The 115,343-nt window shown below is 32.3% G+C and carries 119 protein-coding genes and 1 other annotated feature (2 of these 120 cut by a window edge); of the genes, 91 read left to right on the top strand and 28 right to left on the bottom strand.

The genetic code is table 11. The features are described 5' to 3' along the window. The 5 genes from BN1075_RS07750 to BN1075_RS07730 form a co-directional block, all read left to right on the top strand. Positions 1-27 carry the 3' end of an ABC transporter ATP-binding protein/permease gene (locus tag BN1075_RS07750; RefSeq protein WP_040192557.1) on the top strand. 1,773 nt of this gene lie to the left of the window's left edge, so 27 of the gene's 1,800 nt are visible here — the last part of the coding sequence; its start codon lies off the left edge, out of view; it ends in the stop codon at positions 25-27. A 1-nt stretch (position 28) separates the two neighbouring features. Then, positions 29-1,693 (top strand): amino acid ABC transporter ATP-binding/permease protein, encoded by a 1,665-nt coding sequence (locus BN1075_RS07745; RefSeq protein WP_040192556.1) that lies wholly within the window; start codon positions 29-31, stop codon positions 1,691-1,693. Positions 1,694-1,771: 78 nt separating this feature from the next. After that, positions 1,772-2,074, top strand: coding sequence for a nitrous oxide-stimulated promoter family protein (locus BN1075_RS07740; RefSeq protein ID WP_040192555.1), 303 nt, complete (start codon positions 1,772-1,774; stop codon positions 2,072-2,074). A 22-nt stretch (positions 2,075-2,096) separates the two neighbouring features. Continuing rightward, entirely contained in the window at positions 2,097-2,492 is a 396-nt protein-coding gene (locus BN1075_RS07735) for a YbaN family protein (RefSeq protein ID WP_040192554.1), read from the top strand. Between the two features lie 21 nt (positions 2,493-2,513). Next, positions 2,514-2,696: a hypothetical protein gene (locus BN1075_RS07730; RefSeq protein WP_040192553.1), complete on the top strand. Its 183-nt coding sequence runs from the start codon at positions 2,514-2,516 to the stop codon at positions 2,694-2,696. Between the two features lie 137 nt (positions 2,697-2,833). Here BN1075_RS07730 and BN1075_RS07725 read toward each other — a convergent pair whose 3' ends face one another. Next, positions 2,834-4,900 carry a flavocytochrome c gene (locus tag BN1075_RS07725; RefSeq protein WP_052406464.1) on the bottom strand — a complete coding sequence of 689 codons (2,067 nt, stop codon included), beginning with the start codon at positions 4,898-4,900 and terminating at the stop codon, positions 2,834-2,836. Positions 4,901-5,095: 195 nt separating this feature from the next. Here BN1075_RS07725 and BN1075_RS07720 point away from each other — a divergent pair, with 195 nt between their 5' ends. From BN1075_RS07720 to BN1075_RS07660, 13 genes are all read left to right on the top strand, one after another. Continuing rightward, positions 5,096-6,841 carry a sensor histidine kinase gene (locus BN1075_RS07720; RefSeq protein WP_040192552.1) on the top strand — a complete coding sequence of 582 codons (1,746 nt, stop codon included), beginning with the start codon at positions 5,096-5,098 and terminating at the stop codon, positions 6,839-6,841. Continuing rightward, a complete protein-coding gene (locus tag BN1075_RS07715) occupies positions 6,826-7,593 on the top strand; it encodes a response regulator transcription factor (RefSeq protein ID WP_040192551.1) in 768 nt (255 codons plus the stop codon). Before BN1075_RS07720 ends, BN1075_RS07715 begins: the two co-directional genes overlap by 16 nt. Further along, the gene (locus BN1075_RS07710) at positions 7,580-9,400 is read left to right on the top strand and encodes a flavocytochrome c (RefSeq protein WP_052406463.1); all 1,821 of its coding nucleotides are present in this window, start codon (positions 7,580-7,582) and stop codon (positions 9,398-9,400) included. The genes BN1075_RS07715 and BN1075_RS07710 overlap by 14 nt, the downstream gene beginning before the upstream one ends. A 96-nt stretch (positions 9,401-9,496) precedes the next feature. Next, the gene (locus BN1075_RS07705) at positions 9,497-9,994 is read left to right on the top strand and encodes an RNA polymerase sigma factor (RefSeq protein WP_052406462.1); all 498 of its coding nucleotides are present in this window, start codon (positions 9,497-9,499) and stop codon (positions 9,992-9,994) included. A gap of 2 nt (positions 9,995-9,996) precedes the next feature. After that, complete coding sequence (locus tag BN1075_RS07700) at positions 9,997-11,145, top strand: anti sigma factor C-terminal domain-containing protein (RefSeq protein WP_040192549.1); 1,149 nt, start codon at positions 9,997-9,999, stop codon at positions 11,143-11,145. 245 nt (positions 11,146-11,390) lie between these two features. After that, positions 11,391-11,930 (top strand): RNA polymerase sigma factor, encoded by a 540-nt coding sequence (locus tag BN1075_RS07695; RefSeq protein ID WP_040192548.1) that lies wholly within the window; start codon positions 11,391-11,393, stop codon positions 11,928-11,930. Beyond that, on the top strand, positions 11,923-13,359 hold the full coding sequence (locus tag BN1075_RS07690) for a DUF4367 domain-containing protein (protein ID WP_040192547.1): 1,437 nt from the start codon (positions 11,923-11,925) through the stop codon (positions 13,357-13,359). Before BN1075_RS07695 ends, BN1075_RS07690 begins: the two co-directional genes overlap by 8 nt. Positions 13,360-13,515: 156 nt before the next feature. Then, positions 13,516-14,229: an ABC transporter ATP-binding protein gene (locus tag BN1075_RS07685; protein WP_040192546.1), complete on the top strand. Its 714-nt coding sequence runs from the start codon at positions 13,516-13,518 to the stop codon at positions 14,227-14,229. Beyond that, complete coding sequence (locus BN1075_RS07680) at positions 14,222-15,862, top strand: ABC transporter permease (RefSeq protein WP_040192545.1); 1,641 nt, start codon at positions 14,222-14,224, stop codon at positions 15,860-15,862. The genes BN1075_RS07685 and BN1075_RS07680 overlap by 8 nt, the downstream gene beginning before the upstream one ends. Before the next feature lie 15 nt (positions 15,863-15,877). After that, a complete protein-coding gene (locus tag BN1075_RS07675) occupies positions 15,878-16,264 on the top strand; it encodes a GntR family transcriptional regulator (protein ID WP_040192544.1) in 387 nt (128 codons plus the stop codon). A 1-nt stretch (position 16,265) separates the two neighbouring features. Next, positions 16,266-17,399, top strand: coding sequence for a DUF5808 domain-containing protein (locus tag BN1075_RS07670; RefSeq protein WP_040192543.1), 1,134 nt, complete (start codon positions 16,266-16,268; stop codon positions 17,397-17,399). A gap of 28 nt (positions 17,400-17,427) precedes the next feature. Further along, entirely contained in the window at positions 17,428-17,754 is a 327-nt protein-coding gene (locus BN1075_RS07665) for a hypothetical protein (RefSeq protein WP_040192542.1), read from the top strand. Between the two features lie 40 nt (positions 17,755-17,794). Next, positions 17,795-18,097: a DUF3784 domain-containing protein gene (locus tag BN1075_RS07660; RefSeq protein ID WP_040192541.1), complete on the top strand. Its 303-nt coding sequence runs from the start codon at positions 17,795-17,797 to the stop codon at positions 18,095-18,097. Positions 18,098-18,140: 43 nt separating this feature from the next. Here the strand turns inward: BN1075_RS07660 and BN1075_RS07655 are convergent, their stop codons facing one another. Beyond that, on the bottom strand, positions 18,141-18,686 hold the full coding sequence (locus BN1075_RS07655; RefSeq protein WP_040192540.1) for a permease: 546 nt from the start codon (positions 18,684-18,686) through the stop codon (positions 18,141-18,143). Further along, a complete protein-coding gene (locus BN1075_RS07650; RefSeq protein ID WP_040192539.1) occupies positions 18,683-19,168 on the bottom strand; it encodes a hypothetical protein in 486 nt (161 codons plus the stop codon). The genes BN1075_RS07655 and BN1075_RS07650 overlap by 4 nt, the downstream gene beginning before the upstream one ends. A 111-nt stretch (positions 19,169-19,279) precedes the next feature. Here BN1075_RS07650 and BN1075_RS07645 point away from each other — a divergent pair, with 111 nt between their 5' ends. Next, positions 19,280-19,891, top strand: a complete 612-nt coding sequence (locus BN1075_RS07645; RefSeq protein WP_040192538.1) for a DUF488 domain-containing protein — start codon at positions 19,280-19,282, stop codon at positions 19,889-19,891. 72 nt (positions 19,892-19,963) lie between these two features. On the opposite strand, the gene BN1075_RS07640 is transcribed toward BN1075_RS07645, so the two are convergent. Continuing rightward, entirely contained in the window at positions 19,964-20,446 is a 483-nt protein-coding gene (locus BN1075_RS07640) for a DMT family transporter (RefSeq protein WP_040192537.1), read from the bottom strand. A gap of 11 nt (positions 20,447-20,457) precedes the next feature. Then, complete coding sequence (locus tag BN1075_RS07635; protein WP_040192536.1) at positions 20,458-20,880, bottom strand: DMT family transporter; 423 nt, start codon at positions 20,878-20,880, stop codon at positions 20,458-20,460. 131 nt (positions 20,881-21,011) lie between these two features. Here BN1075_RS07635 and BN1075_RS07630 point away from each other — a divergent pair, with 131 nt between their 5' ends. Further along, positions 21,012-21,704: a cyclic nucleotide-binding domain-containing protein gene (locus tag BN1075_RS07630; protein ID WP_040192535.1), complete on the top strand. Its 693-nt coding sequence runs from the start codon at positions 21,012-21,014 to the stop codon at positions 21,702-21,704. Positions 21,705-21,864: 160 nt separating this feature from the next. On the opposite strand, the gene serS is transcribed toward BN1075_RS07630, so the two are convergent. Further along, positions 21,865-23,142 carry a serine--tRNA ligase gene (serS, locus tag BN1075_RS07625; protein WP_040192534.1) on the bottom strand — a complete coding sequence of 426 codons (1,278 nt, stop codon included), beginning with the start codon at positions 23,140-23,142 and terminating at the stop codon, positions 21,865-21,867. 63 nt (positions 23,143-23,205) lie between these two features. Continuing rightward, positions 23,206-23,408: a binding site (T-box leader), on the bottom strand. Positions 23,409-24,085: 677 nt separating this feature from the next. On the opposite strand from serS, the gene rsgA reads away from it, so the two are divergent. Then, positions 24,086-25,138, top strand: coding sequence for a ribosome small subunit-dependent GTPase A (gene rsgA / locus BN1075_RS07620; protein WP_148315477.1), 1,053 nt, complete (start codon positions 24,086-24,088; stop codon positions 25,136-25,138). A gap of 210 nt (positions 25,139-25,348) precedes the next feature. Then, on the top strand, positions 25,349-26,728 hold the full coding sequence (locus BN1075_RS07615; RefSeq protein ID WP_040192533.1) for an MATE family efflux transporter: 1,380 nt from the start codon (positions 25,349-25,351) through the stop codon (positions 26,726-26,728). 91 nt (positions 26,729-26,819) lie between these two features. Here BN1075_RS07615 and BN1075_RS07610 read toward each other — a convergent pair whose 3' ends face one another. Together BN1075_RS07610 and BN1075_RS07605 are read right to left on the bottom strand one after the other, a co-directional pair. After that, positions 26,820-28,679: a hypothetical protein gene (locus tag BN1075_RS07610; protein WP_040192532.1), complete on the bottom strand. Its 1,860-nt coding sequence runs from the start codon at positions 28,677-28,679 to the stop codon at positions 26,820-26,822. Position 28,680: 1 nt separating this feature from the next. After that, a complete protein-coding gene (locus tag BN1075_RS07605) occupies positions 28,681-30,771 on the bottom strand; it encodes an efflux RND transporter permease subunit (RefSeq protein ID WP_052406461.1) in 2,091 nt (696 codons plus the stop codon). Between the two features lie 167 nt (positions 30,772-30,938). On the opposite strand from BN1075_RS07605, the gene BN1075_RS20705 reads away from it, so the two are divergent. Beyond that, entirely contained in the window at positions 30,939-31,499 is a 561-nt protein-coding gene (locus BN1075_RS20705) for a TetR/AcrR family transcriptional regulator (protein ID WP_052406460.1), read from the top strand. A gap of 49 nt (positions 31,500-31,548) precedes the next feature. Here BN1075_RS20705 and BN1075_RS07595 read toward each other — a convergent pair whose 3' ends face one another. Continuing rightward, positions 31,549-32,460: a patatin-like phospholipase family protein gene (locus BN1075_RS07595; RefSeq protein ID WP_040192530.1), complete on the bottom strand. Its 912-nt coding sequence runs from the start codon at positions 32,458-32,460 to the stop codon at positions 31,549-31,551. 152 nt (positions 32,461-32,612) lie between these two features. Here BN1075_RS07595 and BN1075_RS22495 point away from each other — a divergent pair, with 152 nt between their 5' ends. From BN1075_RS22495 to BN1075_RS07495, 21 genes are all read left to right on the top strand, one after another. Next, positions 32,613-32,729 (top strand): Kae1-like domain-containing protein, encoded by a 117-nt coding sequence (locus BN1075_RS22495; protein ID WP_404988540.1) that lies wholly within the window; start codon positions 32,613-32,615, stop codon positions 32,727-32,729. Positions 32,730-32,954: 225 nt separating this feature from the next. Continuing rightward, a complete protein-coding gene (locus BN1075_RS07590; protein WP_040192528.1) occupies positions 32,955-34,115 on the top strand; it encodes an MFS transporter in 1,161 nt (386 codons plus the stop codon). Positions 34,116-34,271: 156 nt separating this feature from the next. Next, positions 34,272-34,994, top strand: a complete 723-nt coding sequence (locus tag BN1075_RS07585; RefSeq protein WP_052406459.1) for a pentapeptide repeat-containing protein — start codon at positions 34,272-34,274, stop codon at positions 34,992-34,994. A gap of 140 nt (positions 34,995-35,134) precedes the next feature. Continuing rightward, entirely contained in the window at positions 35,135-35,896 is a 762-nt protein-coding gene (gene yaaA / locus BN1075_RS07580) for a peroxide stress protein YaaA (RefSeq protein ID WP_040192527.1), read from the top strand. Between the two features lie 145 nt (positions 35,897-36,041). After that, positions 36,042-36,944, top strand: a complete 903-nt coding sequence (locus tag BN1075_RS07575; RefSeq protein ID WP_040192526.1) for an alpha/beta hydrolase — start codon at positions 36,042-36,044, stop codon at positions 36,942-36,944. A 45-nt stretch (positions 36,945-36,989) separates the two neighbouring features. Next, positions 36,990-37,928 carry a patatin-like phospholipase family protein gene (locus BN1075_RS07570; RefSeq protein WP_052406458.1) on the top strand — a complete coding sequence of 313 codons (939 nt, stop codon included), beginning with the start codon at positions 36,990-36,992 and terminating at the stop codon, positions 37,926-37,928. Positions 37,929-38,231: 303 nt separating this feature from the next. After that, positions 38,232-38,510, top strand: a complete 279-nt coding sequence (locus BN1075_RS07565) for a chorismate mutase (RefSeq protein ID WP_040192525.1) — start codon at positions 38,232-38,234, stop codon at positions 38,508-38,510. Between the two features lie 29 nt (positions 38,511-38,539). Beyond that, a complete protein-coding gene (aroE, locus tag BN1075_RS07560; protein WP_040192524.1) occupies positions 38,540-39,355 on the top strand; it encodes a shikimate dehydrogenase in 816 nt (271 codons plus the stop codon). Between the two features lie 47 nt (positions 39,356-39,402). Beyond that, entirely contained in the window at positions 39,403-39,684 is a 282-nt protein-coding gene (locus BN1075_RS07555) for a hypothetical protein (protein WP_040192523.1), read from the top strand. Between the two features lie 400 nt (positions 39,685-40,084). Continuing rightward, positions 40,085-40,624 carry a helix-turn-helix domain-containing protein gene (locus BN1075_RS07550; protein WP_040192522.1) on the top strand — a complete coding sequence of 180 codons (540 nt, stop codon included), beginning with the start codon at positions 40,085-40,087 and terminating at the stop codon, positions 40,622-40,624. Positions 40,625-40,651: 27 nt separating this feature from the next. After that, on the top strand, positions 40,652-41,719 hold the full coding sequence (potA, locus tag BN1075_RS07545) for a spermidine/putrescine ABC transporter ATP-binding protein (protein WP_404988542.1): 1,068 nt from the start codon (positions 40,652-40,654) through the stop codon (positions 41,717-41,719). After that, entirely contained in the window at positions 41,712-42,569 is an 858-nt protein-coding gene (locus BN1075_RS07540; RefSeq protein ID WP_040192520.1) for an ABC transporter permease, read from the top strand. The genes potA and BN1075_RS07540 overlap by 8 nt, the downstream gene beginning before the upstream one ends. After that, positions 42,563-43,360 (top strand): ABC transporter permease, encoded by a 798-nt coding sequence (locus tag BN1075_RS07535; RefSeq protein ID WP_040192519.1) that lies wholly within the window; start codon positions 42,563-42,565, stop codon positions 43,358-43,360. The genes BN1075_RS07540 and BN1075_RS07535 overlap by 7 nt, the downstream gene beginning before the upstream one ends. After that, positions 43,347-44,396: an ABC transporter substrate-binding protein gene (locus BN1075_RS07530; RefSeq protein WP_040192518.1), complete on the top strand. Its 1,050-nt coding sequence runs from the start codon at positions 43,347-43,349 to the stop codon at positions 44,394-44,396. Before BN1075_RS07535 ends, BN1075_RS07530 begins: the two co-directional genes overlap by 14 nt. A 241-nt stretch (positions 44,397-44,637) precedes the next feature. Further along, entirely contained in the window at positions 44,638-46,416 is a 1,779-nt protein-coding gene (locus BN1075_RS07525) for a glycoside hydrolase family 35 protein (protein ID WP_040192517.1), read from the top strand. Positions 46,417-46,746: 330 nt separating this feature from the next. After that, positions 46,747-48,429, top strand: a complete 1,683-nt coding sequence (cplR, locus tag BN1075_RS07520) for an ABC-F type ribosomal protection protein CplR (protein WP_040192516.1) — start codon at positions 46,747-46,749, stop codon at positions 48,427-48,429. A 7-nt stretch (positions 48,430-48,436) separates the two neighbouring features. After that, positions 48,437-48,754, top strand: coding sequence for a hypothetical protein (locus tag BN1075_RS07515; protein WP_040192515.1), 318 nt, complete (start codon positions 48,437-48,439; stop codon positions 48,752-48,754). A 64-nt stretch (positions 48,755-48,818) separates the two neighbouring features. Next, positions 48,819-49,508 carry a response regulator transcription factor gene (locus BN1075_RS07510; protein ID WP_040192514.1) on the top strand — a complete coding sequence of 230 codons (690 nt, stop codon included), beginning with the start codon at positions 48,819-48,821 and terminating at the stop codon, positions 49,506-49,508. Continuing rightward, on the top strand, positions 49,501-50,424 hold the full coding sequence (locus BN1075_RS07505) for a sensor histidine kinase (RefSeq protein ID WP_052406457.1): 924 nt from the start codon (positions 49,501-49,503) through the stop codon (positions 50,422-50,424). Before BN1075_RS07510 ends, BN1075_RS07505 begins: the two co-directional genes overlap by 8 nt. A 190-nt stretch (positions 50,425-50,614) precedes the next feature. Further along, positions 50,615-51,280 carry an ABC transporter ATP-binding protein gene (locus BN1075_RS07500; protein WP_040192513.1) on the top strand — a complete coding sequence of 222 codons (666 nt, stop codon included), beginning with the start codon at positions 50,615-50,617 and terminating at the stop codon, positions 51,278-51,280. 35 nt (positions 51,281-51,315) lie between these two features. Beyond that, positions 51,316-53,730, top strand: a complete 2,415-nt coding sequence (locus tag BN1075_RS07495; RefSeq protein ID WP_040192512.1) for an ABC transporter permease — start codon at positions 51,316-51,318, stop codon at positions 53,728-53,730. Positions 53,731-53,825: 95 nt separating this feature from the next. On the opposite strand, the gene BN1075_RS07490 is transcribed toward BN1075_RS07495, so the two are convergent. Continuing rightward, positions 53,826-54,248 (bottom strand): HIT family protein, encoded by a 423-nt coding sequence (locus BN1075_RS07490; RefSeq protein WP_040192511.1) that lies wholly within the window; start codon positions 54,246-54,248, stop codon positions 53,826-53,828. 464 nt (positions 54,249-54,712) lie between these two features. On the opposite strand from BN1075_RS07490, the gene BN1075_RS07485 reads away from it, so the two are divergent. The 5 genes from BN1075_RS07485 to BN1075_RS07465 all read left to right on the top strand — a co-directional run bounded on the left by BN1075_RS07485 (position 54,713) and on the right by BN1075_RS07465 (position 60,414). Continuing rightward, positions 54,713-55,417: a TraX family protein gene (locus tag BN1075_RS07485; RefSeq protein ID WP_040192510.1), complete on the top strand. Its 705-nt coding sequence runs from the start codon at positions 54,713-54,715 to the stop codon at positions 55,415-55,417. Positions 55,418-55,707: 290 nt separating this feature from the next. Beyond that, positions 55,708-56,100, top strand: coding sequence for a tetratricopeptide repeat protein (locus BN1075_RS07480; RefSeq protein ID WP_052406456.1), 393 nt, complete (start codon positions 55,708-55,710; stop codon positions 56,098-56,100). A gap of 149 nt (positions 56,101-56,249) precedes the next feature. Then, the gene (locus BN1075_RS07475) at positions 56,250-56,681 is read left to right on the top strand and encodes a MarR family winged helix-turn-helix transcriptional regulator (RefSeq protein ID WP_040192509.1); all 432 of its coding nucleotides are present in this window, start codon (positions 56,250-56,252) and stop codon (positions 56,679-56,681) included. A gap of 114 nt (positions 56,682-56,795) precedes the next feature. Continuing rightward, the gene (locus tag BN1075_RS07470; RefSeq protein WP_040192508.1) at positions 56,796-58,541 is read left to right on the top strand and encodes an ABC transporter ATP-binding protein; all 1,746 of its coding nucleotides are present in this window, start codon (positions 56,796-56,798) and stop codon (positions 58,539-58,541) included. Continuing rightward, positions 58,525-60,414 (top strand): ABC transporter ATP-binding protein, encoded by a 1,890-nt coding sequence (locus tag BN1075_RS07465; RefSeq protein ID WP_040192507.1) that lies wholly within the window; start codon positions 58,525-58,527, stop codon positions 60,412-60,414. Before BN1075_RS07470 ends, BN1075_RS07465 begins: the two co-directional genes overlap by 17 nt. 58 nt (positions 60,415-60,472) lie before the next feature. Here BN1075_RS07465 and BN1075_RS07460 read toward each other — a convergent pair whose 3' ends face one another. Beyond that, positions 60,473-61,138 carry a hypothetical protein gene (locus tag BN1075_RS07460; RefSeq protein ID WP_040192506.1) on the bottom strand — a complete coding sequence of 222 codons (666 nt, stop codon included), beginning with the start codon at positions 61,136-61,138 and terminating at the stop codon, positions 60,473-60,475. A gap of 172 nt (positions 61,139-61,310) precedes the next feature. On the opposite strand from BN1075_RS07460, the gene BN1075_RS07455 reads away from it, so the two are divergent. Further along, complete coding sequence (locus tag BN1075_RS07455) at positions 61,311-62,033, top strand: response regulator transcription factor (protein ID WP_040192505.1); 723 nt, start codon at positions 61,311-61,313, stop codon at positions 62,031-62,033. 3 nt (positions 62,034-62,036) lie between these two features. After that, entirely contained in the window at positions 62,037-63,416 is a 1,380-nt protein-coding gene (locus tag BN1075_RS07450; RefSeq protein WP_040192504.1) for a sensor histidine kinase, read from the top strand. A 47-nt stretch (positions 63,417-63,463) separates the two neighbouring features. On the opposite strand, the gene BN1075_RS07445 is transcribed toward BN1075_RS07450, so the two are convergent. Then, complete coding sequence (locus tag BN1075_RS07445) at positions 63,464-64,273, bottom strand: IclR family transcriptional regulator (RefSeq protein WP_404988551.1); 810 nt, start codon at positions 64,271-64,273, stop codon at positions 63,464-63,466. Between the two features lie 318 nt (positions 64,274-64,591). Here BN1075_RS07445 and BN1075_RS07440 point away from each other — a divergent pair, with 318 nt between their 5' ends. From BN1075_RS07440 to BN1075_RS07420, 5 genes are all read left to right on the top strand, one after another. Further along, positions 64,592-65,554: a bifunctional 4-hydroxy-2-oxoglutarate aldolase/2-dehydro-3-deoxy-phosphogluconate aldolase gene (locus tag BN1075_RS07440; RefSeq protein WP_040192503.1), complete on the top strand. Its 963-nt coding sequence runs from the start codon at positions 64,592-64,594 to the stop codon at positions 65,552-65,554. Positions 65,555-65,625: 71 nt separating this feature from the next. Then, entirely contained in the window at positions 65,626-66,651 is a 1,026-nt protein-coding gene (locus BN1075_RS07435) for a sugar kinase (protein WP_040192502.1), read from the top strand. A 485-nt stretch (positions 66,652-67,136) separates the two neighbouring features. After that, positions 67,137-68,441 carry a DEAD/DEAH box helicase gene (locus BN1075_RS07430; protein ID WP_040192501.1) on the top strand — a complete coding sequence of 435 codons (1,305 nt, stop codon included), beginning with the start codon at positions 67,137-67,139 and terminating at the stop codon, positions 68,439-68,441. A gap of 94 nt (positions 68,442-68,535) precedes the next feature. Next, a complete protein-coding gene (locus BN1075_RS07425) occupies positions 68,536-69,591 on the top strand; it encodes an ABC transporter substrate-binding protein (RefSeq protein ID WP_040192500.1) in 1,056 nt (351 codons plus the stop codon). Positions 69,592-70,100: 509 nt separating this feature from the next. Continuing rightward, positions 70,101-70,349: a hypothetical protein gene (locus BN1075_RS07420; protein ID WP_040192499.1), complete on the top strand. Its 249-nt coding sequence runs from the start codon at positions 70,101-70,103 to the stop codon at positions 70,347-70,349. 199 nt (positions 70,350-70,548) lie between these two features. Here the strand turns inward: BN1075_RS07420 and BN1075_RS07415 are convergent, their stop codons facing one another. Genes BN1075_RS07415 through BN1075_RS07405 form a run of 3 tightly spaced genes read right to left on the bottom strand, consistent with a single transcriptional unit; the run spans position 70,549 to position 73,231 of the window. After that, the gene (locus BN1075_RS07415) at positions 70,549-71,220 is read right to left on the bottom strand and encodes an ABC transporter ATP-binding protein (RefSeq protein WP_040192498.1); all 672 of its coding nucleotides are present in this window, start codon (positions 71,218-71,220) and stop codon (positions 70,549-70,551) included. Positions 71,221-71,230: 10 nt separating this feature from the next. Next, positions 71,231-72,826, bottom strand: a complete 1,596-nt coding sequence (locus BN1075_RS07410) for an ABC transporter permease (protein WP_040192497.1) — start codon at positions 72,824-72,826, stop codon at positions 71,231-71,233. A 6-nt stretch (positions 72,827-72,832) separates the two neighbouring features. After that, entirely contained in the window at positions 72,833-73,231 is a 399-nt protein-coding gene (locus BN1075_RS07405) for a hypothetical protein (RefSeq protein WP_040192495.1), read from the bottom strand. 290 nt (positions 73,232-73,521) lie between these two features. On the opposite strand from BN1075_RS07405, the gene BN1075_RS21540 reads away from it, so the two are divergent. From BN1075_RS21540 to BN1075_RS07395, 4 genes are all read left to right on the top strand, one after another. After that, entirely contained in the window at positions 73,522-73,680 is a 159-nt protein-coding gene (locus tag BN1075_RS21540; protein WP_156132774.1) for a hypothetical protein, read from the top strand. A 13-nt stretch (positions 73,681-73,693) separates the two neighbouring features. Continuing rightward, positions 73,694-74,116, top strand: a complete 423-nt coding sequence (locus tag BN1075_RS20700; protein WP_081911522.1) for a sugar-binding domain-containing protein — start codon at positions 73,694-73,696, stop codon at positions 74,114-74,116. Positions 74,117-74,194: 78 nt separating this feature from the next. Next, positions 74,195-75,523, top strand: coding sequence for a glycoside hydrolase family 2 protein (locus BN1075_RS20695; protein WP_052406454.1), 1,329 nt, complete (start codon positions 74,195-74,197; stop codon positions 75,521-75,523). Positions 75,524-75,550: 27 nt separating this feature from the next. Beyond that, on the top strand, positions 75,551-75,802 hold the full coding sequence (locus tag BN1075_RS07395) for a hypothetical protein (protein ID WP_040192494.1): 252 nt from the start codon (positions 75,551-75,553) through the stop codon (positions 75,800-75,802). A 37-nt stretch (positions 75,803-75,839) separates the two neighbouring features. Here the strand turns inward: BN1075_RS07395 and BN1075_RS07390 are convergent, their stop codons facing one another. Next, positions 75,840-76,388: a TetR/AcrR family transcriptional regulator gene (locus tag BN1075_RS07390; RefSeq protein WP_040192493.1), complete on the bottom strand. Its 549-nt coding sequence runs from the start codon at positions 76,386-76,388 to the stop codon at positions 75,840-75,842. A gap of 158 nt (positions 76,389-76,546) precedes the next feature. Between BN1075_RS07390 and BN1075_RS07385 the strand changes: the two genes are divergently transcribed. The 4 genes from BN1075_RS07385 to BN1075_RS07370 all read left to right on the top strand — a co-directional run bounded on the left by BN1075_RS07385 (position 76,547) and on the right by BN1075_RS07370 (position 83,217). After that, positions 76,547-78,814 carry an efflux RND transporter permease subunit gene (locus BN1075_RS07385; protein ID WP_052406453.1) on the top strand — a complete coding sequence of 756 codons (2,268 nt, stop codon included), beginning with the start codon at positions 76,547-76,549 and terminating at the stop codon, positions 78,812-78,814. Continuing rightward, positions 78,814-81,648, top strand: coding sequence for a coiled-coil domain-containing protein (locus BN1075_RS07380; protein ID WP_040192492.1), 2,835 nt, complete (start codon positions 78,814-78,816; stop codon positions 81,646-81,648). Before BN1075_RS07385 ends, BN1075_RS07380 begins: the two co-directional genes overlap by 1 nt. 122 nt (positions 81,649-81,770) lie before the next feature. Then, positions 81,771-82,805, top strand: coding sequence for a M42 family metallopeptidase (locus tag BN1075_RS07375; protein WP_040192491.1), 1,035 nt, complete (start codon positions 81,771-81,773; stop codon positions 82,803-82,805). A gap of 232 nt (positions 82,806-83,037) precedes the next feature. Continuing rightward, positions 83,038-83,217, top strand: coding sequence for a hypothetical protein (locus tag BN1075_RS07370; RefSeq protein WP_040192490.1), 180 nt, complete (start codon positions 83,038-83,040; stop codon positions 83,215-83,217). Between the two features lie 231 nt (positions 83,218-83,448). On the opposite strand, the gene BN1075_RS21535 is transcribed toward BN1075_RS07370, so the two are convergent. Together BN1075_RS21535 and BN1075_RS07365 are read right to left on the bottom strand one after the other, a co-directional pair. After that, positions 83,449-83,595, bottom strand: coding sequence for a hypothetical protein (locus tag BN1075_RS21535; RefSeq protein WP_156132772.1), 147 nt, complete (start codon positions 83,593-83,595; stop codon positions 83,449-83,451). 65 nt (positions 83,596-83,660) lie between these two features. Then, positions 83,661-86,333 (bottom strand): YhgE/Pip domain-containing protein, encoded by a 2,673-nt coding sequence (locus BN1075_RS07365; RefSeq protein WP_040192489.1) that lies wholly within the window; start codon positions 86,331-86,333, stop codon positions 83,661-83,663. Between the two features lie 182 nt (positions 86,334-86,515). On the opposite strand from BN1075_RS07365, the gene BN1075_RS07360 reads away from it, so the two are divergent. Continuing rightward, on the top strand, positions 86,516-87,100 hold the full coding sequence (locus BN1075_RS07360; RefSeq protein ID WP_040192488.1) for a TetR/AcrR family transcriptional regulator: 585 nt from the start codon (positions 86,516-86,518) through the stop codon (positions 87,098-87,100). A 214-nt stretch (positions 87,101-87,314) separates the two neighbouring features. Here BN1075_RS07360 and BN1075_RS07355 read toward each other — a convergent pair whose 3' ends face one another. Further along, positions 87,315-87,710: an RrF2 family transcriptional regulator gene (locus tag BN1075_RS07355; protein WP_040192487.1), complete on the bottom strand. Its 396-nt coding sequence runs from the start codon at positions 87,708-87,710 to the stop codon at positions 87,315-87,317. Positions 87,711-87,979: 269 nt separating this feature from the next. Here BN1075_RS07355 and BN1075_RS07350 point away from each other — a divergent pair, with 269 nt between their 5' ends. Then, positions 87,980-88,420, top strand: coding sequence for a globin domain-containing protein (locus BN1075_RS07350; RefSeq protein ID WP_040192486.1), 441 nt, complete (start codon positions 87,980-87,982; stop codon positions 88,418-88,420). Between the two features lie 130 nt (positions 88,421-88,550). Here the strand turns inward: BN1075_RS07350 and pdaA are convergent, their stop codons facing one another. Continuing rightward, entirely contained in the window at positions 88,551-89,480 is a 930-nt protein-coding gene (gene pdaA / locus BN1075_RS07345; RefSeq protein WP_042387086.1) for a delta-lactam-biosynthetic de-N-acetylase, read from the bottom strand. 387 nt (positions 89,481-89,867) lie between these two features. Between pdaA and BN1075_RS07340 the strand changes: the two genes are divergently transcribed. From BN1075_RS07340 to BN1075_RS07310, 7 genes are all read left to right on the top strand, one after another. Further along, entirely contained in the window at positions 89,868-90,170 is a 303-nt protein-coding gene (locus tag BN1075_RS07340; protein WP_040192485.1) for a hypothetical protein, read from the top strand. 103 nt (positions 90,171-90,273) lie between these two features. After that, positions 90,274-91,014, top strand: a complete 741-nt coding sequence (truA, locus tag BN1075_RS07335) for a tRNA pseudouridine(38-40) synthase TruA (RefSeq protein ID WP_040192484.1) — start codon at positions 90,274-90,276, stop codon at positions 91,012-91,014. A gap of 182 nt (positions 91,015-91,196) precedes the next feature. Next, positions 91,197-92,471, top strand: coding sequence for an MFS transporter (locus tag BN1075_RS07330; protein WP_040192483.1), 1,275 nt, complete (start codon positions 91,197-91,199; stop codon positions 92,469-92,471). A 272-nt stretch (positions 92,472-92,743) separates the two neighbouring features. Beyond that, positions 92,744-93,457, top strand: a complete 714-nt coding sequence (gene deoD, locus BN1075_RS07325) for a purine-nucleoside phosphorylase (RefSeq protein ID WP_040192482.1) — start codon at positions 92,744-92,746, stop codon at positions 93,455-93,457. A gap of 132 nt (positions 93,458-93,589) precedes the next feature. After that, positions 93,590-94,354, top strand: a complete 765-nt coding sequence (locus tag BN1075_RS07320) for a hypothetical protein (protein WP_040192481.1) — start codon at positions 93,590-93,592, stop codon at positions 94,352-94,354. Positions 94,355-94,393: 39 nt separating this feature from the next. Beyond that, complete coding sequence (locus tag BN1075_RS07315; protein WP_040192480.1) at positions 94,394-95,146, top strand: exodeoxyribonuclease III; 753 nt, start codon at positions 94,394-94,396, stop codon at positions 95,144-95,146. A gap of 114 nt (positions 95,147-95,260) precedes the next feature. Further along, on the top strand, positions 95,261-95,533 hold the full coding sequence (locus BN1075_RS07310) for a hypothetical protein (protein WP_040192479.1): 273 nt from the start codon (positions 95,261-95,263) through the stop codon (positions 95,531-95,533). Positions 95,534-95,757: 224 nt separating this feature from the next. Here BN1075_RS07310 and BN1075_RS22120 read toward each other — a convergent pair whose 3' ends face one another. The 7 genes from BN1075_RS22120 to BN1075_RS07285 form a co-directional block, all read right to left on the bottom strand. Beyond that, positions 95,758-96,630 (bottom strand): M20/M25/M40 family metallo-hydrolase, encoded by an 873-nt coding sequence (locus BN1075_RS22120; protein WP_081911521.1) that lies wholly within the window; start codon positions 96,628-96,630, stop codon positions 95,758-95,760. 149 nt (positions 96,631-96,779) lie between these two features. Next, positions 96,780-97,034: a hypothetical protein gene (locus BN1075_RS22115; protein WP_052406451.1), complete on the bottom strand. Its 255-nt coding sequence runs from the start codon at positions 97,032-97,034 to the stop codon at positions 96,780-96,782. A 19-nt stretch (positions 97,035-97,053) separates the two neighbouring features. Beyond that, a complete protein-coding gene (locus tag BN1075_RS21525) occupies positions 97,054-97,479 on the bottom strand; it encodes a hypothetical protein (RefSeq protein WP_148315476.1) in 426 nt (141 codons plus the stop codon). A gap of 5 nt (positions 97,480-97,484) precedes the next feature. Then, complete coding sequence (locus BN1075_RS07295) at positions 97,485-97,739, bottom strand: hypothetical protein (RefSeq protein ID WP_040192477.1); 255 nt, start codon at positions 97,737-97,739, stop codon at positions 97,485-97,487. An 82-nt stretch (positions 97,740-97,821) separates the two neighbouring features. Then, on the bottom strand, positions 97,822-97,962 hold the full coding sequence (locus tag BN1075_RS21520) for a hypothetical protein (protein ID WP_156132770.1): 141 nt from the start codon (positions 97,960-97,962) through the stop codon (positions 97,822-97,824). Next, complete coding sequence (locus BN1075_RS07290; RefSeq protein ID WP_052406450.1) at positions 97,943-98,347, bottom strand: DUF5058 family protein; 405 nt, start codon at positions 98,345-98,347, stop codon at positions 97,943-97,945. The genes BN1075_RS21520 and BN1075_RS07290 overlap by 20 nt, the downstream gene beginning before the upstream one ends. A gap of 140 nt (positions 98,348-98,487) precedes the next feature. After that, entirely contained in the window at positions 98,488-98,865 is a 378-nt protein-coding gene (locus BN1075_RS07285; protein WP_040192476.1) for a hypothetical protein, read from the bottom strand. Between the two features lie 333 nt (positions 98,866-99,198). Between BN1075_RS07285 and BN1075_RS07280 the strand changes: the two genes are divergently transcribed. From BN1075_RS07280 to BN1075_RS07195, 18 genes are all read left to right on the top strand, one after another. After that, positions 99,199-100,227: a LacI family DNA-binding transcriptional regulator gene (locus BN1075_RS07280; RefSeq protein WP_040192475.1), complete on the top strand. Its 1,029-nt coding sequence runs from the start codon at positions 99,199-99,201 to the stop codon at positions 100,225-100,227. Positions 100,228-100,232: 5 nt separating this feature from the next. Further along, positions 100,233-101,333 (top strand): ABC transporter ATP-binding protein, encoded by a 1,101-nt coding sequence (locus BN1075_RS07275; RefSeq protein WP_040192474.1) that lies wholly within the window; start codon positions 100,233-100,235, stop codon positions 101,331-101,333. Positions 101,334-101,475: 142 nt separating this feature from the next. Continuing rightward, positions 101,476-102,609 (top strand): 1-propanol dehydrogenase PduQ, encoded by a 1,134-nt coding sequence (locus tag BN1075_RS07270; protein WP_040192473.1) that lies wholly within the window; start codon positions 101,476-101,478, stop codon positions 102,607-102,609. Between the two features lie 176 nt (positions 102,610-102,785). Then, positions 102,786-103,130, top strand: coding sequence for an ethanolamine utilization microcompartment protein EutS (gene eutS / locus BN1075_RS07265; protein ID WP_040192869.1), 345 nt, complete (start codon positions 102,786-102,788; stop codon positions 103,128-103,130). 8 nt (positions 103,131-103,138) lie between these two features. Continuing rightward, positions 103,139-103,570: a EutP/PduV family microcompartment system protein gene (locus BN1075_RS07260; protein WP_040192472.1), complete on the top strand. Its 432-nt coding sequence runs from the start codon at positions 103,139-103,141 to the stop codon at positions 103,568-103,570. A 16-nt stretch (positions 103,571-103,586) separates the two neighbouring features. Then, a complete protein-coding gene (eutA, locus tag BN1075_RS07255; RefSeq protein ID WP_040192471.1) occupies positions 103,587-105,020 on the top strand; it encodes an ethanolamine ammonia-lyase reactivating factor EutA in 1,434 nt (477 codons plus the stop codon). Between the two features lie 17 nt (positions 105,021-105,037). Beyond that, complete coding sequence (locus BN1075_RS07250; RefSeq protein ID WP_040192470.1) at positions 105,038-106,402, top strand: ethanolamine ammonia-lyase subunit EutB; 1,365 nt, start codon at positions 105,038-105,040, stop codon at positions 106,400-106,402. Positions 106,403-106,414: 12 nt separating this feature from the next. Beyond that, positions 106,415-107,302 carry an ethanolamine ammonia-lyase subunit EutC gene (eutC, locus tag BN1075_RS07245; protein WP_040192469.1) on the top strand — a complete coding sequence of 296 codons (888 nt, stop codon included), beginning with the start codon at positions 106,415-106,417 and terminating at the stop codon, positions 107,300-107,302. Between the two features lie 17 nt (positions 107,303-107,319). Next, on the top strand, positions 107,320-107,973 hold the full coding sequence (gene eutL / locus BN1075_RS07240; RefSeq protein WP_040192468.1) for an ethanolamine utilization microcompartment protein EutL: 654 nt from the start codon (positions 107,320-107,322) through the stop codon (positions 107,971-107,973). 15 nt (positions 107,974-107,988) lie between these two features. After that, a complete protein-coding gene (locus tag BN1075_RS22430; RefSeq protein ID WP_052406449.1) occupies positions 107,989-108,729 on the top strand; it encodes a BMC domain-containing protein in 741 nt (246 codons plus the stop codon). Next, on the top strand, positions 108,729-110,198 hold the full coding sequence (locus tag BN1075_RS07230) for an acetaldehyde dehydrogenase (acetylating) (RefSeq protein ID WP_052406448.1): 1,470 nt from the start codon (positions 108,729-108,731) through the stop codon (positions 110,196-110,198). Before BN1075_RS22430 ends, BN1075_RS07230 begins: the two co-directional genes overlap by 1 nt. Before the next feature lie 35 nt (positions 110,199-110,233). Further along, positions 110,234-110,524 (top strand): ethanolamine utilization microcompartment protein EutM, encoded by a 291-nt coding sequence (gene eutM, locus BN1075_RS07225; protein ID WP_040192467.1) that lies wholly within the window; start codon positions 110,234-110,236, stop codon positions 110,522-110,524. A 144-nt stretch (positions 110,525-110,668) separates the two neighbouring features. Beyond that, positions 110,669-111,304 carry an ethanolamine utilization phosphate acetyltransferase EutD gene (eutD, locus tag BN1075_RS07220; RefSeq protein ID WP_040192466.1) on the top strand — a complete coding sequence of 212 codons (636 nt, stop codon included), beginning with the start codon at positions 110,669-110,671 and terminating at the stop codon, positions 111,302-111,304. Between the two features lie 128 nt (positions 111,305-111,432). Then, positions 111,433-112,110, top strand: a complete 678-nt coding sequence (locus BN1075_RS07215) for a hypothetical protein (protein ID WP_040192465.1) — start codon at positions 111,433-111,435, stop codon at positions 112,108-112,110. Between the two features lie 12 nt (positions 112,111-112,122). Next, on the top strand, positions 112,123-112,395 hold the full coding sequence (locus tag BN1075_RS07210) for a EutN/CcmL family microcompartment protein (RefSeq protein ID WP_040192464.1): 273 nt from the start codon (positions 112,123-112,125) through the stop codon (positions 112,393-112,395). Then, positions 112,388-112,933, top strand: coding sequence for a BMC domain-containing protein (locus BN1075_RS07205; RefSeq protein ID WP_040192463.1), 546 nt, complete (start codon positions 112,388-112,390; stop codon positions 112,931-112,933). The genes BN1075_RS07210 and BN1075_RS07205 overlap by 8 nt, the downstream gene beginning before the upstream one ends. Positions 112,934-112,961: 28 nt before the next feature. Beyond that, positions 112,962-114,053 carry an ethanolamine utilization protein EutH gene (gene eutH, locus BN1075_RS07200; RefSeq protein ID WP_040192462.1) on the top strand — a complete coding sequence of 364 codons (1,092 nt, stop codon included), beginning with the start codon at positions 112,962-112,964 and terminating at the stop codon, positions 114,051-114,053. A 4-nt stretch (positions 114,054-114,057) separates the two neighbouring features. After that, complete coding sequence (locus BN1075_RS07195; protein WP_040192461.1) at positions 114,058-114,537, top strand: cupin domain-containing protein; 480 nt, start codon at positions 114,058-114,060, stop codon at positions 114,535-114,537. A 427-nt stretch (positions 114,538-114,964) separates the two neighbouring features. Here BN1075_RS07195 and BN1075_RS07190 read toward each other — a convergent pair whose 3' ends face one another. Next, positions 114,965-115,343, bottom strand: the final stretch of a protein-coding gene (locus BN1075_RS07190) for a DMT family transporter (RefSeq protein WP_040192460.1). The gene runs 497 nt beyond the window's last position; 379 of the gene's 876 nt are visible here — the last part of the coding sequence; the start codon falls outside the window, past its right edge; the stop codon is at positions 114,965-114,967.

Genomic DNA, 115,343 nt, shown 5'->3' with positions numbered 1-115,343 from the left:
TTAGAAGAAGTAAGGGAGGTTTGTTAATATGAAGAGACGATCAGGCTTCCAGATAATGAAGAGATTAATAGTTGAACTCAAGCCATTAGCTCCTATAATGTTGATTACAATAACCTTAGGTATAATAGGATTTTTAGCATCAATTTCTATAGCCAGCTTTGGAGCAATTGCTATTGGAGCATTTATAGGTGATGTAACCTTTATAACTTTTAAAGGTGCAATGATTGTAATGGCAGTATGTGCTTTATTTAGAGGTTTTTTAAGATATGGAGAGCAGTTATCGGGGCACTACATTGCTTTTAAAATATTATATATTTTAAGAGATAAGATGTTTACAGTGTTAAGAAGATTAGCACCAGCAAAGCTTGAAGGAAAAGAAAAGGGAAATTTAATTTCTCTTATTACCTCTGATATAGAGCTTTTAGAGGTATTTTATGCTCACACTATAGCACCAATTGCGATAGCTATCGGAACCAACACTATAATAGCAGCCGTTTTATTTGTAATAAATCCATGGTTTGGAATTTTATCAGTAGTATTTTTCTTAATAGTAGGATTTATAATTCCATATGCATCTTCAGCTTTAGCTAAGGATGCTGGAGTACAGTATAGAAATATCTTTGGAGAAAGTAACTCTTACATTCTTGATGCCTTAAGAGGTTTAAGAGAAGTTCTTTTGTTTAAAAATGGTGAAGAAAGATTAAATCAAATAAACAATAATTCTAAGAGATTAAATGAGAGCTTAGATAAAATTAAAGAGCATGAGGGGATTATCAGAGCTATCACAGATTTAACAATAATGATTGCTATTTTAACTTTCGTTGGAGTGGGCTTCTTTGAATATTCAGCAGGAAACCTATCCTTTACATGGATGCTGGTGGGAATAGTAATAATAGCTTCATCCTTTGGACCAGTAGTTGCCTTAAGCAATCTTTCTAATACACTGCTTCAAACCTTTGCTTGTGCAGAGAGAATTTTTGAGTTATTAGATGAGGCACCACAGGTTGAAGAAGTTACTGATGGAGTGTCAATAGAAGGGAAAGTTGTTGAATATGATAAGGTAACTTTTAACTATCCAAATAGAAAAGAAAAGATATTTAATGAAGCTTCAATAGATATACAAAAGGGCGATAAAATTGCTTTAATAGGTGAAAGTGGAATAGGAAAGAGTACCTTTATTAAACTTATTATGAGGTTCTGGGATGCGAATAAGGGAACTGTTAAATTAGATAATAAAGATATTAAAGGCGTTAATACAGAGTCTATTAGGAAAACACAGACCTTAGTAAGTCAGGAAACTTACTTATTTGATGATACCATAGAGGAAAATATTAAAATAGGTAATTTAAATGCAACAGAGGAGCAGGTTATTGAAGCAGCTAAAAAGGCTTCTATCCATAACTTCATTGAAACTCTTCCTAAAGGATATAAAACTAAGGTTGGAGAACTTGGAGGAAATCTTTCTTCAGGAGAAAAGCAAAGAATTGGTCTGGCAAGAGCATTCTTAAGAGATGGAGATATCCTTATTTTAGATGAGCCTACAAGTAATTTAGATACCTTAAATGAAGGAGAAATATTAAAAGCAATTAAAGAAAATTGTGAGGATAAGACAATTATTCTAATTTCTCATAGAAAATCAACTACAGCAATTTGTAATAAAACCTACAAGTTAGAAAATAAAAAAATAGTTTAACTGAGTAATAAAGGGCTTGAATAACAAGCTCTTTATTTAGAGGTTACGTTGATAATGATTATCAAGTGAGGTAAAAATATGACTAAATTAGGAAGAGTTGAAAAGGAAAAAAAAGTTATAGAGTTAATGATAAATATATATTGTAGTAAAAAGCACAAATCTAAGAACGGCTTATGTGATGAGTGTAAGGAGCTTTTAGAATATGCTCATAAAAGATTAGCTCTTTGTAAGTTTGGTGATGAAAAAACCACATGTTCTAAATGTCCAATTCATTGCTATAAGAAGGATATGAAGGCTAAAGTGAAAGATGTTATGAAATTTTCAGGGCCAAGATTGATAATTTACAATCCAATAGAATTAATAAGACATATGTTTTATTAGAAGATAAGTGAGGAGAAGTAGTATGAGTAAAATAAAAAAATACATTTATATAACCATAGGGTTAATAGCCTTTGTTTTAGGATCTATAGGAGTTATAATTCCGATTCTGCCAACAACACCATTTTTATTATTAGCATCCTTTTGTTTTGCTAGAGGATCAGATAAATTTAATAATTGGTTTAAAGGTACAAAACTTTATAAAAAACACTTAGAGAGTTTTGTTAATGAGAGAGCTATGACTTTAAAACAAAAAATATGTATATTGGCTTTTGCTGATACTATGATAGCGATTCCTTTATTTTTAGTAGATGTTATGGCTATGAGAGTAGTACTAATAATGGTGATAGTTTTTAAGCTTTATTATTTTACATTTAAAATAAAGACTATCAAACCTTCAATTCAGAGTTTTGAGGATTAATGAAAGAAGGGAATTTTACGAATGAAGAATAAGAAGATTAAGTTTAAATATAAATTAGGTATTTTAGTGATTTTAGTCATACTATTAGGTATATCTGGATGGGGAATTATTAAAAAATCAACGGATGTAAATAGTGGAGCAACTAAGAAAAAGACAAGCATACAAATAGAAAATCTTGATAGTAATGTTGAAGTAACAATATAAAATCGAGAGAATAGAGTGGAGAAAATTTAAGTATATTATTATGAGAATTAAATATGTAAAATATTTAAAAAACCAACTTACAAGGTGATTGCAAGTTGGTTTTTATTTGGGTTGTTTTTATATAATAAATTTTAAGTTTATTTACCTTCTACACAGCTCTTAGCAGCAACACGTCCAAATACAACAGTATCAGCAACGGCAACAGAACCAAGACGGTTTCCACCATGGATACCTCCAGTAACTTCACCAGCTGCATAAAGCCCAGGGATTACATTACCATTAGTATCTTTTACTCTTGCATCAGCATCGATTTCTAATCCACCCATGGTATGGTGAACAGAAACAACACTTGAGAACATGAAATATGGACCTTCTCCAATTTTGTTAAAGTTGTCTGTACGTCCAAAGTCAGTGTCAGTTCCAGAGTCAACTAAAGAGTTATATCTTTCGATAGAAGCTTTAACTTCATCAGCAGGAATGTCAAAGTGCTCAGAAATTTCTTCAATAGTTCCAATTGCTAATACACCTTGTTTTAAACATTTATCTATTTCAGTTTGATATTTTTCATATAGTTTTTGTTCTTCAACTACAGATGCATCAATAAGTTCGTAAACCATGCTATCTGTTTGATTTAGAGTTGCTTCAGATATAACATCTCTAGTACCTTTTTCATTTACAAAACGCTTACCTTCTTTATTTAAAAGTAAGGCAGTTGAATTAAGACGTGCATAGTCGATGTAGTAGTAGTTACCTGTAGCAGGGTTATTTACAGGGTATAGTTGAATTAATCCCATACCAGTTACATTAGCACCGATTTCTTGTCCCATCTCAATACCGTCACCAGTGATAGCAGGGCTGTTTGTCGTAGGTATGCTTGCATCTAAGGTTGGCCATAATTCGTTATATTCTTCACGCATTTCTACATTAGATCCAAAACCACCAGTTGCTAAGATTACTCCATTATTTGCATTGAAGGTATATTTTGAACCATTTTTATGAGTTGCTTCAACTCCAACAACTCTGCCTGATTCATTTTTAATAAGTGTATCTGCTTCAGTTTGAAGATAAATCTCTACTCCAAGTTCTTCTGCTTTAGCTTGAAGAGTATCTACATAAACAGGACCATCACCTTCAGGCCATAATGTACGTGCAACTTTGTGACCACCATACCAAGATTGTTCATCTTTAAATTTAATTCCAACAAAATCCTTTAGCCATTCAGCATTTGGAAGTGCATTTTCAGCAATAACTTGGATAAGTGACTTGTCCCCTTTTTTATAACCGCCTTCATAGATATCGTTAAAGAATTGATCTGTACTATCATCAGTAATTCCTTCGGAAATCTGAACCCAGTTTCCTGGAGCTGCATATTCTCCTCCAGAGAGTCTTGTATTACCACCTGTAATATCCATTTTTTCTATAACTACAACATTTTTAGCACCAAGAGTTTTAGCTTCGATAGCTGCTGTTAATCCAGCACCACCACCACCAACGATTACTACATCAGCTGTGATTGTTTGATCTTCACCTTTAACAACCTCTGGCTTAACAGAGAATTTATTCATATCAGCACACGCTTGCTCTAAGGCATCTGTAACAGCAGAAAGCAGGGCTTTACTTGATACAGTAGCACCAGTTAAAACATCTATACCAACAGATTGATGTTCAATAATTTTAGCAGGAAGAGCATCAAGAGCTTTAGTTCCGATACCATTTGTTTCAACGTTTTCTAGAACCTTTACTTCAGCAATTTTTGAATCCTTTATTGCAACTTCTACTTTAAGTGGACCTTGAAAACCTGTTACTTCAGATGTGTAAACACCATCTTTTATTTTTCCAGTTGATTTTGAACCTGTGAATTCTTTTATTGCATCATTAACGGCTGCAATTATAGCCTTAGAGGAAACAGTTGCTCCAGCAACAGTATCTACTTCAGTTGAATTTGCTTTAACTATAGCATCAGGTAATGATTCTATAGCTTTTGTTCCGATTCCTTCAGTTTCGCCATGTGATACTACTTCTACAGCAGTTATACTATCTTCAGAAAGTGTAACTTTAACATTCAAATCTCCACCGAATCCCTCTGCAACCCCAGTATATGTTCCAGCTTTATATTTACTATCAGATCCGCCTTTGCCAGCTGTGCTACTACAGCCTGTGATAAGCATAGAAGCAACAAGGACAAGTGCCATAACTCTTTTCATAATTTACCTCCAAAATTTAAATCATACTTTGTTTATATTTTAACATAGTTTAAAATTGCTATAAATGGACTTATGATTTAGAAGTTTGGACTATTGTTTAGACTTTTGTGTAACAATTTGTACTTTTGTATCATAGTAAGTATAATGAATTTATGGTTAAAATTTAAACAATCTTATGTGGGGATACGTGATTTAATGAAAAAAAGAAGAGCTTACGTAGAAAATTTAAGTATAAAATCAAAAATCATAATGTTTTTTTCTATTACAACTATACTTGTTTTTGGTTCACTACTTGTGTATATAAACTTTAATGTGAAACCAAGAAATGAAGATAATATAAAGTTTTTAATAAGTCAGAATGTAGAAACAAAAGCATCTGAAGTAAGTATGTGGATAGAAAAAAGAGTGGTTGAATATAGAACTTTATCAACTACTCCAGCTGTTAGGTCTATGGATGTGAGAGAGATTACACCAATCATTGAAAGTGTAACAAATTCTCATAAAAATAATGAAGAAACCATGGAGACTTTTTCTTTCATAGGTAAGAATGGATTCTGCTGGATAAATAGTAAGGCTACTGAAAACTTAATTAAGTATGAGGATTATATGCTTGTCTATAGTGAGGATAAGGAATTTATAATTGGACAACCTGTTCTCAATGATAATAATCGTGAAGTTATATTGTTTTACTATCCAATTGAGGGGTATACAGGTAAAAAGGAATCGTTGATATGTTCAGCGGTTCCATTAGTGAGATTAAAAGAAATTGTAAATACTGCTCAACTATATGGCAGTAAGACATGGATAATGAATAGACAGGGAGATATTATAACTACTGATTTAGACTACTTTTATGATAATTATGTAGATGAAGAAATGTTAAAGACTATTGATTTCGAAAGTATTGTGAGTTCTGATATGATATCTTTAGATTCACTAAAAGGAGATTCAACATTATTTGTATCACCAGTGACGTCATATCCTGACTGGGTATTATGTACTCTTACTACGGATAGTGCAATAAATCATTCAATAAATGAAATGTTGATTGGATATTTATTTTTATTTGGTGCTTTAATATTACTTATAATTTTTATAGGTGCATATGTGACTAAGTCTGTACTAAATCCAATAAAAATATTGCAGAGCTGTATGAGCAGAGTAGAAGCAGGACAGCTTGATGCTTATTATAATACAAGCACTGCTAAGGATGAAATATATTACTTAGGAGTTTCTTATAATAAAATGCTTGATGAAATTACTCAGCTTATTGATAAGATTTATGAAGAACAGTCTGAACGTAGAATGGCAGAACTTCGAATATTACAAGAACAGATAAAGCCACATTTCCTGTATAACACTCTAGATAACATTAAGTGGATGGCAAAAAAGCAAGGAGCAAATGATGTAGCAAAAACTATTACGGATTTATCTAACTTTTTCAGGGTATTTTTAAATAATGGAAATGAAAAAATTACTCTTAAGCAAGAATTCAGGCATACCAGGTCTTATCTGGATATTCAAAAAACAAGATGTGGTGAGAAATTAGATTATGTAATGGACATAGAAAAAGAAATAGAAGAAGTATCCATTATTAAAATTTTAATTCAGCCTATAGTTGAAAATTCAATTTATCATGGAATTAAAACTAAGGAATCAAAAGGCAATATATTCGTTAAAGCATATAGTGAGGGTGGCTATATTAAAATTACTGTTGAAGATGATGGCATTGGAATGGATGATGAATGCTTGAATAAGCTTAGAGAAAGCTTGCTTAAGGCTGTAGATTCAGGCCATTATGGAATGAAAAATATACTTCAAAGACTAAAATATGCTTATGGAGATAATGCATGTTTAAATATAGAAAGTAAATTAGGAATAGGAACAAAGGTAACTATACTTATACCAAGGCAGGGGGAAGAGGAATGTATAGAGCGTTAGTAGCAGATGATGAAATTAATATTTTAGAGGGTATGTCAGAACAAATAGAAGAGTTTGATTTAGGAATACAGGTGGTGGCTAAAGCTGAAAATGGGGCACAGGTTTTAGAGTTAAACAATAAATTTTCTCCAGACATTATTATTATAGATATAAATATGCCTCTCATGAATGGTCTTGAATGTATAAGAGAGATAAGAAAAGAAAATTCGGCATGCATTATCATTATTGTGTCTGGATATGATAGTTTTAAATTTGCTCAGGAGGCAATAAGACAGAATGTAGATTTTTATCTTCTTAAACCTGTCGATGACATGGAGTTATATGATGTATTAAAGCAGGCTATTATTAATTATGATAAACGTCTTGGAACTCAAAATATTTTAAATAAGTTTTCTCCATCACAAAGTGATACTAAAACTAATGTTATAAAGTTTATTAATGAAAATTACACAAGAAAAGATATCTCTTCAGAGCAAATTGAAAAGCAGTTTGGTTTAAGCCGTTCTACTTTATTTAAAATTATGAAGTCTGTAACGGATAAAAGCTTAGTTGAATACATAACAATGCTTAGAATGAGAAGTGCTATTAAGCTTTTAGAAAATAATGATGGAATAACCGTATGTGAAATAGCTAAAAGTGTTGGATATTCTGATCAGTATTATTTTAGCAGGGCGTTTAAAAAGCATACTGGTTATTCACCAAAGGAGTATAGAAATTCTATAAAAAAGGGTGTTAATAGTGAAAAAGAATAAGGGTATTGTATGGTTCATATTGATAATTCTAATAGCATTTTTCTCTCTGAAAATAATAGAATTAAATTCAGAGAAAATAGAATCACAGCCTGAAGATGCTGTAACCTTATCAGGAATTGGTAAAGGGAAAAGTGGAGATATATTGGTTGAAGTAGTTATAAATAATAAGAAGATAAAGCATATAGAGATTATTGAGCACAATGAAACCCCAGGTTTTGATAAGGCTATGGTAAGGCTTATCGATGATATTGTGGCTAAAAACTCTGTGGATGTTGATGTTATTACAGGCTCAACAATTACTAGCAAGGGATTTATTTCTGCGGTTAAAAATGCACTTAGCAAATATGAGGTAGATGAAGAATTAAATGTAGCTATTGAGGAAGTTGAAACTAATGTTGATGATAATTATCAAAGTGAAATTTTAATTATTGGTGGCGGTGGTGCAGGCTTCACTGCAGCTATAGAAGCTGCTTCATTGGGAGCTAAAAGTGTCACTATTATTGAAAAAATGCCTTTTGGAGGAGGCAATACAAGAATGTCAGGAGGGGAATTTGCAGCCCCAGGAAACTGGGTTCAAGTTGAGGAAGGCATAGAAAATGACAGTGTAGAGTTATTTTATAATGATATATATGAAGGTGGGTATAGGCAAGGTAAACCAGAGCTTGTTAGAATTTTAGTTGAAAATGCATTAGATAATGCTTTATGGCTAAGAGATTTTGTTGGTGTAAAGTATAGAGATGAGCAGTCTTGGTACGGTGGACATACAGTAGCAAGAACCCTATGGCCTGAAGGCGATGGTCCAAAGTATATAGATACACTTATTAAGAAGGCATTGGATATGGGGGTAAATGTAGAATATAACACTAGAGCAGAAGAATTTATCCAAAATGAAGATGGAAGAGTAATAGGAGTTATAGCAATAAATAATGGTATAGAAAAAAGATTCTATGGCAATAAAGGTGTAATTCTTGCAACGGGTGGATTTGGAGCTAATGTTGAAATGAGAATGGAGTATGATACGCAGTGGGGAAGGCTTGACGCATCAATTCCAACGACTAATTCTCCTGCTATTGTTGGAGATGGAATTGTTATGGCAGACAATATCGGAGCTAATTTAATTGGGATGGGTGCTATTCAGCTTTATCCAGTAAATAATCCAGCCACAGGAAATTATTATTTTATGGACTATGCAAGACTTATGTCCAATGCCCTACTTATCAATAAGGAGGGAAAACGCTTTGTTGACGAGAAAGAAACCAGAGATAATATTGCAAAGGCTACTATATTTCAGCCGAGTGCAACTTCTTATGAATTAATAGATAGCAAAGTTATAGAAGAAATGGATTTAGAGGGAAAGTATAGAGATGAACTTTTAAGAGGATATGATCAAGGTGTTATCTTTAAAGGAACCTTAGAAGAATGTAGTAAATTCTTTGATATTCCAGTGGAGCAAGTGGAACATACTGTTGAAAGATATAATAGCTTCGTTGAAAGTGGAGCAGATTTAGATTTTAATCGAACAAAGGATTTAAGAAAAATAGAAGAAGGACCATACATAATGTTTGCTAGTGTAGTATCTGTTCATCATACTATGGGTGGAGTGGAAATTGATATATCAGCTCAAGTACTGAATGAAAATGGAGACAGAATTGAAGGTCTTTATGCAGCTGGTGAAGTTACAGGCGGAATTCATGGAGGCAATAGACTAGGTTCGTTATCAATCCCGGATACAGTTACCTTTGGAAGAATTGCAGCTAGAAGTGCTGTTAATAATGAAGGTGTTTTTATCCCAGTGGGAAATAAGTAATATTATACTTAATTGAGGAATACCTAACAATCTAATAAAGTTGTTAGGTATTTTTGTAACATTTTTTACGGTTATACGTTATATCTTTGAAGGGTGGTGAAGGGGATAGAAAATAACGCGTTAACAATAATATATGAAAAGTATAGCAAAAGACTTTATTTATATCTTTTATCTCTTTGCCATAATCAGCAGTTAGCAGAGGATTTGATGCAGGAAACCTTTATTAAAGCCTTTATGTCATTGGATGAAGTTTCCGATGGTATAGTTCAATGGCTTTATAAAGTGGCTAAGAATTTATTCATTGATACATTGAGAAAGAATAAAAATATTATCTCAGAGGATGAGTTTGATGTGAAAACCATCTCCGACAAAACTGATATTCTAAAAGAGCTTATTGCAAAAGAGAGAAATCGAAGATTATATTATGTTATTCAGCAGCTTCCTATAAAGGAAAGAGAGTTAATAACCCTTTATTATTTTGGTGAATTAAAGCAGGAGGATATTGCACAGCAAATGAGTCTTACTCACGGAGCGGTAAGAACTAGTTTATTTAGAATTAAGAAAAAGCTATTAAAGATTATGGAGGAGGAATAGATATGACATATAGAGATAAATTCAAAGCTTATTTAGATGGTTCATTAGATAAAGAAGAGAGTAGACAGATTGAAGAAGAACTTGAAAAGATACGGGTGCTAAGTGATTATTTAAATGATGAAATGGATGATAAACTCTTTGAAGATGAGACCGCAAAGGAGCAATATGGGTGTACTTCTGAGAAGGAAATGGATATGAAAAATTTAATTCAAAGGGCAGTAAATAAAAAGCTTAGAAAACTTGGAATTGTGGTAGGATCAATAGTTTTAGCCATTGTGTTGTTTCTGATGTTTGGACTTTCTCCTATTATGAATAAAATTTATTATAACCCAGGAGAATTATTAGGGGATTTTTCAAGTGTGATAGACTTACCCTTAGCAGTCTACACGGAACTCCATACTGCAAATAAATGGTTTAATTATACCAATATTACACCAGAGGGCTATGGAAAATATAACTTAAAGGTTGGATATCAGTTTAATGGAGTAATTGAAGATTTCTATGTTACTATGGATAAAGGGAAGTTTGTAGGATACTATGAGGATATGCTTAAGAGTAATTTATTTAGTAATTCATTTACAAGAGGAACAGAATATAATTATTTCGAACCTAATGATGAATATGCCTTAGAAGAGTTAAGAAAACTGCCTGATACCGCAATTGTTGAAGCAGCAGTATCTTTTCCTAAGGATTTGGATTTAAAGGAATTGGAGAAGTTACAGAAGGAATATAATGATTTTCATATAACCTATATCCCAGTGAGAGTTACTGATACCAGTCATCAAGTTATGGACTATTTTGGAATTGAACCTACTGGAACAGGAATAATTTTTGATAAGGAAACTTATGATGAGGAAAAATATCCACTTCTAGAGTTATCCAATGCACCAGGACGTGAAATTACACCAGAGCAGAAGGAAATTCACTTTAAGAGTATGTTAAAATATATGGCTGAAGCTAAAGAATTTAATGAAGCCATTAATAGTCATATAGATTATAAGAGTGCATTGGAGTTTGTGGAAGAAAATGGAGCAAAAACTTTTGGAGTAGTTGTTAAAATGCCTGTTAAGGAGTTAATGCAGCTTAGACAAGATGGAGCAGTTGAAAATATTCTTGTGACAGATGCTAAGTTATCTATTTTTAGTAAATAAATAGATAAATAAATCAGAAGAATAATGTTTGAAAAACTAGTTAGAAATCTAAATATAAATCATGGGTAATGACCTTACAGTTTGTGCTGTAAGGTCATTTTTATATGAATAGTTAAGAGGTTCAATTGAATATAAGGAGGGGTTGATATACCATATAATTGAAAAAGTTAAATTGTATGTCAGGAATAGAATAGATAATTCGTTATATTAGATAAGAGTACTCTTAAAGGATATGAGGTGATTTAATGGAAGCTCAGATTAAGGATGAAAAACCAAAGAATAAGTTAGAATTGCTTTACGATGTATATGAAAATAAAATGTATGGCATAGCCTATTCAATTTTAAATAATGTGGAGCAGGCAGAGGATACGGTTCAAGATGCCATTATAAAACTTATTCCGCATTTAGAAAGCATAAATAGAATAGAGAGCTTTAAAACTAAGAGATTAGTAATGTACACAGTGAAGAATATTGCAATTGATAGATATCGTAGAAATCGTAAAGAGAGTCAGCTTTTCACAGAAGAGATTGAGGATAGGCAATTAAGTGAAAGTAAAAATATAATACCATCAGTAAAATCTGTTGAAGATAGACATTTAGTTACACAGATACTTTCATCAATGCCAGATAAATATAAAGAAATAATTCAATATCGCTGCTTTTACGAACTGAGTTATAAAGAAATATCATCAATTTTAAATATTGGGGAAGATACGGCAGCTAAGCGGTATGAAAGAGCAAAGACGTTGGTGAAAAAATTCATAGGAGATGATATATATGAATAATAATGATGAATTTGATAAATTAATGTATCTCTTAGGGGAGGAAAAGTCTATCGATCAGTTAAGTCATCAAGCAACAAAACATAAGTTTTCAGAGGAGTATGAGAGTAGAAAGTTAGAATTAATCAATGAGTATAAAGGTTTTAATGGAGAAACTATAGATGTAGATTTATCAGCAAGCGTTGTAGGCAGAAAGAGGAGAGGAAAGAGGTTTGTAATATTATCTGTTGCAATTATTGCTATGTTAGCTATTTCTATAACAGCCCTTGGAATTGCAACAAGATATGAGATTAAAGCTAATAAAAATGAAGAAACAGGAACCTTTACGTTAGATGTTAAACCGATATTTAAAAATGATAAGGTGCCAGAAATTAAAGTTATTCCGCAATATTTACCGAAAGGATATGTAGAGGTTAAAGACACACCAGGAAAATATCATCTGAGTGGAAGTGGTAGCACCGGTGGAATTACAATATTGCCAGTATATAGTCCATATGACTTTAAAGATATATATGTAAGTAGTGTTGAGGATAAAACTATAGGTGGAGTAAAAGCAAAGGTTCTTACTAGAGATGGAATTGATTTTAGACATATTATCTATCTTTTATATGAAGATGATGGTCGAATTATTAAATTATATGGACATGAAACCGTGCCTTTAGAGGAACTTATTAAGGTTGCTGAAAATATAACATATAATGAAATACCAGGTTCCTTCGTTGATATTCCAGCATACTCTTCAGGATATGATAATAACAAAGATGAGGTAGTTGACAATACAATCCAAGAATCTATAGAGCGGGAGTTCTTTGGTATTGATGAAGAGAGAAATGATTTCATAGATAGAGCAAAGTCTGATTTAAGCTATGCTGTTAAAAGTATTGAGGTGATGGATAAAACACCAGATCTAAAGCCAGAGTATTTCGATAGAATAGAAAATGTCATTGATAAATATGGTAACTATCTTCAATATTTAAATGATGATGGCACACTAAAAGAATATGAAAGACTTGAGAGAGAGTACTGGGCTGACAATAAAATGAATAGACAGACTAAAGTAGTTGGAATGAAATTTGTATATGTAACTTTAGAAGTAACTAACAATTCAGAGGAAGATATAATTGATACATCTTTTTCACCGCTTATGACATATATAATTGAAAGTCTCGATCATGATGAAGATGGAATATATCCTTCTAATCATGAGCTTCAACATGAGTCTAGACCATTCTATTTTGATAAGGGAGATTATCAAGGAACTCATTACTATTTTGCTGATTTTAAAGCGAAAGAGACCTATGAAATTCATTTAGCTTATGCTGTTGATGAAGATTATCTAGATACTGCATATATATCTGTTAATACATTAGGATTTAGTACTGTAGCAAATCCTAGAGATGTTAGTAAGAGTTATATAAAAATAATGCCATAGCAAAACTCCAGCAATAATTAATTTTATTGCTGGAGTTTTTATGTCGAAAGTAGTGTTAAAAATATATCATCAAGCCTATTGAAGTTTTGTTATAGTTGTTATACTATATATATAACAACTATAACAACTATAACAAAGTATAAGGATGTGGGTTTAATGTTATCAATAAAAAATTATTCAAAATCCTATAGCAAAGGAAAAAAGGTTGTAGACAACGTTTCTATAGAAGTGCAACCAGGTGAGATTTTTGGTTTCATCGGTCATAATGGTGCAGGAAAGACTACTACAATAAAGGCTGTTGTTGGTATTTTAGATTTTGAGGAAGGTACTATTTTAATCAACGGAAATGATATTAAGAAAGAGCCTTTAACATGTAAAAGGGATATTGCTTATATTCCAGACAATCCTGATTTATATAATTCTTTAACTGGAATTCAGTATTTAAACTTCATTGGAGATATTTTTGAGGTTCCAAAGGCTGAGAGAGAAAATCTTATTAAGAAGTATAGTGATGCTTTTGAAATTACTAAAGCTCTTGGGGATGTAATTTCTTCTTATTCACATGGTATGAAACAAAAGCTGGCTTTAATTTCTGCATTAATTCATAAACCAAAGCTTTTAGTACTAGATGAGCCTTTTGTTGGATTAGATCCAAAGGCTGCTCACTTATTGAAGGGTTTCATGAGAGATTTATGTGATGAGGGCGGAGCAATATTCTTTTCAACTCACGTATTAGAGGTTGCTGAAAAGTTATGTGATAAGGTTGCAATTATTAAAGGTGGTAAGATTGTAGCTTCAGGAACGACTGAAGAGGTTAAAGGGGATGGAAGCCTTGAAGAATTATTTATGGAGTTGATTGATAATGAGTAAACTTGGAATTTTATTAAAGGCAAATATCATAAATTCGCTAGGAATAAATAATATTAAAAATACAAAGGGAAGTGGAGCAAAAAATACCTTTGCTGGAGCAAGTCTTTTAATTGGAATTATAGCCATTGGAGCTTTGATTGTTATATATGCTTCTGGACTTGCAATGATGCTTAATCAATTTGGAATGCTTGATTTGATATTAATTAGTTCAGTAATAATGAGCGTTTTATTTGTATTATTTACATCTATTTATAAGGCGCAAGGGGTTTTATTTGGTTCAAAGGATTTTGAGAACTTAATGAGTCTGCCAATAAAGCCAAGCGTTGTTTTAACAAGCAAAATGTTAGAATTACTGCTATTAAATTATTTATTCACAGCATTAGTTTTAATTCCTACATCAATAGTTTATTTTAGAAATGCTAGTGTAAGTCCATTATTCTTTTTATTTATGCTTATATCAATTTTATTTGTACCGCTTTTACCAGTAGTTGTGGCTTCTATATGTGCCTTTGGTTTAAGCTATATATCATCAAAAACAAAACACAAAAATACAATTTTAACGGTTTTAAGTATTATATTTTTAGTTGGATTTATGGCTGCATCTTTCAAGATGAATGACATAATGAATTATGTAATAGCAAACAGCAGCTCTATAGCTTCAGCTATGACTAAAGTGTTTCCACCAGCATATTATTATGCAGATGCTTTAGCAAATTTAAGTGTTTCATCTCTCGGAATGTTAATTATTTGGTCAGTAGTGCCATTTATAATTTTTGTAGCTATCTTTGCCAGGAGCTTTAAATCAATTAACTTAAGATTAGGAGAAACCTTTAAGAAATCAAATTATAAAATGACCTCATTAAAAACTTCATCACCTACAGTTGCTTTATTTAAAAAAGAGCTTAGAAGATATCTATCATCTTCAATTTACGTGATGAATACTTCTGTTGGTATGCTTCTAGTTTTGATGGCAGCAGTAGCAGCAGCCTTTGTTGGAGCAGAGGGATTTATAAAGATAATGATGCAATCAGGAGATGCTGATATTACAATGGCAATTAATGCTATGAAGGATATGCTTCAATTTATGCCTTTAATGCTTATATGTTTTGGAGTAGGAATAAGTTGTACAACAGGCTCATCAATATCTTTAGAAGGTAAGAATCTTTGGATTTTAAAGTCATCTCCAGTTAAAGCTTTTGATATTTTTAAGGGTAAAATTGCAGTGAATTTAGCACTTACAATACCATCAATAATATTATGTACAATTTTATTCTGGATAGGTTTTGATTTAACCTTCGTAAATACAATGTGGACATTGTTAATTCCAACACTTTTAGCTGTTTTAGTTGCAGTGTCAGGAGTAATAATAAATTTATACTTCCCTAAAATGGAGTGGAAGAATGAAACTCAAGTTGTTAAGCAAAGCTTAAGCTCCATGGTAAGTATGTTTATGGGGGTAATTTTAGTGGCAATAGTAATAGGAATATGTTATCTTTCTATTAAGTACCTTCATATTACTAATATTTACGTTTATCTAGCAGGTATAACAGTGTTATTAGCAATTTTAGATGTGGTATCAGTTATCATTTTAAAAACTAAGGGAGAAAATTTATTTAACAAACTTGGTTGTTAGATAGGAGATGAGAAATTGATTTTAAGGATAGATTTTGATTCGGAGATACCTATATATCTTCAGATAAAAAATCAAGTTATAGAAGGAATAGCTAAGGGGAAAATTGAAGATGGTGAGGAACTTCCTTCAGTAAGGGGACTTGCAGAGGATATCGGTGTTAATATGCATACGGTTAATAAGGCATATTCTCTGCTGAAGGATGATGGATATTTAAAGATAGACAGAAGAAGAGGCGCATTTATTTCTTTAGATTTAAAATTATCAGAGGAAAAATTCCAAGAGGAATTGGATTACAATTTATCCTATTATATGGCAGAATGTTATAATAGAGGTATAGATAAAGAGCTTCTAAAAGAGAAGATTGATATTATCTTCAAGCAGTTTGAAGAGGGAGATGACTAGTATGGACAGGATTATAGGACTGGTTACAGTTAACTCATTTGTTATTGTTTTATTTTTAGTATCTTATTTTTTAAATAGATTATCTAATAATGGAATATTCTTTGGGGTGAGATTTCCAATGGAGCACTTTGGAGAGCAGGAGCTTCTTGATTTAGACAAAGCCTATAAGAAAATAATTTCAATTGTATATATAATTTTATTTATAGCGATGAACTTTATTTGCTTAAAAGCGAATATGTCAAACAATGAGGTTATGGAGTGGATTGTAGCAGGGATGTCCATAGGAACTATGCTCATTTCAAATGTAATATTTATTATATATCACTTTAAAGCTAAAAGGCTTAAAAAGGAAAATGGATGGACTTATAAAAAAAGAAATGTTGTTGTTACAGATACTACTTTAAGAAAGCCTAAGAAGGATGAGAAATTTAAGTCTTTAAATTCAAAATGGTTTTTACTATTATTAGCATTTCCTATTGTTATGGGAACCTTCACTTTAATTAGGTTCAATCAGCTTCCACAGGTTATGGAAATTTCTAATTCTACTTTTGGTGTAGTTAAGCCACATACCTTAAGAGGCAAGTTAATAATATTTCAATTTCCATTAACTCAATTTTTTATGGGAATTCTAATGTATGGTATAAATATAATGATTAATAAATCTAAGGTTGATTTGAATAGTGGCTCAATAGAAGGAACAGTGATTCGAAAGAAGAAGTTTAGAAGATTAGGTTCGATGATGATGTTTGTTACAGCACTTCAAATGATGCTTATGTTTTCAGTTATTCAAGGCTCAATTCTTTGGGATTTTGATATCACAATAATAAACTATATATTTGTAATCTCATTGTTTTTAACTATGATTGCTTTCATGGTTATGTTTATAAGAATGGGACAGGGTGGAAGAAACCTTCAAAAGACTGAAGAAAAGGATGAGCTTTATAAGGATGATGATGATAAGTGGATTCTTGGAGGTTTTTACTTCAATAAGAATGACCCAGCATGGATGGTTGAAAAGAGGATTGGAGTAGGCTGGACAGTTAACTTTGCTAATCCTAAGTCATGGATTGCTATGGTGGGATTAATTATATTTATAATAGTTAATATTTTGATTAGCATTGCTATAAGTAAATAGTTAACTTGGGTTAAAAGGAGATACAAATATGAAGCCAGGTGATTTAACAGGTATTTTAATGATAGCTTTTCTGGGTGGTGGAATAATAAGCGGTTTAGGTGCTATAATTAGATTCTGTAATATAGGAGATGTGCTTAACTTTTTTGATGAGGAAAAACACGATAAGGAAAAGGTATCAAGAATTGTTGGAAGAGACCTTTTAGTAAATGGGGTAAGTGTAATAGTAATTGCCATTATTAGCGTATTTATTGATGCAAAGTATCATAATGCTATGATGATGTTACAAGCATTTATATTAATTTTTGGCTTAATAATCGCATTTTATCATCAAATGTTTAAGTGTGGAAAATCATGAGTAATGATTTATCTTAAAATTTAGGAATGAGGGTATTATTATGTGGTTACTTTATATTATAAGTGGGGTAGTAGGAATTTCACTTATTATAATAGGATATCTTATAAAATATAAAAAGAAAACTAGTTTGATAAATGATTACAAAATAAAGAATATAAAAAATGAAGAAGGTTATATTAATTGGGTTGGAAAAACTGAATTAATTATAGGGGTATTAATTACTTTATTAACTATTACAGGGTTTATTTTTAATAAGGTTATGGGAGTGGTAGTTTTAAACACTATATTAATAATTTTATTAATTATACTTCTTACAATGGGTGATAAAAAATATAAAAAGTAATACAGATATGATAAAAGGCTGCCAGATTTGGCAGCTTTTTTATTTAAATCTCATAGTAGGAGTCATAGAGTTTAGTTAGTTCATCTTTACCCATTAAATGATAAACAAGATATCCCATTATAATAACACCTGGAATATCAATTATAAGTCTAGCAATGGTAAATTTATATCCTAGAGCGGATATCTCAAAGAGGAGCGTAGATATTTTCGTTACACACCAAGCATTCATAAATATAATTACATTACTAAACTTAACACCTTTTTTTATAAGTACTGCTGTAAAAGGAAAAGCAGCATACATAGGTCCAGCTGCTATAGATCCAATTGCCATGGCAAGAAATATTCCGATAATACCAGAATCATTTCCCATGTATTTCATCAGAGTTTCTCTAGCAACCCATACATCAATAAGACCTAGAAGAATCATTATAGGTGGTAGAACTACTAGCATTTGGATAAAGCTTGAAGAAGCACTTTCAAATGTTTTGATTGCAATGGCAGGATGAAAAAGGTAGATTATTAAAAGAATTTCTAATGATATTAAAAAGAATGCATATCGTTTTATTAAGTAAGTTAATTTTTCTATCATAATAGATTCACCACCTTTTCAATTAAGAGGGCAACAATAAAGGAAAAGAAAAATGCTAATAAATTTCTGAGTAAGGCACCTTTTTTACCGATATATTTGGACTCAAGTGAATAGGTTATAATACCAACCATGGTTAAGGTTGCAATTAGGGCACCTACCTGTGGGTATCCAGCTCCATTTTGTAAAAGGGTTTGACCTGTTGAAAAGGCTACAAATGTTGGCATCATTGTTATGGAACCTATTATAGAGGAAAGTAATACGCCTACAAAGCCTGAATTTTCACCAATAAGGTTAGAGATGGTTTGAGGATTAACTATTGCAAGTATAACTCCTATTGTAACGATAATTCCAAGGAATTGAGGCATTATACCTTCAAAGGATTTAAGGGCAGTCTTTAGTGCTTTGATAGTTTTAGCTCTATCCTTGAAAAATGAAATTATTAACAAAATAGCAGCCAAATAATATAAGATTTGTCCAGTCATAAAATCACTTCCGCTTTCGTTTATTAAATGATAATACTATAATATGAAATATAAACTTAGTTGTGATAGATGAATGGATTATGAAAATAAATGAGGAAAGGAGTTTATTTTATGGAGATTTATACAATTGGGCATTCCAATTATACAGTTGAAAGGCTACTTGATATGCTTAGGTATTATCATATTGATTGTGTGGTTGATATAAGAGGTACACCTTATTCAAAATATAATATTCAGTTTGATAAAGAAACAATTAAGGAAACTTTAACAAAAGCTGGGTTTATCTATATTTATATGGCTAAGGAACTTGCGGCTAAAAGGGAAAATAAAGTTTCATATTATGACGAGGGATATTCTGATTTTGAAAGGGTTGTGTTAGAGGAGGATTTCAAAAAAGGAATTGAAAGGCTCAGGGTTGGATGGGAAAAAGGCTATAAAATTGCTTTAATGGGTGCTATGCAGGACCCAAACAGGTGTCATCGAAGTATATTAGTAGGAAGAGCACTTAGAGATTATGGCTTTGAAGTAAAACATATTTTAGATGATTACTCTATTGCTTCACAAAGTGATATGGAGAAGTCACTTCTCGAAAAATATTTTAAGGATAGAAGTCAGATGACAATAGATTCATTACTAGGAAGTGAAAAGTCAGAGCAAGAAATGATTGAAGAGGGCTATAGATTAGCTAATAAGGAAATTGGCTATAGGATTGAACATTTATAAGCCATAAAAGGCTGTTGAAGTATTCTTCAACAGCCTTTTATGAATATGTCAAACAGCTTTCAGGGAAGCTGTTTAATTGGTAATGGTTTGTTCAATTTCTACTTTAGTTTTTATGTCAGAAGCCTTTTTATCAATATTTATGTTGTAGGCAAGGCCGATAAACACAAGAATTCCACCAATGATTTTACCTATAGAAAGAGCTCCCATGGATGCATAATCAATGAGTATTCCAACAAAAAGCTGACCTACAAAGCAGAATAGAGTCATATAAAATGCAGAGGTTTTAGGAGCAACAAAGGAAGAAAGTGAAACAACCATCACACCTAAAAAACCTCCAAGATACCCAAGAAAGGGGACTTCATTTAAAGGTAGGGTTGGAATAGTTGTTACCTCATTAGTAAATAACAGAATAATTAAAGAGATAGAAAAACCAACAATGTAATTAAAAAAGGTACTTGAGAAAACTCCTATTTTGTCTCCTAAATTTGCATTTATTATTCTGGAAACTACTATAGAAACTCCAGCGAGAACCGCCACGAATCCTGCAAAAATCATAATAACACCTCCTAGTAAAAAGTCATGATTACAATACCTAATATCATAATCCCAAGGCCAAGATATTTCTTTTTATTAAATTCAACCATTTTCATTTCTAGAAGTCCATAATGGTCAATAATAAGTGATGATACAACTTGACCTAAAAGACCAAGAGATACTGTGAGAGTGGCACCTATTGCACCCATGCTAATATTATTGAAGATTACAGTTGTAATTCCAATAGCACCACCACTGTATAGAAGAAGCGGAATCCCTCTTCTAAAGTTAATTTTATATCTTTTAATTATTAAAATAATAAATATAGTTATTAATCCGACGGAATGAATTATTACACTTGATGTATAAGTGCCCATATGCTGTGACAAGATGCTGTTGAAGCTAAGCATAATGGCAATGAGTCCTCCAAGAATAACGGAAAGAATATTGTACATATTTTTAGGCTCCTTTGTATTTTTCTTAAATTTACCATGAAATTGAGTTGTGAGATATGACATTTGTCATATTAAATGGTTTAATATAAATAGGATAATATAATAAGAACTAAATTAGTGGGGTTTATATAATGAAAAGGATAAATAGCAGGAGTTTACTAAAAAAATATATAAAAAAATATAGAATAAGTGAGATGTTTTCCAATAATTTAGAGGAATATATGGAATTGATAGCTTTTGAAAAAGGGGAGTATCTTAGCAGAGATGGGGAATACATAGAACATTTGCTTTTTCTTGTGAAGGGAAAGGCAAAAGTATATATAAATTTAGAAAACGGAAAAGCACTACTTTTATGCTTTTATTATCCATTTATGCTATTTGGAGATTTAGAATTGGTTAGCCAGAAGCCAGCGTCAACCAATACTGTAGTTATTGATGAGGTTCATTGTATAGCGCTACCACTTAATAAGGTAAGGGAAGAATTATTAAAAGATTCGAGGCTAATGGGATGTGTTTGTGCATCATTGGGAGATAAGCTTGAGCGAGCGTCTAAAAATGGAACTATTAATCTGCTTTATCCTTTAGAAAATAGAGTTGCAAGCTATATTATTGCTACAATGGAGAAGGTTCAGGCGGAAGATAAGTTATTTCAGTTTAATGAAAATTTAACTACTTTTGCAGAGCTTCTTGGCACAAGTTACAGACATCTTCTAAGAACTTTAAATAAGTTGGTGGATCAGGGGCTCTTGCAGAAGATAAAAGGTGGATATAGGATTATAGACGAAGAAACCTTGAGAAGATTAGCTGCGGATATCTATATGTAGTAAATAGTTAAAGCAATATTTAGGTGTATTAGAGAGACGCTTTAATGGAGTAGATGCTTTACAGCTAGGTTAAAGAATTTTGGTCATAGACACATTAGGGGACTACATAAGAAATTTACTTTCATATGTAGTCCCCTTTGTTTATGATTTTATTGGTTTATTATTTTATTATTGTTTTTCCACCCATATATGGTTGTAATGCTTTAGGAATATTGATTGTTCCATCTTCATTTAAGTTATTTTCAAGGAAGGCAATTAACATTCTTGGTGGAGCTACAACTGTGTTATTTAATGTGTGAGCAAAGTATTTACCATTCTCACCATTTACACGAATTTTTAATCTTCTAGCTTGAGCATCTCCTAAGTTTGAGCAGCTACCTACTTCGAAGTATTTTTGTTGTCTTGGAGACCAAGCTTCAACGTCGATAGATTTAACCTTTAAGTCAGCTAAGTCACCAGAACAGCACTCAATAGTTCTAACTGGAATGTCAAGGGTACGGAATAACTCAACAGTGTACTGCCAAAGTTTTTCAAACCACTCTTTGCTTTCTTCAGGTTTACATACAACTATCATTTCTTGTTTTTCGAATTGGTGAATTCTATAAACTCCTCTTTCTTCTAAACCGTGAGCTCCTTTTTCTTTTCTGAAGCATGGAGAATAAGAAGTTAAAGTTTGTGGAAGAGAAGCTTCAGGAAGAATGGTATCAATGAACTTACCTATCATTGAGTGTTCACTAGTTCCGATTAGGTATAAATCTTCTCCTTCAATTTTGTACATCATTGCATCCATTTCAGCAAAGCTCATTACACCAGTAACAACTTCACTTCTAATCATGTATGGTGGGATGCAGTAAGTGAAACCTTTATCTATCATGAAATCTCTAGCGTAAGAAATAACTGCAGAGTGAACTCTTGCAATATCTCCCATGAAGTAATAGAATCCGCTTCCAGCAACTTTTCTAGCACCGTCTAAGTCAATACCGTTAAGTTTAGTCATTATTTCTGTGTGATATGGAATTTCAAATTCAGGAACTACTGGCTCACCGAATTTTTCAACTTCAACATTTTCACTATCATCTTTTCCAACTGGAACTGAAGGATCAATGATATTTGGAAGTGTCATCATTATTGTTTTAATTCTTTCTTCAATTTCAGCTTCTTTTTTATCAAGCTCAGCTATTCTGTCAGCTCCTTCTGCAACTTTAACTTTTATAGCTTCAGCTTCTTCTCTTTTGCCTTGCTTCATTAAGCTTCCAATTTCTTTTGAAAGCTTGTTTCTATCAGCTCTTAAGTTTTCAACTTCAACTTTAAGTGTTCTGTTTTCAACATCTAAGGCAATAACTTCATCAACTAACTCTAGTTTATTGTCTTGGAATTTCTTTTTAATATTTTCTTTAACTAATTCAGGGTTTTCTCTAACAAATCTTAAATCTAACATTTTTCATCCTCCATTTAGTGATATATTTATTTTTATAAACAAAAAAAGACTTCTTCATCCTACCCATGGGACGAAAGAAATCCGTGTTGCCACCCAAATTGCTGATTAAAATAAAATCAGCCACTCGATAGTAATATAAAGGTTACTAACCTTCAGCTTTTAACTGATAGCTCCAAAAGTGGAAAGACTTACAATTACACTGATTTGCACCATCCATCAGCTCTCTAAAGTAATTAATAAATCGTAGTTTTTATCAACGCTAAATATATTTTTATTTGAGTTAATTATATAACTGTTAAAAAGGAATTTCAAGAAGATTTATTTATATTATGATTATTTGCAAGAAAATTTTATTTATACTGATGTATTTTCAAATTTTTGGGCCTAGGAGATTTAGATTTTTATATAGTTTAAATATAAAAATTATTGGGTAAAATAATAAAGACTATTAACAAAAGTTAAAATTAGGTATATAATGTATGTAGTGGTAAAATTATTATGCTAAATTTGAAAGGAGTTGTTTTATATGAAAAAGATGATGAATATGAAATCAAATAATTATATAACTGCTCCAATTATAGGTATTAGCGGACCTATAGTATAATTAGTATTTTAATTCTTTAAGTAAGACTCCAAATCTTTGATTTGGCTAGTCGAAGTTAAGCTTAGATAATAGTAAGAGGAATCTTGCCTTGGAGTAGTTAGCTATGCCAAGGTTTTTTTGCGTTTAAAAATAAATTTTTAAATGAGGAAACTCATAATTGAAGGTTTTTATGATTTATTTTGAAGCAGATAAAGTCCTTTATTATCTGAGCTTATATTATTTTTTGAAGGAGTGATGTTTTATGATGAAGAGTGTTTTAGTTAAATGGTTAATAAAAGATGAAAATAATAAAAATTTAGGTGGCTCCAGGATGAATTTGGAGTTGTATTTAAGAAAGGTGTGGGAGCGATTAATAATTTAAAAGAATTTGAAAAGTTATATAAACTAGGCTTGAATGAGGAAATATTAAATCAGTGGAAGAATGATTTTAATAAATATTCCTTGGGAAGAGTAACAGCACAATATAGAAATTTATATAAAATAGTAGCAGAATCAGGAGAGGTTAATGGAATAATTTCAGGTAAACTGAATTATGAACTTATCTATAAAAAAGATTTTCCAGCAGTTGGTGATTGGGTAGCAATAGATGAGGTTGGAAATGGAGATAGTATTATACATGGCATTTTACAAAGAAAAACAATAATTTCAAGAAAGGTTGCAGGAGCAAAAAGTGAGGAACAGGTTCTTGCTACTAATGTAGATAAGATTTTTATTACTATGTCTTTAAATCATGATTTTAATGTGAGAAGACTTGAAAGATATATAAATATCGCTTGGGATAGTGGAGCAGTGCCTGTAATAATATTAACTAAAGCTGATTTATATGAGGATGTTGAAATACAGCGATTGAAGTTGGCAGAAGTAGCTCTTGGGAGTGAGATAATATCGGTGAGTGCTTTTAATGGAGAGGGAATTGAAGGGGTAAGAGGTTTAATTGGAGCAGGGAAAACTGTTGTGTTTATTGGGTCTTCAGGGGTTGGGAAATCCACTCTTATTAATAAGCTTTTGCGAGAAGATATTCAGAGTACGAAGGATATAGGCTCTAATGATAAAGGTAGACACACTACCACAAATCGTGAATTATTTGTAATGGATGATGGTGGAATAATAATTGATACTCCGGGTATGAGAGAGTTACAATTAAGTCAGGGAGATATGGAATCAACCTTTAGTGATATTGAAGATTTAGCTCAGCAGTGTTATTTCAATGATTGTACCCATAAATCTGAACCAAGGTGTGCTATTAGGGAAGCTATAGGAAGCGGCAAGTTATCAATTGACAGATTCAAAAGTTATGAAAAGCTGATGAAGGAAATAAAGAATGAGGAAAAAAGAAGGGCTGCAAAGGAGAAAATAAATGAGAGAAAGTCGCAGAAAAAAATTAGGAAATAAATTAACGATATCTTTAATGCTTGTAATTGCAAGGCACTTAGAATTTCGATTATATTAGTTTGAGCATGAATTATCCTTGAAAAATATGGGTAATTAAGGTATCCTTATAAGTGAGTTTAATTTATATATAATGAGAATCTAATAACCATACTTTCAAAAGGTATGGTTATTTTATTGTAAAAAATAATAAGAGGAAAAGAGGGGATAAATATGAGGATAACATCAGATAAGAGGTTTTATAAGCTTTTATTTAGCATATCAATACCAATTGCTATGCAGAACTTAATTACCTTTGCGGTAAGTATGATTGATACTTTAATGGTAGGCTCCTTAGGTAAGGTGCCTCTAGCGGCAGTTTCTATAGCTAATAACCTATTCTTTGTTCTAATGATTTTAATGTTTGGACTTGCTAGTGGGTCAAATATTATGATATCTCAATATTGGGGAAAAGAAGATGTAAAGACTATACATGAAATCCTATCTATAATGTACAGAGTATGTATTGGGATAGTATTAATCTTTATTGGAATTGCAGTTTTTTTACCAACTCAATTTATGAGTATATTCTCTAATGATGCAGAGGTAATTGCAGGTGGAGCAAGTTATTTAAGAATAGTATGTATAGGGTATATGTTCTACGGAATAACTAACTGTACAATAATGATGCTTCGTTCAGTTAAAACTGTTAAGATTTCAATCGTTGTTTACACGGTTTCCCTTTGTGTAAATGCCTTCTTTAACTGGGTATTTATTTTTGGTAATTTAGGTTCGCCTGCTATGGGAATACAAGGGGCAGCACTTGCAACTACAATTGCCAGAATCACTGAATTTGCTATTGTAATGATATTTATGGTGTTTGTAGAGGATAAAATAAGGTTAAGACCTAAACATTTAGTAAGAGTTGATAAGGTTATACTAGAGGATTATGTGAGAACTTGCTCACCAGTTCTATTCAACGAATTATTATGGTCTACAGGTTCATCTATGATTTCTGTTGTTGTTGGACAAATGGGAACAGATATTGTTGCTGCAAATACTATTAATAGTGTGGCATTTCAGCTAGTTACTGTATTTATTTTTGGTATATCTAATGCAACTTCAGTTATTATTGGTAATACCATTGGGGAAGGCAGAAAGGATAAAGCTAAGGAGTATGCCTTTACAATTGCTATTTTCAGTTTTATTGTTGGAATTATGGCAGGGATAATCATTTATACTATAAGACCATTTGTTGTAAGTTTATACAATGTGCCTGCGGAAACAAAGGCAATTGCTATGGATATAATGAGCGTAACATCTATTATACTTATATTCCAATCGGTTGGAACCTGTATGATGATGGGGGTTCTTCGTGGCGGTGGAGATGCCAAGTTTGTTTTGATTAATGACATTATATTTATGTGGCTTATTGCAATACCAGGAGGTTTCTTTGCAGCTTTTGTTTTAGATTTACCAATTGTTCCAGTATTCTTTGTGCTAAAAGCAGATGAACTATTTAAATCTGTTGTTGCTATTTTCAGAGTAGTTAGTGGAAAATGGGTGAGGGATGTAACAAGGGATTTTTCAGTAATGGAATTAGAAGAGGCTTAATTAAATATTACAGAAGTGAAAATCTCTCTAGAAAATTTCTAGAGAGATTTTTATTTTAGATATTTAAAGTGTTTTTGTAATTACAATGCTACTATTTCTTGAAAAGATTTAATAATTTTGTCCAGAAGCTTTCTTTAGATTCAGTTTTTATAACTGGTTCAGGTTCTTCAATAGTGATTCCTTCTGTTGAGATTACAAATTGTACTGAACCAATAGAAGTGTTTCTTTCATCTACAAAGGATACTGGCTCAAAATTTCCACCACTATATTGAGACATTAAGTCATCTATTGAAGATTGAATTGTAGTAGGTATTTCTTTAGTTCCATCAGCTAATTCTTTGACACCGTCAGCTAGGTCGTTGGTACCTGATTCAGCTTGCTTAACACCAGATAGGTACCCACCAAGACCATTTGTAAGCTCATTGCTTCCAGTGACAAGTACTGATACTCCATCAGTATAACCTTTAAGACCTTCATGGAAGTCACCATAGCTGTTTGATAATTCATTTAAACCATCTTGAAGCATTGATATAGCATCTTCAATATTATTTCCGGCTAAGGCCGTTTGTAATTGCTGTTGCATTTCCTTGAGTCCTCCAGAAATTTGTCCAATACCATAAACAACAGAGGTTCCTTCTAAACCCGGTGATGGTGAGGGGTTTAGGGAGAATAATACAGCTTCAAAGGCTGGTTTTACAGCATTAAAGGTACCTTCAATAGTTTTAATATCTGAATAAGACTTTAGTAACTTTTGATACATTGAAGTAGCTGTAGGATTGTCATTAGCACTTGCCATGGCTTCTTGAAGAGCTGTCATTTCTTCTTGAGTAAGTTCATTTTGAGAGGAAGAAATTGAAGCATTTAGAGTTCCATAAGCTGTATTAAACCCTTCATGAAGCTGGCTTAATCCACTTTGAACTTCAACAAGAGCTTTAGAAAGCATATCAAGGGCATCAGGTAATTTAGAAACCTCTGACATACTACTTAAGTCAGCTTTAGATAATTCAGTATTTATGAAGCTTAAGGCGGTTCCAATTTGAGTAGATGCTGTGGTTAATGTTTCAGAATTACTGTTTAACTGTGTAAGTCCAGAATTTAACTGAGTAATACCATCTTTTAATGAGGTACCGCCATTACTTAATTCACTCATTCCATCTCTTAATTGTTGGGTACCATGGTTTAAAAGCTGTATTGCATCAGCTAAGGTTGTAAGCTCAGAGGTCATTTCATCTATACCTAAATCATCCATATCTATGCTCATGTTATAGGGTACAGCTGCTATTGAAATTCCGCTCATTTCAAAATTTTTAACCTTTGATTTTATTGTGAAATTACCGTCAGTGCCTGGCATTGAAGTAAATACGATATTTTGATTTGTACCGGCTTCAGCTATAGAGGCGCCTTTAGCATTTATTTCAGTGCAGTTATCAGAATCTAAAGCTAAAGATATCTGCATAAGGTAATTATCATAGAAGACCTTTTGTGATGCTGGATTATTTGAAGTCTTAATATTAATCTCTAAATCTCCTGATTGTCCAGCAAGTTCTTTTGAGGAAATAGGTTTTCCATTTAGTGTATACTCAATTGATATATTCCAAGGAAGGGAAAGCTTAGTGTCAGCAGTACCTTGAAAATAAAACTTTCCTTCAGATGCCTCAAATTCTACAATATTATTTTCTATGTTTAAGTTATCAGGAGAAGAAAGATTATCTATTTTGGTATATGTTCCAAAGTCTTTTATGGTAGTTGGAGTTTTTACATCGAAGGCGTTAACAATATAAATACCACCTAAGGAACCGTCGGCACTTAATTTTGCATATACATTTTCATTCTTAACAAAGGAATTAGTGTTCTTTTCAGAAGCAAATACTGTAGCTGTTGAAGTAGTCGATAGAAGTAAAGCTACTAATGCTGCTGAGATATATTGCTGAGTTTTTTTCCCGAAATTCATATTAAATGACCTCCTCTAAATTACAGTTTGTATCTGATTTATTATTTTTTTCTTTATAAAAGTTAGCTTTTAGAGTTGTGTATGGAATAAATTTATCTATTAAAAGAATTAAGGCTGGTAATAGCAATACCACGAGAGTAAGTGCTAAAATGGCACCTCTGCCCATAAGCACACCTAAAGCTTTAACTATTGGGTTAGTTGAAAGTCCACTCATACATACGCCAGATAGAGATAGCGTTACTGAAGAGATAAGAACTGTTCCAAAGACTTCTCCTAAAGTAGCTTTCATTGCTGGAACCTTTGACATAGTTTGTCTATTTTCCATGTAATGATCTGTAAGTATTATTGCATAGTCAACAGTGGCACCCATCTGTACAGTACTAACAATTAAATAACCTATATAGCTTAAATTTTGTCCTAAAAAGTAAGGGAGCGCCATGTTAAGCCAGATGGAGCATTTAATTGTAAAGATCAACGGAATTGGAATAAGCCAGCTGCGGGTCATCAAGGCTAAAACCAGATATATACTTATTAACGTAATTAAATTAACGACACCATTATCATTCTCTATATAGACTTTCATGTCATACATGTTAGCACTTTGACCGCATGTGAGATGCTTGTCTGGATAATATTTTTCAGCAGTATTACGGATAGCTTCAACTGTATTGAATGAATCGGTTCCTTCATAATCACAGTTTAATGATAAAATTATTCTTGAATAGTTATCAGAATAGAATTGACTTACAACAGTATCATCTAGAAAAGCAGAAGGGATTCTATTGCTAACCATTGATGAATATGAAATTACACCAGTGACGTTATCTATTCTTTTTAGGTCTTCAGCCAGAAGAGTTTCCTTATAACTGTTGCCTCTAGGGACTAAAAGTACCATAGAGTTTGTTTTACCAAAAACCTGCTCAATTTTATATGCAGGGGATCCTTCAACAATATTTTCAGTTGCACCATAGAAAAAATTATTTTCCTTTTGAGCTAAGAAGCTTGGAATAGTAATTATAATTATCAAAATCATAAAAGGAATACTTAATTTTACAAGTTTATTTCCTATACCTTTAAAATTTGGAATGAAGGGTCTATGTTTAGTTTTATCTATCCACTTGCTACAAACTAAAAGTAAGGCTGGAAGAAAAGTCATTACACAAATAAAACTTATAGTGACTCCCTTTACAAGACTTAGTCCCATATCTGAACCAATTTTAAACTGCATAAACATTAGAGCTAGAAATCCAAACAGGGTAGTTAACATGCTTGATGAAATGGCTTTACCGGATTTGGAAATAGATAATTTTATGGCTTCTACAGGATCTATTCCAGCTTCCTTAAAACCATTAAAGCTATGAGATAAAAATATTACATAGTCTAATGAAACAGCTAATTGAAGTACTGGGGCTGCAGCCAGGGTAACAAAGGATATACCCCCTAAGAAATATCCTGTACCTAAATTAATAAGTACTGCTGCTCCCATTGTAAGTAAAAAGCAAATTGGTTCAATCCAGCTTGTAGTAGCTAGAATTAAGATTAAAATAATTAATGGGACAAGAACTATAATAGAATTTATTGCTTCTTGAGATGAAGTCTTTTGAGCATCTGCTTGTTCAGCTGCTGGACCAGATATAAAGCAGTCTTTTCCTATGGTGGTTTCAATTGCAGCTATTGCAGCCTGTTCGTTTCCATCCTCTACGGTAACCATAAAAAGTGCGGTAGAGTCTTTGTAATAAGCTTCAACATCTTTAGTACTCTGCATTTCTAATGGAATTTTCAAATCCATAGTATCATCAAGCCAAAGTACTTCTTTTACGTAATCTGCATTTGATATTTTATCCTTGAGATTTAATGCCTCTATAATGGTTAAATTTTCAACCATTACATTTAGGTTTGGAATAGCTTGTTCAAATTCAGATTCCATTATATTTAGTGCTACAGTTGAGTTAGCTTCATCAGGCAGGTAATCAGTCATATTATAATTGATGGGAACAATGAAGAATAAGCCTGCACAAATGAACATAGCCAGTATAAAAAATATAATAATTTGTTTTTTTCTTTTAACAATAAAGTTAGATAGAAGATTCAATTTGTAATTCCTCCTTGTGAACATTTGAATTTTAATGAACAATTGTTTACTAATATACATGTGTTTATTATAATTATGTTATAAATTCAAAACAATAATTAATATGGCAAGCTTTTGTATGTTTATAGACAATTTATTAAGAATTGTTCATTAGGAGGAAGAAATTCATGGTAAGTTCACATTTAGATCGTCGTTCAAAATATTCTCAAGCAGCAATTCAGGAGGCATTTTTAAAGATTTTAGATGATAAACCACTTGATTCTATTACGGTTACTGAAGTATGTAATGTTGCTGATGTTAATAGAGGGACTTTTTATAAGTATTATAAAGATGTACCAGATTTATTTTTACAAATAAAAGGTTCTTTTTTTGCAGAAATAAAAAAAACTATGGAGGTTAACCAGGTTTTTAATGTAGAAAACATATTTTCAGAAGCCCTTAAAGCTATTCAAGGAAATAAAAATTTATTGAGGGTTATGCAAAAAAGTGGATATACTCAGAGTGCAGTGGATGAAGTAACTTTTTTGTTAAAGGACACAATAATTAATGGTATAAAAGCATCTAAGCCATATGCATCAGATATAGAAATAGAGTGCGTATTTCAATATATAATTGGAGCTGGTGCAAACCTTATTTCACAATGGATTTGTAATAATATGGAGCTTCCCATTGATGAAGTTCAAAAGGTTATGGTTAATGCAACGGTTGCTGTATTGAATAGTATATAAAAGGTGTATTGTGATTGAGAGTTTCAACTCAATCACAATACACCTTTTATTACTTAAAAAAATAATTTTCAATATAGCGATAACAATCCGATAAATCTAAGTTATCTACAGCGGTTTTGAGAAAAGGTACCTTTTTGTAGTCATCTATGGGAACTTCATTATTAAGGAGAGGGTTGATGCGATGATAGTTCATTCCGATTAATTCTTGACAGTACATATCAGCTAAAGGTATACCATTCATCAATAAAATTGAAACTAGGGGTAATTGCAGTTTAGTTGTTGGATATAACGCCCATTGAAGGGCACCCCATGTGCTGGTGCTGTTTTTTATAGAATCTAAGGTTTGCCCCGTACCAATAGATAGAACACGAAAATCAGATAATCTATGTTTGGGTTTAAGTATCTTAAGCGTAGATATCATAGAAGATGCAGATGGACTATTGTCTATTACACCACCATCAATAAAGTTTTTATGTGATGGAAAATAAGTTGGAGCTGCGGAACTTGCAAGGGCAACATCTATTACTTTGGCATTTGAAAGCTCCCCTTTAGTTAAGTTATTAAAAAAAACTGATTGCCATGAATTTGCGGTATACCCTGTTACATTGAATGCAGGTACGAATACATATTTAGGGAGTTCTCCAATTGTTAGGTTTTCAGGGAAGACGGAAGAAAGCATATGTTTTAGATTTTTATTACTGTACTTAGGTCTAAATGGGTTAAAGTGAGCAGGAGTGAATATGGTTTTGATATTTTCATAATTATAGAGGGTATCTATAAACTCACTGTCTTTGCCAGAGGCAAGAGTTAGTGCAATTAAGGCACCTGTTGAGGTTCCAGCAAAAAGACTAGTTTTATTTAAAAGTTCAGGATATTTTTCACATAATCGTTTTAAAATCCGGGTTGAAAGGGCACCTCTTATTCCGCCGCCATCAAAGGAGATAATTCTAAAAGGAGCCATAAAGCACCTCCAATAAATATAAAATTATAATATTATAATATTAGTTTATTAGCCTTAGAGATTAATGGTGATTAATTATTAAAACGTATAGAAATAAAACATAGATGAAAATTATTAGAATATATTTATAAAAATAGATTTGGAGATGTGTTATGAGTAATAAGAATATAGATGTTGTATTAATGAGTATTGAAAATAAAAAAAGGTACAGTTTATGCTCAAGCATGGGTAGATTATTTGATGGAGTTGCAAGTTTATTAGGTTTTTGAGGAAGAATATGAATTATGGAGATGTTTTACCAAAAATATATCAATATGTAATAAATTGAAAACAGTCATAAGGTAAGTTATAATATTTATAAATTAAAATGTACTTAGAAAGGGGAATGCCATAATGGCCGCACTTAACCATTGATTACAAGACTGATGGAGCAATAATTTAAAATGCCTATTCTATATAGGTTTATTTGTCGTGTAATTAATAGGAGGACGGTTATGAAAAATAATAAATATATATTATATGCTATTTCTTTTCTGCAGGGAATAGTTTTTTATGGAACATTCTCAGTGGTTTTTAGAGAAGCTAGAGGTATTAGCTTAAGTGAGATTTTTTTACTTGAAAGTATCTTCATGATTCTTATGTTAGTCTTTGAGATTCCATGGGGTATCATCGGAGATAAAATTGGGTATAAGAAAACCTTAATAATTTCCTATGGGATATTTTTAGTGTCCAAGATTATTTTTTCTTTAGCACATTCATTTCTAGGATTTTTAATGGAGTCAATAGCAGCGGCAATTGCTATTTCAGGAATATCAGGTTGTGATAGTGCTTTAATTTATTCGTCTATTGACAAATCAGAAAGTGATAGAGTGTTTGGTATTTATGGAGCAATGAGTACAGCTGGATTTTTGATATCAGCTTTGTTTAGTGGGATTTTAGTTAAAATATCAATTGATTTATTAGCTTTTGCGACCATAATTCCATATGCGTTGGCCTTTTTATTAAGCTTTGCTTTAAAGGATAGTCATCAAATTGAAAGGCATGATGAGTGTGACATTAAGAGTATAGTAAAAAATCTGCAATTGGCTGCTTCAAATAAAAGAATTGTTGGATTTATTATTGCAGTAGCAGTTTTAAGTGAGACGACTCATAGCATATGTGTTTTTTTCAATCAGCCACTGTATATTAAGAGTGGAATTAATATGCAGTGGTTTGGAATTCTTACAGCTTTAATGCAGGTTGCAACTTTTATATCAGTACGAGCTCATAAAGTCAAAAGAAAGATTGGAGAAGAAAAATTATTAAATGGTGCTTTGTGTTTTGTTATTATATGCAACTTAGTATTGATAAAAAGCCGTATTGCCATTGTTACAATTTCTTTAATCTTTAGCATTGAAGGGGCTTTTGCCATAACGCAGCCAATCACTGAAACTATAAAAAATCAAAGCATATCAACGCAGCAGAGAGCTACAATTCTTTCGGTATATGCAATGATGTCTAATATAACTGCAGCATTGTTAAATATAATCATTTCCACAGCAGCAAAGATATCATTAGAGTCAGCATTAATTCTATGCCTAATATTAAACTTTTTAGCCTTAATTCCCATGAAATTTTATTTAAACACAAAAAAGGTACCAAAGGTTGAAAAATAATTTGTATATATAAGCAGATGATATTAATTATGTAGACGACCATAATAATAAAGATGATGATAATAGATAATAATACGTTTAATAGGAATGAAGCAAGTGTGCTTTGTTCCTTTTTTAATTTTTATAGATTTTTTATAAGAGGTTTTATATTTTCAGATGCTATTATATAATTTATTTAGAATATTTCAGGGTGGAGGAAAACAGAAGCTTAACTTCTGTGAAATGATTATGGGTAAAAAAGTAATAAACAAGGTAATAGCACCAAAGATAATTGAGGATTTAAAGCTTATTGATATTTTGGATAGAAATTTAGAGGATGATGAACTTTATGAGGAAATACATTTTGATAGCTGCGATATGTATGATCAGATTGCAGAGCATGTTGAATTTTCACAGTGTATTTTTAAGAATGTAAATATAACTAATTCAAAGCTTAGACATATAGATTTGACAGATGTTATTTTTGAAAACTGTGATTTATCTAATGTGGATTTTAGTAATGGGATAATTCATAGGGTTGAATTTAAAAATTGTAAATTAGTTGGTGCTAATTTTGCTGACAGCACCCTTCAAAATGTGAAAATTGAGGAATGTAATTGTGATTACGCTAACTTTGCATTTGCAGCTTTAAAGAATGTAGAGATTAAAAATAGCACATTAAATAGCGGCAGTATAGAGAGCTGCAAAGTTTCAGGGGTAGAATTTAATGGTGTAACTATGAGAAGGTTTGATATTTCAAAGGCAGGGGTAAAGGGAATAGATTTTACCTCTTGTGATATTGAGGGATTAATTGGTGAGGTCAGGGATTTATATGGAATTATCGTTACTCCTATGCAGGCATTATCATTATCAAAGATTATGGGGATTGTTATAAAGTAAACTCATTCCCATATGCATTCGAATGAGTAAGTTTGCATTAGACAAATCATAGATGCACATAGTGGAAGTTCCACTGACCAAAGCGAAGATTTGGATTGTCACTTTTGGGAGGCGAATTTAAAGATTAAAAGGAGAAAAGTATGATAACTATAATATCTTCAACAAAATCTCTGGATATGCAGAGAGAGTATAGAATAAATAAAGCAACAGAGCCAGTATTTTTGGAAGAAGCAATGGAATTAGCAGAGATATTAAAAACTTATAGCCAAGAGGAATTAATGAAGATTATGAAGATTAGTGAGAAACTGGCTGAAATAAATTATGATAGATATATGAATTTTCATAAGGAGGAAGGGATTAGCAAAGAAGCTCTTTTTAGTTTTAGTGGAGATGTGTATAAATCTATGAATCCTTTTGATTATTCAGAAGAACAGGTTGAATTTGCTCAAGATCATCTTAGAATTTTATCAGGGTTATATGGTGTTTTAAAGCCGTTAGATAAAATAAAGGAATATAGACTTGAAATGGCTACGAAGGTTAAAAGTGCTAGAAATAAGGACTTATATTCATACTGGACAGAAAAAATAACTGACAATATTTTGGAGGATGTAAGTAAGCAGGAGAAGAAAGTTATTTTAAACTTAGCTTCCTTAGAGTATTCAAAAACTTTAGATAGAAATAAACTAAAAGATATAGAAATCTTTGATGTTGAATTTAAAGAAAACAGAAGTGGACAATTTAAAGTTATTGGAACTTATGCGAAAAGAGCAAGAGGGGCGATGGTATCCTACATAATAAAAAATGGGATTGACTCTATTGAAGAGGTGAAGAAATTTAATGAAGATGGATACGTATTTAGTGAAGAACTGAGCGTAGAAAATAATATAGTATTTACTAGGTAGTTATGTAATTACAATTTAAATAAATAGGGCATTACTAACTCTAAGAAAATAAAAAAGCTTGTATTAAATACAGGCTTTTTTATATAAATAAGAATCTAAATCTATGATTTGATACAAAAGTTATGAGTTAGAGGTGAAAAGTGAAATGCTTTTATTTACATTAATTGTAATGTTGTTTATAATATTTTTAATAAAAGCTAGAGATATAATGTTTGGGTATGCAGTTTTAGAGAAAAAAAGGTCCAGTGATGAAATTTTTAGACTTATGGAGTACACTAATGTTTATGATAGAAAACATTATTATAAGCAGCAGTTTGAAAAATTAACTATTAAAAGTGATGATGGATTTAAGCTGACAGCACATTATTTGGAGTGCTATAAAGAAAGTAATTCAATAATAATCTTTCTGCATGGATATAGTGTTGATCATCATAGGTCTTGCCAGTACATTGATTTTTTTATAGAGAAGGGGTTTAATATACTTCTTGTTGACCAAAGAAGTCATGGAGAAAGTGAAGGTAAATATACTACTTATGGGAGTTATGAGGTAAGGGATTTAAACTTATGGGTTAATTTAATGATTGAAAAGTTTGGTGGCAATTGTGTTATAGGAATTCATGGACATTCTATGGGTGCGGCAACTGCACTGCTATATTCTGGTGAAGGAGAAGGCAAAGTTAAGTTTATAATTTCTGAAGCAGGATATTCTGACGCTGAAGAACTTTTGAAAAGTAAGCTGCACAAACACAAGATACCTGTATTTCCGTTCTATAAGCTAACTTGTCGAAAAATTAAGAGTAAGTGTGGTTTTGGAATGAAGGATGTACGTCCAATTGACATAGTTAAAGGTAGTAATATACCAATACTATTTATTCATGGGGATATGGATGAGTTAGTACCATGTAGAATGGGAATAGATATGTATAGGGCAAAAAAGGACCATAAGGCTATATATATTGTGAAGGATGGAATGCATAATACTTGTTATAGCAAGGATAAAAATATATATGAAGAGGTAGTTTCAAGATTTATCAATGAGAATATATAAATTAATATTGTAGTAAGAGATTTTTGTAAGGGGGAGCATTACAAGATGAAAGTAGGTTTAGTGTTATCAGGTGGTGGAGGTAAGGGCGCCTATGAACTTGGTGTTTGGAAGGCTATTAAGGAGTTAGGTATTGATAAGTATGTCACAGCGGTATCAGGTGCATCAATAGGTGCGATGAATGCCATGCTTTTCGCTCAAAATGATTATGAGGAAGCCTTAAAGATGTGGGAGGAAGTAACCTTAGAAAAGCTTCTACCTATAAATAATAAGGAATTAATTAAAAAAGGTGTTACATTAGCAATAGGTAGTAGAACTTTAGAGGTAGTGAGAAAACATATGCCAAAGCTCCTCGAGCAGGGAGATGTGCCGAGGGATGGAGCCATAGAAATGATAAGTAAGTATATGAATTTCCAGAAACTTAAATCAACAGGGGTAAACTGCTACGTTTCATGTACTGAAACAACAGAATTTAAAGCAGAGTATTTTAGAATTAATGATTATGATGAGGAAACTGCTAGAGATATGATTTTAGCATCATCATCCTTGCCGATGATTTATGAAAGTGCAGAGATTTTAGGAAAAAAATATTTAGATGGTGGGCTAGTTGACAATACTCCGATTAAACCTCTTTATGATGAAAAATGTGATATTATAATCGCGGTTCTTTTATCTAAAGAAGCTAAAATTGAAAGAGAACTATTCCCAAAGGCTAAAATAATTTCTATTGTCCCATCAGAAATGGAGAATAAGGTTTTAGAAGGCTTGTTGAATCTTGATGAAGAAGCTAAAGATAAAAGAATTGAAAGAGGATATGAGGACACGAAGAATCTTCTTGAACCTATTTTTGCATTAGCAATTCATCAATATAAAGAGAACTTAGAAAAAGAAGAAGCAGAGAGAAAGCGAATAGAAGAAGAAAACAGAAGCTGGCTTACTAAGGCCGTGGTTAGTTTTAAGGATAAGGTATTTTCAAAGATAAGTTAATATAATTTTGAGGGCTGTTTGAGACATAAGTATCAAATAGCTCTTTGTTATTGAAATTACTAAATTTATTAGATATTTAATGATTTTTTTATAAAATTTTTGCAAAATTCGAGAAGGTTTACAAAATTAAATTACTATAAACAAACTAGAAATTAAAAATATAAGTGGTATTATTATAAAGGAACACTTTCTAATGATAATTAGATGTGTATTAAAGTATAAATGGGTTTTATAAATTATATGTTTATATACTCATTAGTAACCTAAAGAATTATATATTAATTTAGAGAGGTTGTGACAATAATGAATGAATTAGAGAATTGTAGGAAAGAAATTGATGAAATAGACCAGCAGCTTATTGAGCTGTTTGAGAGAAGAATGAATGTAGCTGCTAAAGTAGCAGAGTACAAAGCTGAAAATAACCTTCCAATTTATAATGGTGAGCGAGAGTCTCAAGTTATTTCAAACAATGTACATAGATTAAAAGATGATAGATATGAAATATTAGCAAGAAGATTTTTTATTGGAATAATGGAGCTTAGCAGGGAACTGCAGAAAGAAGTAATTAAGAGGCTTAAGTAACTAAAAAGCATGGAGAAGGGGTACTATTTATGGTTGAATTTTACGGAGTTTTAGGTGAAAAATTAGGACATAGTCTATCACCAAGAATACATAATATGATATTTGAAGAAATTGGAGTTGAAGGAGCCTATAGACTTTTCGAAGTTCCAAGAGAAAAAGTTGAGGAGTTTGTTTCAGCGATGAAACTTTTGAAAATAAAAGGTGTAAGTGTAACAATTCCATATAAATCTATTATTATGAAACATCTAGATGTAATTTCACCTGAGGCGGAAAAAATCGGAGCAGTAAACACTATTGCTTTAGATGGTGAGGAGCTTCATGGGTACAATACTGATTACTTTGGTTTTGGTCATTTGATAGAAACAAATAAAGTAGAGCTAGAAGGTAAGACAGTAGTAGTATTAGGAAATGGTGGAGTAACAAAAGCTGTACTACAGTACTTAAAGGATAATAAAGTTAATAAAATTTACATTGTAAGTAGAACACCAGAAAATGCAAAAGGAATAAAAGAAGATAATTTGGAAATAATCAGCTATAACCAGCTTAAAAACATTAGTGGTGAGGTTTTAATAAATGCTACCCCTATTGGTATGTTTCCTAATGAAGACGCATGCCCAATAGAAGATGAGATTATTAGTAAATATGACACTATAGTAGATTTAATTTATAATCCATCAAAGACTATATTAATGAGTAAGTCTGAAGCGTTAGGTAAAAAAGTTGTTGGTGGCTTAAACATGCTTATTGGTCAAGGGGTAAGGCAGCAGGAGATATGGCAGAAAAGAAGAATTGATGAGCAAGTTATAAAGGATATTTACGAAATTTTAAATAGAGAGTTTAGTTAGAAATATACATAAGCAAAAAAGCATATCACTTGAAGGAAGGAATTAAAGTGGATAGTCTTAAGGAAAAGTTAATTGATTTATTTAATAGGCTTACGGCAAGTGGAGTTATTTTCTACTATGGAGATGAGGAAATAGAATTTGGTGAAATCACTGAAATATGTGATTGTAACAATGAGTTTATGGCTATTGAAATAGAGGAAAAAATAAAGAAGACGGTTGCTATAGAGGATTTTAAAACCTTCCATAGTAAAGAAAATATAAACCTATATGACTGGGTTGAAGTAAGAGAGTTTGATAGGGTTATTGAGGAAATTGAACAATATAATTAATGGGATTAAGATGGCAGTAAAACCATAGATGGTTTTACTGTCTTTTTATTTTATATTAATGAAACACTAGTTATTCCAAGTGGTATAAAGTATAGTATTTATTTTCCTTAGTATAATTAAACTTAATTTTAAATTTAACTTTAATTATGTGAGAAAAATAAAAAAGCGATGATTTTTGAGTAAATACTTAGTATTACTAAACATAGGATATTTTAATATAAACCATTTTGAGTAAGAGTCAGATAGAATCAAGGCTAAGGACGATAAAAAAAATCTTAAAATTTCAAAAAAGTTTTAGAAATATATTGATTTTTCATGTAGATAGCTATAAAATAATATTGTTTGTTTAGTAAAAATAAACCTAAAGTTTAGATATAATACACAAAGTGGAGGTGTAATTGTGCAAATTGGCGAGAAGATTAAAAGGCTTAGAATTGAGAAGCAATTAACCCAAGAAGAGCTTGCGAATAGATGTGAATTATCTAAGGGATTCATCTCCCAAATTGAAAATGATCTTACATCACCTTCAATAGCTACATTGATGGACATACTTCAAATTCTAGGAACAAACTTAAATGAGTTTTTCAGTGAAAAGGTTAATGAAAGAGTTAAGTTTACCGATGATGATATGTTTGAAACGGAAGATGAAGATTTAAAATATAGATTAAAATGGCTTGTACCTGATGCTCAAAAGAATGAAATGGAACCTATAATGTTGATACTAGAACCAAAGGGAAGATATAAAGAGGAAGAACCTCATGAAGGTGAAGAATTTGGTCTGGTTTTACATGGTATTATTAATCTTCATTTGGGAGATAAGGTATATAGAATACGTAAGGGAGAAAGCTTTTATTTCAAGCCTAAGGCTAATCACTACATAGAAAATGCAGGGAAAACTGAGGCAACGGTAATATGGGTAAGTACACCACCTTCTTTCTAAGTGAAGAAGGAAAATAGAATTTATTATTTGGAAAAAGAGGTGTTTATATTGACTGAGAATATAATTGAGATAAAAAATATATCTAAGACTTTTGAGGACCTTAAGGTATTAGATAATTTAAGTTTAGATATAAAGAAGAATGAGTTTGTTACATTACTTGGACCGAGTGGTTGTGGGAAGACTACAACATTAAAGATAATTGCTGGATTTGAAAGCTGTGATGAAGGTCAAGTATTGTTTGAAGACAATAAAATTAATGACTTACCACCATATAAGCGACAAATCAATACTGTATTTCAGAAATATGCACTTTTCCCACATATGAATGTATATGAGAATATTGCCTTTGGATTAAAGATAAAGAAATTACCAAAGGAGCAAATAGATGCAAAGGTTAAAGAGGTTTTAAAGCTTGTAGATCTTGAAGGCTTTGAAAAAAGAAAAACAGATTCTTTAAGTGGTGGACAGCAGCAGAGAATTGCTATAGCTAGAGCGATAGTTAATGAGCCAAGGGTATTACTTCTTGATGAGCCACTAGGAGCACTTGACCTTAAGTTAAGAAAAGAAATGCAAATTGAACTTAAGAGAATTCAAAAACAGCTTGGAATTACATTTATCTTCGTAACTCATGACCAAGAAGAAGCGTTAACTATGTCTGATACAGTGGTTGTTATGAATAAGGGTATTATTCAACAGATGGGAACTCCAGAAGATATATACAATGAACCTGAAAATAGATTTGTTGCCAAGTTTATTGGAGAAAGTAACATAACTGAAGGAGTCATGTTAGAAGATTATAAGGTTCAGTTTTGTGGAAGATTATTTGAATGTGTTGATAAGGGCTTTAGCAAAAATGAAGATATAGATGTGGTAATAAGACCAGAGGACGTGAAGATTGTTTCTAAAGAAAAAGGACATCTTACAGGGGTTGTTAAATCTACAGTGTTTAAAGGTGTTCATTATGAACTAGAGGTAGAAGAAAAGCATATGACTTTTATAATTCACACTACAAAGAATATAGCAGTAGGTGAAGAAATAGGTATGGATATATATCCAGAGGATATTCATATTATGAAAAAGTCAGGAGATGAGTAGAATGAAAAAAGAAAGATCCTGGTTAGCTTATCCCTATGTACTTTGGAGTACAATTTTTATAATTGTACCACTTCTATTAATTTTTTATTTTGCTTTTACTGTTACAGATGGTTCAGGTGTTAAGTTTTCTTTAGATAACTTTAGAAGGTTAATGGATCCAATTTACGTTAAAGTATTTGGAAGATCAATTTGGCTTGCATTACAATCCACAATGCTTTGCCTTTTAATTGGATATCCAGTGGCTTATATAATTGCGAAGAAAGCAGAGCATAAAAGAGGTCTTCTTATAATGCTTTTCATTCTTCCTATGTGGATGAATTTTCTTCTTAGAACTTACGCATGGCTTGCAATTTTAGGAAGAAATGGCTTAATCAATAATTTATTAACTACCATAGGATTAAATCCTATTGATATTTTATATACAAATTCAGCTATTCTTCTTGGTATGGTGTATAACTTCTTACCATTTATGGTATTGCCAGTATATACATCACTGTCTAAGATGGATCAGGACTTAATTAATGCTGCCTATGATTTAGGGGCAGGTAAATTTACAGCTTTCGTTAAGGTTGTATTTCCTTTAAGTATGCCAGGGGTTATTTCAGGTATAACTATGGTATTTATGCCGGCAGTATCGACCTTCGTAATTTCACAGCTTCTTGGTGGCGGAAAGCAGATGCTTATTGGTAACTTAATTGAACAACAGTTTACGACTATGGGTAACTGGAATTTCGGTTCAGCAGTATCCATATTAATGATGATATTAATATTAATTTGTATGGCTCTTACATCTAAGTTCTCAGATGACGATGATGAAGGCAGAGGAAAAGGAGGTAGAGTAATGTGGTAAAAGCTAAAAAAGCGGCATCTAATATATATTTAGTTTTAGTATTTATATTTTTGTACGCACCAATCTTTGCTCTAGCACTTTTTTCATTTAATGATTCAAAGTCTATGGCAAAGTGGAATGGTTTTACTTTTAAGTGGTATAAGCAGTTATTTCATAATGAGAGAATAATTTCTGCACTTATAACTACAGTAGTAGTGGCAGTACTTGCAGCTACAATTGCAACAATAATAGGAACTATTAGTGCTATTGGAATAAATAAAATGAAGGGAGCAAAGAAGACATTTCTCTTAAACATTAACTACCTTCCTGTTTTAAATCCAGATATAGTTACAGCTATAGGACTTATGATTCTGTTCATATTTTTTAATATGAACCTTGGCTTTGCAACTATGCTGTTAGCGCATATAACTTTTAATATTCCATACGTAGTTTTATCAGTACTTCCTAAGCTTAAGCAGATGCCTGATAATATAGAAAATGCTGCTATGGATTTAGGCGCAAAGCCATTATACACTCTATGGAAGGTTGTAATACCTCAAATAAAGCCAGGTATAGTTTCAGGCTTTCTAATTGCATTTACAATGTCAATCGATGACTTTATAATCAGTTTCTTTAATACAGGAAATGGAGTTACAAACCTGTCAATTGAGGTTTATTCAATGGCTAAGAGAGGAATTAAACCAGAGATTAATGCACTTAGTACATTAATGTTCATTACAGTTTTATCCTTACTTTTATTAGCCAATAAAAAACAATCTGCAGTGAAGGGGGACAAAAATGAAAGTAAATAAAAAAATTTTGGCTTTAATCACTTCATTGGTTACGTTCTCTGCACTGTTTACAGGCTGTGGGACTAAACCTTCAAAGGAAGTTTTAAATATATATAATGTTGGAGACTATATCGACGAATCTTTGTTAGAAAAGTTTGAAGAAGAGACTGGAATTGAAGTTGTATATGAAACCTTTGAAACTAATGAGATAATGTATCAAAAGGTTAGAAATGGTGGATCTAAATATGATTTAATTGTTCCATCGGATTATATGGTTTCAAAGATGATTAATGAAGGGTTACTTCAAAAAATTGATTATAATAACATACCAAATTATAAAAATATTGATGAAGACTTTTTAAATCCAGTATATGATCCCACTAGTGAGTACAGCGTTCCATATTTTTGGGGTACCTTTGGAATTCTATATAACACAACCATGGTAGATGAAGAGGTTGACAGCTGGGATATTCTTTGGGATGAAAAATATAAGGAGAATCTTTTAATGCTTGATTCAGTTAGAGATACCTTTGGGATTGCTTTAATGAAGCTTGGATATTCAGTTAATACAACTGATGAAAAGGAACTTGATGAAGCAAGAGATTTATTAATTAAGCAAAAGGACTTAGTTTTAGCTTATGCTAATGATGACGGAAAAGATAGACTTTTAGGTGAGGAAGCGGCTATGGGTATTGTGTATTCAGGAGATGCCATAACTTTAATGGATCAAAATGAAAACTTGGCATATGCAACACCTAAAAATGGAACTAACAGGTGGATTGACTCAATGTGCATTCCAATGAGCGCAGAAAATAAGGATTATGCAGAAATGTTCATTAACTTTATACTAGATCCAGAAAATGCACTTACTAACATTGATTATGTTGGATATTCTACACCTAATAAAGCTGCATTTGAGCTTTTAGATGATGAGGTAAAGGAAGATCCAGTGGCTTATCCATCACAAGAGTATCTAGATAAATGTGAATACTTCATTGATCTTGGAGCAAAGATAAGATTATATGATGATAGATGGATTGAGATTAGGTCTAACTAAAAGTAAATAAGTAATAATAAAAATCTCTAATAAGATCGTCGGATTTTATTGGAGATTTTCTTTTTAATATGAGTATAACTTTTAATAAAAAGAAGGATTTTAAATTTATATAAGGAATATATGTATTTTGTGATATTATTGCAAAATAAATAATTTTTAATAAAGATTAATAGTATAGAAATGAAATACTTTCCAATTCAAAGGATATTTATTTAAAATTTAAACTAGGGGGCTTAAGGATATGGATTTTAAAATCAAAGGAAAAAAATTTTATAGAAATGGGGAAGAAGTAAGGCTTATCAGTGGAGCAATTCATTACTTCAGAATGTTTAAGGAGCAGTATGAAGATAGACTGTTGAAGCTGAAGGCTTGTGGATTTAATACTGTTGAGACTTATGTGCCATGGAATATTCATGAACCAAAGGAAGGAAATTTTGTTTTCGATGGTTTTTGCGATTTAAATGAGTTTATAGAGACTGCTGAGAAGCTAGATTTAATGGTTATTGTAAGACCAGGACCATTCATATGTGCTGAATGGGAAATGGGAGGGCTTCCAGGTTGGCTATTAAAGGATAAAAATATAAAATTAAGATGCATGGATGAAAAATATTTGAGGCATGTGGATAGGTGGTTTGATGAGTTCGTTCCAAGGTTAGTTCCACACCTATGTACTAATGGTGGACCAGTTATTGCTGTACAGGTGGAAAATGAGTATGGAAGTTATGGGAATGATAAAGCTTACTTAGAATACATTAAGAGAGGCCTTATAAGACGAGGTGTAGACACAGTTTTATTCACATCAGATGGACCTACGGATTACATGCTTAAGGGTGGAACCTTAGAAGAAGTTTATAAAACAGTAAACTTTGGGTCAAAATCTGATGAAGCCTTTGATAAGTTAGAGGAGCATCAAAAGGATATGCCTTTAATGTGCATGGAGTATTGGATTGGATGGTTTGATCATTGGGAGGGTATACACCATAAAAGAGCAAGTAAGGATGTTGTAGAAAATTTTGAGATAATGCTTGAAAGAGGAGCTAATGTTAACTTCTATATGTTCCATGGAGGAACTAACTTTGGTTTTATGAATGGAGCAAATTTTACAGATAAATATATGCCAACCATTACAAGCTATGATTATGATTCAATTTTAACTGAAGCAGGGGATGTCACAGATAAATATCTTGGGGTAAGGGCTTCAATGGAAAGATATTTTGGCAAGATAGACATGGATATTCCAAAGAATTCGGTAAAGAAGGCTTATGGGAAGGTAGAGCTTTCGCATTGTTGTAGCTTGTTTGATAACTTAGATAATCTAGCTAATTCAATAAAAAGCACTTACATAAACAATATGGAAGCTTATGGACAGGAATATGGATATACTTTGTATTCTAAAGTTCTGGAGGGACCAATAGAAGAGTTGCCTTTATCCATTGATGAAGTTCATGACAGAGCTCAAGTATTTATAAATGGTGAGGAAGCAGCCGTTTATTATAGAAATAGAGAGCCACAGCTTATGAATGAAAAATTTAAAATGGATAATTTGAAGCTTTTGGTAAAGGTTCCAAAGGAAGGCTTAAAGCTAGACATTCTAGTTGAAAACATGGGAAGAATAAATTATGGCCCATATATTAAAGATTTCAAGGGTATAACTGAAGGAGTAAGATTACAAGGTCAGTTTCTTCATGAGGTTGATGTGTGGAATTTAGAAATGAAGGATTTATCAAAATTGGACTTTAAAAATGAAAAAGTTAAAGGACCTGCTTTCTATAAAGGGAGCCTGTTAATTGATAAAGAAGAGGATATAGCAGATACATTTATAACTCTAGAAAACTTCAATAAGGGAATTGTGTTTATTAATGGATTTAATTTGGGGAGATACTGGAATGTTGGTCCACAGTTAAATCTTTATGTCCCATACCCACTTTTAAAAGTAGGAGAAAATGAAATAATAGTTTTTGAACTACATGGTTGTAATATACCAGAAGTGAAGTTTGAAGATAAGCCACTTTGGAAATAATAAAAATAAACAATATCCATGAAATGATGTTTGACATTTCATGGATATTATTAATATAATAAATATATATTATATTTTATAATAAAAGTCTAATTGACCTTGTTAATGTGGTTACTTTAGATGTTAATTTAAGAAAGGTAATGGTATAGGAGAATGAAGTTATAATCAAAAACCAAGAAATTTTAAACCAATCATTAAATTTAAAAGCTTACTTTAAGTAGGTTTTATTTGTGATGGTTAAATTTATGGGTGAGGATTATGGCTAAAATTCTGCAGTTATGCCATTTTTAGCGATAATCTCTCCTGACAAGAATAGGAGTGATTTTTTTTATGGTATTAGCATCATTTAATAAGGTAAAAAAATATTTTGGAGATAGATTAATTTTAGATATTGATAAATTGGAAATTCTTGAGAGTGATAGAATTGGACTTGTTGGAGAAAATGGAGCAGGTAAAACTACTCTCATAAAGACACTTTTAGGTATATGTGAGGTGGAGGAAGGGCAGATTTATTTGACTAACAGTTATGCTTATATCAGCCAGCGTGAAGATTATATAGGAACAGTTAAAAATAGCAAACTGAAAAGTGTTCTTAATGCACCAGGAGAATATGAAGAGTATTTATCTGGGGGGGAAAAGGTAAAGCTGAGGATTTCTGAAGCTTTAAGTGAAAATAAAAAACTTGTAATAGCTGATGAGCCAACTTCTAATTTAGATAGAGGAAGTATTAAAGTGTTAGAAGATATGTTTAAGGCTCACAGAGGGGCAATGCTTTTAGTTTCCCATGATAGAGAGTTTCTTGATGCTTTATGCAATATTATTATTGAAATTGAAGAAGGTAAGCTGAAATTTTATAAAGGGAATTATTCTAAGTATGTGGAGCTTAAGGCAGAGGAAAAAGAAAGACAAAGCAGAGAGTATGAGGGCTATGTAACAGAGAAGCGAAGACTTGAAGAGGCTGTATTGGTTAAGCAGGGGCTTCGTGACAGTATTCGAAAAGCCCCAAGGAGAATGGGAAATTCCGAGGCAAGACTTCACAAGATGGGAGATCAAAAGGCTAAAAGTAACTTAGAAGGTAATATTAAAGCACTTCGAAGTCGAATAGAACATTTAGAAGTAAAGGAAAGGCCAAAGACAGAAGGAAAAATAAATATCAGGGTATCTGATGGAAAAGAGATAGTTTCAAAGAATGTTATTGAAGTTAAGGATTTATTTTTAATGGCAGGAGAAAAAAATCTTTTTAATGGAGTGTCATTTAAAGTTAAAAGAGGGAAAAAGACAGCTATTATTGGGGGGAATGGAAAGGGGAAAACTACCCTTTTAAAGGTTGTTTTAAGTGAACAGGGTATTAAAAATAGTGATATTGAAGCTCGTGGTGATATTAGAATAAATAATAAGGTTGTAGTAGGATACTTTGATCAAAGTCAGGATATTTTAAAGGATGAGAAAACAATTCTTGAAAATATTATGGAGGATAGCGCATATGATCAAAGCTTTATTAGAATTAACTTAGATGGCTTTGGTTTTAAGGGAGAACAGGTTCATAAGCAAGTTGGGGACTTAAGTGGTGGTGAAAGAGTAAAAGTAGCACTATGTAAAATTCTTTTAGGAGATAATAATGTACTTGTTCTGGATGAACCGACAAATTATCTAGATATTAAATCTATGGAAGCTCTTGAGGAAGCATTAAGCACAACAGATAAAACTGTTCTTATAGTATCCCATGATAGAAAATTCATTAGTAATGTGTGTGATTACATTTTAGACATTGAGAATGAAACTATAAAAGAGTTTAATGGAACCTATGAGGAATATTTAAAAGAAAAAAATAAACCAATAATTGAAACAGAGGTAAAGATAAATAGAGAGCAGCTAATGGTTTTGGAAAACAGGCTGTCTGAGGTTATTTCACTTTTATCCATAGAAAAAAGTGAAGAAAAGAAGGAGGAAAAACTTAAAGAGTATAATATACTATTAAAGCAGGTAAATGAGTTAAGGAAAAAAGTGAGGTAAGTTTTATATGAAAGTATTTGGTATTATAGTAGCTATATTAGGAATAGGTATTGCTATACTGGGTGTAGCTTTTGGAGTAGGGGTTGTTGCCTTTGTGGGAAAGTTACTCCTTGAATTATTCGGAGGAATTATTGCGATCTTTGGAGGTGTAGCAGGTATAATTGGAAGTGTCCTTGGACTAATAGGGAGTATCGTTGGTGGTATATTTGGTATTTTTGGTATGGTTATAGGTTTGGGATTGAGAATTATATTTGGGTTTATTATTGTAGTTTTAGTTATATATTTCATTTGGAAAATGGGAAGAGATAAAGAGAATAGGGATTAACAATAACTAGTTAATTAAGTTCTAAAATTGGGAAGAACGTAAGGACAGTAAAGAGGGGATGACGATGAAGAAAAACACTATTTTAATTTTGGAAGATGATAATGGATTAAGAATTGGGTTAACATTTGATTTAGAAGCAGAGGGATATGAGGTTATAGCAGTTTCAAGTTGTAGGATGGCGTTAGAAGCTGTGGAGAAAAGTAGTATAGATTTAGCAATTTTGGATGTGAATTTGCCTGACGGTGATGGATTTCAGGTTTGCGGAGAAATTAAGAAGCTTCAAGATATTCCAGTAATATTTTTAACTGCAAGGGATTTAATTATTGACCAGGTTAATGGATTTGAGGCTGGAGCAGATGATTATGTTACAAAACCCTTTAGCAATGTCCTTTTGAGGAAAAGGGTTCAGGCAATATTGAAGCGTACAACAAGTGCAAAGAAGGATAAAGTTTATGAAGATGGTTATCTTTATATAGATTTTGATAATTTTATTTCAAAAAAGGGTAACGAAATACTTTCGTTAACACCGACAGAATTTAAGCTGCTTCAAGTACTTATGACTAATGGAGGGTCAGTTGTAACCAGACAGATGATTTTGGAAAAACTTTGGGATAACAGTGGGAATTTTGTGGATGAACATGCGTTGACTGTGAATATAAATCGTGTAAGAAGCAAGCTTGAGGATAAGGAGCATAAGTATATTAAAACAGTTTATGGGCTTGGCTATACATGGATAGGTGAACATTTTGAATAGCTGGTTGTTTGTAATTATTGGTGTTCTTATTTTTATAATCATATTAATCATAGCAGGCTACGAATATAGAATACGAAAATTTAGTAAAGTTTTTGGGAAAGCTTTAGACCAGATAATTTCGGGAGAAAAGCTACAGATTCAAGCTAATAAGGAAACTCTAGAATCCAAGTTAAGTCATAAACTCATAAGACTTTTAGAAATAACAGAGGGGGCAGTATCTGAATCTCGCATTGAAAAGGATGAATTACAGTCTCTGTTAGGTGATATATCTCATCAAATAAAGACACCTATTGCAAACATTAAAATGTATAACAATATTTTAATTGAGAGAGAAGTGTCAAAGGAAAAGGAAAAGGAGTTTCTAACACTTAGCAACTTACAGATAGAGAAGCTAGATTTTTTAATGAAATCAATGATAAAGATGTCAAGATTGGAAAATGGAGTTGTTCAATTGAAACCTAAAGATAACTTTATCATTTATATTATCGCTAATGCTTTAGCTCAGATCAATCAAAAGGCTGAAGATAAGAAAATTAGTATTGAGATAAGCTGTGAAGAGGAAATAAAGGCTGCCTTCGATGAAAAATGGACTGAAGAGGCTATTTTTAATGTTATAGATAATGCAGTAAAATATACTCCCAAAGGTGGAAAAATAGCTATAGAAGTTGAAGAATTAGAAATGTATGTTGCAGTTAGTATTTGTGATAATGGTATTGGTATAGATGAAGAAGAGCAGGGGAGGATTTTTCAACGATTTTACCGTTCTCCAATGGTACAGGTGGAAGAGGGAGTAGGTGTTGGACTCGCGCTTACTAGGGAAATTATCTTAAAGGAACAAGGCTTTATGAAGATAAAATCTGAACTTGGTAAGGGAACAAAATTTAGTATATACCTGCCGAAGAAGAGCTTTGTATAAGAATAGAAGTATCTTATGATGTGAACTTGAAAATGTATTTAATAGTTAGGGTAACAAACTCATAAATTTAGGTTTTATATTCAAACCTCACAAAAATGTGATATTTTTGTGAGGTTTTTGTTATTTTCACTTTGTATAATAAAAACTAAGATAAGTGGTTGAAAAAAATTAGATGAAAGAGGGAGTTAAAATGTCAGTTTTAGAAATAAAGGATTTGAAAAAATATTATGGTAAAGATGAAAGCTTAGTTAAGGCTTTAGATGGGATAAATTTAACTGTTAAAAAAGGAGAGTTTATAGCTATTGTAGGGAGTTCTGGAAGTGGGAAATCTACTCTTTTAAATATGATTGGAGGCTTAGATACACCAAGTGAAGGTACAGTAATTGTAGATGGAAAGGAAATCTCTAAAATGGAAGATGAGGACCAGACTATATTTAGAAGAAGACAGATTGGGTTTATATTTCAAAACTATAACCTAGTACCAATGCTTAATGTTTATGAAAATATAATTCTTCCAATTGAACTTGATGGAGATGAAATAAATAAGAAGTTTATAGATAATATTATTGATTTATTACACTTAGAAAGTAAAACAAAGTCTTATCCTAATATGCTTTCAGGTGGACAACAGCAGAGAGTAGCAATTGCAAGAGCACTTGCAAGTAAGCCATCTATAATATTGGCAGATGAACCTACAGGAAATCTTGATAGCAAAACAGGCCAAGAGGTTTTAGGGTTATTAAAGGTAACAGCGGAGAAGTTTAATCAAACTATTGTGATGATAACTCATAATTTAGAGATAGCACAACTCGCAGATAGAATTATAAGAATTGAAGATGGAAAGATTTATTCTTAAAAGATAGAGTTTTAAGGGATGGGAGAGGAATAAGGGTGAAAAATAATAATAAGAAGATACCATATAAGCTGGCAAAGGAGAGCTTAAAAGCATCTAAGCTTAGAAATATATTTATGTTGATTACTATAGTACTATCTGTAAGTTTATTATCAGGGCTTGCATTTATGTCAAGTTCAATAAAGGAGATAGCTGATAAAGAATTAGCAGAGAGACAGCATGTAATTTATCATCAGGTTACAGAGGAGCAAATAGTTGAAGTTAAAGATAATTCAATGGTTAAGAACAGCTCAGAGTTTAAAACAGGCAAAAGCTTTGAAGTAGATAATTATATTTTAAGACCATATTATATAGAAGCAAATGATGCTCCTATGGCTAAAGTGGATATTGCTGAGGGAAGGTATCCAAGTAAAATTAATGAGGTTTTAGTGGATAAGCAGCTTATGGCTTACATGGGACTTGAAGAAAAGCTTGGTGAAATTATAAGTGTTACGTTCTTAAATGGAACTACAGAGGAATTTGAAGTAACAGGTTTTTTAGATAGTGGATTAAAAACAGATGTGTTTAATTTATATATGTCAAAGGAATATGCCTTAAAGGGAAGTCAATTAAGCTTAATACCTTTTGATTTGGCAGTTCAGATAGTTGATGCTGAAAAAATGGGCAGTGATGAATTTTTACAAGTTATACGACAGCTTGGTGAAGAATATGGAGTAGAACGTAAACAGGTAAATGAGAATAATGCTTTTGTAGATAGTTTGTCTTATGATACTAGAGAATTATCTATGATAATATTGATTGGAATTGCGATTTTGTTAGTGAGTGTCCTTGTTATTTATAGTATTTTTTACATTTCTATTTCAGAGAGAACTCGTCAGTTTGGTCAGCTAAGAACTCTTGGAATGACTAAAAAACAAATAAAGAAAATGGTAAGAATAGAGGGTGCAGTTTTATCCGTAATAGGAAGTATTATTGGTATAACAATTGGAGCTATATTTGCCTTTTCCATGAAGCCTCAAGGTTTTAATATAACTACATTCATAGGGTATTCTGTGGCAATTATTATTGCAGATTATATTACGGTGTGTATATCTATTTCTAAACCAGCAAAAATTGCTGCTAATATTTCACCAATTGAAGCTACTAAGCTTAGTGGTTACGAGGGAAATAAGAAAAAGGATTCAAAGAAGCTTTATAGAAAGTTATCACCAATATCTCTTAGCTTCATGGCTGCCAGAGGTAATGGAAAAAAATCAGCGATGACTATGATATCCTTAAACCTAGCTGGAATTGTATTTATGTGTGCAGCTACCTTTATTGCATCTATCGATGAAGAGGAATTTTCAAGACAGGGATGGTTTCAATACGGAGAATATACATTGGAATTTTCATCTAATGCAGCACAGGTTGATGAATTTGGATATACAGGGTTAAAGAAGAATAATCCATTAAATGATGAGCTAATAACTAAAATTGAGGGTATACCGGAGATAAGCGATGTAATGGAGATTAAAGACCTTGAAGTAGCTTATACCTATAATGGTGAAAGGGATGAACAGGATTTAGCGGCACCTTTTACTAAAGAAGAGGCTGAGTTAATGCAATCCTATGTGAAAACTGGACAGTTAGATTATGAAAAAATGGTGAAAAACAAAGAAGTTTTCATTGCTCATAATGAAATTGTAAAAGAGATTTTTGGCTGGGAATTTAAAGTTGGAGATAAAGTTACATTAAGATGGTATGACGGTGAAAAGTATGTAGAAGATGAATTTACTATAGCTGGAGATTTAAAAAAGAATATAAATAATCCACAAGTATCAAAGCTTGCATATAATGCAGGTTGGTTCCTAATACCAGAGGAGCTTTTGGAAAGTATGATGATTCCAGATTTTAATTTAAATAAGAGACTTGTTATTTCTTCAAGTGATTATGCAACTTCACAAACTGTGCTTGATGAGAAATTATCCATAATTGCGGATGGTAGTCCTATAATTAGTATTAGTAAATTAAGTGATAGAATTGAACATGATAAAGATCAATTTGGGTTAATTTATTCCACTACATTGGGAGCAGCCATATTTGTAATTGCCTTTAGTTTAATAAATTTATTAAACACTTTAATTACAAATGTTATGGCACGTAAAAGAGAGTTTGCTTGCTTTAGAACACTAGGAATGAGTGAGAAACAAGTTGCCACAATGATAAGAGGAGAAGGCATATATTTTGCAGCAGTAAATATATTAACTACAGTAATTTTAGGTGGCTTAAGTGGTTTTATAATGGTAAAGCTTATGGCTCATAATGGACTTGGTTATATGAAATATCAATTTCCTTTAAGTTATTTGCTTGGGTATATTATTATGGTAGTATTGGTTCCTATAGTTATATCCAATATAGCGGTAAAAAATCTAAGTAAGAAATCTTTAGTTGAAAGATTAAAAGAAATTGAATAGAAAATATATAGTAGATTAAAACAGAAAGAACTAAATCCAGGCAAGGATTTAGTTCTTTAATCATATAAAGTTATTTAGAATTAACGGTGTTAACTCTATAAGTTAGCTTTAATTTGATTTATTATTTCAGCGTATTCAGCATCAGTTAAAGTAACTCTCTCAGGATTCATAGCGAAAGTTGAACCCCATTCGAATTCGTCTGAGCTGTATTTTGGAACTAGGTGAAAGTGCAAGTGACATCCAGTATCTCCATAAGCGCCATAGTTTACTTTGTTTGGGTTAAATGCAGCTTGTAATGCCTTTGAAACTTTTGCTACATCTTCAAAGTAAGCAGCTCTTTCTTCAGCAGTTAAAACTGTCATATCACCGATATGATTTTTGTGAGCAACGATTACACGCCCCTTGTGGCTTTGCTCTTTAAATAAGTAAACTTTAGAAGTTTCTAATTCACAAATTTTAATTCCAAATTTAGCGACTAATTCGCCTTCCATACAATAAGCACAGTTTTGATCTATCATTTTAAAGTCCCCCTTAAGTGAACGCCCAAATCTATGATTTGGTTGCGTGAACTTACTCCACCGAACGTATGTGAGGCGGAGTTTCCTTTTAAATATAGCATAAGATAACATTAAATTCATTAAACTGAGGAAAGTGTTCAAAAAGTCAGAAATATTTACAATGTTTTGACTAAGATTTAATCGAATTACAATATAACTAGATATTAAATATAAGGTCAGTATATTAAGAATTGAAATGTCGATATTACAAAATTGAAAGCTAAATGTAATCTAAATAAATATGACCTCAGTGACTAGGTCGGTATAATGAACCTATAAGATAAAACAAGGAGATGGATTTATGAGAAAAATTGCTGATTTAATTAGGGTATTATTTTTAGTTACATTTATAGCGTATGATGAAGCATCACTGTAATTTTAAGAAGCAATTTATTATATAACTCACTATTTGGAGGAGAAGAAAGATGAAATTATTTAGTAGCTTTATGTTAAAGTTTATGGCCATTATCTTTATGGCTATGGATCACATTTATACTTATTTAGGAGGAGCTTTAAATGGTGGGGTTCCAATATGGTTTGGATATTTAGGAAAGTTAGCGGCGCCAATATTTTTTTATTTAATAATTGAAGGCTTTTATCATACAAGGAGCAGAGTAAAGTATATGCAGAGAATTTTTGGAATGGGATTCGTAATGGTAGGTGTAGACTTATTTTTGGGTATACATAATAACATTTTCTTATCATTAGGGCTAGGGTTAGCCATGATGTTTTCAATAGAATATGCTAAGGCTCATGAAAAAGCTTCAAAAGGATTCATATTTGGAGTATCAGCTACAGTTTTATTTGGAGGTTTATCAATATTTACTGAGGCATCAATTTATGGACTTGTAATGATATTAATATTCTATTTCTTAAGAGAAAAGAAAGGATTAATGAGTATAGCATATATTGTATGTAGCTTATTTGGAGTGTTTTCTACAATTGGTCCAAGCTTTATGGAAGCAGCATTTCTATGGGATTATCAATGGATGATGGTATTTGGTATTATTCCAATTCTTATGTATAACGGAAAATTAGGGCTATCTAATAAATGTGTAAAAAATATGTTCTACTGGTTTTATCCAGTTCACCTAATTGTGATAGTTGGATTATCAAAGGTATTATATTAGATTTAAAGAGTAAGAAAAATTAATGTTAAGGGTTGCTTGTATGGGGCTATATAATTAACCCTTTTGAGTTGAAAGAATGAAAGCTAAAATATTCATTATAGAAGATGATAACATTATAAAGCTCACTTTAAAAAGTTAGCTTAAAGGAAGAAATGTAGTGAAGGTCTACGTTTTTTTATTTATGTCTAAATTCTTAACATTATATTTATGTAATTCTTATTATCTTAACACTATGTTTATTTAAGGGTTGATAGAATTAACTTAAAGATAAACATATGGAGGGTGAGGTTATGTTTAGTATCAGAAAGAGTGAGGATGAGTTAAGGAAATATATAAATAAGGCGATTAAAGAAATAAAGTCTAGAAATTATGAATCAGCTAAAAAGGCTTTATTGCATGCAGTAGAGATAAATGATTGTGCACCAGAGATTTACAACACGTTTGGAATATTGTATGAGTGTAAGAGAGAGTTAGAGTTAGCTCATAAGCATTATAGCGCAGCATATGCAATAGATTCTGCATTTATTCCATCAAGAAAAAATTTAGAAAGGATTAGTGATTTTGCCTACAAATATGATTTAAGCGATATAGATTATGGTTTAGATTATGATGAGGGTGGAAATAATGAGTTATGTACTGATTATGATAAAAATAAGGCTTGGAAATTAATGAGGATTGATTAATTTTAATCCTCATTAATTTTTGTTGTACAATAGTATTTGTAAATGAATTTAAGGTAGTTTTAAAGGATATAATAAAAAATTTTTTTATTGACATTTTTTTTATAAAAGAATAGAATGTTAGTGTACTAACATTATTAAGGAGAAATAGTATGGATAATCAAAGGCACGTGGGAAGAGAGTGTAGAACTGTTTCCAATTTAATTAAGCGTAAACTTGATAATATGTTTTATAAAAAATTTGGTGAAGGTTTTACAGGTATTCATAGCTGGATTATTGCTTTTATTTATAATAATCAAAATAAAGAAATCTTCCAGAAGGATGTTGAAGAAGAGTTCTCAATAAGAAGATCTACTGCGACCAATATATTACAGCTTATGGAAAAGAACGAACTTATTGTGCGCAAATCAGTTGAGTATGATGCACGTTTAAAGAAGTTGGAGCTTACAGAGAAAGCTATTAAGGTTCATAAATTAGTAGGTGAAGAAATTGAGAGTATTGAGGGCCAGGTGGTAAAGGGACTTACTGAAGAGGAGCTTGAAACATTTTTTATTCTCATAGATAAAATAAAGAAAAATTTATAGAGGAATAGTATCAAATTATTTTATTATAAATATATTGTTAGTGTGCTTACAGTTACCGTGCTAACAATTAGTAGGCTAACATCTATATACATCATTAATTGTGAGGAGGACATTATGTTAAAGAAATTATCAGAATCTATAAGACAGTATAAAAGAGATTCATTATTAGCACCTATGTTTATGGTGTTAGAAGTTGTAATGGAAGTTATTATTCCACTACTTATGGCAAGCCTTATTGATTTAGGGGTTGATGCAGGAAATTCGGCTTATATTTTAAAAATTGGAATGGTACTTATTTTATCATGTGGTATGTCGCTATTATTTGGAGCGCTTTCAGGTAGACATGCAGCTAGGGCATCGGCAGGATTTGCTAAGAATTTAAGAAAGGATATGTACTATAATGTACAAAAATTTTCTTTTTCTAATATAGATAAATTTTCAACGGCAAGTATTGTAACTCGTTTAACTACAGATGTTACTAATGTACAGAATGCTTATCAGATGATTATACGTGTGGCGGTTAGAGGACCAGTTATGCTTATATTTGCTTTATTTATGTCATTTAGAGTAAGTTCGAAGCTAGCGGTAATCTTCCTTTGTGCTATACCAGTTCTTGCAATTGGGTTGCTTTTAATTATTAGATATGCTCACCCCATCATGGAGAGAGTATTTAAGACTTATGACCATTTAAATAATGTAGTTCAAGAGAACCTTCATGGTATCAGAGTGGTTAAGTCTTTTGTAAGAGAAGATTTTGAAGAAGAAAAATTCAAAAAGGTTTCTAAAAGTATTTATGATGACTTTGTTAAGGCAGAGAAGCTGATTGCAATTAATGCACCATTAATGCAGTTCACTATGTATACTTGTATGGTGCTTATTTCTTGGTTTGGAGCTAGATTAATAGTCGGGTCTTCTATGACTACAGGAGAGCTTATGAGCTTTATTACATATGCAATGCAGATTTTAATGAGCTTAATGATGCTTTCTATGGTAGTGGTTATGATTATAATTTCTCGTGCTTCTGCAGAGAGAATTGTGGAAATTTTAGATGAGGAAGAAGATATCAAAAATGGAGATTCTCCAATTATGGAAGTTAAAAATGGAGATATTTCGTTCAAAGGTGTTAACTTCAGCTATACGAAAGATATGAACAAGCTGTGTCTTATGGATGTTGATATAGAGATCAAATCTGGTGAGACCATTGGGATTATTGGAGGTACAGGAAGTTCTAAGACAAGCTTTGTACAGCTTATACCTAGACTTTACGATGTTACAGATGGACAAGTTACTGTAGGTGGAGTAGATGTAAGGAATTATGACTTAGAAACTCTTAGAAATGAAGTTGCCATGGTGCTTCAAAAGAACATCTTATTCTCAGGAACAATTAAAGAAAACCTAAGATGGGGATGTGAGGAAGCTACTGATGAGGAACTTATCCGTGTTTGTAAGTTAGCACAAGCTCATGATTTCGTTTCAGCTTTCAATGATGGCTACGATACTCATATTGAGCAGGGTGGATCTAACGTTTCAGGTGGTCAGAAACAGCGTCTATGTATAGCTAGAGCTCTTCTTAAAAAGCCAAAGATATTAATCTTAGATGACTCAACAAGTGCTGTTGATACAAAGACAGATGCGTTAATTAGAAAAGCGTTTAAGGAAGAAATTCCCAATACAACTAAAATTATAATTGCTCAAAGAATTTCATCTATTGAGGATGCAGATAAAATCATCGTACTCGATGAAGGAAGAATTGTAGCAGTTGGAAATCATGAGGAGCTTCTTGCTTCAAATAAAATTTACCAAGAGGTCTACAATTCTCAAGTGAAGGGAGGTAAGAAGGATTATGCAGAATGCTGTTAAAAAGGGACCTCACAAACGTCCAAAGGTAAGTAAAAGTACACTTACCAGACTTTTATCCTATTTAAAGAATTATAAAATACAGGTGGGGATTGTTATTATATGTATTATAATAAGTGCCCTTGTAGGGGTAGCAGGTTCCATGTTCCTACAGGTGCTTATAGATAATTACATCACACCATTATTACTAGAATCAAGTCCAGTATTTACAGAGTTATTGAAGGCTATTCTTATGATGGGAGGAATATATCTTATAGGAGTAATTTCAACCTTTACTTATGGTAGATTGATGGTTACTGTATCTCAAGGTATATTAAAGCAAATCAGAGACGACATGTTTGCTCATATGCAGAAGCTTCCGATAAAGTACTTTGATACTAATACTCATGGAGATATCATGAGTCACTATACTAACGATACAGATACTTTAAGACAAGTACTTGCACAGAGTATTCCACAGGTGTTCTCATCTGTAATTACCATAGTATCAGTATTCTGTGCCATGGTTTATACAAGTATTTATTTAACAGTTTTTGTAGTTATATTTATTGCTTTAATGCTTCAGGTAGCGAAGAAAATAGGTGGTAATAGTGCTAAGTATTTCATTAAACAGCAAAAATCTATTGGTTCTTTGAATGGATATATAGAAGAGATGATTCATGGGCAGAAGGTTGTTAAGGTGTTCTGTCACGAAGAAAAGGCTAAGGCTGATTTTAATAAGCTTAATGAGGAACTTTGCAAAAATTCCACAGAGGCTAATAAATTTGCCAACATTATGATGCCTATTATGGGTAATTTAGGCCACTTACAGTATGTTTTAATAGCTATGGTAGGAGGAGTTCTTGCAATTAACGGAGTAGGAGGACTTACGCTAGGTGGTATTGCAGCCTTCTTACAGTTAACTAAGAGCTTTACTATGCCTATAAATCAGGTTTCACAGCAATTTAACTCTATTGTTATGGCTCTTGCAGGAGCAGAGAGAATATTTAACTTGATGGATGAGAAGGTTGAGACAGATGAAGGATATGTTACCCTTGTTAATGCTAAGTATGAAGGTGAGGAGCTAGTTGAAACACCAGAGCATACGGGGATATGGGCTTGGAAGCACCCTCATGGAGATGGTACATTAACTTATACAAAGCTTACAGGAGATGTTCGTTTCTTTGATGTGGATTTTGGATACAATGAAGATAAGATAGTACTTCATGATGTAACATTATATGCAGAGCCAGGTCAAAAACTTGCCTTCGTTGGAGCTACGGGAGCAGGTAAAACAACAATAACCAATCTAATAAATAGATTCTATGACATAGCTGATGGAAAAATCAGATTTGATGGAATTAATATTAATAAAATTAAAAAGGATGACTTAAGACGTTCACTAGGAATAGTTCTTCAAGATACTAACCTGTTTACAGGAACAGTCATAGAGAATATAAGATACGGAAGATTAGATGCCACTGATGAAGAGTGTATTGAGGCAGCTAAAACAGCCAATGCTCACGGATTTATATCAATGCTTCCAAATGGGTATGATACCATGATTGACGGTAGTGGTGAAGGCCTATCACAAGGTCAAAGACAGCTTATATCTATAGCTAGAGCAGCCGTTGCAGATCCACCAGTTATGATACTAGACGAAGCAACTTCAAGTATAGATACAAGAACAGAGTCTATAGTACAAGCTGGTATGGATGGGTTAATGCATGGAAGAACTGTATTTGTAATAGCTCATAGATTATCTACAATTAAGAACTCAAATGCTATCATGGTACTAGAGCAAGGTAGGATAATTGAAAGAGGAAGCCATGAATCTCTTATTAAGGAAATGGGTAAGTATTATCAGTTATACACCGGTGCTTTTGAGTTAGAATAAATAATTTTATATAAAAAGCCTACAATCATATGTTATAGATTGTAGGCTTTTGAAATTATTATTTTATAGCTTGTTTAAATTCTTTATAGCCAATTAAAACTACCCAAACGTAAGCTAAAGTCTTTGGTATCATTAGCATTCCAACAAAGAAGTTTTCAGATGCCCAAAGTACAACAGGTAAGTAGAATCCAAAGGATAAGGTTACTGCTATACCGAGGTTTTTGTAATCTCTATCCTTGTTTTTAGCACCGTAGCTATATAAAAGATAAATCATGATGATTCCCATGATTGCAAATGGTATGTTTCTGTAAATTCCCCAGCTTACTGGTGGGTTGTTTACAAACCAATCATTTTGAGGGAAGAAGCAAAGTATAATTCTTACTGCTGCTAATACATACATTGTTAAGTCTAGTTTTTTTGAATCCTTAATATCAAATCTTTTCTTCCAGATTTTATAAAGGATTAAATAGAAAATAGTCATAGTTATCGAAGTAACAAATTTACCAAAACCAAGGGCTGGTGCATGGTTTTCAAGTCCTGTAGTTAAAAGGGCATAAATTCTTGGTATAAGATGGAATGAATCACCTAATCCTAAGATCACTGACATAGCTCCAAATAATTTAAAGTACTCATTATCTTTAGATTTTGTTAGCATTTTAATTCCTAATGTAATAACTGTAGTTAAATAAACTACGTGAAAAATTGGTTCCATTATTGCTTGCATAATAATTCTCCTTATTTAAGTATTTTTGATTTAAAAATTTCTTATATTTTTATTTTAAGGCAATAATATTTACTCCAAATAAACACAATCTTAAATCCATCTTAATTCCGATAGCACATAGATATTAGTCAGAAGGTGTATGCTATAATCAAAATAAAAAAGGATGATTTATATGAGTAATACTTTTGATAAATATAAGGTTTTAATAATAGATGATGAGCAGGATATTACTGAAATATTAGAGACGGTATTAGAAAGAGAAGGTTTTAAAAATATCTCCGTTGCAAGTTGTGGAACTGAAGGAATAAGGATGTTTAGCAGTGGGAATCCTGATATTGTGCTTTTGGATATAATGCTTCCAGATATGACTGGTTATGAGGTTTTTAATCATATCAGAAAGACTAGTCAGGTACCTATTTTGTTTATTTCAGCGAAGTCAGAAGAAGTAGACAGGCTTCTGGGATTTGCGTTAGGGGCAGATGATTACATAACTAAGCCTTTTAGTGCAAAGGAGGTAGCCTTTAGATTGAAGGTAAGATTAAAGGCCATTGACAGCACTGGAGTTAATAATCAGATTAAGTCAAAAAGAGTTATAACTATAGGAAATGTTTCAATAAATGAAGAGACTGGTGAAGTAACTAAAGGTGGAGAAATAGTAGAGTTAACGGCAAAGGAATTAAAGCTGTTAATGTATTTTATTAATAATCCCAATAGAATCATCAGCAAAGAAATGATTTGTAATGAGGTATGGGGAGAGGACTTTTTTGGATACGACAATACTATTACAGTTCATGTTAGAAAGCTACGAATGAAGCTTGAGGATAATCCTTCAAAGCCAAAGTATATAACAACAGTCATCGGCTTAGGGTATAAGTTTGTGATGAAGGGAGAGTAGAAGATGAGATTGAAACTTATGCTTCATTATTCCTTTTCATTCATTGGAGCTTGTCTAGCAATATTTATTATTAATATTGCGTTTATGGGGAGCTCAATTTATAAAGAAGGAGCATTATATAACTATCATCCAGAAGAGATCATTTCAAGCTTTAGGGATTACATATCCTTAAATGAAGCTGGAGGTATAGAAATATCACCGTCAGGAATAGAGTTTCTTGAGGAGAGTAACATTGGGCTTCAAATTTTAAATGATAATAATAGTGAGGTTTTTCAAAAAAATAAACCTAAGAAAGCTCCATCACAATATTCTAATGTAGACTTAATTAATGTATATGATAGTGATGAAGAAACCTTATTTTTAGATGAGAAAGAAATTAATGGTCAAATATATACTTATTTATTGTTTTTTAATCCTGAAAAAATAAAACGTGTCAGCTATACTTATGACGCAGAGCTTATTGATAAGGCTCATAAATTTCCTATTCTAATTATTCTTAATTTAATTTTGATTACTATAATTGGATTCCTATACACCTTGAAGATTACTAAGCCTATTAATAGCATAGTTGATAAGATTATGAATTTAGCACAAGGTAATTACTCAAAGGATAAGTCATCCAAGGGGATTTATTTTAAGGTTGAAGAGTGTATCAATGATTTATCAGATAGACTTGAGGAAAATGAAAAGGAAAGAGAAAAGCTTGAGGAGTTAAAGGAAGAGTGGATCTCTAATATTTCTCACGATATAAAGACACCATTAACTTCAATTATAGGAAATGCTGAAATAATGTCAGACACTGAATATGAATTGATGGACGAAGTAAGAGAAAAGTACTGCTTGAAAATTATCAGTAAAGGCGAATATATTAAAACTTTAGTTGAAGAATTAAATTTATCAACAAGGCTGAAAAGCAACACAATAGTATTAAATAAAAAGAACGTGAATATTGTATCTTTAATACGTCATGTGGTTATTGATATCATAAACGATGAAAAATACAACGAGAGTAACATTAATTTTACATATTCTTCTGAAGAGATAATAACAGAGGTTGATGAACAATTAATTAAGAGAGCATTTATCAATATTATCATAAATGCCTTTGTACACAATGACACGCAAGTTAAGGTTAATATAAATATACAACAGATATATGGGGAAAAAATCAGTATATCAATAGAGGATAATGGTAAAGGCGTATCGGAAGAGGAACTTAATCATATTTTCAAAAGATATTATAGGGGAACAAATACAAGGAATAAAACTGAGGGTTCAGGATTGGGGATGGCTATAGCCCATGATATAGTAAAGGTTCATGGAGGGCAAATAGAGGCAGTATCTCAAGCCGGTGAAGGGCTTAAAGTAAGTATTTTATTGTAGAATAATAAAAAGGACTATAAACCTGTATCGGTATATAGTCCCTCTTTTTAACGTTCACAGCATCCGAATTCTTTTGAAAGCTCAGCTTTAAGGTCTAACACATGTGGAATTAATTCCTGAATTCTTTCATCACTCATTCTTGCTATTGGCGCTGATAGACTAAAGGCGTGACGTACCTTGCCTTTATAATCAGGAATACACGCAGCAATACAGCGAACGCCTTCTTCGTTTTCTTCATCATCCAGAGCATAGCCTGTTGTTCTAATTATATCTAATCTTTCGTAAAGGTCTTCAAGAGTGGTAATTGTATAAGGAGTAAGCTGTTGTATGTCACTGCTGTCCCAGATTTTTTTTACTTCTTCATTGCTCATGCAGGCAAGCATTGCTTTACCAACCCCCGAGCAGTAAAGAGGTATACGACTTCCAACTTTAGAGACCATTCTTACTGAGTTAACGTAAGACTCAACCTTATCAATATAAACTGCCTCAGTACCATCTCTTTGAACTAAGTGAATAGTTTCGCCAGTTTGAAGAGATAATTTCTTTAAATATGGATGAGCTAGTTTAAGAATGTCGGTATGGTTAAGGTTACGGTTTGCTACCTCAAGTAGTTTTAGACTTAAGGCATATTTTCCAGTTTCATCATCTTGTTTTACATAGTTCATGTATGCAAGAGAATTTAAAAGTCTATGAGTGGTGCTTTTATGTAAGTTAAGCAGATTGCTTAACTCCACTAAGCCAATTGGACCAGTCTTAGACATGGTTTCCATAACTTGAAAAACTCTATCTACAACTTGAATAGGATTTTTAGAGTCTGCTTCAGTATTCTCATTCATTGTTTCAAGATTTTCTTTCAAAAGTAAGGCCTCCAATTTCTATAAATTTGTAGTATCGCATTCGAAAATTAAAGACTTATTTTATATTTTAACATCTTAAATTTTAATTATCAAATTAAAAAAATATCTATTTGTAATCGTACACTTTTCTTGGATCAGACATAATGCTATCTGGGAGTTGAAGCTTAAAAAATTCATGTTGAAAATAGGGAGGAGATTTACTTTTATTACCTTGACAATGAGTTAATTTTCTGTATAATTCAATATTGTAGAGTATCGCATTTTGAAACACGGTTTCGCAATATGAAACTGAAAAGCTTTTAATTGGAGGATAAGATTATGAATGAAGTTTTAAATAAGATTCAAAAATTAGGTATAGTACCAGTTGTTGTTTTAAATAACGCAAAAGATGCTGCACCATTAGCGCAAGCACTTTGTGAAGGTGGACTTCCATGTGCAGAGGTAACATTTCGTACAGAGGCTGCTGAAGAATCTATTCGTATAATGTCAGAGAAATATCCAGAAATGTTAGTTGGAGCTGGAACTGTATTAACAACTGAGCAAGTTGACAGAGCAGTTGCTGCAGGAGCTAAATTCATCGTTAGCCCAGGATTAAACCCTAAAATAGTTAAGTACTGTGTTGAAAAGGGGATTCCAATAACTCCGGGTGTTACTAATCCAAGTGATATCGAGCAAGCTATCGAATTAGGATTAGAAGTAGTTAAATTCTTCCCAGCTGAACCAGCAGGCGGAATAAATATGATAAAAGCTATGGCTGCGCCATATACAAAGATGAAATTCATGCCTACAGGTGGAATTGGACCTGCTAACTTAAAATCATACCTTGACTTCAATAAAATAATAGCATGTGGTGGAAGCTGGATGGTTAAAGGCGACCTAGTTGCGGCTGGAGAGTTCGGTAAAATAAGAGAATTAACTAAAGAAGCCGTACAATCTATGTTAGGTTTCGAAGTTGCTCACGTTGGAATTAACGGTAAAACATCTGAAGAAGCTTGCAGTTTTGCAATGATGTTCGAAAACATGTTTGGCTTCACTAAGAAAGAAGGAAACAGCTCTTACTTTGCAGGTAAAGGAATAGAAATAACTAAATTACCTTACCTTGGAACAAATGGACATATAGCAGTAGCTACAAACTACATTGAGAGAGCAGTAGCTTACTTAGAGACTCAAGGATATGAGTTTGATATGAACACAGTTAAGTACGATGCAAAAGGTAACTTAAAAGCTGTATTCTTCAAGAATGAAATTGGTGGATTCGCTATACACTTAGTTCAAAAATAAGATAACATAATAATCTTAAAGAGATTGTTTAATAATAAATTAAAATATATATAACAAAGGAGATTTTCAAAATGGCTAAAAAAGTTGTTACATTTGGAGAAATAATGTTAAGACTTGCACCAGAAGGATACTACAGATTCGTGCAAGCAGATAAATTCGGAGCTACTTACGGTGGAGGAGAAGCTAACGTTGCTGTATCTTTAGCAAACTACGGTTTTGATGCTAGCTTTGTTACAAAACTTCCTAAGCATGAAATAGGTCAAGCAGCTGTAAACTCTTTAAGAAAATTTGGAGTTGACACTACAAACATCGCTAGAGGTGGAGACAGAGTTGGTATATACTTCTTAGAGAAAGGTGCTTCTCAAAGACCTTCAAAAGTTATATATGACAGAGCAGGTTCTTCAATAGCTACAGCTACTTCAGCTGACTTCAACTGGAAAGAAATATTCAACGGAGTTGAGTGGTTCCACTTCACAGGAATAACTCCAGCATTAAATGACGAAGTTGCTGCTATATGTTTAGAAGCTTGTAAAGCTGCTAAAGAAGCTGGTGTTACAATATCTTGCGACCTTAACTACAGAAATAAATTATGGTCAAAAGCTAAAGCTGGCGAGGTTATGGGAGAATTATGTAAATACGTTGACGTATGTATAGCAAACGAAGAAGATGCTGCAGACGTATTCGGAATCCACGCTGCAAACACAGACGTAACAACTGGAACAGTTAACCATGAAGGATACAAAGATGTTGCTAAGCAATTAGCTGACAGATTCGGATTTAGCAAAGTTGCTATCACTTTAAGAGAGTCTATCTCTGCTAACGACAACAACTGGTCTGCTATGCTATTCGATGGAAGCGACTACTTCTTCAGCAAGAAGTACAAAATGCACATCGTTGACAGAGTAGGTGGCGGAGACAGCTTCGGTGGCGGATTAATCTGTGCATCATTAAACGGATTAGATTCTCAAGCTACTATAGAGTTCGCAGTTGCAGCTTCATGCTTAAAGCACTCTGTAGAGGGAGACTTCAACCTAGTATCAGTTGACGAAGTTTCTAAATTAGCTGGCGGAGACGGTTCAGGAAGAGTACAAAGATAAGTGACACTCTAAATCTTTGATTTAGCTAGTGGAACTTACTCGGTCGACTGTTTGTGAGACCGAGTTTCCTTAAGTAAGCCTCCAAATCTATGATTTGGTATAGGCGAACTTACTCATTCGAAAGTATGTGAGAAGGAGTTTCCTTTAAAAAGAAAGCTCAGCTTTTAAATAAGCAGAGTTTCTTATAAAGGCATATCTATCAGATATATAGTAATGCAGTTACATTGTAGCTGCATTACTTTTTTACAACATAAAAGAGAGTGAAAATTATACGTGAATTAACAACTTGCAATATTCCAGTAAAAAAAGAATGGACTTATTGTAGAAATAATATATAATTATAGTAATAAGGAACGCTATGTAAATGCTTATGTTAGTGACTTGCATTTATTATGTGTTCCTTTTTGTTTTAATAATAAGTTACATTATTAGATGAACAGAGGTAATAGAGTATAATAAAAAAATTTAATTACAAAGGAGAAATAATGTTATTTAAAGATTTAAATATAATTGAACCAATATTAAAAGCAGTGGAAGAGGCTGGATATGAAAAACCAACTCCAATACAGGAAAAATCAATACCACGAATATTAGAGGAAAGAGATATTTTAGGATGTGCACAAACAGGAACGGGTAAAACAGCAGCATTTTCTATACCTGTATTACAAAACATGGTTAAAAGTAAAAAGAATAACGATAGACGTAGAAGTATCCAAACCTTAATAGTAGCACCTACTAGAGAATTAGCAATTCAAATAGGTGAAAATTTTACTACTTATTCAAAGCATTTAAATATTAAAAATACAGTTATCTTTGGGGGAGTAAACCAAAGTTCACAAGTTAGAAAATTAACTGCAGGAGTAGATGTTTTAATTTCAACACCAGGTAGACTTTTAGATTTACAAAACCAAGGCTATGTGGACTTGAAGAATGTTAAGTATTTTGTACTTGATGAAGCAGATCGTATGCTTGATATGGGAATGATACACGATGTAAAGAGAATAATAGCAAAATTACCTAAGGAAAGACAAAACTTATTATTCTCAGCTACTATGCCAAAGGAAGTAACAAAGCTAGTAAATTCTATTTTAAAAAACAAAGTTAAGGTAGAGGTAGAAGCTGTTTCTTCTACAGTAGAAGTAATATCACAAGGCGCTTACATGGTTGCAAAGAAAGATAAAAAGTCAATGTTAGTAAATCTATTAAGGGATGAAACTATAAAGTCAGTTATAGTATTTTCAAGAACTAAACATGGAGCTAATAAGATAGCAAAAGATCTTAATAATGTAGGAATTGATGCAACTGCCATCCATGGAAATAAGAGTCAAAACCAAAGACAACTAGCTTTAAAAAATTTTAAAAAGGATAGTTTAAGAGTTTTAGTTGCTACGGATATTGCAGCGAGAGGGATAGATGTAGATGAGTTATCTCATGTTATAAATTATGATTTACCAGATGTTCCAGAGACTTATGTACATCGAATAGGGCGTACAGGAAGAGCGGGAAGAGATGGTGTTGCAATTACTTTATGCGATTCAGAAGAATTAGGCATGTTTAGAAGGATTGAAAAACTTATAGGTAAAGCAATACCAATCCTTGGACAAGAAGAATTTGAAATAAAAGAAAGTATAATAGCTGAAAAATCTTTAAAACAAGCTGACAAACAGAAAAATAGTAGTAATAAAAACTCAAAAAGAAAATATTATGGTAAAGGTAAGACTCAAGGATCGAGAAATAAAAATAGCAAATTTAATAGCGGTAAAGCTAAGAGTGTAAATAATATTTATTAATAATGAATATTATTTAGTTAGACATGTATTTAAAATAGTGATATAATCCAAAAGAATCTACAGATACTAAATAATAAATGAAAGGAAGCGTAGTATGAAAAGAATATTTAAATTATTTAGTTTAACAGTTTGTTTAGTAATAATGGGAGCGTTATTTACAGGCTGCAGTAAGGATCCTTCAAAGCAGGTAAGTTTCCTTAACTATGGAGAAAATATAGATGAAGAAACTTTAAAAGAATTTGAGAAGGAAACAGGATTAAAGGTTATAATGGAAACCTTTGATGATATGGAAACTATGTATCAAAAGATTAGTGCTGGTGGAGTTAATTACGATGTTATATTAGTTTCAGATGCATTAATGCCAAGAATGATTAAGGATGGTTTACTTCAAGAGATAAATAAAGAAAACATTCCTAATTTAATTCAAATGGATGATGCATATTTAGATTTAGAAATAGACCCAGGCAATAAGTATTCAGTGCCTTATATGTTTGGAAATGTGGGACTTGTATACAATAAAGATGTAGTTAAGGAAGAAGTAAATAGTTGGGATATACTATGGAATGAAAACTATAAGAATAAAATCTTTATGTTCGATACATACAGAGATACTATGGGAGCAGCATTGAAAAAACTGGGATATTCATTAAACACACAAAAACCAGAAGAAATTGAAGCGGCAAAGCAGCTTTTATTGGAACAAAGAAAATTAGTTAATCCAATCTACGGTGTAGATAATGGAACAACTATGATTCCAGCAGGAGAATCAGATATTAACATGATATGGTCTGGTGAGGGATTAAATCTTCAGGATGAATATCCAAACTTGGTTTATGTTGTACCTGAAGAAGGCGCTAACTTTTGGATAGACAGCTTATGTATTCCTAAGAATGCTAAGAATCTTGAGGGAGCTGAAAAGTTCATCAATTTTGTAAGTGATAAGGAAGCAGCTTTAAGAATTGCTGATGAGATTGGTTATACAACACCAAATAAGGAAGCTAGAATGATGCAGCCAGAGGAAGTTAGAAATAATCCTAATGCATATATGCCAGAAGAGATTATGAAGAGATGTGAGTTCTATGTGGACTTCCCAAGTGATGTAAAGAAAATTTATGATGATGCATGGATACAAATAAAATCTAATGACTAAAACAGGTGAATAGTAAAAAGAAGATGAGTAAATTAATTACATATCTTCTTTTTATTTTATATGATATATTTAGTTTTAAAGTCTTTTCCATTCTTTTAAGCCTTCGAAGGTTGGATTTAAACTGTTTTCTTTACAATAATCAATATACTCTTTTAATATTTCTATACTCATAATGTTACACTCCTTATTCTCTCTTGTATTTTAAAAGATAGATTGCTTGTCCGTTTTCTTTATATCTATGCGCTTTATATGAAAATATTCCTATTTGAATTGTTATATAAATAAATTTAAATAAGTTTAAAGACTTAGTATTTCATAAAGTACTAAGCTTTTTGGAATTTAATAATTTAATAAGTTAATTTAATTAAATAGTAAGATATAAAATGTTATTGAAAGATATTTATGTAAAACATGAGTCAATATACATACATATTGAATATAGTATAGATAATTAAAGAATAAAAATTATGAAATATGTGTTGTAAATTAAGGTTATAGGAGGAGTTTTTATGGCAAATGAACATATTAAAGCACATGAATATTCATCAAATAATAAAGGCCAGCTTGAGCAGGATGAAGTATGTGGATGTTTTTATTGCTTGAGTATATTTAATCCAGAAGAGATTGAGGAGTGGATAGATGATGGGGATAGCACAGCAGTGTGCCCATATTGCGGTATGGATTCTGTAATAGGAGAGAGTTCTGACTATCCAATTACTAAAACATTTTTGGGGAAGATGAAAGATTACTGGTTTTGATAGGTTATAATTAGTTTTTAGTGTAGTACATTAAACTTCCTAAAAATACTAAGATTCATATTAATGAAGATATTATCAATGGATAAGGATAAACTATCATTTGATACACAAAATATTTGTAATTTAAAAGGCCTGCAAATGATGGGTTCATACTTTGCAGGCCTTTTACCTTATAATTTATATAATCACAGTATATTGGTTATTTTCTTTTAACAGGCATAATTTTACCGTTATTCATTACTAGGATAACATCAGCAATTAGAGTTACCTCTTTAGAGTGTGTAACAATAATCACACATTTGCCATCATCATGGGCAAGGGAAGAAAAGATTTTTAGAACTTCTTTTTCAGTTGATTCATCAAGGTTACCGGTAGGTTCATCAGCAATGATAATATTAGGATTGTGAGACAAGGCTCTTGCAATACCAACACGCTGTTGTTCACCACCAGATAGCTTTAAAATTTTGCGGTCTGCAGTTTCCTTATCAATACCTACTTTTTCAAGGAGGTTATAAGCAAAGCTTTTTTTATCTGGTACTTTACTGCCACTTATATTCATTGATAACACTATATTTTCTACTGCAGTTGCGTTGGTAAGCAGGTTAAAGCTTTGAAATATAACACCGATGTTTTTAGCTCTATATTCATCACGGTCCACTTTTTTTAGGTTATTATCTTCATACAGTATTTCACCAGTTGTACATACATCAAGACCTGACATTAAAGAGAGTAAAGTAGATTTACCAGAGCCAGATTTTCCTACAATAGTATATACCTTACCAGGCTCGAAGTTTGCGCTTACTTCTTTTAGAACATCCTTTTTAGTTCCTTCATATTTATAAGTAACATTTTTAAAAGTTAATAAATTCATAATCCTATCCTCAATTCCTTTCCATCAAAATCTTAATTGGTTCATACTTTGTAATTCTGCTTAGTGAAACTAAACCAGCAATGGAGGCTAGCAGGATTGAAATTACGATAATCTCAAGAACTGTATAGAAATCAAGTGTTATTTTCATCTCTGAAAGAGGTTGTGCGTTAGATTGATTTATGCCACTAAAAAACATACTACCACCCATGGATGGTGTAGTACTGCCGTTAGGTCTTTGTTCACTGATAACATGTCCTCCAAACTGGCTGCTACCTTGTTGTTCAGTATTTTGAGCAGCTTCAACTTGATTACTAAGAAGTTTGTCTGAAATAGGCTGGGATACGCCAGCTCCGACACCTAAACCTATTATAAGACAGATGCAAGTTATAATAAGTGTTTCACTCCATAAACCTAAAGCAACCTTTGATTTCTTCATACCCATTGCACGAAGTACACCAATTTCATATTTACGTTCTCTTATTGATATAGATGAAAGAAGAACTAAAATTATAGAGCCTAAAATGATAACTACAAGCATGAAAGTAAGAGATATGTTTTTTAATCCTAAAACAGGCTTTACAATTCTGTTATAAGAAGTAGTATCTGTAGTTACAGTAAAGGTATCAGGAAGACCTTTTGATCTAACTTCAGCTTCAAATTGTGTTAAATATTCAGGGCTGCTTAAATAATATGTTACATCTACCTGTACACCAGATTCATCAGTGTTTCTTGTAGAAAGTAATGTATTAAGAGTAGTAAGAACTTCATTACGTCTGTTTAAAGCAGCAGATGTAGGCATATTTTCATTGCTGTATTCATCAGTAAGGTCAGCATAAGTTCCTACAACCTTAAGCTCATAGGTTACTTCTCTACTTAAAGTTACAGTTCCCATTTCAGAAAGAGCTACTTTATAATTTTCATTATTTAAGGTTATGGTATCTCCATCAGCTAAAGTGCTTGTATCTATGTCATCTGGAACGTCAATAGATACATTAGAAGTAAAAGTAAGGGTATCACCAACAGAAATATTATTCGCATCGCTAAGGGCGGTGCTGATAATACATTCATTATCATTTTCAGGTATTTTTCCATTTTCAACACTTCTTAATCCATCTTTGAAATCTTGCCAGTAATCTCCGTATAATTTAAAGTTTGAATTTCCGCCGATTCTCATGGATATTTCATTACCTCTAAAATTAGAAGGACCATTTGAGGGTGTATCTTCAGTGGTATTTTCTTCATCCTGATCTATGGCAGTAATGGAATTAGAATTTGCACCAATAGACCCTGTTGCTATACTTTCTTTAAGATATTCTGAATCAGTAAATTGAAGGTATAACTCAGAGGATATCTCAGGTCTCTTCATCATAACTTTACCATCAGCTGGATTTTGCTGTGCTTCTTGCATAACTTTCTGCATATCAGGAGTAATGGAAACTTTAGAAGAAAATCTTTCTTTATAATCCTCAATAACAGCTGATGCGGTATTATTAATAATTAATGACACTACAGTAGTTGTAATAATAGCAAAAATAATAGCACCAATAAGTATATTTCTACCTTTATTACGGATTAGATTCTTTAATGCATTCTCTAATATATACATTTATAGTTACTTCCTTTCTTCTTCGGATATTTCAAACTCATTAAAAAAGTCATCTGATATTTCCTTTTTATTTTCAGTAATAATTTCATCTTTAGGCAGTAGTCTTTCAGAAAAAAAATTAAAAGCTGAGTTTAATAATTGAGATAGTTTTTGATAAATAACTCCTGAAGAAAATAGTAAGGCTGCAATTCCTAAAGAAGTGATAATATAGGTTACAATCTGTGGAATAAGCTGTTGCCAATAGTATTCAGAAATTTGTTCTGCTGTAGCACCTTGAGCTGCGGCTTCTTCAAGCATGGTAAGCTGTGGAGAAATGTATAATGCAAGTTGTACAATTCCCAAAATAACAATAATGGCGGCTAGGATAAATAAAATAATAGGAATGGGATGTTTTTTCTTTTTCATAGCTTGTCTCCTTTTTATAAGAAATTTTTGTTATAGATTTATTTTAATAAAGAAAACTTTAATGAACCTTAAAATAAAGAAAGACTTTAGCAAGATACTAAAGTCTTTAAGTTAATTAAAAAAATCTATTATGTTTTCATATTCATTAGACAATTATACGAAAGTGTCGCTTATCCAACCATATTCCAATAGTGATGATAGGCAATGTTATGCATCTATTATATATTAGTTTTATATACTAAAACAACTAGTGTCTATTAATTTCAAATATCAAAGGAGAGGATTAAATTATGGAAAACATGCGTAGTATAATTTCATTGGATAAAACTTGGCAATTTAAATTTGAAACAGCAACAGATTGGGTAAAGGTTGATATTCCACACACATGGAATAATCTTGATGGACAAGACGGTGGAGAAGATTATTTAAGGGGGGGGAGGTACATATGAAAAATTCTTAGTTATACCGGAAGAATGGGATGGTAAAGAAATATATATAGAATTTGATGCTGCAAATGCTATTACAGAAGTGTTTGTAAATGGACAGTATGTAGGAAATCACTTAGGGGGATATTCGAGATTCCGTTTTAATATAACTAATTATGTAAATTTGAGGGAAGAAAATAAAGTTGTAGTTAAGGTTTCAAATGATAAAAAAGATAAGCGGACTTATCCAGATACAGCTGATTTTACTTTCTTTGGTGGCATATATAGAAGTGTAAGACTTATAGCTGTTTCAAAAGAGCACTTTCAATTAAATGAAATGGGTAGCAATGGAGTATTTGTTACTGCCATACCAAAAGGACATAAAGCAGAGGTGAAGGTCTTTTGTAAGCTTGAAAACATTAGCTGTGGTGAATTACAAGCTTGTTATAGAAAATCCTAAAAAAGAAGTTATTAGGGTTTCAAGAGAGATTAAATCAAGAAATGTTGAAGTTGATTTACAGATAGAAAGCCCCATTCTTTGGAAATTAAAAGAAAAGGGAATTTATATAACATAACAGCAATCCTTGTAAATAAAGATGGACAAGTCGTGGATGAGGTTCAAGATAGCTTTGTAATTAGAGAGTTGACTGTGGATAAGGCTGGGAACTTTATTTTGAATGGTGAAAAGATAAGACTTAATGGAGTTGCACGTCATCAAGATAGAAAGAATAAGGGAGGGGCTATTTCAAAAGAGGATATGAGAGAAGATTTTGAAATAATAAAAGAAATTGGTGCAAACTCTGTTCGTTTAGCTCATTATCAGCATGACTCCTTCTTCTATGATCTATGTGATGAGGATGGAATATTAGTGTGCGCCGAAATTCCTTTCATTTCTATGTTAAATGAAGATTCAGCAGCATTTGATAATGCAAAGAGCCAGCTTCGAGAACTGATTTTACAAAACTGGAACCATCCATCAATTTGCTTATGGGGAGTACAAAACGAAATTACCATGGGTGGTGAAAGTGATGAAATTACTTCACAGGTTAAGGAACTAAATGACATTGCAAAGACACTGGATCCGTCAAGATTAACGTATTCTGCACAGTTCATGGCTCTTAATATAAAGAATCCATTAAATGAAATTACAGATGTACAAGGATATAACTTATATTATGGATGGTATGTTGGAGAGTGTGAAGATTTCAGAACTTGGGCAAAGGATTTCCATGAAGTATATCCAGGCAAACCTTTAGTAATTTCAGAGTATGGTGCAGATGGGTTGATGAAATACCATTCTAAGACACCACAGCAAGGTGATTATTCAGAGGAGTATCAAGGGGTATATCATGAGAAAAATTATGAAATAATGATGGAATCACCATGGGTTGGTGGTAGTTTTGTATGGAATATGTTTGATTTTGCTTCTAATGGAAGGGAAGAAGGCGGTGTTTCTGGGATAAACCATAAAGGACTGGTATCCCATGATAGAAAAGAGAAAAAGGATACCTTCTATTACTATAAGGCAATGTGGAGTAATGAGCTATTTATACATCTTTGTTCAAGGAGATGGAAGGTTAGAAGTGATGCGAATATATTAGTAAAAGCATATACAAACACAGGCTGTGGAGAGCTTCTTGTTAATGGAGTGGACTTCGGAAAAAGAACAGGACATATTCTTAAGTGGAATGATATTCCATTGAAAATGGGGAAAAATATAATTTCTATTATAGGTGGTAGAGTTACTACAGATGAGATAGTTATTATTAGACAAGAGGACGAGGATTCGTCATATGAGTTTAAAGGTAATGTTATAAGCTGGCATGAAAAAGGTGGAGTAGAGGGATTGGAGATTAATCCAGAATAGTTAAGTATAAACGATACCCTGGGTGAGGTGCTTTCCAATGAAGAAGCTAAGGCTGAAATTGCAAAAATATTTGGAGACAAGGTTAATAGTCCTATGGTAAAGGTGGTTAAAAATAAAACTGTAGTGGAGCTATCAGGTCATATAAAAGGGATGTTTAAGGATTTAAATCTTGAAGATATGAACAGAATGCTTCAACAGTATCCGAAAAATACATCAACTACAAAAACAGCGGAGAAAGAAAGTATTATAGGACGTTTCATTAAGAGGATAAAGAAATAACAAAGGTTATCTATCTCGTTGAGATAGATAACCTTTATTATATTTTTTCGCTTTCATAAAAGAGGTTTGAAATTGTAGCTACCATTTCTACAATGGTTGGGATAACTACTTCATCGCCATATTGTCTGCTTTTTAAAAAAGTAATATTTGCGCCTTGTATGCAGAAGGTCATTTGCACATTTTTTACGGGATCATCTTTGTACATTGGATATTTTGCAAATACTAATTCTTTAATTCTAATTTCAAGTTTTTCAGCAAAGGTTTCAAATTTGTTGCTGCCAAAGAGAATATGTAGAAGTTCTTCCCTCTCTGACATGGCATCAAAAAGTTCAAAGGCAAAGGCTTCTGTATTCTCAAGGATATCTTCAGGAGTGGACAACTTTAAAATTACTGAATTAACAAAATCAGTTTCAATGGTGTCAGCTAAGTCGAAGATGTCAGTATAGTGACAGTAAAAGGTGGATTTATTAATTTTAGCTAGCTCACATAACTCTTTTATGGTGATTTTTTCTAAGGGTTTTGTTTTACGAATAAGTATAAATGCATTTACAATATTTGTTTTAGTTTTTTCTATTCTTAAATCCATTGTTTTCCTCACTTTTTCGACGATTTTATAAAAAGGTTGTTTATACAACTATATTCAAATAGTGATGATAGGCAATAACATATATCTATTATATATTAATTTTATACATTAAAACAACTAGTGTCTATTAATTTCATATATCAAAGGGGAAGTAGTAAATGATGAAGAAAGTATCAACTTTTATAGTTGAAAAAAGAAATATTATTTATCTGTTATTTATAGCAGCAGTAGTGTATTGTGCTATGTCTGTGGGAAAGGTACAGGTTAATAGCGATTTAACCTCATTTTTACCACCAGAGACTCAAACTCGTCGTGGATTACAAATCATGGAGAAGGAATTTACCACCTATGCAGGTGCGGAGATAATGATTTCTAATGTTACCTTAGATATTGCAGAGGATTTAGTAAAGAAAATTGAACAGGTTGATGGAGTTTCCATGGTTATATTAGATGATACCAAGGAGCATTTTAATTCAGCTTCAGCTTTACTTACGGTGTCCTTTAATGGTGGAGAGCAGGAAGAACGAATAAAAACAGCTCTTGATCAGTGTCGTGAAATTGTTGAGGAGTATGATTATTATATTGATACTCTTATAGGATACGATTTGGTTAAGGAAATAGCTGGACAAATGGATACAATTCTTATTGTAGCTATCCTTATTATTATAGGAGTTTTAGTGTTTACCTCAAAGAGCTATTTTGAAGTTGTTGTATTTTTAATTGTTTTTGGAGTAGCAGCGGTGCTTAATATGGGGACAAACTATCTGTTAGGTGAGATTTCAGCCATAACTAACTCTATAGCAATTATTCTTCAACTAGCTTTAGCCATAGATTATGCAATTATTTTCTGTCATAGATATCAAGAAGATAGAGAGGTTTGTGATACAGCAAAAGAAGCTCTTATTGAGTCCTTAGCTAAATCTATCATTGAGATCTCATCTTCAAGCTTAACAACTGTATCGGGACTTTTAGCTTTAACTTTAATGCAGTTTAGAATTGGGTATGATTTAGGGATAGTTCTGACTAAGGGTATTTTATGCAGCCTTATAACTGTATTTTTATTAATGCCAGGGCTTATCATGCTGTTTAATAAACAGATTGATAAGATGAAGCATAAGAATCTAGTGCCAGACATCAGTGGCTGGGGGCGCTTTCTTGTTAGAACAAAGGGAATCTTTGCAATAAGTCTTATTTTAGTGATACCTATTGCTTTTTACGTATCTAATAAATGCGACTATGTTTTCGCGGAAAAATCAATTGATGCAATTAGGGAATCAGATAAAAGGAAGGCACAAAATAAAATTGCCACCACCTTTGAACGTACAGAAGCCATTGCATTACTTGTACCAAGAGGAAGCTATGAAAAGGAGAAGGCTGTAATAAAAGAAGTACAAGAACTAGAAAAGATAAGAACAGTAACAGCATTAGGTGCTATAGAAATTGAAGATGGCAGAATGCTTACTGACTTATATAAGCCAAGGAAGTTTGCGGAATTGGTGGACATGGATATAGAGATGATTAATATGATGTACACTTTATATGGACTTACTAATGAACAGTATCAGCCTATTTTTGGTGATGTAGAGGATTATGCAGTACCACTTCTTGATATATTTCAATTCATGTTTGAAAAAATTGACCAAGGAATGGTGGAGCTGGATGAGGATAAGTCGGAAATGATTAATGAGCTAAGGAGAACTTTAGATGAAGGGCTTGTGCAGCTACAGGGAGATGATATGGTAAGAATGGTATTTACAGCTGCTGTTCCTACTGAGGGGAAGGAAAGTAAGAAATTAGTTAATGATATTTTAGAGATAGCGAAAGCCCATTATGGGGATGAAGAGGTTCTTGCTATTGGAGAGATTACAAGTGCGGCAGAGCTTCAGGAATCCTTTTTAGGAGATAATATAAAGATATCAGTTTTAACAGCTCTATTTGTATTTGTTATACTTCTTTTCACTTTTAAATCATTTGGAACAGCACTTTTATTGGTAGCTTTAATTCAAGGAAGTATATGGATAAACTTCTCATTCCCGGTTTTAACAGACAAAAACTTATTTTTCATGGCATATTTAATTGTATCAGCTATACAGATGGGGGCTACCATTGACTATGCAATAGTAATGACAAACAGGTTCCAGACTTTAAAGGAAGAAATGGATGTTAAAGAAGCAGTAGCAAGAGCTGTAAGTGACAGTTTCCCAACAATTTTAACTTCAGGGTCAATTATGATAGCAGCAGGATTTTTAATAGGATATATGACTACCGATGTCAATATTGGTTCTATAGGATTAGCATTAGGAAGAGGAGCTTTAATTTCTGTTATTTTAATCATGACAGCATTACCTCAGATTTTACTTTATGGAAATAAGTTTATGGAGAAAACAAGATTTTCAGTAAGAAAGTTATTAAGAGGTGAGGAATAATGAAAAGAAGAAATAGAAGAAATAGAAGTAATAGGGCAATAGCATTCATATTAGTTATGTTATTTTTACTAAATACATCAATATTACCAGTGACTGCAGAGGCCGAGACAAGTGAAATAATAATTAGTTCAGTGGAAGATTTTATTAAACTGGCGAAAAATTGCAAGACAGACAGCTATTCTAAGGGAAAGACCTTTAATCTGCAGAAGGATTTAGATTTATCGGAGGTTGATTTTACACCAATTCCTATTTTTACAGGGGTGTTTAAGGGAAATGGATATACTATCTCAGGAATTGAGTATGAAGGTAAGAGCAGTAATCAAGGATTATTTAGAATTATATCTGAGGGAGCTGTTGTAGAAAATCTAAAGGTACAGGTCAAATTTACACCAGAAGGAGACCAAAGCTATATTGGAGGACTTTGTGCAGTTAACCGTGGAACTATTAATAATTGCACCGTGTCAGGCTTTGTAAGTGGAACTTCGGAGATAGGTGGAATTACAGGAATTAATGAAAAGACAGGTGAGATCTTAGATAGTACATCTTTAGTAAAAGTTAAGGGGAAAAATCAAACTGGTGGTATTGCTGGTACAAATCTCGGTGTTATAAAAAGCAGCAATAATAGTGGGAAGATCAATATTGAAGCTAATGAATGGGGAACTAATACTGGAGGAATAGCAGGTAGAAATGATGGTTCAATTAAAAACTGTATAAACGATGGAAATGTAGGATATCCACATACTGGATATAATACAGGGGGTATCACTGGGATGTTAACTGGATATATAGAAGGTGCTACCAATAGAGGTGATATTGAAGGAAGAAGAGATGTTGGAGGCATTGTTGGACAACTTGATATATCTTATAGAGTAGAGTATACAGTGAATTATATGGAGGAGTTATCGAAGGATATAAATGCATTAACAGGTTCACTAAACAACCTGGCAGCAAATGTAGGGAAGAACTCAAATAATGCGGCAATACAGCTAAAGGATGTAATAAACCAATCACAAAAATTAGTTGGAAACCTGGATGATAGCGTCAAAGGTACCGTTGATAATTCAAAGTTGATTTTGGAAATTAGAGAAGATATAAATGTAATTAAAGCAGAGCTTGCAGTTATCGAAGGAATCTTGAAAAATCTTAAATTAGATAATGATAATATAAAAGTAATAATTAATGATATTAAAGAAGCATTAGGTAAGTTAGGTAATGGCAATATTGTAGATAGTATAGAAGTTATTAAAGAACTAGAGGATCTTTTTACACAATTAATTAATGAACTGCCACATTTAGAGGATATACCAGAATTAAGTTTATTAAAGGAATCTGTTGATAAAATTGAAGCAGCTTTAAATAACATGATAGTTAAAGCAGAAGAGGGAGTGCAGGAAGATGTTGATAATGCAAAGGAAACTATGGATGGTATATCAAAGGACTTTGAAGGACTTATTAATGAAGCTGATGAATTAATTAATACTTTGCCGGATGTAATGAACCAGTTTTCTGCAGATATGGATAAGGTTAATGAGGGCTTTAGTCAGATAGGTAATACTATAAATAAAATTGCAAAGGGACCTAAGGATATAACGAAGGATTTATCGGAGCTTATTGAAGAAGCAGCAGATGGAAGCATATTATATTCCTCAAATAATGGTAAGATTAGCGCTGATTATAATAGTGGTGGAATTGTTGGAGCAGTGCAAAGGGAAAATATTTTAGATCCAGAATCAGAAGAGTATACGGAAGTTATAGATTATATTTTTGCTGATTCAACGGTATATATAAAGGCTACAATCTATGGATGCAGCAACAGTGGAACAATCTCTACTAAATATGACCATAGTGGTGGTATTGTAGGTAAGGGGCGAAATGGTGCTGTCATCGAAAGCATAAATACTGGAGTAGTTAAAGCAAATCGGGATTATGCAGGAGGCATTGCAGGGGATTTTGCAGGAGTAATCTTAAGATGCAGTGCTTCAGGATATATTGAAGGTGAAAATTATGTAGGTGGAATTTCTGGTAAGGTTAAGAATATAAGTGAATCAATAACCATTTCACAGGTTAATGGAGATGGAGCTTATATTGGAGCTGTTGCAGGTCAAGTTGATGGTGAAGTTGAAACTAATTATTTTATTGAGGGAGAACTTGGTGGAATTGATGGAATTAACTTTGAAGGGGAAGCCATACCGTTGACTTATGATGAGATTCTAGCTTTGAATAACTGCCCAGAAGAATTTAAAAAGCTAGAGATTAAATTTGTGGCAGATGGTGAGGTTGTGGATGTAAAATATGTGCCTTATGGTGGCAAGATTGAAAGTCTTCCTGCTGTTGAAAAGAAAGGCGATAAATATTGGACATGGGATGACTTTGATAAAGAAAATATTACGCATAGTCAAATAATTATGGGGGAATATCATAATGCTATAACGGTACTTGCCACCAAAGAGAAGGTACCTATGTTTGTTGCTGAAGGAATATTTTATCCAGGTCAGGAAATTGAGGTAGAAGAATTAAGCATTGAGGATATAAATGGTGAATTTAAGAATGTGGTTGGATTATATCAGATTCACATTGCAGGGGAGAGTGAAGAAAAAATAAAACTTCACTATAAAGCCGATAAAAAGGTTAAGCTATATGAAAGCAATAATGGAGAATGGAAGGAAATTAAGACGAAGGAAGATGGAAACTACTTGGTGTTTGAATTAAATAATGGAGGTAAAGTTTTAGCTTTAAGCAAGGCCGAGGATTCAAATATATTTTCAATTATTGGTGTGGTTTTATTACTTGCAGCTGTTTCCATTGCGTTATTTATAATAAAAAAGAAAAAATAACAACATAAGATGGCTTTCATATTATGGAAAGTGAGTTTATAATAGATATATATGAATTTTCTAAAATAGGTGAATTTTGCACAAGCTTATTATAGAAAATATATTGGTAGGAGGGGATTTGAATGATAACAGTTAATAAAGACAATGTTTTAAATACAGCTAAGAAATTACTTTTAACTGATAGCCCAAGCGGATTCTGTTATGACATCATTGATATGATTGGCCAGTGGTCAAAGGAAATGGGATATGAGTTTGAAACTACAGTTAAAGGATGTGGAGTTATAACTGTACCAGGTAAATCAAGTGAGAAGGTGATAGGACTATCTGCTCACGTTGACACTTTAGGTGCAATGGTTAGATCAATATCAGGCAGTGGGACATTAAACTTTACTTTAATAGGAGGGCCTATTGTTCCAACTTTAGATGCAGAATACTGTAAGGTAAGAACTAGAGATGGAAGAATTTACAATGGTACTTTCCTAAGCACAAGCCCTGCAGTACATGTTTATGATGATGCATCTAAAAAAGCTAGAGATCCTAAGAATATGGAAGTTAGACTTGATGAAGTTGTAAAATCTAAAGAAGATGTAGAAAAGCTAGGAATATATCCAGGAGACTTCATCTTCATAGATCCAAAGACTACTGTAACTGAAAGTGGCTTCTTAAAGTCTAGATTTATTGATGATAAGGGAAGTGTTGCTTGTCTTATGAATCTTCTTCAAATACTTAGCAGTGAGAAGATAGTTCCAACATATACTACAAAAGTATTTATATCTGTTTATGAAGAAGTTGGTCATGGTTCATCATACATTCCAGCAGACATTACAGAAATGATTGCTGTTGATATGGGATGCATAGGAGAAGATTTAAGCTGCACTGAGTTTGATGTTTCAATTTGTGCTAAAGATTCAGGCGGACCATATGATTACAATATGACTACTGAGTTAATAAATTTAGCTAAAGGCAATGAGATTAAGTATGCTGTGGATATATATCCATACTATGGTTCAGATGTGGGAGCTGCTCTTCGTGGCGGAAATAATATAAAGGGCGCACTTATAGGACCTGGAGTTCACGCTTCCCACGGAATGGAAAGAACTCACTATACTGCATTAGAGGGAACAATTAAATTATTATATGCTTATTTAACAAAATAATATATATTTAAAAGCCATCAAGTTTAAAGTCTTGATGGCTTTACATTTTTTGAGGTTCTATATATGTACATAAGTTCAATCTAAAAATTGGTAATTTGGTAATATTTATTTAACGATATTTATTTATTAATAATTATAGGTATTGAAAGATAATTCGATAGTATGGTATATTTTATAAATGAAAAATGTAAAATCTGTTAAGTACATATGAACTTAATTAAAACCAGAAATAGTGTCACAAGGACCAGAAGAAATAACAGTAAGACAGCTTACATTTTCATGGAAGGCATATAAAAAAGCTAAGGACTACGATTTATATTATAGGGAAGTTGGAACTAAGGCATGGATAAAGGCAAATGATCTAGATAGTTCGTACCCAAATAGTGAGGATGATTATATTCAACAAGAGTAGCAGATGTAAGTTCGGAAGCGAAGACAGATGCTGAGAAATCAATAAGAGCTACATCATATACAATAAAAGGTTTAAAAGATACAACAAGTTACGAAATAATGATGACCGTAACTAACAATTATAAAATGTGTGGCTTATCACAAAAATATATAGGATCTACTACTATATTAGTTCTACTTGTAACAACTAGTTACAAACTTATAAACTATCCAATAAAAAAGGCATGATAGGTTATGTTAGCATAGCAATCATAGTAGTTATAGCAGCTATAGTATCTGGCATAGCAATGATGAAAAATAAAAAATAATAACTTAAAAAGTGTGGATCCATTTTAGAGGACCACACTTTTTTAATAGTATTAAAAATGAACGGTTTCATAAGAAAATAAACATCCCCCTGCTATTTCACAGGGAGATGTCCAAATTTGTATAACTGTATTTTTCTTATATTGCCTCTTCTATTAATTCTGATAGGCTTGTCTTGGTACTTTTATTTTTCTTAATTACTATAATTACAGAAAGTATTGAACAAATAATGCCTATTCCTAAAAGAATAGTTATTTGTGGAATTATGGATAGTCCTGTAGCTATCCCATTTCTGAACCCATCTACAGCATAGGTAAATGGCATATAGTTATGAATAGCATTGAAAAAGCTACTTGAAAGTTCTATTGGATAAGTTCCTGCAGAACCGCTTAATTGTAAGACCATAAATACTAATAAAATAAAGCTTCCTACTTTTCCTAAAAGTAGATTCATGAAGTAAACAATAGTCATAAAGGATAAGGCAGCAGATATGGCAACTAAATAAGTTCTTCCAAGATAAGCTGGATCAAGTCCGTTAAATAGTATAATCAAACTAACCATAACTATAGCTTGAACAATTGCTATAGCAGCAAGCTTTAAAACTTTTTTAGACCAGAATTCCTTTGGATTTATTTTCCCATTTTTAAGATCCTTTTCAGTAGGGAATAGTATGCATAAAGCAAGGCAACCTACCCATAAACCTACACACATCATATATGCTGACATTGCACTACCGTTGTTAGCGATATAAGAATTAAAGAATTCTACACTTTTTACGGGTGAAGCAAACATTTCTTTGGCTTGGTCAGATAATTTAGTGCTTGCTATAGCTTTTGAACCATCCTCAAGGCCTTCTTTTAGACTTTCAGAACCTTCTTCTAACTTATAAGCTCCATTGCCTAATTCAATAGAACCATCATAAAGCTTGGATACCCCTTCAGATATAGCGGTTGAAGCTGAATTTATTGTGTTAATTCCTAAACTTAAGGAGGAGTTGTTTTGAGATAAGGTGTTTAATCCTTGAGCTAAGGCATTGGAACCTTCATAAACTTGTCCAACTCCTTCTGTTAAGAGTGGAACTGAAGCATTTAAAGAAGTTATTCCATTTGATAAACTTTTTGAACCATTTATAAGGGTTCCAGAGTTTGAATTTAGCATACTAGCTCCATCTGAAAGTGTATTAACTACAGAAGTGTAAGTATTAATACCAGAAGTTAATTTTTCACTACCATTTTTTAAAGTAGTTACACCAGAGTTTATAGTTTGAACTCCAGGTATTATTCTATCATCTAAAGTAGTTTTTACTGTTTCAAGTCCAGAATATGAGCTTGTTATAGTAGTTTTGGCTTTTTTAAGAAGTATGTCTGCATTACTTGAAAGAGTTTCTAAAGCTGTTTTTACTGCGCTGATTTGGTTAGATGTAGCTGTTACTTCATTTACAGCGGAAGTTAAATTATTAGAAGCTGAAGAAGTCTCTGCTGCCATATTATTTATCTCATTACCTAAACTTGATAAAGGAGAAGATAAACTATCTATAATTTCAGCTTGAGTAGTTGAATCTAAAGCCTTAAACCAAGTAGCCTCTTTAATTTCATCTACTTTTGTCTTAAGTTCATTAATGTAGGTTGAAGAAGTTTGAGCTGAAATTCCTACATTGGATAAGTTTGTGCCTAAATCTCTAAAGGCAGAGGTTAAGTTATCACTTGAACTACCTTGAATAGTAGTATTAATGGTATTAATACCCTTATTTAGCCCATCTAAAGAGGTGGTTAGAGTTTCAATATTCTGACTGTTATCTTCATTAACTGAATTACCTATAGAAGAAGATAATGCATTTAATCCATCAAGGAGATTTTTACTTCCTTTTTGTAAATCTAATATTCCAGTATCTAAAGTATTAGCACCAGTTATTAAACTATTAGAATTTAAATTAAGCTTGGAAACCCCTTCTTCTAGTGAAGTTACTCCTAAGGTATAGCTTTTTAGACCTGTATATAAGCTATTTGCTCCAGTGCTAAGGGCATCTACTCCTTCAGAGAGAGTTGAAGTTTTATTATTTAAGGTACTTATTCCAGTATTTAAAGAATTAGAACCTTTCTGTATTTCCGCTACAGCGGATAAATATTGGCTGATTCCTGCTTCATAGGTGTTTATTCCATCGGTGAAGGTTAAACTACTATCATATAAAAGCTTTAAGTTTGAGCTAATGGTGTCCGAACCTTCCTTTAAAGAAGTTAATCCTTCGTTTATTAGAGTTGCTCCATCAGCAGCATCAGATAACTGACCACCTATTGAAGAGATTTCATCAAATACAGCTTTAGCATAAACTTCAGTTACGCTATTTTCTATAGAACTTGTAATTTTTTGAATTGCGGATTCACTCATTTTTGAAGCAATATAGTTTTTTCCTGGATTTATTTTATATTGTAGTTCCATTTTCTCAGGATTATCATTTAAAAGAGTTGTGGCATTATAAGAAAAATTTTCAGGAATTGTAATTAACATATAATAAGATCCATTATCTAATCCTTCCTGAGCAGTTTCTTTATCCACAAAACTAAAATTAAGGGAAGCATCCTTTTTAAGATTTTTAACGAGTTCATCACCAACAGCCAATTTCTCACCATTATAATCACAGGATTTATCTAAATTTACTACAGCTACAGGTAAATTATCTAATTTCCCATAAGGATCCCACATTGAGCCTAAGAAAATCGTAGTATAAATTGTAGGAATTAATATTATTCCTACGAGAGCGATAAATTTGATAATTTTAAGTACTTGTGATTTGTTTTGTTTTAAATCATCCATAATATCACCTTTCTATTGTCTTTGGTTTTAGTTATATACAACCAGAGTTATTGAACACTGTGTTGTTTTTTTATGTAATTTTTATTATAATTACAGAGAGTTTCTAAGACAATAATCAATGTTGTTCAAATAGTTCATTAATCAACATTAAAGGATTATAATGTTCAAAAGTGAGGGTTTTTATGGTTAATAATGATAGAAGAGTAAGAAAAACAAAGGCTATATTAAGAAAAAATTTAATAACTCTTATGAAAGATAAAAGTATAAACTCTATTACAGTAAAAGAACTTTGTGAAAAGGCTGATATAAATAGGGGAACTTTCTACTTGCATTATAAAGATGTTTTTCATATGCTAGAAGAAATTGAGAAAGAACTCTTTGAAGAATTTCAAGACAAGCTATTATCTCATGAGATTTCTCCTAATAAGGCTGATACAAAGCCTATATTACAAGATATATATACGTTTATAGCTCAGAATAGTGATTTTTGTATGGTGAGTCTATGTGAAAGAGGAGATATGGTTTTTGTAAAAAAAATTGTATCTTTAATGTATGAAAAGGGGTATAACGATTGGTCTAGTATTTTTAAAACAAAGGATAAAGATTTTTTTGATAAATATTATTCCTTTATTTTATATGGAGCTATTGGACTAATAGATCATTGGCTGAAGAATGGACTCAAGGAATCTCCAGAATATATGGCTGTATTAACAGAAAATATAGTTTTAAATGGATTAAAATCAGTAAATTCAATTAATGTATTATAAATATAAGCCAAAAGAAAAACTTATCCAATTGTGTTATGTAATTGGATAAGTTTTTTTACTTATGCGATAAAAAAATAAATATTTTAGTTTTAGGATTTTGGAATACATATAAAAAAGTAATGCCAAGTCCCCTTAGGGCTGAAGGTGTAACGAACAATATTAAAAAGTTGCATGGTTGTATTTTATCTAATTTAATTAGGTCTTTTGCGACGTCCTAAAGTATATCTTCTAGTGTATATTGAGATAACTCATTAATAAAACTTTGTAATGAGTTAGATATAATACCTTTAAGCTTACAACCACTTGTCATTAGTGGACAAAGTTTAGAGTTATCCATGCATTCAACTAAGCTTAAATTTTCCTCAGTTGCTATTAATACTTTTCCAAGATTGATTTCTCTTGGCTCAACTCCTAATTTTAATCCACCATTTCTGCCTTTTGTGGATATTATATATTCTGTTTTAGCAAGCTTGTGTATAACTTTTTTCATATGATGTTCTGATACTTCTAAGTACTCAGCAAGACTATTAACAGTAGCATTTTTTTCTCTATGTCTAGCCAAATATATTAAGGCTCTAAAAGCATAATCCGTGAATTTAGATATCTGCATAATTTTTCTCCTTTAGCATTTAAATATATAATATTGTAACAAAAAGTGTTGAAAAGTTAAATGTACATTTAGTTTAAACATTTTAGAAGTACGATAAATTGATTGTATAAATCAGTAGAAGATAATAAATAGATATATTTTTTAAAATATAATGTTTATATTACTTGCACATTTAAAATAGGCATGGTATATTAAATGTAATAAGTGATAATGATTATTAAAGAATAAAAATTATAAGATTACAAAAGAGATTAAAGGAGAGAGAATATATGTTAGATCAAAATACAATTGAAATAGTAAAAAACACAGTACCAGTATTAAAGAAGCATGGATTAGAAATCACAAAGACTTTCTATAAAAACATGTTCGAAAACAATCCAGAGGTTAAACCATTATTCAATATGGATAGACAAGCTTCAGGAGAGCAGCCAAAGGCATTGGCTATGACAATCTTAGCAGCAGCTCAAAATATAGACAACCTAGATGCTTTATTACCAGCAGTTGAGAAGATCGGGGAAAGACATTGCGATGTTCAAATTAAAGAAGAGCATTACCCAATAGTTGGAACTAATCTTTTAGGAGCAATTAAAGAAGTTTTAGGAGACGAAGCAACAGATGATATCATTAAGGCATGGGGTAAAGCTTATGGAGAAATAGCTAAAATATTTATAGCGGTTGAAAAAGAAATCTACGAGTCAAGGAATAAATAGTAATATGATTGGCCATATTCATGGTGAAGTGGATTAAAAAGCAAGGCTCAATATTAGTTATACATATGTGCAACTAATATTGAGCCTTTTTACTTTTGGAGGATGCTTTATACAATAATATTGAGTTGAGCTATCTAGGTAATAATTCAAATACATAACCTTGAGATTTAGCCTCTTTAAGTACTGAGTCAAGGATTTCTGCATTTGTTTTAGAAACTGCATGGATTAGCATAATTGAACCGTTATGAAGTCCACCAAGAATTTTTTCTTTGGCATCAGCTGGTTCAGGCTGTTTATGAATATCCCAATCCATATATGCAAAGCTCCAAAATACTGTTTTATAGCCAAGATTTTTGGTCATAGCTAAGGATTTTTGAGAATACTCTCCCATTGGTGGTCTAAAGTATTTTGGCATATCTTCGCCAGTTATTTCTTTAAATTTATTTTCTACATCGGTAAATTCGCTGAGGAATTTTTCTTCAGTACCACATACAGTAGGCATTGATGGGTGATGGTTAGTATGGTTTCCAACTATATGACCTTCATCTACCATCCTTTTAATTAAATCAGGATTATCCTTCAAGTAAGGAAGGGTTACGAAGAAAATTGCCTTTACGTCATTGTCTTTTAATATATCTAGAATTTTTGCTGTATATCCATTTTCATAGCCTTCGTCGAAGGTTAAATATAACACTTGACGTGATGTATCACCAACATAGTGTGCATCGTAATCTGCTAAATTAAAATTTAGCTTAAGATTTACTTCAGGAGTGGTATGTGCTTTATTAGGTTTATACCACCATGAAATTTTTTCATTACTTAGAGTTGAAGCATCTATTTTGGATGGAACAGCTTCTGAAGTATTTTTCATCTCATTGTCATCATTATCAGTTGCAGGTTTATCAACAATATTTTTATCAATTTCGCTATAATTACTATTAAATGCTGGCTTAATATTTTCTTTATAATTATGCACTGAGCTGGATGTAGAGCCAATAATATTTACAGAAGATATAAGTGCAGCAATAAAAACTGTATTACGAATAAAACGGCTTTTCATATTATGCCTCCTTTTGTATAGTCACTTAAATAAACCTTATTTTATAAGCAAGTTAATGAATTTGAAGCTTAAATATTTGAGCTTATTTTGGTTAGAACTTCTTCGCATGAATATTGAGAAGGAGTTTCTTTAGAAATAGGATGTGTGATTTATCGATAAAAAATACAAGAAATTTTTCAGATAATTTACTATTTATAAATTAAATATTATAATATAAAAATAATCAGTATAATTTTATAAATACTTTAGTAGAATTTATAATAAGAATGTAGTTAAGTTACTTAAAGATTTAAGCGATGGGTTTATAAAATTAAGGTGAAGGATAGAATACTAAGGAAAAGTATTTTGAACAACATTATTTATTTGAAGGCAAGTGAGGAAGTAACAATGGCAAAGAAAAATAGTAAAAACAATGATTTTTTAAATACGCATAGAAATTCTACATCTCCTAAGATATATGAGATATTATTAGAATTAGTGAATGAAGATAGAGAAGATTTAGCTAAAAGCGTTCTAAAAGTAGACTACTTGTTGGAATACACTTCTAATGCTGTTAAGCATAGGGATTATATTGAGGCAAGAGAATCCATACAAAAAGCGAGAGAGCGAATTGATGAATTAAAGAGTAGTGGAGTAAATGTAGATTACTTAGAATATCTTTATGAAGGCATAAGTAAGAAGGTCAAATAGTCAAGGGTTTGAAATTACAAGGGATAGGTGCTTTATTTATTCACTTGAAAGGTATATACTGAAAGGTATGTAAAAAAGAAATAAAGGTTTCAAAGGAGTAGTTATGAGAAATTTAAAATTAGTTATTGAATATGATGGAACTAGATATAAAGGTTGGCAGAAGCAAAAGGAGAATGTTTCAACAGTTCAAGATAAAATAGAGAAAGTACTTAGCAAAATGACTGGAGAAGATATACAGGTAATTGGATGTGGAAGAACTGATACAGGAGTTCACGCAATAAATTACGTAGCAAATTTTCATACCAATTCTACTTTTACGAATGAAGATATATTAAATTATTTTTATGAGTTTTTACCAGAAGATATAGTTGTGAAATCAGTTACAGATGCTAACGACAGATTTCATGCCAGATATAATGCTAAGTCTAAGACATATGTTTACACTATAAATAACGGCAAGCATAGAAGTGTATTTAATAGAAAGTACGAGTATCATACAGACGAAGAATTAAATCTAAATGCTATGGAAGCTGCAGCTAATGTTCTTATAGGAACTCATGATTTTAAAAGTTTTACTAGCTTAAAGTCAAGCAATAAGTCTACAGAAAGAACTATTAATTACATAGATATCAATAAGGATGGCAATATCATTAATATTGAAGTTAATGGCGATGGATTCCTCATGAACATGGTTAGAATCATCGCAGGAACTCTTATTGAAGTTGGAAAAGGAAATCTTAGAGCTAGTGATGTAGCTAAGATACTTGAAAGAAAGCAAAGATCAGAAGCGGGTCCAATGGCACAGGCAAAAGGGTTAGCTTTAAAAGAAGTTCAATACAAGTAAGACTCAAAAAGTGAGACTCCAAATCTATGATTGGGTTAGTCGAACTTTCACAGAGTGAATCTTAAAATTAATAATATAATGGTATAAAAAACAGCTAGGAAAATTTTTCCTAGCTGTTTTTGTATAACAATTAAATATTTGTTCACCCTAAATAAATAATAAACTTTAAAGGTGGACAGAAAATGATTGGTATAAAAACATTAGATACAATAAAAACTTTCCCAAGGAGTATTCATGTATTAGTTATAGGTGAAGCTATATCGGCGCTTGCTATGGGGATCTTTAATTTTTTACAGATTCTTTACTATAATTTTATTGGATTATCACCAGAAGCTATTGGATTAATATTTTCAATAGGCTCATTGTTTGGATTGGCAGGATTTTTTGTAGGACCGTTTATAAAGATCTTTGGAAGAAAAAATCTTTTATGTTTAGGAGTAGGAATTTTATCAATTGGAATAGTCATAAATGTATTTTTTGCAAGCTTTTTTATATTATTAGCAGGTCAAATAATAATAAGCATTGGAACTTCTTTAATACAGGTAACTGAACTTCAGTTATTATATTCTTATACAACAGGATGTAAAGAGTGTTGTGCATATAGCTATAAGTATTCAGCATCACTAATAGCAAATGCCGTGGGTATATTGGTTGCTGGGAATATGGACAGAATACCTTACTTTATGCATCATGGATATAGAAGGCTATTTTTTTGTTCTTTTATTATGTTATTTTCTGCCGGGCTTGCTAGATACTTTTTACTACCTAAAGATATAACTGTGGATGCTGATGGTGGAGAGGCAAAAAGATTATTGGCTCAATCAATTTCAGCAATAAAGCAAGATGTGAGTATTAGACGGTTTGAAATTCTTTTATTTTTGGCAACTTTAAGCTTTTCAGGGGTAGGTCCATATAATAATCTTATATTAAAAATTGCTTTTAATCTTAAAAATAGTTCAATTTCATATATTTCGTTTATCTTAACGATTTTAAGTATGATAGGCATAGTTTTAATGCCTACAATTATTGATAAACTAGGCGTAGAGAAATTTAATGTAATAATTTTTGCTGGAGCAATAGGCTGTTGTGCTTTACTTTCTATTGTAAGTAATACAAATGTGTTTATAGGAATATTAATTATAAGATGTATTTTTGCGTTTATGATTGCATCTTCTTTTGAAAGTTTGATGATGAGTAATATAGCCTTGGATAAAAGAGATGTGTTTGCTTCGGTAAAAATGTTAATTAATGGTGTTTCAGTTGCTTTAGGAAACTTTTTAGGAGGATATATTTTAAATCATTTTGGATATAGAGCTAATTATGTTTATGGGGCAGTGTTGCTTATTATAGCGGTTATTTTTTTCTACTTAAGAGTAAGAAAATATATGGCTAATAAAATGGTAGAGAAGGCAGAGTGTAATTGCAAATTCAAGAAAAAGACAATTACTTTTAAGTGACACTCCGAATCTTTGGTTAGTGGAACTTTCACAAAGTGCATCTATAGTTAGGTTAACACGAACTTACTCCTTTGAATGAATATGAGAAGGAGTTTCCTTAAGTGAATGTCCAAATCTATGATTTGGTTAACATGAACTTACTCCTTTGAATGAATATGAGAAGGAGTTTCCTTAAAAAAGAATAATGATTTAACATTAGCTTATTAAGGTTGATTATGTAATGATATAAATATAAGATATAATTGTAATGTGATATATAGGAGGAATTTGAAATGAGTAATTTTGTACCAACACCACATAATGCTGCTTTAGTAGGGGATATTGCTGAAACAGTTTTATTACCAGGAGATCCATTGAGAGCTAAATTTATAGCTGATAATTACTTAGAAGATGTTGTACAGTATAATACTGTTAGAGGTATGTTTGGGTATACTGGCACTTATAAGGGAAAGAAAATATCCGTACAGGGAACAGGGATGGGAATACCATCAATGGCTATATATTCTTATGAGTTAATCAATTTTTATGGTTGTAAAAATCTTATAAGAATTGGTTCTGCAGGTGGATATGGTAATTTAAAAATACGTGATATAGTGTTTGGTATGGGAGCTTCAACAAACTCTAATTATGGTAGTCATTTCGGTTTACCAGGAACTTTCGCTCCAATTTGCAGTTTTGAATTATTAGAAAAGGCTGTAAGAGTTGCAAGAGAAAAGGGAATTGATTTTGAAGTTGGAAATATCTTATCATCTGACTGCTTCTATGGAGAGGGAGAAGATGTGATGGATACAAAGTGGAGTAAGATGGGAGTATGTGCTGTTGAGATGGAAGCGGCAGCTCTTTATATGAATGCAGCAAGAGCCGGGGTTAATGCTTTAGCTATATTAACTATTTCTGATTGTCCAACTAAAGGAGAGTTTACTACAGCTGAAGAAAGACAAGAAACCTTTACTAAGATGATGGAAATAGCACTTGAATTGGCATAAAATTATATTTAATATTAAATCGTAATAAGTAATATACTATATATAGAATCCTAGAGGGGTTTATATATAGTATATTTTTTTGTTAGTACTTTTAATTAGATTTATTACAGTATTTAAATCGGGGTGAAGGAAATGAAGAGTGAAGCAAGAGTAAAAGTTTTTATTTCTTTAATTGTAATTCTGATTTTTGTTGGATTAAAAATAACAAAAGATGTTGAGAACAATAGCGTCATAGAAGCTGTAAAAGAAGATTGCGTGAAGCTTGTAAATTTGGATGATGAGGTTTATCAAGATGATATTTATATTCTTCCAGAGGAGATTGATATTCTTGAAAAAGGGGTAATAATCAAAGATAAGGTAATTTGGGACAAGATAGCACATACTGACACTCCAGGTAAGTATATGTATGAAGGGTGTACTGAAGTTTATAATTATGGTGTTAATTTAATTTTAAATGTTAAAGAAAATGTATATGATAGGAAAGTAGGATATATAAGAAATATTTATATTAATAGTAATAATGAGATGAATATTGAGTTTGATACTGTAGAGTTTTATAGAGGAGAACAGGCTTTAGATGAAGCTGTTAAAGATAATGAAGTTGAAAGAGATGAGTATGGGAATGTAATAAATAAAAGAGAATATTATGTTAGAAATTTAAGCTATGATAAGGAAGTTTATAAAATCAATAAATTCCCGGTTTTTGAATTAATAGAAATGGAAATTAATCATGAACAGAGAGGTTCAGGAAAATTAGTGAATGTTGATTTTGAAGGTTTACAGAAATATATAGAAAACTATAATAATTGTGATGATGAAGATAGACTTTTATTTTATTTGGATTTGAAAAATAATGAAGTAATGGCTATTGTAAGGCAGTATTTGAAGTATAATTAAATATATAAACAGAATTGAGATAGAAGGGATGAGGTACATATGAAATTAATATCCTGGAATGTTAACGGGATTAGAGCTTGTGTTCAAAAAGGATTTTTAGATTTTTTCAAAGAAGAGGATGCAGATATATTTTGTATTCAAGAAAGTAAACTTCAAGAGGGTCAGATTGATTTAGACTTGAAGGGATATCATCAATATTGGAATTATGCTGAGAAGAAAGGCTATTCTGGTACAGCTGTGTTTACTAAACAAGAGCCTTTAAGTGTAAGTTATGGCTTGGGAATTGAGGAGCATGATAAAGAAGGAAGAGTAATTGCATGCGAATTTGAGGATTTTTATCTGGTAACAGTTTATACTCCAAATTCAAAGTCGGAGCTTGCGAGGCTTGATTATAGGATGATTTGGGAGGATGAATTTAGGGCATATTTAAAAAGATTAGAAGAAGTTAAACCTGTTATAGTATGTGGAGATTTAAATGTAGCACATCAGGAAATTGATTTAAAAAATCCAAAATCTAATAGGAAAAATGCTGGCTTTACGGATGAAGAGAGAGGAAAGTTTACTGAACTGTTAGATGCAGGGTTTATTGATACCTTTAGACACTTTTATCCAGATACAGAAGGGGTGTATTCATGGTGGTCATATAGATTTAAAGCAAGAGAAAAGAATGCCGGATGGAGAATTGATTATTTCTGTACATCGGAGAGTTTAAAGGACAGACTTGTATCTGCTAAAATTCACACAGAAATATTTGGCTCAGATCATTGTCCGATAGAGCTTATTATTAAATAAAGTTTAGGGTAACTACATTAAATTCATAGGAATAAAACCATAATGACCTTAATATAAATACATTACAAATATAAAGGTAAGTATTTACTGTTTGTTAAAAAATGGAGGTGCGTTATGGTAATAGAAGCAAATGTTAGGGATCTTAATACAAAAAACAGAAAGTTTAGGAATGATGGAAAAACTATTGGAATTGTTAAAAGGATTAACGGAGAAAGTATACCAGTTAGTATGACTCGTTCTAAATTGATGACTTATTTAGGGCGAAATAGCAATACTAATGAATTAATAATTAGTTTAAATGGAGAGCATATTAGAACCTCTATAGAACATATTGAAAGAGACGTAGTTCTTCATTTTGCACATCACATTCAGTTAAAGGAAATTTAATAATTTAAATATAAAATAAGCAGTAAGCTTTAAAGCTTACTGCTTATTTTTTAACTATAAATTTTATTCCAATCAGATAATATAGTTTTAAAGAAGTCAACGCCTGTAACTAAAGTAGGGATATCTATATTTTCATCAAGAGCATGGACACTATCCATTTGCTTAGCAGATATTGAAAGTGGAGCGAAGCGGATACTATTTTCACATACATCGCTGAAAAATTTTCAGTCTGTTGCTCCAGTCATTACATATGGAGTTGAGGGTACACCTGGATAAATCTTTTTAACTGTATCTTCAACTAATTTGAAAATAGGACTATTGTAATCCACGACTGGACAAGGATATCCTTTATGAATAACTTCTGTTTCAATATTGTATTGTTTAGCAATATCAGAAATTATTTTAATACTTTCATCAGTACCTTGGTGAGGAATGAAACGCATGTTAGCTGTTACATAAGCTTCTTGAGGTAAAACATTTAAACCAGCAGAACCTTTTTGGGTTGTAAAAGCATAAGTTGTTTTTAACATTGCTGTTCCTGCTGAACTGATGGATGGAATTAATTTTTTTAATAAAGGTTTAAAGAGCCATAGATTTGAGAAGATATACTTCATTGGAAAACTCATGGATGGAGTAAGTCTTTTGTACATTTCTATGACAGTGCTATTAAATTCAATTTTGAAGGGATTATGAGATTCAACTTGATTTATAAAAGCTGCAAGTCTTAATATGGGTGAATTAAGAGGTGGTGCGGATGCATGCCCCCCAGAACCTCTAGCAGTAAATTTAAGATCTCCAATTCCTTTTTCAAGAACTCCAATCATGGCATATTTACCAAGAACTCCTTTTATAGGCTCATCTGCAACCATTCCACCTTCATCAAGAATCATTTCAAGTTTTATATTATTAGATTTAAAATATTCGTTGATTAGACAACCACCTTCACCAGCCCACTCTTCAGTACAGGTACTGGTTAAGTAAATATCAGTTTTGGGTATGAAGCCTTCAGCAATAAGTTCCTCTACTGCAGTTAAAAAGCAGAAAAGATTACCCTTAGTATCAACTGTTCCACGGCCCCATAAAACTCCATCTGCAATTTCACCACTAAAAGGAGGATGTGTCTAGTTCCCAGGAGCTTCAACAACATCATGGTGGCTCATGAGCATTATAGGTTTTTGATTACTTTCGCCTCCACACTTGAAAAGTAGACTGACATTGAATACCATCTTTTCGCAGTTTTTATGGATTAAGGGAAAGAGGTTTTCAAGTTCTTTATGAAATAGAAAAAACTTCTCTCTGCTATTATCATCCTTGAAGATATGGTTTCAATTTTAATTAGCTTTGATAAGGAAGAGCCATAATCATTAGCTTTGTTAATATCAATTGGAGTTGGTATTTCAGTAACCTTGTTAGGGTTTGGAACTAAAAGTGTTTTTATTAAGGTTATGGCTAAAAGAATGAAAATAATCAGGAATATTCCAAGACATAATTTAAGTATCATAATATAAACCTCCATAAAATTAATTTAAATGTATTTTATTTTTCTTAAATAGGATAAAGCCTACAGCAAGGGCTATAGCCCCAGCAGGAACAATCATGAGAGAATTCTGCTTTATTAGACCAGGAAGCAGGATATATAGAAGGGGCATAACTGTCACAGGCAGGATTGTTAGCTTTAGACACATTCCTAAGTACATAAACCCTAAGGCGCCGAATAAGGCAGGAACAACATTGTTGAAAGCTGGAAGAACTGGATTTTGCAACACTGGTTGTAATGGAACAAGAAGTATTACACCAATAAAAATTACAAGGATAGTTACTAAGCTTCTTATTGCTATGGAAAGAGTGCTGATTATTTCATTTTCTGGTGTACCAGCTTTAGCTTTTGCCATTTCTCTAGCTGTTATAGTACATGGGGTTTTTAAATTAGATAAGTTTCCAGTCATGAAGGCTAAATAACTTCCACAGCACCAAGCATAGGTACATAAATTATAAATTCAACTATACAGCTTGGGAGATATACAGGAAGTATTTTAAGCAGTCCTTCTCCGATGCTTTTCAGGTCAGGCATAGTTCCTAGGACTACCCCAATCATAAAGGGAATCCCAATAGTTAAACTGATAAAAATTACTAATCCTAATTTTCCGATTCGCTGTATTTCGTTATTATAATTTTCAAAATAGGTTGATTTTTCTTCAGGTGTCATCAGATTAAACCTCCTGTAGCTAAATTTATAATTACGGCTCCAGCCATGGAAATAAGCATACTTCCAGCAAGGGAGAAGTTGTCTAGCCAAGCAGCGTGAGTTTTATTTTTAATATAAGTAAAGCAGCCCCCATTAAAGCAACTAATAAAGGCGTGCAAGTATTAGTTCTGACGGCCATTCCAACATAGCTGCAAAGATATGCACTACAAAGTCCGATAAACATTGCAATCATGGCAATATGAAGTATAGGATTGAGCTGTCATTTCTGAAGCTACTAAACCACTCATACCTGTACTTGTGGCAGCAATTTCTGCTACTGTAGTTTCATAATGAAGTGCTCCTATAATGCTTAAACGCATCCATGGTAAAGGAATTACGAGAGTACCTGAAAGAGCAATTACCCCTAAGAGTATGCTGATACTTGGGATGATAGTAAAGGATGCACTACTAATCATAACGTTCTTTAAAACTGATTTATCCATGCCAATTTTCAAGCCAGTACGATAAGATTTTAAAATAAAAACTATGCATAGAATGATAACTAGTAGTATTATGGTACAACAAACAGCATATAGTGGCAGGGAATTTAGTTGTCTTAAAATATTCATTAAATATCCTTCTTAATATTATTTTGAAAATTTTTAATAATTAGTATATTTATATCTTACTACAATGTAAACTATATTAGAAATATAAAAAATACAAAAAAGTAAACCTTGATGAAATTATTTCATCAAGGTTATTTGTTTTACTTATGAAGTGGTATACGAGCAAGTACCATATGTTTATTTTTCATATTAAATAGACTTTCTTTATCAATTTCTTGAATTGTTGTTATAGTTGAAGCGTTGTGGATCATTCCAACCCTAACTTTGGCATCTTCTAAATCGGTTGCTAAAAGAGTGCCGCAGTACTTAGCGTCTTCAGTATCTACATTGAATAAAAATATTTTAAGTTTTTCTATTGGAACGACATCTTTCTTTAGAAACTCATCATCAAATTCAACTTCACTATCTAGGGAGATTAAACCTTCTCTAACTATAAGTTTGTCCCACCCTTTATATTCGCAAAGTCTACCCCATAGACCTAAGTTCATAATACTTCTTACTGTTAGTTTTATTACCATTACTTAACTCACTCTCCTTTGATTAAACCTTATATATTTTACATATTATTTTAACATTAACTTTAGAACTAATCAACGTAAAAAATACCGATATATGTAAATTTACAAATGGATAATAAAATTTAAAAAAAATACATGACATGAAGCCGTAGTGAATATGTATAGTTAAAGAATTATAAAAAATGCTAAGTTTGAAGATTTAAAAAATATAGAATATTGCATTGCATTACAATATACATATGATATAATTATAAGTAAATATTAGGTAAAAAATTTATGTTCCTTAATAGGTGGCAACGTTACCAATGGATTATTATAATATGAGGTATAGTTATGGGTAGTATTAATATTAAAGATATCGCTAGAATCTCAGGGGTTGGAGTTAGTACTGTATCAAGGGTTCTGAATAATCATCCAGACGTTAAGGATGAAACTAGAAGAAAAGTCTTAGAAATAATGAAAGACAATAATTATATACCAAATAACAGTGCCAGAAATTTAAAGCGAAATGCTTCAAAGAGTATAGGAGTTTTAGTTAAAGGTATACATAATCCATTCTTTTCTAATATGGTGAAATTTATTGAAGAAAAAATTGATGCAAAAGGCTATACAATGATACTTCATTATAATGAGAGTAATCAGCAGGATAATGAAGCTGCTATAGAACTTATTAAAGAAAAACGACTAAAAGGGCTTATATGTCTTGGTGGAAATTATGACAATCTTCATAACGAAGAGATGGAAAATTTACATATACCAATAGTTTTAGCTTCAACCAGCAGTGAAGAGTTATCTGGTGATGGTTTATGTTCAAGTGTTAACATTGATAATATTGCTGCAGCTTTTATGGCTGTAAATTATATATGCAGCTTGAATCATAACGTTATTGGACTTATAACTACTGGTGAGGGGGACAAGACTGTAGGAAAATTAAGATATGAAGGATATAAGAAAGCATTAGAGCAAAATAATATTGATTTTAATCGAGAACTGGTTGAGATTGGTGGGTATACCTTTAGTTCAGGGTATGAAGCTATGAACCGCTTGTTAGATAAAGATTTGAAAATTACAGCAGTGTTTGTAACATCGGATATAATGGCTATTGGAGCAAGCAAAGCTATTTTAAATAGGGGATTTAAAATTCCAGAAGATATATCGGTTATTGGTTTTGATGGAATAGATTATTCCTTATATTTTCATCCGTCAATAACGACTATAATGCAACCAGTAGAAGAGATGGGGGAAAAGAGTATAGAGCTTTTATTAGATTTAATAAATGATAATAAGAAAGAAAATGAACAAATCATTTTTGATACAAAACTTGAGGAAAGAGAATCATGTAAGGAATTATTAAGGGGGTAAATAATATGGCAAAAGTTGAATTAAGAAAAGTTGAGAAGATTTATGACAACGGGTTTAAGGCGGTTCATGGTATCGACTTAGAGATTAAAGACGGTGAATTTATGGTACTAGTTGGACCTTCAGGATGTGCTAAATCTACAACACTTAGAATGATTGCAGGACTTGAAGAAATATCAGGTGGAGAAGTTATTATTGGTGATACTGTAGTAAATGACGTACATGCTAAGGACAGAGGAATTGCAATGGTATTCCAAAACTATGCACTATACCCTCACATGTCTGTATATGAAAATATGGCATTTGCTTTAAAAATAAGAAAGCTTCCAAAGGATGAAATAGATAAGAAAGTTAGAGAGGCAGCTGAAATTTTAGATTTACAAGAGTTATTAGATAGAAGACCAAAGGAATTATCTGGAGGACAAAGACAAAGGGTTGCAGTTGGACGTGCTATTGTTAGAAATCCAGAAGTATTCTTATTTGATGAACCATTATCTAATTTAGATGCTAAACTAAGAGTTCATATGAGAGTTCAGATTTCTCAGTTACACCAAAAGTTAAAATCTACAATGATATATGTTACTCACGATCAAACAGAAGCAATGACAATGGGAGATAGAATTTGTGTTATGAACTTCGGAAAAATAATGCAGGTTGACACTCCACTTAACCTATATAACTATCCAAAGAATAAATTTGTTGCAGGATTTATTGGATCTCCAGCAATGAATATGTTAGATGGGGAATTAATTAAATCAGGTGATAAAATTGCTGTTAAGGTTGGAAGCAATGAATTTGTATTACCAAAGGATAAAGCTGAAAAAGTAAAAGGTCATGTAGGTAAAAAAGTATGTTTAGGTGTTAGACCAGAGTACATTAATCTAGAAGCTGGAGAAACAACATCAGCAATTAAAGGAACTGTGGATGTACTTGAGCATATGGGAAGTGAATCTTTTGTATACTTTAACCTTGGAGACGTACAAATTGTGTCTAAAATAGACTCAAGTGCATCAAAAAATTTAAATAGTGGAAGTACTGTTGATTTCATGTTCCACATGGAGAACAGCCATATATTTGATGTTGAAACAGAACAAAATATAAGTATATAAATAAAATTTTAAATAAAGGGCTATCAGTTACTACTGATAGCCTTTTATTTTGCTTTAAATTTAAAAATTAAAGTTATTTGCATAAATTAAAGTAAAAATTTGAACACTAATGTAAGTATAATGCTATAGAAAGGAGTTTAGTATGGAGAATTTTTATATTAAAACCCACATTTATTTTGGAGAGGGCTCATTAGATAGACTATCTCAGATTCAAAATAAAAAAGTATTTATTGTAACCGATCCTTTTATGGTGAGTTCTGGCATGATTAATGTAATTACAGAGAAGCTTCAATCAAACAATGTAACAATTTTTAGTGACATTGTACCAGACCCACCAATTCAATTGGTAGTAAAGGGCATTGATGCAATGCAGAAGTCTGCACCGGAAGTGATTATTGCCTTAGGTGGAGGGTCTGCAATTGATGCTGCAAAAGCAATGAAGGATTTTGCAAAACAAATTACCTCAATTAAGGATGTAGAATTCATAGCTATACCAACAACCAGTGGTACAGGTTCAGAAGTAACTTCCTTCGCAGTTATTACAGACAATGAAAAGGGAACCAAATACCCATTAGTATCCGATGAATTACTTCCAGATGTAGCAATTTTAGATCCGGATTTAGTGAAGAGTGTGCCAGCAAAGATAACTGCTGATACTGGTATGGATGTTATTACTCATGCACTTGAAGCGTATGTATCAACACAAGCTAATGATTTTACAGATGCATTAGCTGAAAAAGCATTAGTTCTTGCTTTTAAATATCTAATGCCAGCTTATAAGAATGGAAAGGATATGGAGGCAAGAGAAAAAATGCACAATGCATCATGTCTTGCAGGAATAGCATTTAATTCAGTTTCTCTAGGTTTAAACCATGGAATAGCTCATGTTATAGGAGGAAAATTCCATGTGCCACATGGAAGAACAAATTCAATTTTATTGCCTTATATCATTGATTTTAATGCAGATATTAGAGGGTATGATACTAATGAGTTTTCAAGAGCAGCTAAGAAATATGCACATATAGCTAAGTTGTTAGGTTTATCAGCTTCAAATGCAAGAATGGGAGTTAGAAGTTTAATAAATGAGATAAAGAAGATGCAGAAAGAAATGGAGATGCCAACAAATCTTAAGGCATGTGGTGTATCAGTGGATGAAGTAAATAAATTAAAAGAAGAAATAGCTAATTTAGCTTTGCAGGATGCATGCACAGCGACCAATCCAAAGGTACCTACGACTCTTGAGGTAGTTGAGATTATCAATAAAATTAAAGATTAAACCTATAAAAAGACATCCAACATGAATAAAGATATAAAGTTTTATTATTAAATTTTGGATAGTAAAAGCAATTAAGAATAGTTGATAGAAATAAGGAAAAACTAAAATAGATTTTTAAAGGAAACTCCGCCTCACATGCGTTCGGTGGAGTAAGTTCGAGGAGGTTACAGGCTATGATGGAGGATAAACAAAGAATAATACAAGAATTCGTGCCAGGTAAACAAGTAACTCTTGCCCATGTAATAGCTAGTCCTAATGCTGATTTATATAAAAAACTAGGTCTTGTTACAGAAAAGAAAGAGGCTATTGGAATTCTTACAATAACTCCAAGTGAGGCTTCAATCATAGCTGCTGATGTGGCAACTAAAGCTGCAGGAATTACTTTAGGATTTGTAGATAGATTTAGTGGTTCAGTATTAGTAACAGGAGATGTGGGTTCTGTTGAGGCTGCATTAAATGAAGTTATACAAGTACTAGGAAATATCTTGAATTTTACATTGACACAGATAACAAGAACTTAGGAGGCACTATGAAAAAGGTAATATTCATAGGAAAGACGGGAAGTGGAAAAACAACTCTTTGCCAGAAGCTCCATGATATTGAGTTAAATTATAAAAAAACTCAGTCAGTTGAAGTATATGATGAGTCTATTGATACTCCAGGCGAGTATCTTGAAAACAGGTTTTATTACAAAGCACTTATAGTTACAGCTGTAGATGCAGATATCATTGCTCTTGTTTATGACTGCACCGAAGATGAATCTTATTTAGCTCCTGGCTTTGCAACCATGTTTGATAAGGAGACTATTGGTGTTATTACAAAGATTGATTCAGCTAAAGATGAAGGAGCAATCCAAAGAGCAGAGGAAATATTGATTGCGGCAGGAGTAGGAAGAGTGTTTAAGATTGATACTCTTGCTGGAAGAGGAATAGATGAATTGATTTCATATCTAAACGCTTGAAGGTGGAGGTGAACTTGTGAGAGAGGAATTATTAAGTGTGGGAATTGATATTGGTACTAGTACAACGCAGCTGGTATTTTCAAAACTTATTATTGAAAATGTAGCTTCAAGTTTTACTGTTCCTAGAATTTCTATAGTTGATAAGGAAGTAATTTACAGAAGTGATGTGCATTTTACACCACTAAAATCAATGACAGAAATTGATGCTGAAAAGGTAAAAGAAATTGTAACTCTTGAATATGAGAAATCAGGAATAAAAAAAGAAGACATTCAAACCGGAGCAGTAATTATTACAGGAGAAACAGCAAGAAAAGAAAATGCCAATGAGGTTTTACACACACTAAGTGGTTTTGCAGGAGATTTTGTGGTAGCTACTGCAGGCCCAGATCTTGAGAGCATAATAGCAGCAAAGGGTGCTGGTGCTCATTTGTATTCAGAGGAGCATTCTACGGTGGTAGTTAACCTGGATATTGGAGGCGGAACTACTAATTTAGCGGTGTTTAACCGTGGAGACCTTAAAGAGACCGGATGTTTAGATATTGGCGGAAGATTAATAAAGCTAGAAGTTGGAACTAATAAAATAATTTATATTGCTCCAAAGATTCAGAAGCTTATAGCAGATAAAAATTTAGACATCAGAGAAGGGTATATTGCTTCAAGAGAAATGTTAAATCCAATTATTAAAGAAATGGTTAGACTTCTTGAAGAAAGTGTTGGAATAACACCTGCAACTCCAAATTTAGATAGGATTATAACCAATAAAAATATTGAGCTTAAAGAAGAAATTAAGTGTATTTCATTTTCAGGTGGAGTGGCAGACTACGTGTATAACGATAAACCAATAGATGATTACTTTAAATTTGGAGATGTTGGAATTTTGCTTGGAGACGCAATTAAGCATTCTGATTTATGTACCAAGTTAAAATTAATTCGTTCAGTAGAAACCATACGTGCCACTGTGGTAGGTGCAGGCTCACACACCATGGATATCAGCGGAAGTACCATTACCTATACTCATGAAAACTTTCCACTTAAAAATCTTCCTATTTTAAAGTTGAGTGAGGAAGATGAAGTAAATGGTCCGGAAGTTTTAAAAAAGGCCGTGGTCGATAAGCTTGGATGGTTTAAGTATGAAAATGAACTTCAAAATGTTGCATTAGCTCTTCAGGGACGTAAAAATCCAACCTTTGTACAGGTGCAGGAAACGGCTAAAGGTATTGTTGAGGGAGCAAAGGAAATTTTAGATCGAAAGCTGCCACTTATCGTTATTGTTGAAACTGATATGGCAAAGGTCTTAGGGCAGGCTATTTACTCCATACTCGTTAATGAAAAGGACATCGTATGTATAGATGGTATTAAGGTTGAGAATGGAGATTATATAGATATAGGGAAACCTGTAGCAGAAGGTAAGGTGTTACCTGTAGTTATAAAAACATTAGTATTTAACTAACCAGGAGGAGGATAAACATGATTTTAAAAACTAAATTATTCGGAAAAGTTTATCAGTTTAGTTCAGTTAAAGAAGTTATGGCAAGAGCAAATGAAAAGAAATCTGGAGATGAATTAGCCGGAATTGCAGCACAGTCAGCAGAGGAAAGAGTAGCTGCCAAAGTAGTTCTTGCAAACCTAACTTTAGCTGATTTAAGAAACAACCCTGCAGTGCCTTATGAGCAGGATGAGGTTACAAGAATTATTCAAGATGATGTAAATGAAAAAATCTACAATGAGATTAAAAATTGGACTGTTTCTGAATTTAGAGAGTGGATATTAGATGATAATACCACTGGTTCAGACATAAGAAGAATTTCAAGAGGTATTACTTCTGAAATGGTTGCTGCAGTTGCAAAAATTATGTCTAACTTAGATTTAATTTATGGAGCTAAAAAAATTAAAGTAACAGCCCATTGCAACACAACAATAGGATTACCAGGAACTTTATCAGTTAGATTACAACCTAATCATCCAACTGATGACCCAGATGGTATAACAGCTTCTTTAATGGAAGGTTTAAGCTATGGAATGGGAGATGCAGTTCTTGGATTAAATCCAGTTGATGACTCTGTAGAAAGCGTAATAAAAGTTTTAAATAGATTTGAAGAGTTCAAACAAAAGTGGAAAATACCAACTCAAACCTGTGTACTTGCACACGTTACAACACAGATGGAAGCTATCAGAAGAGGGGCACCAGAGGATTTAATATTCCAATCAATAGCAGGTTCTGAAAAAGGAAACACAGCCTTTGGTTTTAATGCTGCAACAATAGAAGAAGCAAGACAGCTTGCATTACATCAAGGTACAGCTACAGGACCAAACGTAATGTACTTTGAGACAGGTCAAGGGTCAGAACTTTCTTCAGATGCTCACCATGGAGCAGATCAGGTTACAATGGAAGCTAGATGCTATGGTTTTGCAAAGAGATTCCAGCCATTCCTTGTTAACACAGTTGTTGGTTTTATAGGACCAGAGTATTTATATGATGGAAAACAAGTTACAAGAGCAGGTCTAGAAGATCACTTCATGGGTAAACTTACAGGACTTCCAATGGGAGTTGATGTTTGTTATACAAACCATATGAAGGCAGACCAAAACGATATAGAAAACTTAGCAGTATTACTTGCTACAGCAGGATGTACATATTTTATGGCTATTCCTCATGGCGACGATGTTATGCTTAACTATCAAACTACAGGACATCATGAAACTGCTACAATTAGAGAACTTTTAGGCTTAAGACCAATCAAAGAGTTTGAGGATTGGATGGAGAAGATTGGCATAGTTGATAATGGTAAGTTAACCAGCAAAGCTGGGGACGCTTCAATATTCTTAGGATAAGGGGGTCTCATCATGAATGAACAAGAATTAAAATCAATGGTTGAAAAGTTATTAGTAGATATGATAGGGAAAGCTGGAGTAAATAACATTGTTAATGAAGTTACCAATAAAGTTAGTGGAGCATCTTCAGTTGATGAGAATGGATGTATACCAGACATTACTGAAATAGATTTAAAAACACAGCTTTTAGTTGAAAATCCTCATGATAGAGAAGGATATCTAAAAATGAAACAAAGAACGCCTGCAAGAATCGGTATCGGTCGTTCAGGACCTAGATATAAAACAATAACTCAGCTTAGAGTTAGAGCAGACCATGCTGCAGCGCAAGACTCAGTTTTCTCATATGTTGATGAAGATTTTATTAAAGCCAATGGGTTAATTCCAGTTAATACAATGTGCCATGATAAGGATGAATATTTAACCCGTCCTGACCTTGGAAGAAGATTTGATGAAGAAACTACCAAATTTATAAAAGATAAATTCTCAGGACAAAAGGTACTTTTAGTTGTTGGAGATGGATTAAGCTCAGCAGCTATAGAAGCTAATATTAAAGAGATAATTCCAGCAATTAAGCAGGGCTTAAAAATGTATGGAATTGAAATTGGAGATATATTATTTGTTAAACATGCGAGAGTTGGAGCTATGGACGCTATTGGTGATGCAACAGGGGCTGAAGTTGTATGTATCCTAGTTGGGGAAAGACCAGGCCTCGTTACTGCAGAATCAATGAGTGCATATATAGCATACAAACCAACTGCAAATATGCCAGAAGCTAATAGAACAGTTATTTCCAACATTCATAAGGGTGGTACTACAGCAGTTGAAGCTGGAGCACACGTAGCTGAACTTATTAAGTTAATGCTTGATAAGAAAGCATCTGGAATAAATTTAAAAATATAATTTAGGGGGTATTAATTGTGATTAATGAACCACTACGTGCAACCGTATTAGGATCAAAGATGATTTCAAATTTAAGTCAAGAAATGTGCAATAGATTAGAATTGCCTGAAGGGCACAGATGTATAGGAATAATTACTGCTGATAGTGATGATGTTACTTATACTGCTCTTGACGAAGCAACAAAGGCTTCAGAGGTAGAGGTAGTTTATGCTCGTTCAATGTATGCTGGCGCAGCTAATGCATCAACTAAACTTGCTGGAGAGGTTATAGGAATAATGTCAGGACCAAGTCCAGCAGAGGTTAGAAGTGGATTAAATGCAGCTACAGCATTTATAGAGACAGGAGCTCATTTTGTAAGTGCAAATGAAGATAATTCAATAGCATATTATGCTCATTGTGTATCTAGAACTGGAACTTATCTTTCAAAAGTTGCTGGAGTTAAAGAAGGAGAAGCTCTTGCATATCTTGTTGCCCCACCAATGGAAGCTATTTATGGAATAGATGCAGCAATGAAGGCAGCAGATGTTGTTATGAAGGAGTTCTTTACCCCACCAACAGAAACTAACTATGCTGGAGCACTTCTTACTGGTACTCAATCAGCATGTAAAGCAGCATGTGATGCTTTTGCAGAAGCAGTTAAATCAGTTGCTCAAGAGCCAAAAAGCTATTAGTAGACAGAGCATAATATGAGTAGAGCTTTAGGTCTAATAGAGGTTAATGGATATCTGGCAGCAGTGGAAGCTGCAGATTCTGCACTAAAGGCTGCCGGAGTTACTTTAATTGGCCTTGAAAAAGTAAATGCTGCTATTACTGTAGTGAAATTAACTGGAGATGTGGCTGCGGTTAAGGCAGCTGTTGATGCTGGCACAGCTGCAGCGGAAGCCTTGGGAAGACTGAGAACTTCTCATGTTATACCAAGACTTGATGATCAGTTAGCAAGTTTTATTGCTCCTAAGAAAGCTGAGGCGAAGGCTGAGGTAAAAATTAATGAAGCTGCTAAAGGTACACAAGATATAGAAATTACAGATGAAGCTATAGAAAAAGAAAATCCGATAGATGAACAAGAAGAAATATCGGAAGAAAATATAGAAAAATCAATGGAAGCTCAGTTAGAAAAAAAGGCTAAGGAAGAAGCTGTTGAAGAATTTATAGATGAATTAATAGAAGCTAAAAATAAGGCTATTCACAAGGAGAAGGTTTTAGAGCCTGTTCCGGCTATTAATGAGACAGCACAAAAACCAAAGGCTAAGGTCATGGCTTTAGAAGTAGAACAAAGTAAACCTGATTTAAATTCAATGAAGGTTGAAGAGTTAAGAAGACTTGCAAGAAGTTTAAAGCTTTCAATGACTAATAAACAAATAAAATTTGCAAAAAAAGATGAACTAATAAGAGCAATAAAGGAAAATAGCGAAGCAGGTGATAAATAATGGAATTAATTGATAAGGATTTAGCATCAATTCAAGAAGTGAGAAATTTACTAAAAGCAGCTAAGTCAGCTCAAGAAAAGCTTGCAAAAATGTCTCAAGAAGAAATTGACAGAATTGTGAAAGCTATAGCTGAAGCATCAGCTGCAAATGCAGAAAAACTTGCAAAAATGGCTGTTGAAGAAACAGGATTTGGAATTTGGCAAGATAAGGTTATAAAAAATATATTTGGTTCAACTTATGTTTATGAATACATAAAAAATCTTAAGACAGTAGGAATAATTGTTGAAGATAAGGAGAATAAGGTCTGGGATATTGCTGTACCAATGGGAGTGATAGCAGGGATTATTCCATCTACAAATCCAACTTCAACAGCTATGTATAAAACTCTGATTTCTATTAAAGCAGGGAACTCAATAGTATTATCACCACACCCTGGTGCTAAAAAAGCTATATTGGAGACTGTAAGAATTATGAAGGAAGCTGCAGCTAAAGCAGGATGTCCAGATGGAGCAATAGGATGTATTTCTATTCCAACCCTTCAAGCTACACAGGAGCTAATGAGCAGCAATGATACAGCTATGATTCTTGCAACAGGCGGTAGCGCTATGGTTAAGGCTGCGTACTCATCTGGAAATCCAGCCCTTGGAGTTGGACCAGGTAATGGACCATCCTTCATTGATAAGAGTGCAAACATTCCTCTTGCAGTAAAGAGAATTATGGATTCTAAGACTTTTGATAATGGTACAATTTGTGCATCAGAACAATCTGTAATAATGGAAGAATGCATAAAAGATAAGGTAGTTGCAGAATTTAAAAAGCAAGGTGGGTACTTCTTAAATAAAGAGGAGGCTGCACAGCTTGGAAAATTTATAATGAGAGCTAATGGTTCCATGAACCCTCAAATTGTTGGAAAGAGTGTTGCTGCTATATCGAAATTAGCTGGGTTAACAAATGTTCCAGCAACCGCAAGAGTACTTATTGCTGAAGAAACAGAAGTTGGGCATAATGTACCATATTCAAGAGAAAAATTAGCTCCAATCTTAGCTTTCTATGTAGAAAAAAATATTGATGATATTGAAGCAAAATGTAAAGCCATTCTTCATAATGAAGGAGCAGGACACACCTTCTCAATGCACTGCGAAGATGAGTCAATTGTGAGAAGATTTGCCTTAAGTATGCCAGTATCAAGAATACCTGTTAATACACCAAGTACTTTAGGAGGAATAGGGGCATCAATAAATCTTATTCCAGCATTAACTCTTGGTTGTGGAGCTATAGGTGGAAGCGCTACTTCTGACAACGTTGGACCACTTCATTTAATGAATATTAAGAAGGTTGGATATGGAGTTAAGGAAATTGAGGATTTTAGAACACCATCAGTTTCAAGTTGCTGTTCTAGTGTATCTTCTGCAGATACCAATGAATTAATAGATCTTTTAGTTAAAAAAATTATCAATGAATTGAGATAGAAAAATTAACAAAATATAATTGAGGAGGAAATGAAATGGCAAACGCTAACGCATTAGGAATGATTGAAACAAAAGGATTAGTTGCAGCAATAGAAGCTGCCGATGCAATGGTTAAAGCTGCTAACGTTCAGTTAGTTGGCAAAGAACAAGTAGGTGGAGGTCTTGTTACAGTTTTAGTAAGAGGAGACGTTGGAGCAGTTAAGGCTGCTACAGATGCAGGTGCTGCAGCTGCTGAAAGAGTTGGAGAATTACTTTCAGTTCATGTTATTCCAAGACCACACTTTGAGGTCGATGCTATCCTTCCTAAGAGTCCTACAACTCTATAGTGAAAAGGGAGAGATATACTGTTAATTTAGTGTATTTCTTAAGTAAAACTCTAAGTCTAAGATTTAGTTAGTTAAACTTACTCCACCTGATGAAAATTAGGTGGAGGTTTCCTTAACATTAAAAATTTTAATGGAGGAATGAATATGAATAATCTTTTACAAGAAGTGATAGATGAAGTAGTAAAAAGAGTTAAACAAGAAGCTTTTATTGAAGTTGAAGCTTCAGGAAGACATATTCATTTATGTAAAGAACACATAGATGAGTTGTTTGGTCAAGGGCATACACTTAAAAGGATGAAGGATTTATCACAACCAGGTCAATATGCTTGTGAGGAAAGGGTTACTGTAACGGGACCTAAAGGAGCCTTGAAAAATGTTGTTGTTCTTGGACCTGCAAGGAAAGACACTCAATTAGAAGTATCTTTGACTGATGCCTTAGTTTTAGGAATAAAAGCACCAGTTAAAGAAAGTGGTCATATTGAAGATACACCGGGGATAACTATTTCAACAGATAGAGGCTCTGTAACTGTAGATAAGGGCGTAATTGTAGCTAAAAGGCATATACACATTACACCAGAAGATGCTGAGAAGTTTGGAGTAGAAGATAAGGAAATTGTTATGGCGCGTGTATACGGTGATAGGGAACTCATTTTTGATGATGTAGTAATGAGAGTAAGTCCAAACTTTAGAACTTATATGCACATTGATTACGATGAAGCAAATGCATGTGGATTTAAAAAGGGAACTTTATGCTCAATTATAAAGCATAAAGAACTTTAAAGGTAATATGTTAATTTGATTCTCTAAGGCATAATAGTTTTTAAAGTTAGGAAAGAATTAATTGTTAAGTAGTCGTTAGGGTGTTAAAAAGTATACCTTAAAGTAAGCCTTAATTAGGGGGCGTAGAAATGAATTACGATGAAGTTGTGGACTTAATAGTGAATGAGGTATATAACAAAATAAATTGCTCAAAAAATTCAATAGGTCCCTTAAATAAAGTAGCTGTAGTTATGTCAGAAGAAAATATAAGTGAGATAACAAAAAGCCTAGGAAGTGAGTATAGTATATCAGTTTATAGGAATGAAGATGTGGATGGAGATATCATCATTATTCCAGCTTTATCTTTGAAAGCTATGGCTAACATGGCTACTCTTAATACTGAAGGAGTAGCAGAAGAATTTGTAATAAGAATGCTTATGAAGGGCAAAGAGGTATACGTCCTTGAGAATGGACTAGAATATAAAAAATATAAAAATACAGCTCCCAAAGCACTCTATAGCAAATACTTAGATTTTGAGCAGCAAATAAAATTAAATGGAATTCAGATTATAGGCTATGTAGGTGAGATTAAGAAAAATGATAAAAATCTATTAAGTAATGTTGAAGATATTAAAAACATTGAGGTTTTTAATAATAGTTCATCTGAAGAGATAGAAATTAGGAATAAAAAGGTTATTAATGAAGCAGAAATAAGAAATAAAATTATTCCAGGAGTTTATACAATAGTAATAGATAAAAAAAGTATTATTACTCCATTAGCCACTGATTTCATTAGAACTCATAACCTAAGAGTTAAGAGGGTTTAGTGGAGGCATAAAATGATTATTGGAAAGGTAGTAGGAAAGCTATGGTCTACTAGAAAGGACGAAAAGCTTAATGGCCAGAAGTTCTTAATAGTAAAGACAATGAAAAATAAAGATAAGATGGATGACAACCTGCTAGTATGTGCTGATAGTGTTGGGGCCGGTGCTGGAGATTTAGTTCTCATAGTAAAAGGCGGTTCTGCAAGAGTATCTGTAGGTGATAAGGATATCCCTATAGATACTGCTATTGTAGGAATTATTGACACGATTGAGGTTGATGATGAGTAGGAGTATTGTATCATTTGAATTTAAAAGCATAAGTAAGGGAACTGAAGTTACAGATGAAATGATAAAACTGGCAGAAGTTCAGATTGTTCTTTTCAGAGTAATTTGCCCTGGAAGGTTATTAGTAATTTTAAGTGGAGATGAGGATGCCGTTAGAACTGTCTTTAATAAGGGAAATGAAGCTGGCGAAGGGCATATTTTGGATAGTGCCTTAATCAGTGGAATAAAAGATACAGTTATTCGGGCATTAACCAGCAGAGTTATGATGCCGCCTAAAGGTGCATTGGGGTTATTTGAAACAATGACCATAAGCAGTGGAATTAAGGCATTAGATAGTACTTTAAAGGGTGGAAACTTAAATCTTGTTAAATTGCAGATAGCCTCTGGAATAAGTGGGAGATTAGTTTTCACTGTGTCTGGTGATGTTAGTGATGTAGAACAAGGACTTAAAAGTGGAAAAGATGCTATTGAAGCTAGACGGATAATTAATACATCAATAATAAGGTCTCCAGATGAAATGATTCTAAAATATATAACATAAGAATTATAAGTTAACAGGAGATGAAATGATGGGAATAAATGAAATAATCGTATATATTATGGTTATATTTATGGTATTAGGAGCTTTAGACAAATGTATAGGTAATAGATTTGGATTAGGCGAAAAATTTGAAGAAGGTTTCATGGCAATGGGTTCACTTGCACTTGCAATGGTTGGGGTTATATCTTTAGCTCCAGTATTAGCGAGTCTTCTAAAGCCAGTAGTAGTACCTATATTTAATTTTTTAGGTGCTGACCCAGGGATGTTTGGAGGCACACTCCTTGCTAATGATATGGGTGGAGCAGCTCTTTCAGCAGAGTTGGCAGTAAATCCGGAGGCAGGTTTATTTGGTGGATTAATAGTAGGTTCAATGATGGGAGTTACTATAGTATTTACTATACCAGTAGCGCTTGGGATAATAGAAGAATCAGATCAAAGATTCTTAGCCTTAGGAGTTCTTGCAGGAATAATTACAATTCCAATAGGTTCTTTTGTTGGAGGTTTAGTTGCTGGTTTTCCTGTGATGATGGTGCTAAGAAATTTAATACCTATAGTAATAATTGCAGCACTCATTGCTCTTGGATTATGGAAATTTGAAAGTGCGGTAATAAAAGGTTTTACTTATTTCGGAAAGTTTGTTGTTATAGTAATTACTTTAGGTCTTGCAGCAGCAGTAGTTGAAAAACTTACAGGTATAGTTTTAATTCCAGGAATGAATCCAATCGAAGAAGGTATTGCTATAGTTGGAGACATTGCAATTGTATTAGCAGGAGCGTTCCCTCTTGTATATGTAATAACAAAGGTATTCAAGACTCCTCTTATGGGCTTAGGAAAAGTTTTAAAAATGAATGATGTAGCTGCAGCAGGGTTAGTTGCTACTTTAGCTAACAGTATTCCTATGTTTGGAATGATGAAGGATATGGATGACAGAGGTAAGATTATTAACGTTGCATTTGCTGTATCAGCAGCCTTTGTATTCGGAGATCACCTTGGATTTACAGCAGGGTTTAATTCATCAATGATACTACCTATGATAGTTGGCAAATTAGTTGCAGGTATAACAGCTGTAATTGTAGCTACATTCATAGCCGGAAGTATGACTGGTAAGAAGGAGGCTTAAAGGAATGGATATTGATAAAAGTACATTAGAGAAATTAGTGAGACAAATAATCGAAGAAAAAATAGGTGGGGCTGTTGGCTCATCTAGTTGTGATTCAGTAGATTACATGAGAAATAAAGATGTTAGTGGAGTTATTTCAGTAAAACTTCCTACTGTCAGAGTTAGTGAGAAAGACAGAATGGATACTGGAACAGCAAGTGATATAGTATATACTAAGGATTTATTCACACTAGAAGAAAGTCCTAGACTTGGCTGTGGTATTATGGAAATGAAACAAACTACCTTCGATTGGACATTAAATTACGATGAAATTGACTATGTAATTGATGGCCATTTAGATATAGTTATTAACAATAGCATAGTGTCTGCTGATGCGGGAGAATTAATATTAATTCCAAAGGGAAGTAGTATTAAATTCTCAGTTCCTAACTATGCAAGATTTATATATGTAACTTATCCAGCAGATTGGGCAAATCAAAACTAATTATAAATAGCTTAAAGCCTAGGATTAATATCCTAGGCTTTAGTAATTTGGTTTAAGTATGGTGTGATTAGAGTGTTTCTGTTTTAGATAAATATTGAGGTCTTTTTTTCTTAGTGGCTACTATTGCTGTACAAGCAGCACATGTAACGGCTAGTAGTATTAAAGCTTTTTTCATAAAAATACCTCCCTTAGTGAGAATCTAAATTTTTATAAGAACGATAGTAAAGCGTTTCTTTAATACTCGAACTTATAGATCCGAAGCTCCTTTGCATTAAAATGAAAAGAGTTACCTAAATTAAAAGTAGAATTTTCTAGTTGTTATGATTCTTGCCATAGAAGTAGAATTTATTTCAGTTGTTAATAAATAATTTATAAATAAATAGTTATAATTTTATTAATGCACCTTAGCATGTTTTGGTGACTGTTTTCATGAAAGTTTTTTATCAAGTTTTTTATTATACAAAAACATATAAAAAGAGGCAGAAAAGATGACTAAGTAACCCAAAATACTTATGGCATCTGGAATTTGCTTAAAGATTACTAAACTAATTAATGCAGAGAATATTATGTTTGAGTAATCAAATATTGAAATTTCTCTAGCAGGTGCATAGCGGTATGCAAGAGTTATTGCAAATTGTCCAAGGGTTGCAAAAACACCTGCTAAGATTAAATAAGTTAATTGAAGTCCGGTCATCGGTACATAGTTTAATATCATCATTGGGAAGAGCGTTACCACAGAAAAACATGAAAAATAGAATACTACTGTATAGTGTTTTTCTTTGTTTCCAATGGCTCTAACACAGCTA

Source organism: Clostridium culturomicium, from assembly GCF_000821305.1.
Taxonomy (GTDB): domain Bacteria; phylum Bacillota; class Clostridia; order Clostridiales; family Clostridiaceae; genus Clostridium_J; species Clostridium_J culturomicium.
Note: the sequence above shows the minus strand (reverse complement) of the source record. Positions and strands in the feature narration are given on the sequence as shown.

Bases quoted from the DNA above. Each gene is read 5' to 3' on its own strand.
- BN1075_RS07745 (WP_040192556.1), top strand. From the start codon at position 29: ATGAAGAGACGATCAGGCTTCCAGATAATGAAGAGATTAATAGTTGAA.
- BN1075_RS07740 (WP_040192555.1), top strand. From the start codon at position 1,772: ATGACTAAATTAGGAAGAGTTGAAAAGGAAAAAAAAGTTATAGAGTTA.
- BN1075_RS07735 (WP_040192554.1), top strand. From the start codon at position 2,097: ATGAGTAAAATAAAAAAATACATTTATATAACCATAGGGTTAATAGCC.
- BN1075_RS07730 (WP_040192553.1), top strand. From the start codon at position 2,514: ATGAAGAATAAGAAGATTAAGTTTAAATATAAATTAGGTATTTTAGTG.
- BN1075_RS07725 (WP_052406464.1), bottom strand. From the start codon at position 4,900: ATGAAAAGAGTTATGGCACTTGTCCTTGTTGCTTCTATGCTTATCACA.
- BN1075_RS07720 (WP_040192552.1), top strand. From the start codon at position 5,096: ATGAAAAAAAGAAGAGCTTACGTAGAAAATTTAAGTATAAAATCAAAA.
- BN1075_RS07715 (WP_040192551.1), top strand. From the start codon at position 6,826: ATGTATAGAGCGTTAGTAGCAGATGATGAAATTAATATTTTAGAGGGT.
- BN1075_RS07700 (WP_040192549.1), top strand. From the start codon at position 9,997: ATGACATATAGAGATAAATTCAAAGCTTATTTAGATGGTTCATTAGAT.
- BN1075_RS07695 (WP_040192548.1), top strand. From the start codon at position 11,391: ATGGAAGCTCAGATTAAGGATGAAAAACCAAAGAATAAGTTAGAATTG.
- BN1075_RS07690 (WP_040192547.1), top strand. From the start codon at position 11,923: ATGAATAATAATGATGAATTTGATAAATTAATGTATCTCTTAGGGGAG.
- BN1075_RS07685 (WP_040192546.1), top strand. From the start codon at position 13,516: ATGTTATCAATAAAAAATTATTCAAAATCCTATAGCAAAGGAAAAAAG.
- BN1075_RS07680 (WP_040192545.1), top strand. From the start codon at position 14,222: ATGAGTAAACTTGGAATTTTATTAAAGGCAAATATCATAAATTCGCTA.
- BN1075_RS07670 (WP_040192543.1), top strand. From the start codon at position 16,266: ATGGACAGGATTATAGGACTGGTTACAGTTAACTCATTTGTTATTGTT.
- BN1075_RS07665 (WP_040192542.1), top strand. From the start codon at position 17,428: ATGAAGCCAGGTGATTTAACAGGTATTTTAATGATAGCTTTTCTGGGT.
- BN1075_RS07660 (WP_040192541.1), top strand. From the start codon at position 17,795: ATGTGGTTACTTTATATTATAAGTGGGGTAGTAGGAATTTCACTTATT.
- BN1075_RS07655 (WP_040192540.1), bottom strand. From the start codon at position 18,686: ATGATAGAAAAATTAACTTACTTAATAAAACGATATGCATTCTTTTTA.
- BN1075_RS07650 (WP_040192539.1), bottom strand. From the start codon at position 19,168: ATGACTGGACAAATCTTATATTATTTGGCTGCTATTTTGTTAATAATT.
- BN1075_RS07645 (WP_040192538.1), top strand. From the start codon at position 19,280: ATGGAGATTTATACAATTGGGCATTCCAATTATACAGTTGAAAGGCTA.
- BN1075_RS07640 (WP_040192537.1), bottom strand. From the start codon at position 20,446: ATGATTTTTGCAGGATTCGTGGCGGTTCTCGCTGGAGTTTCTATAGTA.
- BN1075_RS07635 (WP_040192536.1), bottom strand. From the start codon at position 20,880: ATGTACAATATTCTTTCCGTTATTCTTGGAGGACTCATTGCCATTATG.
- BN1075_RS07630 (WP_040192535.1), top strand. From the start codon at position 21,012: ATGAAAAGGATAAATAGCAGGAGTTTACTAAAAAAATATATAAAAAAA.
- serS (WP_040192534.1), bottom strand. From the start codon at position 23,142: ATGTTAGATTTAAGATTTGTTAGAGAAAACCCTGAATTAGTTAAAGAA.
- BN1075_RS07615 (WP_040192533.1), top strand. From the start codon at position 25,349: ATGAGGATAACATCAGATAAGAGGTTTTATAAGCTTTTATTTAGCATA.
- BN1075_RS07610 (WP_040192532.1), bottom strand. From the start codon at position 28,679: ATGAATTTCGGGAAAAAAACTCAGCAATATATCTCAGCAGCATTAGTA.
- BN1075_RS20705 (WP_052406460.1), top strand. From the start codon at position 30,939: ATGGTAAGTTCACATTTAGATCGTCGTTCAAAATATTCTCAAGCAGCA.
- BN1075_RS07595 (WP_040192530.1), bottom strand. From the start codon at position 32,460: ATGGCTCCTTTTAGAATTATCTCCTTTGATGGCGGCGGAATAAGAGGT.
- BN1075_RS22495 (WP_404988540.1), top strand. From the start codon at position 32,613: ATGAGTAATAAGAATATAGATGTTGTATTAATGAGTATTGAAAATAAA.
- BN1075_RS07590 (WP_040192528.1), top strand. From the start codon at position 32,955: ATGAAAAATAATAAATATATATTATATGCTATTTCTTTTCTGCAGGGA.
- BN1075_RS07585 (WP_052406459.1), top strand. From the start codon at position 34,272: ATGCTATTATATAATTTATTTAGAATATTTCAGGGTGGAGGAAAACAG.
- yaaA (WP_040192527.1), top strand. From the start codon at position 35,135: ATGATAACTATAATATCTTCAACAAAATCTCTGGATATGCAGAGAGAG.
- BN1075_RS07575 (WP_040192526.1), top strand. From the start codon at position 36,042: ATGCTTTTATTTACATTAATTGTAATGTTGTTTATAATATTTTTAATA.
- BN1075_RS07570 (WP_052406458.1), top strand. From the start codon at position 36,990: ATGAAAGTAGGTTTAGTGTTATCAGGTGGTGGAGGTAAGGGCGCCTAT.
- BN1075_RS07565 (WP_040192525.1), top strand. From the start codon at position 38,232: ATGAATGAATTAGAGAATTGTAGGAAAGAAATTGATGAAATAGACCAG.
- aroE (WP_040192524.1), top strand. From the start codon at position 38,540: ATGGTTGAATTTTACGGAGTTTTAGGTGAAAAATTAGGACATAGTCTA.
- BN1075_RS07540 (WP_040192520.1), top strand. From the start codon at position 41,712: ATGAGTAGAATGAAAAAAGAAAGATCCTGGTTAGCTTATCCCTATGTA.
- BN1075_RS07530 (WP_040192518.1), top strand. From the start codon at position 43,347: ATGAAAGTAAATAAAAAAATTTTGGCTTTAATCACTTCATTGGTTACG.
- BN1075_RS07525 (WP_040192517.1), top strand. From the start codon at position 44,638: ATGGATTTTAAAATCAAAGGAAAAAAATTTTATAGAAATGGGGAAGAA.
- cplR (WP_040192516.1), top strand. From the start codon at position 46,747: ATGGTATTAGCATCATTTAATAAGGTAAAAAAATATTTTGGAGATAGA.
- BN1075_RS07515 (WP_040192515.1), top strand. From the start codon at position 48,437: ATGAAAGTATTTGGTATTATAGTAGCTATATTAGGAATAGGTATTGCT.
- BN1075_RS07510 (WP_040192514.1), top strand. From the start codon at position 48,819: ATGAAGAAAAACACTATTTTAATTTTGGAAGATGATAATGGATTAAGA.
- BN1075_RS07500 (WP_040192513.1), top strand. From the start codon at position 50,615: ATGTCAGTTTTAGAAATAAAGGATTTGAAAAAATATTATGGTAAAGAT.
- BN1075_RS07490 (WP_040192511.1), bottom strand. From the start codon at position 54,248: ATGATAGATCAAAACTGTGCTTATTGTATGGAAGGCGAATTAGTCGCT.
- BN1075_RS07485 (WP_040192510.1), top strand. From the start codon at position 54,713: ATGAAATTATTTAGTAGCTTTATGTTAAAGTTTATGGCCATTATCTTT.
- BN1075_RS07480 (WP_052406456.1), top strand. From the start codon at position 55,708: ATGTTTAGTATCAGAAAGAGTGAGGATGAGTTAAGGAAATATATAAAT.
- BN1075_RS07475 (WP_040192509.1), top strand. From the start codon at position 56,250: ATGGATAATCAAAGGCACGTGGGAAGAGAGTGTAGAACTGTTTCCAAT.
- BN1075_RS07470 (WP_040192508.1), top strand. From the start codon at position 56,796: ATGTTAAAGAAATTATCAGAATCTATAAGACAGTATAAAAGAGATTCA.
- BN1075_RS07465 (WP_040192507.1), top strand. From the start codon at position 58,525: ATGCAGAATGCTGTTAAAAAGGGACCTCACAAACGTCCAAAGGTAAGT.
- BN1075_RS07460 (WP_040192506.1), bottom strand. From the start codon at position 61,138: ATGCAAGCAATAATGGAACCAATTTTTCACGTAGTTTATTTAACTACA.
- BN1075_RS07455 (WP_040192505.1), top strand. From the start codon at position 61,311: ATGAGTAATACTTTTGATAAATATAAGGTTTTAATAATAGATGATGAG.
- BN1075_RS07450 (WP_040192504.1), top strand. From the start codon at position 62,037: ATGAGATTGAAACTTATGCTTCATTATTCCTTTTCATTCATTGGAGCT.
- BN1075_RS07440 (WP_040192503.1), top strand. From the start codon at position 64,592: ATGAATGAAGTTTTAAATAAGATTCAAAAATTAGGTATAGTACCAGTT.
- BN1075_RS07435 (WP_040192502.1), top strand. From the start codon at position 65,626: ATGGCTAAAAAAGTTGTTACATTTGGAGAAATAATGTTAAGACTTGCA.
- BN1075_RS07430 (WP_040192501.1), top strand. From the start codon at position 67,137: ATGTTATTTAAAGATTTAAATATAATTGAACCAATATTAAAAGCAGTG.
- BN1075_RS07425 (WP_040192500.1), top strand. From the start codon at position 68,536: ATGAAAAGAATATTTAAATTATTTAGTTTAACAGTTTGTTTAGTAATA.
- BN1075_RS07420 (WP_040192499.1), top strand. From the start codon at position 70,101: ATGGCAAATGAACATATTAAAGCACATGAATATTCATCAAATAATAAA.
- BN1075_RS07415 (WP_040192498.1), bottom strand. From the start codon at position 71,220: ATGAATTTATTAACTTTTAAAAATGTTACTTATAAATATGAAGGAACT.
- BN1075_RS07410 (WP_040192497.1), bottom strand. From the start codon at position 72,826: ATGTATATATTAGAGAATGCATTAAAGAATCTAATCCGTAATAAAGGT.
- BN1075_RS07405 (WP_040192495.1), bottom strand. From the start codon at position 73,231: ATGAAAAAGAAAAAACATCCCATTCCTATTATTTTATTTATCCTAGCC.
- BN1075_RS21540 (WP_156132774.1), top strand. From the start codon at position 73,522: ATGGAAAACATGCGTAGTATAATTTCATTGGATAAAACTTGGCAATTT.
- BN1075_RS07390 (WP_040192493.1), bottom strand. From the start codon at position 76,388: ATGGATTTAAGAATAGAAAAAACTAAAACAAATATTGTAAATGCATTT.
- BN1075_RS07385 (WP_052406453.1), top strand. From the start codon at position 76,547: ATGATGAAGAAAGTATCAACTTTTATAGTTGAAAAAAGAAATATTATT.
- BN1075_RS07380 (WP_040192492.1), top strand. From the start codon at position 78,814: ATGAAAAGAAGAAATAGAAGAAATAGAAGTAATAGGGCAATAGCATTC.
- BN1075_RS07375 (WP_040192491.1), top strand. From the start codon at position 81,771: ATGATAACAGTTAATAAAGACAATGTTTTAAATACAGCTAAGAAATTA.
- BN1075_RS21535 (WP_156132772.1), bottom strand. From the start codon at position 83,595: ATGAAACCGTTCATTTTTAATACTATTAAAAAAGTGTGGTCCTCTAAA.
- BN1075_RS07365 (WP_040192489.1), bottom strand. From the start codon at position 86,333: ATGGATGATTTAAAACAAAACAAATCACAAGTACTTAAAATTATCAAA.
- BN1075_RS07360 (WP_040192488.1), top strand. From the start codon at position 86,516: ATGGTTAATAATGATAGAAGAGTAAGAAAAACAAAGGCTATATTAAGA.
- BN1075_RS07355 (WP_040192487.1), bottom strand. From the start codon at position 87,710: ATGCAGATATCTAAATTCACGGATTATGCTTTTAGAGCCTTAATATAT.
- BN1075_RS07350 (WP_040192486.1), top strand. From the start codon at position 87,980: ATGTTAGATCAAAATACAATTGAAATAGTAAAAAACACAGTACCAGTA.
- pdaA (WP_042387086.1), bottom strand. From the start codon at position 89,480: ATGAAAAGCCGTTTTATTCGTAATACAGTTTTTATTGCTGCACTTATA.
- BN1075_RS07340 (WP_040192485.1), top strand. From the start codon at position 89,868: ATGGCAAAGAAAAATAGTAAAAACAATGATTTTTTAAATACGCATAGA.
- truA (WP_040192484.1), top strand. From the start codon at position 90,274: ATGAGAAATTTAAAATTAGTTATTGAATATGATGGAACTAGATATAAA.
- BN1075_RS07330 (WP_040192483.1), top strand. From the start codon at position 91,197: ATGATTGGTATAAAAACATTAGATACAATAAAAACTTTCCCAAGGAGT.
- deoD (WP_040192482.1), top strand. From the start codon at position 92,744: ATGAGTAATTTTGTACCAACACCACATAATGCTGCTTTAGTAGGGGAT.
- BN1075_RS07320 (WP_040192481.1), top strand. From the start codon at position 93,590: ATGAAGAGTGAAGCAAGAGTAAAAGTTTTTATTTCTTTAATTGTAATT.
- BN1075_RS07315 (WP_040192480.1), top strand. From the start codon at position 94,394: ATGAAATTAATATCCTGGAATGTTAACGGGATTAGAGCTTGTGTTCAA.
- BN1075_RS07310 (WP_040192479.1), top strand. From the start codon at position 95,261: ATGGTAATAGAAGCAAATGTTAGGGATCTTAATACAAAAAACAGAAAG.
- BN1075_RS22115 (WP_052406451.1), bottom strand. From the start codon at position 97,034: ATGATACTTAAATTATGTCTTGGAATATTCCTGATTATTTTCATTCTT.
- BN1075_RS21525 (WP_148315476.1), bottom strand. From the start codon at position 97,479: ATGACTGGAAACTTATCTAATTTAAAAACCCCATGTACTATAACAGCT.
- BN1075_RS07295 (WP_040192477.1), bottom strand. From the start codon at position 97,739: ATGACACCTGAAGAAAAATCAACCTATTTTGAAAATTATAATAACGAA.
- BN1075_RS21520 (WP_156132770.1), bottom strand. From the start codon at position 97,962: ATGTTTATCGGACTTTGTAGTGCATATCTTTGCAGCTATGTTGGAATG.
- BN1075_RS07290 (WP_052406450.1), bottom strand. From the start codon at position 98,347: ATGAATATTTTAAGACAACTAAATTCCCTGCCACTATATGCTGTTTGT.
- BN1075_RS07285 (WP_040192476.1), bottom strand. From the start codon at position 98,865: ATGGTAATAAAACTAACAGTAAGAAGTATTATGAACTTAGGTCTATGG.
- BN1075_RS07280 (WP_040192475.1), top strand. From the start codon at position 99,199: ATGGGTAGTATTAATATTAAAGATATCGCTAGAATCTCAGGGGTTGGA.
- BN1075_RS07275 (WP_040192474.1), top strand. From the start codon at position 100,233: ATGGCAAAAGTTGAATTAAGAAAAGTTGAGAAGATTTATGACAACGGG.
- BN1075_RS07270 (WP_040192473.1), top strand. From the start codon at position 101,476: ATGGAGAATTTTTATATTAAAACCCACATTTATTTTGGAGAGGGCTCA.
- eutS (WP_040192869.1), top strand. From the start codon at position 102,786: ATGGAGGATAAACAAAGAATAATACAAGAATTCGTGCCAGGTAAACAA.
- BN1075_RS07260 (WP_040192472.1), top strand. From the start codon at position 103,139: ATGAAAAAGGTAATATTCATAGGAAAGACGGGAAGTGGAAAAACAACT.
- BN1075_RS07250 (WP_040192470.1), top strand. From the start codon at position 105,038: ATGATTTTAAAAACTAAATTATTCGGAAAAGTTTATCAGTTTAGTTCA.
- eutC (WP_040192469.1), top strand. From the start codon at position 106,415: ATGAATGAACAAGAATTAAAATCAATGGTTGAAAAGTTATTAGTAGAT.
- BN1075_RS22430 (WP_052406449.1), top strand. From the start codon at position 107,989: ATGAGTAGAGCTTTAGGTCTAATAGAGGTTAATGGATATCTGGCAGCA.
- BN1075_RS07230 (WP_052406448.1), top strand. From the start codon at position 108,729: ATGGAATTAATTGATAAGGATTTAGCATCAATTCAAGAAGTGAGAAAT.
- eutM (WP_040192467.1), top strand. From the start codon at position 110,234: ATGGCAAACGCTAACGCATTAGGAATGATTGAAACAAAAGGATTAGTT.
- eutD (WP_040192466.1), top strand. From the start codon at position 110,669: ATGAATAATCTTTTACAAGAAGTGATAGATGAAGTAGTAAAAAGAGTT.
- BN1075_RS07215 (WP_040192465.1), top strand. From the start codon at position 111,433: ATGAATTACGATGAAGTTGTGGACTTAATAGTGAATGAGGTATATAAC.
- BN1075_RS07210 (WP_040192464.1), top strand. From the start codon at position 112,123: ATGATTATTGGAAAGGTAGTAGGAAAGCTATGGTCTACTAGAAAGGAC.
- BN1075_RS07205 (WP_040192463.1), top strand. From the start codon at position 112,388: ATGAGTAGGAGTATTGTATCATTTGAATTTAAAAGCATAAGTAAGGGA.
- eutH (WP_040192462.1), top strand. From the start codon at position 112,962: ATGGGAATAAATGAAATAATCGTATATATTATGGTTATATTTATGGTA.
- BN1075_RS07195 (WP_040192461.1), top strand. From the start codon at position 114,058: ATGGATATTGATAAAAGTACATTAGAGAAATTAGTGAGACAAATAATC.